At 59.6% G+C, this 112,621-nt stretch carries 104 protein-coding genes, 2 tRNA genes, 2 rRNA genes and 3 pseudogenes (2 of these 111 cut by a window edge); 48 read left to right on the forward strand and 63 right to left on the reverse strand.

The features are described from left to right. From NVB75_RS24180 to NVB75_RS24200, 5 genes are all read left to right on the forward strand, one after another. Positions 1-1,840, forward strand: a 23S ribosomal RNA gene (locus NVB75_RS24180); it begins 1,054 nt to the left of the window's first position. Positions 1,841-1,993: 153 nt separating this feature from the next. Continuing rightward, positions 1,994-2,109 (forward strand): 5S ribosomal RNA (rrf, locus tag NVB75_RS24185). 170 nt (positions 2,110-2,279) lie between these two features. Further along, entirely contained in the window at positions 2,280-2,939 is a 660-nt protein-coding gene (locus tag NVB75_RS24190; protein WP_177022667.1) for a paraquat-inducible protein A, read from the forward strand. Continuing rightward, complete coding sequence (locus NVB75_RS24195; protein ID WP_003214366.1) at positions 2,926-3,549, forward strand: paraquat-inducible protein A; 624 nt, start codon at positions 2,926-2,928, stop codon at positions 3,547-3,549. Before NVB75_RS24190 ends, NVB75_RS24195 begins: the two co-directional genes overlap by 14 nt. Next, the gene (locus NVB75_RS24200) at positions 3,542-5,845 is read left to right on the forward strand and encodes a PqiB family protein (RefSeq protein WP_258343646.1); all 2,304 of its coding nucleotides are present in this window, start codon (positions 3,542-3,544) and stop codon (positions 5,843-5,845) included. Before NVB75_RS24195 ends, NVB75_RS24200 begins: the two co-directional genes overlap by 8 nt. A 170-nt stretch (positions 5,846-6,015) precedes the next feature. On the opposite strand, the gene mksF is transcribed toward NVB75_RS24200, so the two are convergent. Genes mksF through mksB form a run of 3 tightly spaced genes read right to left on the reverse strand, consistent with a single transcriptional unit; the run spans position 6,016 to position 10,842 of the window. Further along, positions 6,016-8,856, reverse strand: coding sequence for an Mks condensin complex protein MksF (gene mksF / locus NVB75_RS24205; protein ID WP_258343647.1), 2,841 nt, complete (start codon positions 8,854-8,856; stop codon positions 6,016-6,018). After that, positions 8,853-9,560 carry an Mks condensin complex protein MksE gene (gene mksE, locus NVB75_RS24210; RefSeq protein WP_093201930.1) on the reverse strand — a complete coding sequence of 236 codons (708 nt, stop codon included), beginning with the start codon at positions 9,558-9,560 and terminating at the stop codon, positions 8,853-8,855. The genes mksF and mksE overlap by 4 nt, the downstream gene beginning before the upstream one ends. Continuing rightward, on the reverse strand, positions 9,550-10,842 hold the full coding sequence (gene mksB / locus NVB75_RS24215) for an Mks condensin complex protein MksB (protein WP_258343649.1): 1,293 nt from the start codon (positions 10,840-10,842) through the stop codon (positions 9,550-9,552). Before mksB ends, mksE begins: the two co-directional genes overlap by 11 nt. 206 nt (positions 10,843-11,048) lie before the next feature. Here mksB and NVB75_RS24220 point away from each other — a divergent pair, with 206 nt between their 5' ends. Next, positions 11,049-11,786, forward strand: a complete 738-nt coding sequence (locus tag NVB75_RS24220) for an energy transducer TonB (protein ID WP_258348724.1) — start codon at positions 11,049-11,051, stop codon at positions 11,784-11,786. After that, positions 11,779-12,231, forward strand: coding sequence for a ribosomal protein S18-alanine N-acetyltransferase (gene rimI, locus NVB75_RS24225; protein WP_003214382.1), 453 nt, complete (start codon positions 11,779-11,781; stop codon positions 12,229-12,231). The genes NVB75_RS24220 and rimI overlap by 8 nt, the downstream gene beginning before the upstream one ends. A gap of 135 nt (positions 12,232-12,366) precedes the next feature. On the opposite strand, the gene NVB75_RS24230 is transcribed toward rimI, so the two are convergent. After that, a complete protein-coding gene (locus NVB75_RS24230; protein ID WP_063033183.1) occupies positions 12,367-12,771 on the reverse strand; it encodes a hypothetical protein in 405 nt (134 codons plus the stop codon). A 151-nt stretch (positions 12,772-12,922) separates the two neighbouring features. Here NVB75_RS24230 and can point away from each other — a divergent pair, with 151 nt between their 5' ends. Continuing rightward, the gene (can, locus tag NVB75_RS24235) at positions 12,923-13,567 is read left to right on the forward strand and encodes a carbonate dehydratase (RefSeq protein WP_003214385.1); all 645 of its coding nucleotides are present in this window, start codon (positions 12,923-12,925) and stop codon (positions 13,565-13,567) included. On the opposite strand, the gene NVB75_RS24240 is transcribed toward can, so the two are convergent. The 3 genes from NVB75_RS24240 to acpA all read right to left on the reverse strand — a co-directional run bounded on the left by NVB75_RS24240 (position 13,564) and on the right by acpA (position 17,253). Then, positions 13,564-14,088, reverse strand: coding sequence for an SET domain-containing protein-lysine N-methyltransferase (locus tag NVB75_RS24240; protein ID WP_258343651.1), 525 nt, complete (start codon positions 14,086-14,088; stop codon positions 13,564-13,566). The two genes, can and NVB75_RS24240, sit on opposite strands and share 4 nt — an antisense overlap. Before the next feature lie 172 nt (positions 14,089-14,260). Next, positions 14,261-15,430: a hypothetical protein gene (locus NVB75_RS24245; protein WP_258343653.1), complete on the reverse strand. Its 1,170-nt coding sequence runs from the start codon at positions 15,428-15,430 to the stop codon at positions 14,261-14,263. Between the two features lie 122 nt (positions 15,431-15,552). Then, entirely contained in the window at positions 15,553-17,253 is a 1,701-nt protein-coding gene (gene acpA / locus NVB75_RS24250) for an acid phosphatase (protein WP_258343655.1), read from the reverse strand. Positions 17,254-17,411: 158 nt separating this feature from the next. Here acpA and NVB75_RS24255 point away from each other — a divergent pair, with 158 nt between their 5' ends. Both NVB75_RS24255 and NVB75_RS24260 read left to right on the forward strand, forming a co-directional pair. Next, positions 17,412-17,702, forward strand: coding sequence for a nucleotidyltransferase family protein (locus tag NVB75_RS24255; RefSeq protein ID WP_076014916.1), 291 nt, complete (start codon positions 17,412-17,414; stop codon positions 17,700-17,702). Beyond that, on the forward strand, positions 17,699-18,043 hold the full coding sequence (locus NVB75_RS24260) for a DUF86 domain-containing protein (RefSeq protein ID WP_093201916.1): 345 nt from the start codon (positions 17,699-17,701) through the stop codon (positions 18,041-18,043). The genes NVB75_RS24255 and NVB75_RS24260 overlap by 4 nt, the downstream gene beginning before the upstream one ends. 23 nt (positions 18,044-18,066) lie before the next feature. On the opposite strand, the gene NVB75_RS24265 is transcribed toward NVB75_RS24260, so the two are convergent. Continuing rightward, positions 18,067-19,485, reverse strand: coding sequence for a short-chain fatty acid transporter (locus NVB75_RS24265; RefSeq protein WP_177026458.1), 1,419 nt, complete (start codon positions 19,483-19,485; stop codon positions 18,067-18,069). 188 nt (positions 19,486-19,673) lie between these two features. Between NVB75_RS24265 and NVB75_RS24270 the strand changes: the two genes are divergently transcribed. After that, entirely contained in the window at positions 19,674-20,957 is a 1,284-nt protein-coding gene (locus NVB75_RS24270) for an MFS transporter (RefSeq protein WP_258343658.1), read from the forward strand. 106 nt (positions 20,958-21,063) lie between these two features. Here the strand turns inward: NVB75_RS24270 and NVB75_RS24275 are convergent, their stop codons facing one another. Further along, complete coding sequence (locus NVB75_RS24275) at positions 21,064-22,434, reverse strand: gluconate:H+ symporter (protein WP_023659163.1); 1,371 nt, start codon at positions 22,432-22,434, stop codon at positions 21,064-21,066. Positions 22,435-22,651: 217 nt separating this feature from the next. Between NVB75_RS24275 and NVB75_RS24280 the strand changes: the two genes are divergently transcribed. Continuing rightward, positions 22,652-23,557 (forward strand): cation diffusion facilitator family transporter, encoded by a 906-nt coding sequence (locus NVB75_RS24280; protein WP_258343659.1) that lies wholly within the window; start codon positions 22,652-22,654, stop codon positions 23,555-23,557. Between the two features lie 3 nt (positions 23,558-23,560). On the opposite strand, the gene NVB75_RS24285 is transcribed toward NVB75_RS24280, so the two are convergent. After that, positions 23,561-24,235: a heavy metal response regulator transcription factor gene (locus tag NVB75_RS24285; RefSeq protein ID WP_008437506.1), complete on the reverse strand. Its 675-nt coding sequence runs from the start codon at positions 24,233-24,235 to the stop codon at positions 23,561-23,563. A gap of 160 nt (positions 24,236-24,395) precedes the next feature. On the opposite strand from NVB75_RS24285, the gene NVB75_RS24290 reads away from it, so the two are divergent. Genes NVB75_RS24290 through NVB75_RS24300 form a run of 3 tightly spaced genes read left to right on the forward strand, consistent with a single transcriptional unit; the run spans position 24,396 to position 29,929 of the window. After that, the gene (locus NVB75_RS24290; RefSeq protein ID WP_258343660.1) at positions 24,396-25,619 is read left to right on the forward strand and encodes a TolC family protein; all 1,224 of its coding nucleotides are present in this window, start codon (positions 24,396-24,398) and stop codon (positions 25,617-25,619) included. Between the two features lie 17 nt (positions 25,620-25,636). Then, positions 25,637-26,749 carry an efflux RND transporter periplasmic adaptor subunit gene (locus tag NVB75_RS24295; RefSeq protein WP_258343661.1) on the forward strand — a complete coding sequence of 371 codons (1,113 nt, stop codon included), beginning with the start codon at positions 25,637-25,639 and terminating at the stop codon, positions 26,747-26,749. A gap of 18 nt (positions 26,750-26,767) precedes the next feature. After that, entirely contained in the window at positions 26,768-29,929 is a 3,162-nt protein-coding gene (locus tag NVB75_RS24300; protein WP_258343662.1) for a CusA/CzcA family heavy metal efflux RND transporter, read from the forward strand. Between the two features lie 138 nt (positions 29,930-30,067). Here NVB75_RS24300 and NVB75_RS24305 read toward each other — a convergent pair whose 3' ends face one another. From NVB75_RS24305 to NVB75_RS24320, 4 genes are all read right to left on the reverse strand, one after another. Further along, positions 30,068-31,471, reverse strand: a complete 1,404-nt coding sequence (locus tag NVB75_RS24305; RefSeq protein ID WP_258343663.1) for a heavy metal sensor histidine kinase — start codon at positions 31,469-31,471, stop codon at positions 30,068-30,070. Then, positions 31,468-32,142 carry a heavy metal response regulator transcription factor gene (locus tag NVB75_RS24310; RefSeq protein ID WP_258343665.1) on the reverse strand — a complete coding sequence of 225 codons (675 nt, stop codon included), beginning with the start codon at positions 32,140-32,142 and terminating at the stop codon, positions 31,468-31,470. Before NVB75_RS24310 ends, NVB75_RS24305 begins: the two co-directional genes overlap by 4 nt. Positions 32,143-32,362: 220 nt before the next feature. Continuing rightward, positions 32,363-32,548: a hypothetical protein gene (locus NVB75_RS24315; protein WP_076014925.1), complete on the reverse strand. Its 186-nt coding sequence runs from the start codon at positions 32,546-32,548 to the stop codon at positions 32,363-32,365. A gap of 237 nt (positions 32,549-32,785) precedes the next feature. Beyond that, positions 32,786-34,114: an OprD family porin gene (locus NVB75_RS24320; RefSeq protein WP_258343666.1), complete on the reverse strand. Its 1,329-nt coding sequence runs from the start codon at positions 34,112-34,114 to the stop codon at positions 32,786-32,788. A 238-nt stretch (positions 34,115-34,352) separates the two neighbouring features. Here NVB75_RS24320 and NVB75_RS24325 point away from each other — a divergent pair, with 238 nt between their 5' ends. The 4 genes and pseudogenes from NVB75_RS24325 to NVB75_RS24335 all read left to right on the forward strand — a co-directional run bounded on the left by NVB75_RS24325 (position 34,353) and on the right by NVB75_RS24335 (position 36,739). Next, positions 34,353-34,685 (forward strand): DUF2790 domain-containing protein, encoded by a 333-nt coding sequence (locus NVB75_RS24325; RefSeq protein ID WP_258343667.1) that lies wholly within the window; start codon positions 34,353-34,355, stop codon positions 34,683-34,685. 107 nt (positions 34,686-34,792) lie between these two features. Beyond that, positions 34,793-35,569: pseudogene (locus NVB75_RS33480) on the forward strand (PAS domain-containing protein); the annotation flags it as partial. A gap of 111 nt (positions 35,570-35,680) precedes the next feature. Beyond that, positions 35,681-36,109, forward strand: a pseudogene (locus NVB75_RS33485) (methyl-accepting chemotaxis protein); the annotation flags it as partial. A gap of 54 nt (positions 36,110-36,163) precedes the next feature. Then, on the forward strand, positions 36,164-36,739 hold the full coding sequence (locus NVB75_RS24335) for a flavin reductase family protein (protein WP_258343669.1): 576 nt from the start codon (positions 36,164-36,166) through the stop codon (positions 36,737-36,739). A gap of 164 nt (positions 36,740-36,903) precedes the next feature. Here the strand turns inward: NVB75_RS24335 and NVB75_RS24340 are convergent, their stop codons facing one another. Then, complete coding sequence (locus NVB75_RS24340) at positions 36,904-37,788, reverse strand: LysR family transcriptional regulator (RefSeq protein WP_258343670.1); 885 nt, start codon at positions 37,786-37,788, stop codon at positions 36,904-36,906. Positions 37,789-37,909: 121 nt separating this feature from the next. On the opposite strand from NVB75_RS24340, the gene NVB75_RS24345 reads away from it, so the two are divergent. After that, the gene (locus NVB75_RS24345; RefSeq protein WP_258348725.1) at positions 37,910-39,280 is read left to right on the forward strand and encodes an MFS transporter; all 1,371 of its coding nucleotides are present in this window, start codon (positions 37,910-37,912) and stop codon (positions 39,278-39,280) included. Positions 39,281-39,402: 122 nt separating this feature from the next. Here NVB75_RS24345 and NVB75_RS24350 read toward each other — a convergent pair whose 3' ends face one another. Beyond that, on the reverse strand, positions 39,403-40,206 hold the full coding sequence (locus NVB75_RS24350; protein ID WP_076014932.1) for an AraC family transcriptional regulator: 804 nt from the start codon (positions 40,204-40,206) through the stop codon (positions 39,403-39,405). Between the two features lie 203 nt (positions 40,207-40,409). On the opposite strand from NVB75_RS24350, the gene NVB75_RS24355 reads away from it, so the two are divergent. From NVB75_RS24355 to ddlA, 4 genes are read left to right on the forward strand one after another with little or no spacing between them, the layout of a single operon-like run. Then, entirely contained in the window at positions 40,410-40,964 is a 555-nt protein-coding gene (locus NVB75_RS24355; protein ID WP_201140962.1) for a DUF2975 domain-containing protein, read from the forward strand. A gap of 7 nt (positions 40,965-40,971) precedes the next feature. Next, positions 40,972-41,187: a helix-turn-helix transcriptional regulator gene (locus tag NVB75_RS24360; RefSeq protein ID WP_010177071.1), complete on the forward strand. Its 216-nt coding sequence runs from the start codon at positions 40,972-40,974 to the stop codon at positions 41,185-41,187. Positions 41,188-41,227: 40 nt separating this feature from the next. Then, positions 41,228-41,866 carry a LysE family transporter gene (locus NVB75_RS24365; RefSeq protein ID WP_087693797.1) on the forward strand — a complete coding sequence of 213 codons (639 nt, stop codon included), beginning with the start codon at positions 41,228-41,230 and terminating at the stop codon, positions 41,864-41,866. A gap of 43 nt (positions 41,867-41,909) precedes the next feature. Next, positions 41,910-43,004 carry a D-alanine--D-alanine ligase gene (ddlA, locus tag NVB75_RS24370; RefSeq protein WP_258343675.1) on the forward strand — a complete coding sequence of 365 codons (1,095 nt, stop codon included), beginning with the start codon at positions 41,910-41,912 and terminating at the stop codon, positions 43,002-43,004. A 13-nt stretch (positions 43,005-43,017) separates the two neighbouring features. On the opposite strand, the gene NVB75_RS24375 is transcribed toward ddlA, so the two are convergent. The 4 genes from NVB75_RS24375 to ggt all read right to left on the reverse strand — a co-directional run bounded on the left by NVB75_RS24375 (position 43,018) and on the right by ggt (position 46,370). After that, the gene (locus tag NVB75_RS24375; protein WP_087693783.1) at positions 43,018-43,332 is read right to left on the reverse strand and encodes a DNA-binding transcriptional regulator; all 315 of its coding nucleotides are present in this window, start codon (positions 43,330-43,332) and stop codon (positions 43,018-43,020) included. Continuing rightward, positions 43,319-43,642, reverse strand: coding sequence for a transcriptional regulator (locus NVB75_RS24380; protein WP_258343677.1), 324 nt, complete (start codon positions 43,640-43,642; stop codon positions 43,319-43,321). The genes NVB75_RS24375 and NVB75_RS24380 overlap by 14 nt, the downstream gene beginning before the upstream one ends. Before the next feature lie 155 nt (positions 43,643-43,797). Further along, complete coding sequence (locus NVB75_RS24385; protein ID WP_258343679.1) at positions 43,798-44,520, reverse strand: polyphenol oxidase family protein; 723 nt, start codon at positions 44,518-44,520, stop codon at positions 43,798-43,800. Positions 44,521-44,543: 23 nt separating this feature from the next. Beyond that, positions 44,544-46,370, reverse strand: a complete 1,827-nt coding sequence (ggt, locus tag NVB75_RS24390; protein ID WP_258343681.1) for a gamma-glutamyltransferase — start codon at positions 46,368-46,370, stop codon at positions 44,544-44,546. Positions 46,371-46,564: 194 nt separating this feature from the next. Here ggt and NVB75_RS24395 point away from each other — a divergent pair, with 194 nt between their 5' ends. Then, on the forward strand, positions 46,565-47,455 hold the full coding sequence (locus tag NVB75_RS24395; RefSeq protein ID WP_258348726.1) for a bifunctional helix-turn-helix transcriptional regulator/GNAT family N-acetyltransferase: 891 nt from the start codon (positions 46,565-46,567) through the stop codon (positions 47,453-47,455). Between the two features lie 42 nt (positions 47,456-47,497). On the opposite strand, the gene NVB75_RS24400 is transcribed toward NVB75_RS24395, so the two are convergent. The 3 genes from NVB75_RS24400 to NVB75_RS24410 all read right to left on the reverse strand — a co-directional run bounded on the left by NVB75_RS24400 (position 47,498) and on the right by NVB75_RS24410 (position 51,438). Then, positions 47,498-49,906 carry a TonB-dependent siderophore receptor gene (locus NVB75_RS24400; protein ID WP_177026467.1) on the reverse strand — a complete coding sequence of 803 codons (2,409 nt, stop codon included), beginning with the start codon at positions 49,904-49,906 and terminating at the stop codon, positions 47,498-47,500. A gap of 75 nt (positions 49,907-49,981) precedes the next feature. Continuing rightward, positions 49,982-50,926 carry a FecR domain-containing protein gene (locus NVB75_RS24405; protein WP_258343682.1) on the reverse strand — a complete coding sequence of 315 codons (945 nt, stop codon included), beginning with the start codon at positions 50,924-50,926 and terminating at the stop codon, positions 49,982-49,984. After that, entirely contained in the window at positions 50,923-51,438 is a 516-nt protein-coding gene (locus NVB75_RS24410; protein WP_087693776.1) for a sigma-70 family RNA polymerase sigma factor, read from the reverse strand. Before NVB75_RS24410 ends, NVB75_RS24405 begins: the two co-directional genes overlap by 4 nt. 308 nt (positions 51,439-51,746) lie before the next feature. Between NVB75_RS24410 and NVB75_RS24415 the strand changes: the two genes are divergently transcribed. Beyond that, the gene (locus NVB75_RS24415; RefSeq protein ID WP_258343683.1) at positions 51,747-52,151 is read left to right on the forward strand and encodes a hypothetical protein; all 405 of its coding nucleotides are present in this window, start codon (positions 51,747-51,749) and stop codon (positions 52,149-52,151) included. A 39-nt stretch (positions 52,152-52,190) separates the two neighbouring features. Further along, positions 52,191-52,802: a hypothetical protein gene (locus NVB75_RS24420; protein WP_258343684.1), complete on the forward strand. Its 612-nt coding sequence runs from the start codon at positions 52,191-52,193 to the stop codon at positions 52,800-52,802. A gap of 5 nt (positions 52,803-52,807) precedes the next feature. On the opposite strand, the gene NVB75_RS24425 is transcribed toward NVB75_RS24420, so the two are convergent. Continuing rightward, positions 52,808-53,362, reverse strand: coding sequence for a GNAT family N-acetyltransferase (locus NVB75_RS24425; protein WP_258343685.1), 555 nt, complete (start codon positions 53,360-53,362; stop codon positions 52,808-52,810). Between the two features lie 255 nt (positions 53,363-53,617). Here NVB75_RS24425 and NVB75_RS24430 point away from each other — a divergent pair, with 255 nt between their 5' ends. Then, a complete protein-coding gene (locus NVB75_RS24430; RefSeq protein WP_258343686.1) occupies positions 53,618-54,859 on the forward strand; it encodes an SH3 domain-containing protein in 1,242 nt (413 codons plus the stop codon). A gap of 719 nt (positions 54,860-55,578) precedes the next feature. Here the strand turns inward: NVB75_RS24430 and NVB75_RS24435 are convergent. Further along, complete coding sequence (locus NVB75_RS24435) at positions 55,579-60,753, reverse strand: ATP-binding protein (protein ID WP_258343687.1); 5,175 nt, start codon at positions 60,751-60,753, stop codon at positions 55,579-55,581. Positions 60,754-61,163: 410 nt separating this feature from the next. On the opposite strand from NVB75_RS24435, the gene NVB75_RS24440 reads away from it, so the two are divergent. Together NVB75_RS24440 and NVB75_RS24445 are read left to right on the forward strand one after the other, a co-directional pair. Beyond that, positions 61,164-61,988 (forward strand): hypothetical protein, encoded by an 825-nt coding sequence (locus NVB75_RS24440; RefSeq protein WP_258343688.1) that lies wholly within the window; start codon positions 61,164-61,166, stop codon positions 61,986-61,988. Beyond that, on the forward strand, positions 61,981-62,718 hold the full coding sequence (locus NVB75_RS24445) for a hypothetical protein (RefSeq protein ID WP_258343690.1): 738 nt from the start codon (positions 61,981-61,983) through the stop codon (positions 62,716-62,718). The genes NVB75_RS24440 and NVB75_RS24445 overlap by 8 nt, the downstream gene beginning before the upstream one ends. Positions 62,719-63,093: 375 nt before the next feature. Here the strand turns inward: NVB75_RS24445 and NVB75_RS24450 are convergent, their stop codons facing one another. The 10 genes from NVB75_RS24450 to NVB75_RS24495 form a co-directional block, all read right to left on the reverse strand. Beyond that, positions 63,094-63,936 carry a chromosome segregation protein SMC gene (locus tag NVB75_RS24450; RefSeq protein WP_258343691.1) on the reverse strand — a complete coding sequence of 281 codons (843 nt, stop codon included), beginning with the start codon at positions 63,934-63,936 and terminating at the stop codon, positions 63,094-63,096. A gap of 87 nt (positions 63,937-64,023) precedes the next feature. Continuing rightward, positions 64,024-66,912, reverse strand: a complete 2,889-nt coding sequence (locus NVB75_RS24455) for a DUF927 domain-containing protein (RefSeq protein ID WP_258343693.1) — start codon at positions 66,910-66,912, stop codon at positions 64,024-64,026. After that, the gene (locus NVB75_RS24460) at positions 66,909-67,181 is read right to left on the reverse strand and encodes a DUF3077 domain-containing protein (protein WP_258343694.1); all 273 of its coding nucleotides are present in this window, start codon (positions 67,179-67,181) and stop codon (positions 66,909-66,911) included. Before NVB75_RS24460 ends, NVB75_RS24455 begins: the two co-directional genes overlap by 4 nt. Further along, the gene (locus NVB75_RS24465; protein WP_015636993.1) at positions 67,178-67,462 is read right to left on the reverse strand and encodes a hypothetical protein; all 285 of its coding nucleotides are present in this window, start codon (positions 67,460-67,462) and stop codon (positions 67,178-67,180) included. Before NVB75_RS24465 ends, NVB75_RS24460 begins: the two co-directional genes overlap by 4 nt. A gap of 530 nt (positions 67,463-67,992) precedes the next feature. Next, positions 67,993-68,298, reverse strand: coding sequence for a hypothetical protein (locus NVB75_RS24470; RefSeq protein ID WP_258343696.1), 306 nt, complete (start codon positions 68,296-68,298; stop codon positions 67,993-67,995). Beyond that, a complete protein-coding gene (locus NVB75_RS24475; protein WP_258343697.1) occupies positions 68,295-68,549 on the reverse strand; it encodes an AlpA family transcriptional regulator in 255 nt (84 codons plus the stop codon). Before NVB75_RS24475 ends, NVB75_RS24470 begins: the two co-directional genes overlap by 4 nt. Before the next feature lie 82 nt (positions 68,550-68,631). Continuing rightward, positions 68,632-69,576 (reverse strand): hypothetical protein, encoded by a 945-nt coding sequence (locus tag NVB75_RS24480; protein ID WP_258343699.1) that lies wholly within the window; start codon positions 69,574-69,576, stop codon positions 68,632-68,634. A 246-nt stretch (positions 69,577-69,822) separates the two neighbouring features. After that, entirely contained in the window at positions 69,823-71,064 is a 1,242-nt protein-coding gene (locus NVB75_RS24485) for a tyrosine-type recombinase/integrase (protein ID WP_258343701.1), read from the reverse strand. A 166-nt stretch (positions 71,065-71,230) separates the two neighbouring features. Next, positions 71,231-71,307, reverse strand: a tRNA-Met gene (locus NVB75_RS24490). A 269-nt stretch (positions 71,308-71,576) separates the two neighbouring features. Next, complete coding sequence (locus NVB75_RS24495) at positions 71,577-71,897, reverse strand: DUF6124 family protein (RefSeq protein WP_063033154.1); 321 nt, start codon at positions 71,895-71,897, stop codon at positions 71,577-71,579. A 427-nt stretch (positions 71,898-72,324) separates the two neighbouring features. Here NVB75_RS24495 and NVB75_RS24500 point away from each other — a divergent pair, with 427 nt between their 5' ends. Continuing rightward, complete coding sequence (locus tag NVB75_RS24500) at positions 72,325-73,542, forward strand: MFS transporter (protein ID WP_008430708.1); 1,218 nt, start codon at positions 72,325-72,327, stop codon at positions 73,540-73,542. Positions 73,543-73,650: 108 nt separating this feature from the next. On the opposite strand, the gene NVB75_RS24505 is transcribed toward NVB75_RS24500, so the two are convergent. Continuing rightward, entirely contained in the window at positions 73,651-74,202 is a 552-nt protein-coding gene (locus NVB75_RS24505; protein ID WP_258343703.1) for an RNA polymerase sigma factor, read from the reverse strand. A gap of 264 nt (positions 74,203-74,466) precedes the next feature. Between NVB75_RS24505 and sctW the strand changes: the two genes are divergently transcribed. From sctW to sctU, 11 genes are read left to right on the forward strand one after another with little or no spacing between them, the layout of a single operon-like run. Next, positions 74,467-75,561: a type III secretion system gatekeeper subunit SctW gene (gene sctW, locus NVB75_RS24510; protein ID WP_258343704.1), complete on the forward strand. Its 1,095-nt coding sequence runs from the start codon at positions 74,467-74,469 to the stop codon at positions 75,559-75,561. Next, positions 75,558-77,660 (forward strand): type III secretion system export apparatus subunit SctV, encoded by a 2,103-nt coding sequence (sctV, locus tag NVB75_RS24515; protein WP_258343706.1) that lies wholly within the window; start codon positions 75,558-75,560, stop codon positions 77,658-77,660. The genes sctW and sctV overlap by 4 nt, the downstream gene beginning before the upstream one ends. A gap of 10 nt (positions 77,661-77,670) precedes the next feature. After that, on the forward strand, positions 77,671-78,570 hold the full coding sequence (locus tag NVB75_RS24520; RefSeq protein WP_258348728.1) for an FHA domain-containing protein: 900 nt from the start codon (positions 77,671-77,673) through the stop codon (positions 78,568-78,570). An 8-nt stretch (positions 78,571-78,578) separates the two neighbouring features. Beyond that, complete coding sequence (locus tag NVB75_RS24525) at positions 78,579-79,925, forward strand: FliI/YscN family ATPase (RefSeq protein ID WP_258343707.1); 1,347 nt, start codon at positions 78,579-78,581, stop codon at positions 79,923-79,925. Continuing rightward, positions 79,912-80,352, forward strand: a complete 441-nt coding sequence (locus NVB75_RS24530; RefSeq protein WP_258343709.1) for a YscO family type III secretion system apparatus protein — start codon at positions 79,912-79,914, stop codon at positions 80,350-80,352. Before NVB75_RS24525 ends, NVB75_RS24530 begins: the two co-directional genes overlap by 14 nt. Beyond that, complete coding sequence (locus NVB75_RS24535) at positions 80,324-80,779, forward strand: type III secretion system HrpP C-terminal domain-containing protein (RefSeq protein WP_258343710.1); 456 nt, start codon at positions 80,324-80,326, stop codon at positions 80,777-80,779. Before NVB75_RS24530 ends, NVB75_RS24535 begins: the two co-directional genes overlap by 29 nt. Next, complete coding sequence (locus NVB75_RS24540) at positions 80,776-81,789, forward strand: FliM/FliN family flagellar motor switch protein (RefSeq protein WP_258343711.1); 1,014 nt, start codon at positions 80,776-80,778, stop codon at positions 81,787-81,789. Before NVB75_RS24535 ends, NVB75_RS24540 begins: the two co-directional genes overlap by 4 nt. Beyond that, positions 81,786-82,439 carry a type III secretion system export apparatus subunit SctR gene (gene sctR, locus NVB75_RS24545; protein ID WP_063033144.1) on the forward strand — a complete coding sequence of 218 codons (654 nt, stop codon included), beginning with the start codon at positions 81,786-81,788 and terminating at the stop codon, positions 82,437-82,439. Before NVB75_RS24540 ends, sctR begins: the two co-directional genes overlap by 4 nt. 7 nt (positions 82,440-82,446) lie before the next feature. Continuing rightward, on the forward strand, positions 82,447-82,710 hold the full coding sequence (sctS, locus tag NVB75_RS24550) for a type III secretion system export apparatus subunit SctS (RefSeq protein ID WP_010177045.1): 264 nt from the start codon (positions 82,447-82,449) through the stop codon (positions 82,708-82,710). A gap of 10 nt (positions 82,711-82,720) precedes the next feature. Next, positions 82,721-83,509 (forward strand): type III secretion system export apparatus subunit SctT, encoded by a 789-nt coding sequence (sctT, locus tag NVB75_RS24555; protein WP_258343714.1) that lies wholly within the window; start codon positions 82,721-82,723, stop codon positions 83,507-83,509. Then, positions 83,506-84,603 carry a type III secretion system export apparatus subunit SctU gene (gene sctU, locus NVB75_RS24560; protein ID WP_258343715.1) on the forward strand — a complete coding sequence of 366 codons (1,098 nt, stop codon included), beginning with the start codon at positions 83,506-83,508 and terminating at the stop codon, positions 84,601-84,603. The genes sctT and sctU overlap by 4 nt, the downstream gene beginning before the upstream one ends. Here the strand turns inward: sctU and NVB75_RS24565 are convergent. The 18 genes and pseudogenes from NVB75_RS24565 to NVB75_RS24650 all read right to left on the reverse strand — a co-directional run bounded on the left by NVB75_RS24565 (position 84,600) and on the right by NVB75_RS24650 (position 99,128). Continuing rightward, positions 84,600-84,962 (reverse strand): transcriptional regulator, encoded by a 363-nt coding sequence (locus NVB75_RS24565; protein ID WP_258343716.1) that lies wholly within the window; start codon positions 84,960-84,962, stop codon positions 84,600-84,602. The genes sctU and NVB75_RS24565 overlap by 4 nt on opposite strands. Before the next feature lie 5 nt (positions 84,963-84,967). Then, on the reverse strand, positions 84,968-85,171 hold the full coding sequence (gene hrpT, locus NVB75_RS24570) for an HrpT family type III secretion system protein (RefSeq protein WP_026077788.1): 204 nt from the start codon (positions 85,169-85,171) through the stop codon (positions 84,968-84,970). Further along, positions 85,171-87,309, reverse strand: coding sequence for a type III secretion system outer membrane ring subunit SctC (sctC, locus tag NVB75_RS24575; RefSeq protein WP_258343717.1), 2,139 nt, complete (start codon positions 87,307-87,309; stop codon positions 85,171-85,173). The genes hrpT and sctC overlap by 1 nt, the downstream gene beginning before the upstream one ends. Positions 87,310-87,323: 14 nt before the next feature. After that, positions 87,324-87,716 carry a CesT family type III secretion system chaperone gene (locus tag NVB75_RS24580; RefSeq protein WP_258343718.1) on the reverse strand — a complete coding sequence of 131 codons (393 nt, stop codon included), beginning with the start codon at positions 87,714-87,716 and terminating at the stop codon, positions 87,324-87,326. A 1-nt stretch (position 87,717) separates the two neighbouring features. Then, positions 87,718-87,936, reverse strand: a complete 219-nt coding sequence (locus tag NVB75_RS24585; RefSeq protein WP_258343719.1) for a type III secretion protein HrpF — start codon at positions 87,934-87,936, stop codon at positions 87,718-87,720. A gap of 89 nt (positions 87,937-88,025) precedes the next feature. Beyond that, positions 88,026-88,616, reverse strand: coding sequence for a type III secretion system stator protein SctL (sctL, locus tag NVB75_RS24590; protein WP_258343720.1), 591 nt, complete (start codon positions 88,614-88,616; stop codon positions 88,026-88,028). After that, entirely contained in the window at positions 88,606-88,992 is a 387-nt protein-coding gene (locus tag NVB75_RS24595) for a type III secretion protein (RefSeq protein ID WP_258343721.1), read from the reverse strand. Before NVB75_RS24595 ends, sctL begins: the two co-directional genes overlap by 11 nt. Before the next feature lie 200 nt (positions 88,993-89,192). After that, positions 89,193-89,981, reverse strand: a complete 789-nt coding sequence (gene sctJ, locus NVB75_RS24600) for a type III secretion system inner membrane ring lipoprotein SctJ (RefSeq protein ID WP_258343722.1) — start codon at positions 89,979-89,981, stop codon at positions 89,193-89,195. Between the two features lie 6 nt (positions 89,982-89,987). Then, on the reverse strand, positions 89,988-90,353 hold the full coding sequence (locus tag NVB75_RS24605) for a hypothetical protein (protein WP_258343723.1): 366 nt from the start codon (positions 90,351-90,353) through the stop codon (positions 89,988-89,990). Positions 90,354-90,837: 484 nt separating this feature from the next. Continuing rightward, positions 90,838-91,791: a sigma 54-interacting transcriptional regulator gene (locus NVB75_RS24610; protein WP_258348729.1), complete on the reverse strand. Its 954-nt coding sequence runs from the start codon at positions 91,789-91,791 to the stop codon at positions 90,838-90,840. 420 nt (positions 91,792-92,211) lie between these two features. After that, on the reverse strand, positions 92,212-93,312 hold the full coding sequence (gene ychF, locus NVB75_RS24615) for a redox-regulated ATPase YchF (RefSeq protein WP_258343724.1): 1,101 nt from the start codon (positions 93,310-93,312) through the stop codon (positions 92,212-92,214). 23 nt (positions 93,313-93,335) lie between these two features. Further along, positions 93,336-93,920, reverse strand: a complete 585-nt coding sequence (pth, locus tag NVB75_RS24620) for an aminoacyl-tRNA hydrolase (RefSeq protein WP_017475979.1) — start codon at positions 93,918-93,920, stop codon at positions 93,336-93,338. 165 nt (positions 93,921-94,085) lie between these two features. Beyond that, a pseudogene (locus NVB75_RS24625) lies at positions 94,086-94,692 on the reverse strand (50S ribosomal protein L25/general stress protein Ctc). Positions 94,693-94,830: 138 nt separating this feature from the next. Then, complete coding sequence (locus NVB75_RS24630; RefSeq protein ID WP_003208392.1) at positions 94,831-95,772, reverse strand: ribose-phosphate pyrophosphokinase; 942 nt, start codon at positions 95,770-95,772, stop codon at positions 94,831-94,833. Positions 95,773-95,817: 45 nt separating this feature from the next. Beyond that, positions 95,818-95,892, reverse strand: a tRNA-Gln gene (locus NVB75_RS24635). A gap of 36 nt (positions 95,893-95,928) precedes the next feature. Continuing rightward, the gene (ispE, locus tag NVB75_RS24640; protein ID WP_063033131.1) at positions 95,929-96,780 is read right to left on the reverse strand and encodes a 4-(cytidine 5'-diphospho)-2-C-methyl-D-erythritol kinase; all 852 of its coding nucleotides are present in this window, start codon (positions 96,778-96,780) and stop codon (positions 95,929-95,931) included. Between the two features lies 1 nt (position 96,781). Continuing rightward, complete coding sequence (lolB, locus tag NVB75_RS24645) at positions 96,782-97,399, reverse strand: lipoprotein insertase outer membrane protein LolB (RefSeq protein ID WP_063033130.1); 618 nt, start codon at positions 97,397-97,399, stop codon at positions 96,782-96,784. A 4-nt stretch (positions 97,400-97,403) separates the two neighbouring features. Continuing rightward, complete coding sequence (locus NVB75_RS24650) at positions 97,404-99,128, reverse strand: tetratricopeptide repeat protein (protein ID WP_258343725.1); 1,725 nt, start codon at positions 99,126-99,128, stop codon at positions 97,404-97,406. 303 nt (positions 99,129-99,431) lie between these two features. Between NVB75_RS24650 and hemA the strand changes: the two genes are divergently transcribed. From hemA to NVB75_RS24680, 6 genes are all read left to right on the forward strand, one after another. Beyond that, positions 99,432-100,721, forward strand: a complete 1,290-nt coding sequence (gene hemA, locus NVB75_RS24655; RefSeq protein WP_258343726.1) for a glutamyl-tRNA reductase — start codon at positions 99,432-99,434, stop codon at positions 100,719-100,721. After that, a complete protein-coding gene (prfA, locus tag NVB75_RS24660) occupies positions 100,718-101,800 on the forward strand; it encodes a peptide chain release factor 1 (protein ID WP_003208405.1) in 1,083 nt (360 codons plus the stop codon). Before hemA ends, prfA begins: the two co-directional genes overlap by 4 nt. Further along, on the forward strand, positions 101,801-102,631 hold the full coding sequence (gene prmC, locus NVB75_RS24665) for a peptide chain release factor N(5)-glutamine methyltransferase (protein WP_258343728.1): 831 nt from the start codon (positions 101,801-101,803) through the stop codon (positions 102,629-102,631). Beyond that, the gene (locus tag NVB75_RS24670) at positions 102,625-103,380 is read left to right on the forward strand and encodes a molybdopterin-synthase adenylyltransferase MoeB (protein WP_258343729.1); all 756 of its coding nucleotides are present in this window, start codon (positions 102,625-102,627) and stop codon (positions 103,378-103,380) included. Before prmC ends, NVB75_RS24670 begins: the two co-directional genes overlap by 7 nt. Then, positions 103,373-104,167, forward strand: coding sequence for a glutamate racemase (gene murI / locus NVB75_RS24675; protein ID WP_258343731.1), 795 nt, complete (start codon positions 103,373-103,375; stop codon positions 104,165-104,167). Before NVB75_RS24670 ends, murI begins: the two co-directional genes overlap by 8 nt. Before the next feature lie 111 nt (positions 104,168-104,278). Next, positions 104,279-104,797: an acyloxyacyl hydrolase gene (locus NVB75_RS24680; RefSeq protein ID WP_258343732.1), complete on the forward strand. Its 519-nt coding sequence runs from the start codon at positions 104,279-104,281 to the stop codon at positions 104,795-104,797. Between the two features lie 138 nt (positions 104,798-104,935). On the opposite strand, the gene NVB75_RS24685 is transcribed toward NVB75_RS24680, so the two are convergent. The 9 genes in view from NVB75_RS24685 to NVB75_RS24725 are tightly spaced (at most 54 nt apart) and all read right to left on the reverse strand, a layout consistent with a single transcriptional unit that may run on beyond the window. Further along, the gene (locus NVB75_RS24685; protein WP_063033124.1) at positions 104,936-105,241 is read right to left on the reverse strand and encodes a YkgJ family cysteine cluster protein; all 306 of its coding nucleotides are present in this window, start codon (positions 105,239-105,241) and stop codon (positions 104,936-104,938) included. A 54-nt stretch (positions 105,242-105,295) separates the two neighbouring features. Then, positions 105,296-105,787 (reverse strand): DUF2878 domain-containing protein, encoded by a 492-nt coding sequence (locus NVB75_RS24690; RefSeq protein ID WP_258343734.1) that lies wholly within the window; start codon positions 105,785-105,787, stop codon positions 105,296-105,298. Further along, entirely contained in the window at positions 105,780-107,051 is a 1,272-nt protein-coding gene (locus NVB75_RS24695) for a cyclopropane-fatty-acyl-phospholipid synthase family protein (protein ID WP_017475993.1), read from the reverse strand. Before NVB75_RS24695 ends, NVB75_RS24690 begins: the two co-directional genes overlap by 8 nt. Then, positions 107,038-107,844 (reverse strand): DUF1365 domain-containing protein, encoded by an 807-nt coding sequence (locus tag NVB75_RS24700; protein ID WP_258343736.1) that lies wholly within the window; start codon positions 107,842-107,844, stop codon positions 107,038-107,040. The genes NVB75_RS24695 and NVB75_RS24700 overlap by 14 nt, the downstream gene beginning before the upstream one ends. Next, positions 107,841-109,088, reverse strand: a complete 1,248-nt coding sequence (locus NVB75_RS24705; protein ID WP_258343737.1) for an NAD(P)/FAD-dependent oxidoreductase — start codon at positions 109,086-109,088, stop codon at positions 107,841-107,843. The genes NVB75_RS24700 and NVB75_RS24705 overlap by 4 nt, the downstream gene beginning before the upstream one ends. Beyond that, the gene (locus NVB75_RS24710) at positions 109,085-109,867 is read right to left on the reverse strand and encodes an SDR family oxidoreductase (protein ID WP_258343738.1); all 783 of its coding nucleotides are present in this window, start codon (positions 109,865-109,867) and stop codon (positions 109,085-109,087) included. The genes NVB75_RS24705 and NVB75_RS24710 overlap by 4 nt, the downstream gene beginning before the upstream one ends. Beyond that, on the reverse strand, positions 109,864-110,286 hold the full coding sequence (locus NVB75_RS24715; protein WP_258343739.1) for a nuclear transport factor 2 family protein: 423 nt from the start codon (positions 110,284-110,286) through the stop codon (positions 109,864-109,866). Before NVB75_RS24715 ends, NVB75_RS24710 begins: the two co-directional genes overlap by 4 nt. Continuing rightward, complete coding sequence (gene phrB, locus NVB75_RS24720; RefSeq protein WP_258343740.1) at positions 110,279-111,724, reverse strand: deoxyribodipyrimidine photo-lyase; 1,446 nt, start codon at positions 111,722-111,724, stop codon at positions 110,279-110,281. Before phrB ends, NVB75_RS24715 begins: the two co-directional genes overlap by 8 nt. Further along, positions 111,725-112,621, reverse strand: partial view of a MerR family transcriptional regulator gene (locus tag NVB75_RS24725; protein WP_258343741.1) — the 3' portion only. The gene runs 33 nt beyond the window's last position; the window shows 897 of its 930 coding nt (coding positions 34-930); its start codon lies off the right edge, out of view; it ends in the stop codon at positions 111,725-111,727.

Genomic DNA, 112,621 nt, shown 5'->3' on the forward strand with positions numbered 1-112,621 from the left:
CTTAGAAGCAGCCACCCTTTAAAGAAAGCGTAATAGCTCACTAGTCGAGTCGGCCTGCGCGGAAGATGTAACGGGGCTCAAACCATACACCGAAGCTACGGGTATCACCTTCGGGTGATGCGGTAGAGGAGCGTTCTGTAAGCCTGTGAAGGTGAGTTGAGAAGCTTGCTGGAGGTATCAGAAGTGCGAATGCTGACATGAGTAACGATAATGGGTGTGAAAAACACCCACGCCGAAAGACCAAGGTTTCCTGCGCAACGTTAATCGACGCAGGGTTAGTCGGTCCCTAAGGCGAGGCTGAAAAGCGTAGTCGATGGAAAACAGGTTAATATTCCTGTACTTCTGGTTATTGCGATGGAGGGACGGAGAAGGCTAGGCCAGCTTGGCGTTGGTTGTCCAAGTTTAAGGTGGTAGGCTGGAATCTTAGGTAAATCCGGGATTCTAAGGCCGAGAGCTGATGACGAGTTATCTTTTAGATGACGAAGTGGTTGATGCCATGCTTCCAAGAAAAGCTTCTAAGCTTCAGGTAACCAGGAACCGTACCCCAAACCGACACAGGTGGTTGGGTAGAGAATACCAAGGCGCTTGAGAGAACTCGGGTGAAGGAACTAGGCAAAATGGCACCGTAACTTCGGGAGAAGGTGCGCCGGTGAGGGTGAAGGACTTGCTCCGTAAGCTCATGCCGGTCGAAGATACCAGGCCGCTGCGACTGTTTATTAAAAACACAGCACTCTGCAAACACGAAAGTGGACGTATAGGGTGTGACGCCTGCCCGGTGCCGGAAGGTTAATTGATGGGGTTAGCTAACGCGAAGCTCTTGATCGAAGCCCCGGTAAACGGCGGCCGTAACTATAACGGTCCTAAGGTAGCGAAATTCCTTGTCGGGTAAGTTCCGACCTGCACGAATGGCGTAACGATGGCGGCGCTGTCTCCACCCGAGACTCAGTGAAATTGAAATCGCTGTGAAGATGCAGTGTATCCGCGGCTAGACGGAAAGACCCCGTGAACCTTTACTATAGCTTTGCACTGGACTTTGAATTTGCTTGTGTAGGATAGGTGGGAGGCTTTGAAGCGTGGACGCCAGTTCGCGTGGAGCCAACCTTGAAATACCACCCTGGCAACTTTGAGGTTCTAACTCAGGTCCGTTATCCGGATCGAGGACAGTGTATGGTGGGTAGTTTGACTGGGGCGGTCTCCTCCTAAAGAGTAACGGAGGAGTACGAAGGTGCGCTCAGACCGGTCGGAAATCGGTCGTAGAGTATAAAGGCAAAAGCGCGCTTGACTGCGAGACAGACACGTCGAGCAGGTACGAAAGTAGGTCTTAGTGATCCGGTGGTTCTGTATGGAAGGGCCATCGCTCAACGGATAAAAGGTACTCCGGGGATAACAGGCTGATACCGCCCAAGAGTTCATATCGACGGCGGTGTTTGGCACCTCGATGTCGGCTCATCACATCCTGGGGCTGAAGCCGGTCCCAAGGGTATGGCTGTTCGCCATTTAAAGTGGTACGCGAGCTGGGTTTAGAACGTCGTGAGACAGTTCGGTCCCTATCTGCCGTGGACGTTTGAGATTTGAGAGGGGCTGCTCCTAGTACGAGAGGACCGGAGTGGACGAACCTCTGGTGTTCCGGTTGTCACGCCAGTGGCATTGCCGGGTAGCTATGTTCGGAATAGATAACCGCTGAAAGCATCTAAGCGGGAAACTAGCCTCAAGATGAGATCTCACTGGAACCTTGAGTTCCCTGAAGGGCCGTCGAAGACTACGACGTTGATAGGTTGGGTGTGTAAGCGCTGTGAGGCGTTGAGCTAACCAATACTAATTGCCCGTGAGGCTTGACCATATAACACCCAAGCAATTTGCGTCGAAGAGACCAGATTGCGGTGTGTGAAGACGAAACGAACCGAAAGTTCGAGATACTCACAAAACACCGAAGCTATCACATACCCAATTTGCTGAAGCGAGGCCATCTGGCCACGACTCAGTACCCGAATTTCTTGACGACCATAGAGCATTGGAACCACCTGATCCCATCCCGAACTCAGCAGTGAAACGATGCATCGCCGATGGTAGTGTGGGGTTTCCCCATGTGAGAGTAGGTCATCGTCAAGATTAAATTCCAGAACCCCTGATTGCTAACGCAATCAGGGGTTTTGTTTTGGGCGGTCGGAAACTATACCGACATGCTCGATATACAACGGCACCCCGACAAATTTGCACAGTTATTTCTGAACCAGAACACTAGAATAGGCACCTAACCTTTTTTAGAGTCCGAGCCCTATATGCCCGACCCGGTTGATGCCCTTGAGGCGTCAGACTTACCGCTGGACGAACTCGTGGCATGCCATGAGTGCGACTTGTTGATGCGCAAGCCGGAGCTTGCCCGCGGTGAAAAGGCCCAATGCCCACGCTGCGGCTACGAGCTGTACGCTCACCGCCACAACGTCGTTGAACGAAGCCTGGCGTTAGTGATTGCCGCGCTGCTGTTGTACGTCCCCGCGAACTTTTTACCCATCATGCAGCTCAATCTACTCGGGCAGTCCTCGCAGGACACCGTGTGGACCGGCGTGGTCGGTCTGTTCGACACTGGTATGCAAGGCGTCGCCGTGGTGGTGTTCCTCTGCAGCATGGGCATTCCATTGCTCAAGCTCCTGTGCCAACTGGCGGTATTGCTGAGCATCCGCTGGAACATCGGCCGCAGCTACGGTCTGCTGTTTTATCGCATCTACCATCATCTGAAAGACTGGGGGATGCTCGAGGTCTACCTGATGGGCGTGCTGGTGGCGATCGTAAAACTGGCCGACATGGCCACCATCACCGTTGGGCTGGGCCTGGCCTGCTTCGTAAGTCTGTTAATGGTCCAGATACTGCTGGAGGTGGTCATGTCACCTCACCAGATCTGGGAAGCGCTGTCAGGAGAGGATGCTCATGCGGGCGATTGATGCGGGCATTCTGATCTGTACCGAATGCCACGAACTGAACAAACAAGACCCGGACACCGACGAGCAAACCTGCACCCGTTGCGGCGCGCTGGTCCACGCCCGTCGTCCGAACAGCCTGACGCGCACCTGGGCGCTGCTGATCACGGCAGCCATCTTGTACATCCCGGCCAATTTGTTGCCGATCATGACCGTCAGCTCCCTGGGCCAAGGCGATCCGAGCACCATCATGTCCGGCGTGATCCAGTTGATGCAGCACGGCATGTTCCCGATCGCCGCTGTAGTGTTCATCGCCAGCATTCTGGTGCCCACCTTCAAGCTGGTGGGCATCGGCTTGTTACTGTTCTCGGTGCAACGTCACCAACCACTTTCCGCGCAACAACGCATTATCATGTACCGCTTTATCGAGTTCATTGGCCGTTGGTCCATGCTGGATATCTTCGTGATTGCCATCCTGGTGGCGGTCGTAAACTTTGGGCGACTTGCCAGTGTCGAGGCCAATCTCGGTGCCGTGGCGTTCGCCAGTGTGGTGATCTTGACGATGCTTGCCGCAGTAACTTTCGATCCCCGACTGATTTGGGATAACACGGAGTCGGACGACGACCATGAGTGATTTGCCTAAGGCTAAAACCCGCCCAGCTTCCAACTGGTCGGCCATTTGGGTGCTGCCCCTGATTGCCCTGATCATCGGTGGCTGGTTGGGATGGCGTGCATACAACCAGCAAGGTATCGAGATTCAGGTACGCTTTGAAAGCGGCGAAGGCATCCAGGCCAACAAGACCGAAGTGGTCTACAAAGGCATGTCCGTGGGTAAGGTCAAAACCCTGGCCCTGGATGACGAAGGTAACAATCGTGGGGTGATTGCTACCATCGAGATGAACAAGGATGTGGAGCAATACCTCAAGACCAACACCCGCTTCTGGCTGGTAAAGCCGAGTGTCAGCCTGGCCGGGATCACTGGGCTGGAAACCCTGGTCTCGGGTAACTACATCGCCGCCAGCCCGGGCGATGGCGAGCCGACGCGCAAGTTCAAGGCCCTGTCCGAAGAACCGCCCTTATCCGACGCCAAGCCCGGCCTGCACCTGACGATCAAAGCTGATCGCCTCGGCTCGCTGAACCGCGGCAGCCCGGTGTTCTATAAGCAAATCCAGGTCGGCCAGGTCAAAAGCTACCTGCTCTCCGAAGACCAGACCACCGTTGAAATCAAGGTCTACATCGAGCCGACCTACGCCAGCCTGGTGCGCAAACACACGCGTTTCTGGAACGCCAGCGGCATCAGCATCGACGCCAACCTCTCCGGCGTAAAAGTGCGCAGTGAATCCCTGGCCAGCATCGTTGCCGGCGGTATCGCCTTCGCCACGCCGGAGAACCGCAAGGACAGCCCGCCGACGGACCCTAGCCTACCGTTCCGCCTGTACGAAGACTTTGATGCAGCCGCTGCGGGCATCAAGGTCAAAGTCAAACTCACCGACTTCGAAGGTCTCCAGGCGGGTCGCACGCCGGTGATGTACAAAGGCATCCAGGTCGGTAGCTTGAAGACCCTGAAGATCGACCCGGATCTTTCCAGTGCCAATGCCGAACTAACCCTCGACCCACTGGCCGAAGACTACCTCGTTCAGGACACCCAATTCTGGGTGGTCAAACCCTCCATCTCCCTGGCCGGCATCACCGGGCTGGAAGCGTTGGTCAAAGGTAACTACATCGCGATCCGTCCCGGCGACAAGGGCAGCGCGCCACAACGGGAGTACGTCGCCCGGGCCAAGGCGCCGCCACTGGACCTGCGTTCCCCTGGCCTGCACATGGTGTTGTTCACCGACAACCTCGGTTCCCTGGACGTCGGCAGCCCGATCCTCTACAAACAGGTCAAGGTCGGTTCCGTACAGAGCTACCAGTTCTCCCGCAAGAACAAGCAATTGGTGATCGGCGTCCATATCGAGAAAGAGTACGAAGGCCTGGTCAACGGCTCGACCCGATTCTGGAATGCCAGCGGCGTGACCCTGACTGGCGGACTTACCGGCGGCATCCAGGTGAAGAGTGAATCCCTGGCCAGCCTGATGGCGGGCGGTATCGCCTTCGAAACCCCGGAGCCAAATGTACCGCTGAAAAAGCGCATCCCGCGTTTCCGTCTGTTCCCGGACCGCGAAGCCGCCAACCAGCACGGTACGCTGGTGACCATCAAGGTCGACCGCGCCGACGGCCTGCGCCCAGGTACGCCGGTACGCTTCAAAGGCCTGGATGTAGGCAAGATCGAAAGCGTCGACTTGAGTGCCGACATGCAATCGGTCCTGCTCAGCGCGCGCATCACCCAAGTGGCCGATCGCATCGCCCGGGCCGGCAGTCAGTTCTGGGTGGTCAAGCCTGAACTCGGGCTGATGAAAACGTCGAACCTGGAAACCCTGGTGACCGGCCAGTACATCGAAGTACAGCCGGCGACCAAAAGCAACGGCCCACAGAAGAGTTTCGTCGCGTTGGACAAGCCGCCAGAAGCCGTTCACCAGGAGGAGGGCCTGAGCCTGGTACTCAGCGCCGCACGACGTGGCTCGTTGAAGGAAGGCGTTCCGGTCACTTACCGCGAAGTCACCGTAGGCAAAGTTACCGGCTACGAGCTGGGCCAGACCGCCGACCGCGTGCTGGTCCACATCCTGATCGAGCCGAAGTACGCGCCTCTGGTGCGCAGTGGCAGCCGGTTCTGGAACACCAGCGGTTTTGGTCTCGACTTCGGCCTGTTCAAGGGCGCGACGGTACGCACCGAATCCCTGGAAACCCTGGTCGCCGGCGGCATCGCCTTTGCCACGCCGGACGGCGAGCGCATGGGCAACGCTGCACGGCCCCAGCAGACCTTCCCGCTGTTCGACAAGTTTGAAGATGAATGGCTGACCTGGGCGCCTAAAATCCCACTCGGCAAATAGGCCGAGGCGCGGCCTTCGCGAGCAAGCCCGCTCCCACATTTGACCCAGTTCCCCTGAAGGAACCCGATTGAATGTGGGAGCGGGCGTGCTCGCGAAGAGGTCCTCAAAAACACCAGAAAAAAGGCCGCGATCCAGAAGATCGCGGCCTTTTTGCATTTCAGCGCGGCTGATTAAACCTCATCCAACTCCGGCTCATCCGCCTGCACATTCACCGTCGCCTTCACCACATCGTGACGACGGATGTATTTCCAGTCCGCCTCATCAATGTAGATCCCGTTCGGTCCGCTGCCGCCTTCCAGGTCAATCGCCACCTGGGCGGAGACCTGCGGCTTCACACTGGCCAGAATCGGCACGAAGCCCAGCTGCAAGCTGGTTTCCAGCAACGCCGCCTGGTTCTTCTCATCGATATCCGCAGCCTCGTCGAGGTAGTACGGCAAGCGCACGCGCCCGGCCTGGTCGCGATCCATCAAGTGCAGCAACAAGTACATGTTGGTCAGCGCCTTGATGGTCATGGTGGTGCCGTTAGAGGCGGCGCCATCAATGTCGGTGTGAATGATCGGCTGGCCGTTGACCTTGGTGATCTCGAACGCCAATTCGAACAAGTCCTTGAGGCCCAACTGGTTATGGTTGGCCGCAACCAGGCGCGCCAGGTATTCCTTGGCTTCCTCGTTCTTGTTGTCCTGCTCGGCGCTCTGGCTCAGGTCGAAGACCGACAGGGTTTCACCCTCTTCATACTGACCGGCACTGTGGATGATCTGGTCGATATGCTTCAGGGCTTCCTTGTTCGGCGCGAGCACGATGCGGAAGCTCTGCAGGTTGGACACCTGGCGCTTGTTGATCTCACGGTTGAACAACGCCAACTGATGCTCAAGGCTGTCGTAGTCGCTGCGGATATTGCGCAAGGTGCGCGCGATATCGGTGACCGCCGCACGCCGCGCCTTACCCAGCGTCAGGGCTTCATCGGTACGGTGCGCGTAAGCGTTGATCAGCAGGTGCAGGCGGCGCTCCATATCGTCTTCACTGTCGAACTTGGCCACGCCCTTGAGGCGCACCTGTGCATACAGCGCGTCGATCTGGCCGTCAGCGCGCAGCAAGCCCTGCCAGCTGTCCTGATAGTCATTGAGCAGCGGCAGCAGGTTTTCCATGGAGTCGTCGACCGGGTCCATGAACGGCGTACCAAACGGCAAGTCCGCCGGCAGCAACTGGCGACGACGCAACGCGTCATCCAGCGTGCGCTGCTTGGCTTCCATATCACCAATCTGGCGGCCGACCAGTTGCAGCTTGGCCGACAGTTGCTGGACGCGTTCGGTAAACGCATCGCTGGAACGTTTCAATTCGTCCTGGGCCGCCTCCATCTGCGCCAGGCTTTCCAGCTTCTCGCCTTCTTCTGCGCTCAGGGTTTGCGAGCGGCGGAAATCTTCCAGCGCCTTCTGTGCGTCCAATACCTGTTGGTACAGCGCTTCAGTCTGAGTCTTGCTCGCCGCGCGGTCAGACGCCACGGCTTGCTGGGTTTTCAGTTGCTTGAGTTCTTTTTCCAGGCGTTCTTTCTGGTCGCGCAACGCAGCGCGGTCAGCCAATGCCTGCAATGCCGGCGGCTCGATATGCGAGATATCGATGGCCAACCCCGGCACTTCAAAACGCTCACCCTTGAAGCCATCGAGGATCTGCTCCAGGGATTTCACCCACAGGCCGTCTTCATCCAGGGTGATGCCATGCTCACCCAGCGGCAAGCTGAACAGCGAACTGTTGAATAAGCGCATCAGACGCTCGACATCCTGCTGCGAGAATTCTTCCCGCAGCTTGGCGTAGCTGTTGTTGTCGGCGTGATCGAGTTGCTGTTTCACCGACTTCAGGCGTTTTTCCAGGTCCCGCAGACGCTCGTCCAGATCCTCGGCACTGAACTGGCGTGACTGCGCCAAGGCACCGGCCAATTCATCGTGAGCATCCTTGGCGGCCAGCAACTGCTGCTCCAGCACCTTGACGTCATCCACCAGGGCGAAGCGATGCTTGAGCACCGACAGCTCACCGAGCCAGCGCTGGATGCCGCTGATTTCCCGCTCCAGGCGCATCAGCTCCTGAGTGCCGCCGCGCTGGTCGTTTTGCAGTGCGTCTTGCTCGTTGCGGTAATGCTCGGCCTGAATCGTCAGCTCTTCCTTGCGCGCACTGGCGTAGTCCGACCAGGTGCCCAGTAACGAATCCAGCAGCGGCGACAGGCGATGTAGTTTGCCCCGCAGAATTTCCCGCTGTTTCACGCCATTGGACAGCGCTTCCACCAGCGGCCCGGCGGCTACCAATGAGTTGTAGTCCTGCTCCATGCGTCGTACATCACGGAAGGCTTCTTCACACGCGGCGATGTAATCGACACTGCCGGAACGCAGGCTGTGTTCGAACGCATCCAGGAACAGTTGCTTCAACTTGGCTGCGGTAATTTCCCGCATGTGCAGCAAGTTGATAAACAACGCACGGAAGGTCTTCAGGCTTTGCTCGCTGGTGGAGCGCAGCGGAATCAGGGTCAGGTCCAGCGGGATCGACGTGTGGCCGCCCACCAGCAAACGTCGCAGTTCATCCGGCTTCAGTTCGTAGGCTTTCAGGCCTTCACGCTCAAGGTTGGTGAACAGCTCTTTCTGGCGCAGGCAGGTGTCGTTCTTCTGGTAGTGCGCCAAATCCAGTTTGCCGGCGTAGGCGAAGAACTGGTGACCGAAACCACCGCCCGGGCCGCGACCGACCACGCCGATCACGTGCGGGCCGTGGGGCAGGGCCACTTCCACCAGGATATAGCTGGTGTCGGTAGCAAAGTAGAAACGCCGGGATTGTTCCAGGGTGTACTTGCCGAAACTCATGTCCGACATGCGTGCCAGAATCGGGAACTGCAAGGCGTTGATCGAAGCCGATTTGCCGAGGTTGTTCGCGCCATACACCGACAACGGCTCTTCCAGCGGGAACAAACCCAGGCTGTAACCGGCGGTGTTCAAAAGGGCGAAGCGGCGAATGCCGTAGCGTTCCTTGCTCATGCGTCGGTCTCCTGTTCTTCGGCAATGGCACGGGCCAGGGCGTCTTCTTCGCTTTCGTCCGCAAAGTCACTCAAGTCCAGCGGGTCATCGGTCTTCAGCAGTTTTTCATCGCTGTCTTCGTCGATGATCACCGGGGCCGGCAACGGCAACACGCTGTGGATGCTCGCGGCGAGGTCGCGGTCCTGCTGGACCGAGAGGCACACATCGAGGAAGCGGTGCATCGGCGGCAGGAAGCGGTAGATGCCGTTCTCTTCACCGGCAAAACCCAGCTGGGTCATGCGGCGCATGATTTTTTCTTCCAGTTCCTCGACGGTCTGCACTTCGGCCTGGATAAACAGGTCGCGGTACTTTTCCAGCAACGACGGCAACTCATCGCGGCCCAGGCTCCCACCGTCAAGCACGGCGATCGGGTCGCGGCCCTGGTCGGCCAGGTGCTCGACGATGATGAAGGTGAACAACGCCAGGCGCTGGGCGGTCTTGTTGACCTGCGCGGCGGCCACGGCCGAGTCCGGTACGAAGTAGTAGAAACCTCGGGTGTCGCACACCAACTCAAAGCCCAGGGCCTTGAACAGCGTGCGGTACTGGTCCTGGAAGTTCGACAGTTGGGCGTACAGCTCCGGGTCGCGGCGGCTGACGTGGTAACCCTTGAACAGCTCGCGAAAGATCGGCGCCAGCTGGGACAGTTCGGATAGATCAAGATGCATGCGAAGTCCTTACATAAGCAATGCTCGCAGAATTCTCGGCAGAGTCAGGCGTGGCCGGGAGCAGGGCGAATGAGCGCAGGCTGACCTGGTGCTCGTGAGTGTGGTAATCCCGTCGTTCCAGACGTTCGCGCTTGAAGCGTTTCTCCCGCGACAGGCGTGAGAACCAGTACAGCAACTCGTCGGTTGCGCCGTCCGGCTCCTGCTCCAGCAGCCAGGTCATCAGGTCGGGCATCGGCAGCGCGTCTTCGCAGCGCTCGAGCATCTCCTTGACCGTGCGCGGCGCGCGAGGGGCTTCGCCCTTGTGGGATTTGTGCGCCTTGGGGAAACGCGCCGGCTTCGGTTCGAAGTTGGCCAGGGCGTACACATAGGCTTCAACCTGGCTCGCACTGCCAAGAAAGGTGCTTTGCGGCCGGGTGAACATCGGCATCGCTGCTTGCGGCACCGCGTCCAGGCCCTTGCGGCGAATCGCCGACAAGGCCAGCGCGGCTCCACGGGTCACGGCGTTGTGCCGGCGCGCTTCTTCCCGCAGCGGCAGCAGCAGTTCCCGGGCGTGACGCAAGGTCAGCTGGGCGCTGGTCTGCATTTCGAGGATGCGCGCGTGGGTGCGCAGCAGCATGTCGTCGTCCACCAGGTGGCCGAGGCGCTGCTGTTCGGTAAGCATGCGCAACAGCACGTTCTCGACCTTGCGCACGCCTTGTTCGAAGGCGCCGTCGGCGTTGACCAACTGAATCATCGGTTCGACGTATTCGTCCCAGGTCGCCAGTACTTCGGCGTAACGCTGACGCAACGGGATCTGCCGGTCGCTGGTCTTGGCGCGGTCGGCCACGGCCGCGAGGGCCTGTTCGTCGTTGGCGAGTTTTTTCAGCACGTCGCGCACGCGCATGTCCAGCAGGCGCAATTGGCGCGCCAGGTCATGGCCGTCACGGATGTCGAAGGCGTCCTGGATATAGCCCGCCAGGCGCTCAAGGTGGCGCAGGTAGGCTTCGATCTCCAGGCACAGGCCTAGCCGGTGCTCCTTGCGAAGATACGCCAGGAAGTCGTGGATCTGCGCATTGAGCTCGAAACGGTTCGGGCTCTTGGCGACAGGCACCAGGATATCCAGGCGAATCCACACATCCAGCAGGCTGGTGATGTCCTGTGGCGTGCTGTCCAGTTGTTGGGCAGCCAGTTGGGCGCGCAGTTCGCTGAGGCTCAGGGTGCCTTGGTCGAAGTGTTCGCACAGTGGCTCAAGCAGGGCCCAGTGTTCGGCGAGGGCGCGCAAGACGCGCTTGGGTTCGATCATCGGAATGGCCGGCTGGTTAGCGATTAAAAGCGGCGATTGTACTGCATCGGGGGTGGGATTTATCCACAGCCGGTCGTGAGGCGCTCACCGGAGCGATCAACTGCGGGCGATCTTCGTCGAAGGGCGGTAGAATCCCCGTTCTTTAGTTATCCACAAGTGGCCGACCTTTGCTTATCGAGTCCCGACGTCGCGCTTACTTGACCGCCATGCAGGTGGTCAACTGGCTGCCGCGCACTGAATTACCGTTCGCCGCCCCTTCGCGGCCCGAGCTGCTGGAGGCCTCGGAACCGTTCGAGGCTTTCGGGCCTTCGGGTGAGGAGGCGGCTGCGCCGGTGCCGCTGGTCAAGCCCGTGGCAGAAACCCCGGTGGTCCGGCCAAAGGTCGAAGTGCCGCGCCCGTCGCCGGTGGCCAAGCCGGTCGTCGCCGAGGAGGCACCTGCCGTGGTCAAGGCTCCGGTCGTGCCGCCGCCGCGCTTTGCCCTGCAACTGCTGCGGGCCGGGCGATGCCTGTTGCTGGTGGAGTTGCCGACAGGCGAGCGCTTCCAGACCCGCGACCCGGCCTATCTGCTGCTCAAGGACATGTTGCGTGCCGCCGGTCTGCCCGACAGTCCGCAGATCGTCGGCGAGCCGGTGCGCTGGCCGCTGCTGGCCCGGGGCACCATGGACCAGGGGCCGGAAGCCGCGCGGGATTTTGTGCAAGGTTTTGTCTCGGCGCGCCTGGAAGACGAACCCTGCGTGTGCCTGTGGCTGATCGGCTTGCCCGCCGTGCGTTTTGCCGGCGAAGCCAACGCCGAGGCCTGGTACCGCGAACTGCAGGTCGAAGGCCTGGGCTCTGTCTGGGCCCTGCCGGGCCTGGAACTATTAATGGAAGAGCCACAGCGTAAGGCTGATGTCTGGCAAGCCATGCGCCGGCTGATGGCGCGCTGGAAAAGTACCGATGAGTGAAGCTTTATCTTTCCGCCCGATGACCGAGGCGGACCTCGACGCTGTACTGAAGATCGAATACGCAGCGTTCAGCCACCCCTGGACCCGCGGGATTTTTCTCGATGGGCTGGGCAAGTACCAGATCTGGCTGATGTTCGAAGGTGAGCAGCAGGTGGGCCACGGGGTGGTGCAGATCATCCTCGATGAAGCGCATTTGCTGAACATCACCGTCAAGCCGGAAAACCAGGGCCGTGGCCTGGGTTTAAGCCTGCTGGAGCACCTGATGTCCCGGGCCTACGAGGCCAAAGCGCGGGAATGTTTCTTGGAAGTGCGCGACAGCAACACCGGCGCGTTCCGGCTGTATGAGCGTTACGGTTTCAACGAAATTGGCCGCCGGCGGGATTATTACCCCGCCGTCGGTGGTCGCGAAGATGCGGTCGTGATGGCCTGCACCCTGGTCGACTAAACACAGGGCCCAATGTGGGAGCGGGCTTGGTGGGAGCGGGCTTGCTCGCGAATACGGTGGTCCAGTCGCCAGATGTAATGACTGACGCACCGCCTTCGCGAGCAAGCCCGCTCCCACATCTAGTTCGGCAGCGTGTCAGCGGTTGCCGTCTACTGGATCGATATCGGCCAGTTCGGCTTCATCCAGGCCATTGCCGCCGCCAATTTCGTCTTCGTCGACGATGCTCAGGTCCCAATCGGCCTGTCCATCTTCACCTTCTTCCCGCGCATCCCGCGCACCATCCTCGCGGATCAGGGTTTCCGGGCTCATGTCATCATCGGTTGATTCATGATCAGCGGTGGAAGCCCCGGTCATCCCGGCCTCGCGTACCCGTTCGTCGGGCATCAGATGCTCGCGTTCGCGAGGTGGAATCTCGTCGCCGATCTCCGCCGTCGGTTCTTCCTCGTCAAAATCCAGTTCCCGCATGGAGCCCATGCGGTCTTCGTTATCATCAATCGGCTCCGGTTGGGTGGCGCCGAACGGACGTCGTGAATCAGTCATGGCGATTCCTCATACTGTGGGGCTTATAGTGTGTGGACAGGCATGGCTCCCCAAGATTCAAGTAATTGCCAGCCGGCTATCTTTATTCTCGGCGTGACCCGGATGGGCGGTCGTCTGTCAAAGCTGCGCATCATTCCTGAGGCTTTCCCTGATGAACGAACTACAAGACCTGCTTGATAACAACGAACGCTGGGCGGATGCGATCAAACAGGAAGATCCCGAATTCTTCGCCAAGCTCGCCCGCCAGCAAACCCCGGAATACCTGTGGATCGGCTGTTCCGACGCCCGCGTACCGGCCAACGAGATCGTCGGCATGCTGCCGGGCGACCTGTTTGTGCATCGCAACGTGGCTAACGTGGTGCTGCACACCGACCTCAATTGCCTGTCGGTGATCCAGTACGCGGTTGACGTGCTCAAGGTCAAACACATCCTGGTCACCGGCCACTATGGCTGCGGCGGTGTACGCGCCTCGATGCAGGACAACCAGTTGGGCCTGATCGACGGCTGGCTGCGCACGATCCGTGACCTGTACTACGAAAACCGCGACGTGCTGGCCCAGTTGCCCACGGAAGAGGAACGCGTCGACCGCCTGTGCGAGCTGAACGTGATCCAGCAAGTGGCCAACGTCGGGCACACCAGCATTGTGCAAAACGCCTGGCACCGTGGGCAGAGCCTGTCGGTTCACGGCTGCATCTACGGGATCAAGGATGGCCGCTGGAAAAGCCTGAACACCACCATCAGTGGCTTCGAGCAATTGCCGCCGCAATACCGCCTGCGTCCGCTGGGAGCGGTCTAAGGGCTTTTGCGTTTGCGCCACTGCTCCATGAACTGTTGACCTTCGGCATTCAACGGCTCCTTCATGCCGGTGATCCAGCCCCGACAGTTGAGCTCGCCACACTGGCAGCGAAACTGTCGGAACAGCACGTCCTCGGTGTGGGCGTAATCCATGGTCAGCAGGGCGCCGGCGGGCACCGGCTGAACGGACCAGAGTTCCAGGTAGGTCATGTCGAGAAATACGTTCGGGTTGCACGAGTGCGAAAGCAAGCCGCTGAACCACGGGTCGTACAAGTGGATGCGCGAGGACATCTGCACCGTATGCAGGCGCCGCTCACTCAGCGCGTAGCCGGACACCTTGGCGATGCGCAGGCGGCTATCGAAGGCGACGCGCGTCTTGATCCCTTCGCCTGAACCCTCCCGGGTACGCACCACTTCATAGTCGCAAGCGCGGGGGTAGCCGTGTTCGGTGAGCACGGTCGCGAAGGGGTAAAGGCAGTCACTCGCAGCGGTTTTAGCCTGATCCATGGCTTGAGTTTTCATGGCTCTCCAGGATGGGGCTGCATCGACCTGCCGGTGGTGTCTGGACTGCCAGTCTTGCAGCGGATGGGCGCCGCTCAAGACTCGCCGAAGTAAGAACCAATTTCTACTGTCAAATCTGACAGTAGAAATTGGCTATTTCTTATGTAGGAAAACGACCCTCTGGTAGCAAGCATCAAAGCGCCGGTGCATCAACCGCCGGTGCCGGCACTGCGCTTTTCAATTGCCGTAGCTGAGTCTTGATGGCGGGCTGGGCGCACTTGGTGTTGGCTTGTTCGGGCGTCAGTTCGCGGATCGAGGTGTAGAACAGTTCGCAGGTCTGCTCCTTGCGGGTCACCTGCCAGGTGTTCATACAGCCTTTGAGCTGCACATTCGGATCGCTGGCGGGCTTCTGGCCCATCGAGGCCTGCCAGCAGGCGGCGCTCAGATCCTGGCCCATCACCTTCAAACCGGCCTCATCGGCCTTTTGCTCGTCACCGTCATAGGTGTCGGGGTTGGCGGCATACCAGATGTAGCTCGGATGGTTGGCCCCCAGCACGGCGACTTTGCTGCCATCGGCCGGACTGATCTGCGCCAAGCCCAACACCCCCACGGTTTGCCCGTATTGCTGCTTGATCCAGCTGCGCACTGGCGCCCCAAAAGCCACCATCGGCAATGCGCCGCCCGCGTGCAGGCTCAGCTCCTTGACCATGCGGGCCTGGTAGTCGGTGAAGTAACCGTACACACCTTCCAGGTCCTTGCCCGCCGTAGCGGGGGCGGCGATCGGGGCGATGTCGATGATGGTCTGGTATTCCGGCGTCTGGGTTGCCGGGATGCCGTTGGCCGTGAGCAGGGTCGCCCAGCGGTCGGTGGTGGCTGACTCCAGGTAGTCCTGGAAGTGCGTCAGGGAGTAATCCGGCGGGAAGTGCAGCAGCTCGATGCTCTTGCGGTTTTCCAGGGCCATGCCCAGCGGCAGGAACAGGTACCAGTTGAACTGCCACTTGCCATCGCCATTGAGTTTGCTGGCGCCCTGGTAAGCCAGGTCGGCGGTGTCGAGCAAGGTGGTCAGCGGCTGGCCATAACCGTCCGGCACGCCGCTGAAGGTGGCAAGCACCTGGTCATGCTCGGTTTTTACACTGACTTTGCCCCGGCTGTAACCGTCACGTTGCAGGCTTTGGTTCAGGTAGTGCTCGACGGTCTGCTCCAGCGTCCAGGGACGAAAGCAGATGACGCTGCAATTGTTCGGGTAGGCGAACAACTGGGTGACCCGTTGCGGGGTACCCAGCGGTACGGTGATGTCAGCCTGTACGACCGCACTCAAGGTCAGTGCGGCCAAGGTGAAGGACAACCTGGAGAGTTTAAACATGGATGATTCCCTGTCAGCGAAAGCCCGTCTGCGCGGGGTGAGTGCCCACCCTCACACAGTAGCGGTTGACCGGGAAAAACGCGTAGAAAAACTGCGCGCTTGTCGCTTTTGAGCAAGTGCGTCTACACCTTGAAGTGCAGCGCGTTGGTCAGGTCACCCATGGGTTTCTGGCCGCGTGCGACCATCGATTCGTCCCGCAGCTTGATGCCGTCGAGTTTCTCCAGCTGGAACACCCGGGTGATCAGGCGCAGGATCGACGCCGTGTCGTACACCGTGTGATCCACCGTGCCCTTGCGCGCGAACGGTGAAATCACCAGCGCCGGAATACGCGTGCCCGGGCCCCAGCGGTCGCCTTTTGGCGGGGCCACGTGGTCCCACCAGCCGCCGTTCTCGTCGACGGTGATGATCACCACCATGTTTTTCCACTGCGGGCTTTCCTGCAGCATCTTCAACGTACGGGTGATATGCCGGTCGCCCGAAGCCACGTCGGCGTAACCGGCGTGCATGTTCAGGTTGCCCTGGGGCTTGTAGAAACTCACCGCCGGCAGCGTGCCGGCCTGGGCGTCGGCCATGAAGTGGTTGGTGCTCGGGTCGTCGCCCAGGCCGCCATCGCGCAGGCGTTTCTTGCGCTCGGTCGGGTTTTCCGGGCCTTGTTGCTTGAAGTAGTTGAACGGCTGGTGGTGGTACTGAAAGCTCGGGATCTTCGGAATCGCTGCCGAATCCTTGTGCTCATCAATCGTCGCCTGCCAGGCGCCGCCGTACCAGGCCCAGTCAACGTTTCTCTTCGACAGCTTGTCGCCGATATGCTCGTGAGACTGTGGGACCAATACGCTGGGCAGGTCCGGCTTGGCGTAGTCCGGGCGTTCCGGGTCGCGGATCCAGGTGGGCCAGTAGGGCGGCGCCATGGTGTTCACCGCATAGCCATCCGGGGTCAATGCGCTCGGACCGAATTGCGGCGGGCCGGTCATCGCGCTGGCGGGGGATTTGTCCAGCGGCTTGAGGCGCGTGTCGGTCGGGTCGTCGCTCTGCAACGTGGCGATCTGCGACTTGGCCACTGAATTGGCAGCGTCCGGGTAGAACGGCACCTGGGCGCTGATCAGGTACTGGTGGTTGAGGTACGACCCGCCAAAGGCGCCCTGGAAGAAGTTGTCGCACAGCACAAATTCCCTGGCCACGTCCCACAGGCGCAGGGAATAGCGGGTTTGCGGGTAATGGCCGAAGGTCAGCGCGCCCGAGTCGGCCCAGGCGACGAAACGGTCGTTCTTGCCGCCGTTAATCTGCATCTGGTTTTGATAGAACACGTGCCACAGGTCACGGGTGATCAAGGCCAGCGGCAGGTCTTCACCGTCCGGGCCTTTCAACGCGAAGGGAGCATTGGGCAAGTGTTGCTGATATTGAGTGGCGCTGGGGTAGATCACCCCGTCGATGGTCTGCGGGCCCAACTGGGTCACGCCGCCCCACACCTCAGGCAAGGTGTCCAGCAGGCTGCCGTCACGGTCGTGTTGCTGGTAGTCGGCGGGCTTGAGCGCGGAGAGCGGGCTCTCCACGCCGGGGAAGTCGGCAAACAGATTGTTGAAGCTGCGGTTCTCGCCGTAGATCACCACCACGGTTTTCACGTTGTCGTGCAGGGCCTTGTCCAGTTCTGCAGGAGTCAGTTCGCGGTCGATCGGCGGGCCCGGCTGCTCAGCTGTGCCGCCGCAGGCGCTCAGGGTGGCTCCGACCCCCAGTACCGCCGCACCACCCAGAAAACGCCGACGGCTAGTGTCTATTGGCGGCTTTTCAGCATTATCGGAAGAAGGGCGATCTTGGTGCTCGTCACTCATTACTGGGGATCCCTACTGGATAGTTGTTGCAATATGTTTCGCGGAAACGGTATCAGCGGATTGTGACGGATGGAAGACACGAGTGGGATGACGCCAGCATGTTTACCCATCCCAAGCACTGCTAGACTGGCACGATATTGCATGCCTCGAGGTGAATCATGAAACCTTCAACCGCCCTTGATCTCAAGAGAGTGGCCGTGCGTGAAGTGGTCGGGCGCTTCCGCACCTCCAATCCCAGGGTATTCGGCTCTGTTTTACTCGGTACCGACAAAGAGGGCAGCGATCTCGATTTGCTGGTTGATGCACTTCCGGGTACCACGCTTTTTGACCTTGGCGGGCTTCAGGTTGAGTTGGAGGATTTGTTGGGGGTCAACGTTGACCTGCTGACGCCTGGCGACCTGCCATTGAAGTTTCGTGCCCAAGTCTTGGCAGAGGCCAGGCCTGTATGACGTCAAATCGTATTGGTGATTACCTGGAGCACATACGCCAGGCATCATCTGACGCGATTACCTTTGTCGACGGTTTGAGCAAGCCTGAGTTTTTTGAAGACAAGCGTACTCAGCAAGCCGTGATCATGAGTTTGATCATCATCGGCGAAGCGTCGACCAAAATAATGGATCAACATCCAGAGTTTGCAGCCGCCCAACCGCAGGTGCCTTGGCGCAGTATGCGAGGGATGCGCAACCGGATTGCCCATGGTTACTTCGATATAAATCTTGAAGTGGTATGGGACACGGTCCAGCACGCGCTACCTGAGCTGCTGAGCAACCTGCCAGCCGCACCCGCCTGAAGAGCGGGTGCAGCTTCGGAAAATTAAGGCATCACCGGCGGCAAATATTTAAGCGTCGTGCCCAGCGCCCACAGCAAAAACAACACCAGCGGCGTATGCACCAGCAACTGCACAAACGAAAAGCCGATCAAGTCCCGCGCCTTCAGCCCCAGCACGCCCAGCAGCGGCAGCATATAGAACGGGTTGATCAGGTTCGGCAGCGCTTCGGCGGCGTTGTAGATCTGCACCGCCCAGCCCAGGTGATATTCCAGGTCATTGGCGACCTGCATCACGTACGGCGCCTCGATGATCCACTTGCCGCCGCCCGACGGGATAAAGAAGCCCAGCACCGCCGAGTACACGCCCATCAACAGCGCGTAGGTGTCGTGGGACGCAATCGAGGTGAAGAAGGTCGAGATATGGTGCGCCAGGGTCGCGCCGTCACTGCCTTTGACCACGGTCATCAACGCCGCAATCGAGCCATACAACGGGAACTGGATCAGTACCCCGGTGGTGGTCGGTACCGCACGGGCCACCGCATCCAGGAAGCTGCGCGGGCGCCAGTGCAGCAACGCACCCACCATCAGGAACAGGAAGTTATAGGTGTTGAGCCCCGAGATCGCGCTGATCGCCGGCTTGGTCGAAAACTCATGGAACAGCCACCCGGCCGCCAGCAACGCCAGCAGGATGGTCAGCAACGGGCTGTGTTCCAGCCATTCGCCCGGGCGGGTTGGTGGATGCGGCTTGGGCAGGTTGAAGGCCGGGTCGACCCCGCAGGCCTTGGCGTCACGGGCGGAGTTCGGCCCGGGCGCGGTGGCGTAGGCGATGATCAGCGAGACCACGATCAGTGCCAGCAACAGCACGCCGGATTGCCACAGAAAGATTGTCTCGGTGAACGGAATCATCCCGGTGATCGACAGAATCGACGGCGGCAAGCTGGCCGGGTTGGCCTGCAACTGCGCCGCCGATGACGACAGCCCCAGCGCCCAAACGGCACCGAGACCGAGGTAGGCCGCAGCACCGGCCGCGCGATAGTCCATGCGCAAATCCGTACGACGGGCCAGTGCACGCACCAGCAAACCGCCGAACACCAACGACAGGCCCCAGTTGAGCAACGAGGCGACCATCGAAATCAGCGCCACCCACGCCACGGCAGAGCGGCCGTTCTTCGGGATGCGCGCCAGGCGATCGATCAGTTTCACGGCGGGTGGGGAGCTGGCGACCACGTACCCGCCAATCACCACAAAAGCCATTTGCATGGTGAACGGGATCAAGCTCCAGAAACCGTCACCAAAGGCCTTGGCGGCCTCGGTCGGCGCGGCGCCCATGCTCAGGGTCGCCACCGCGACAATGATCACGGCGAGGGCGGCAAACACCCAGGAGTCCGGAAACCAGCGCTCGGCGAAGTTTGAACAACGCAGGGCGAATCGGGCGTAGCGGCTGTCTTCGATAGCATCGGCCACGTTCAGTACCTCTATTTGTATTTATTATGGGGGCGGCAGTTTTGCTGCATGTTCCTCTACGGCTATTCATTTGGGAATGTAGTTATCTTCATTGATCAATGAGTAAAGCAAATATATCCAGTGTGATTGCCATCACTCGGCCCAGCTCATAACCTGCAGTCCATTTCGTTTGTCTGCCGAGCTTTTCCATGACTGCCACCTCTTATCCACAGGCGCAGCGTTTCTCCCGCTCCGACTACAAAACCCTGGGCCTGGCCGCCCTGGGCGGGGCCCTGGAAATCTACGACTTCATCATCTTCGTATTTTTCGCGCTCACCCTCAGCCAGCTGTTCTTCCCGCCGGAAATGCCCGAGTGGCTGCGCCTGCTGCAAAGCTTCGGCATCTTCGTCACCGGCTACCTCGCGCGCCCGCTGGGCGGAATCCTGATGGCGCACTTCGCCGATCACCTGGGGCGCAAACGGGTGTTCAGCCTGAGCATCCTGATGATGGCGCTGCCGTGCCTGCTGATCGGGATCATGCCCACCTACGCACAAATCGGTTATTTCGCGCCCTTGATCCTGCTGGCGCTGCGCATCCTCCAGGGCGCGGCGGTGGGCGGGGAAGTGCCGAGCGCCTGGGTGTTTGTCGCCGAACACGCGCCAGATAATCATCGCGGCTATGCCCTCGGCTTCCTGCAAGCCGGGCTGACCTTCGGCTACCTGCTCGGCGCGCTGACGGCGACGCTGCTGGCGCAAGTCTTCACCCCGGCCGAAATCCTCGACTACGCCTGGCGCTTCCCGTTCCTGCTGGGCGGCGTGTTTGGTGTGATCGGTGTCTGGCTGCGACGCTGGCTCAGCGAAACCCCGGTGTTCCTGCAGATGCAGGCCCGCCGCCAGGCCGGCGCCGAACTGCCCCTGCGCACCGTCTTGCGGGAGCACCGCAGCGCGCTGCTGCCGGCGATGATCCTGACCTGCGTACTCACCTCGGCGGTCGTAGTGCTGGTGGTCATCACCCCGACCATGATGCAGAAAACCTTTGGCATGAGCCCCAGCCACACCTTCGCCCTGAGCGCGCTGGGCATCGTGTTCCTGAACATCGGTTGTGTGCTGGCCGGGCTGCTGGTGGACCGCATCGGCGCCTGGCGCGCGGTGTTGGTCTACAGCCTGTTGCTGCCGGTGGGGATTGCCGTGCTCTATGCCAGCCTGATTGCCGGCGGCGTATGGCTGGGCGCGGCGTATGCGATTGCCGGATTGAGTTGTGGGGTGGTGGGCGCGGTGCCGTCGGTGATGGTCAGCCTGTTCCCGGCGCAGGTGCGGGTGTCGGGGATTTCCTTCACCTACAACATTGCCTATGCGCTGTGGGCGAGTACCACGCCGCTGATGTTGATCGCACTGATGCCTACCAGTCCGTGGATCTGCGTGGGGTATTGCGTGGTAATGGGCGCGGTGGGCGCAGTGAGTGCGGCACATTTTGGCAAGCGCCACCCCACCTGATCGTTCCCACGCTCTGCGTGGGAACGCCTCCCTGGACGCTCCGCGTCCGCTCTTGTGACGCTGAGCCTCACGGAATGCATTCCCACGCGGAGCGTGGGAACGATCATTACGTCAGGAAGTGCCACATCAGTAATGTGCCCACCAGGCCCACCACCGACACGATGGTCTGCAACACCGACCACACCCAGATCGTCTGCTTCAGCTGCAAGCCGAAGTACTCACGCACCATCCAGAAGCCGGCATCGTTGACGTGGCAGAAGAACACCGAGCCGGCACCAATCGCCAGGGCAACCAGTGAGCTTTGCGTCGCCGCCAACCCCGCCATCATCGGTGCGAGGATGCCCGCCGTTGTCGTGGTGGCGACGGTCGCCGAACCCGTCGCCTGACGCAGCGCCACCGCAATCAGCCAGGCCAGCAACAGGTACGGCATGTGCGCGCCTTCGGCCACCTTGCTGATGGTCTGGCTCACGCCGGCATCCAGCAGGGTTTGCTTCAACCCGCCGCCCGCGCCGATGGTCAGCAACAGCACCGCGATGGGCGCCAGTGCCTTGCGCAAGGTATTGCCGACATCGGCCCGTGGCATGCCACTGGCCCAGCCCAGGCAAATCACTGCGGCAATCACCGCCAGGCCCAGCGCGATCAACGGCTCACCGAGGAATTTCAAGGTCAGTGCCACCGGGCTTTCCGGCGACATGGCGACCTTGGCCAAAGTGCTGCCAAGCATCAGGATCACCGGCAACAGGATAATCAGCAGCGACACACCAAAGCTCGGCTGACGCGGCGCCTTGGGCGGTGCGCTGAACAGCGCGCCAATGTCGGCCGGCTCGTCCACGTGCATGCGCTTGGACAGCCAGTTGCCGTACAGCGGGCCCGCCAGAATCACGGCCGGTACCGCCAGGCAGAAGCCCAGCAACATGGTCAGGCCCAGGTCGGCGTGCAATGCGCCCACTGCAATCAGCGGCCCCGGATGCGGCGGCATCAAAGCGTGCAAGGTGGTCATGCCCGCCAGCGCCGGAATCGCGATTTTCAGCAGCGGCTGGTTCGAACGCTTGGCCATCACAAAGATGATCGGCACCATCATCACCAGGCCCACTTCGAAGAACAGCGGCAAGCCAATCACCATCGCCACCAGCGCCATCACCCAGGGCAACGACTTGCCCTTGCCCAACCCCAGCAGGGTGGTGGCGATACGGTCGGCAGCGCCGGACTCAGCCATCAACGCGCCGAGCATCGAGCCCAGGGCAATGATGATCCCGGCTTCACCGAGGATCGCCCCGGCGCCTTTGCTGAACGCCTTGGCCACTTCTTCCGGCGGCAAGCCGGCGCCGACACCGGCGATAAACGTACCGATCAGGATCGACAGGAAGGGCGGCAGCTTGGTCGCACTGATCAACACAATGATGCTGGCGATGGCCAGTAATACGCAGAACATGAGGCGGGTGTCGTGAACCATCCACGCGGCAGTCGATAACTCCAAAACGGGACTCCTTATCGAACAGGTTGGCTAATATGTTTCTTTTTGTTTCCTGCTCGAAAAGCATACCTGATACAACGGTTCCAGAGCGTTCATGTTCAATTTTGGTGCGCATGGCGTAACACCCAACTGACGGCAGGATGACAATTTCGCAACCCATGCCGGTGGTTTTGACCTATAGCTCTATGATCAACCGGACCACGACCCACGAGGACATTTCATGAGTGCAGGACACAGCCACGCCCAGGTACGCGCCGGCCACGAACGGCTGTTATGGATCGCATTGGCACTCACCGGCAGCTTCATGATTGCCGAGGTGATCGGCGCCTTTATCACCGGCAGCCTGGCGCTGTTGTCTGACGCCGCGCACATGATGACCGACGCCTTGGCGCTGGGGATTTCCCTGGTAGCGATCCAGGTGGCCAAGCGCGCCGCCGACCGCAAGCGCACGTTCGGCTATGCGCGGTTCGAGATTCTGGCGGCGGCGTTTAATGCGCTGCTGTTGTTCGGCGTGGCGTTCTACATCCTGTATGAGGCGTATCAACGCTTGCAGGCGCCCGCTGAGATCCAGTCCACCGGCATGCTGGTGATCGCGGTGCTGGGGCTGATCGTCAACCTGATTTCCATGCGATTGCTGAGTGCGGCCAGCGGCGAAAGCCTGAATGTGAAGGGCGCGTACCTGGAGGTCTGGAGCGACATGCTCGGCTCCATCGGCGTGATCATCGCGGCGTTGGTGATCATGTACACCGGCTGGGGCTGGGTGGATTCGGTGGTGGCGGCGGCGATTGGCTTCTGGGTGTTGCCACGCACCTGGACACTGCTCAAGGAAAGCATGAACCTACTACTGCAAGGTGTGCCGGATGGCATTGATATCGACAAGGTGGAGCAGGCGATTCGCGGCGTTCCCGGCGTCAAGGACGTGCACGACCTGCATATCTGGGCCCTCACCAGCGGCAAAAATGTGCTGAGCACTCACTTGGTGGCGGATTCGGCGCAAGGCACCGAGCAACAGATCCTCAGCCAGGTGACGGAATTACTGCATGAACAATTCGATATTTCCCACGCCACGATCCAGATCGAGGGCGAAGGTTTTCAGCATGACGAGCACGACGAGGTGCACGCCTGACCGTCATTCACGGTCTTCCAGCACATAACCCACGCCGCGCAAGGTATGGATCAACTTGCGCTCGAACGGGTCATCGATCTTCGCCCGCAGGCGGCGGATCGACACTTCCACCACATTGGTGTCGCAATCAAAGTTCATGTCCCATACGAACGAGATGATCTGCGTGCGAGACAGCACCACGCCGCTCTGACGCATCAGCAAATGCAGCAGGGCGAACTCCTTGGTGGTCAGGTCGATGCGCTGCAAGCCGCGAAACGCCCGGTGGCGGCCTTGATCCAGTTCCAGGTCGGCCACCCGCAACACATCCGGCACCGGCGAGTGCACGCTGCGGCGCATCAAGGTACGCACTCGAGCGAGCAATTCGGGGAATTCAAACGGCTTGACCAGGTAATCATCGGCGCCCAGGTCCAGGCCCTTGATCCGGTCGGCGAGGCGACCCTGGGCGGTCAGCATCATGATCCGCGTGCTGCTGTTCTGGCGGATGCGTTGCAACACATCCCAGCCATCCATCAGCGGCAAATTGACGTCGAGCATCACCAGGTCATAGGCGTGCTGGCGGGACAAATGCAAGCCGTCGGCACCGGTGGCGGCACAGTCGACGATATAGCCACTTTCGCTCAATCCCTGATGTAAATAATCGGCGGTTTTAGGTTCGTCTTCGATGACCAGAATACGCATGTCGGGGATCCCGCTGGGCAGTGGAAAGTTGCCGGGAGCTTAAAGCAAAAGCCCGTGGCAGAGCCGTTGATAACGGATTTGTAATGTTCTGGCCACTCCTCTGATAAGTACTGAAAGTTACATTGCCCACCTGTTAATTCATGGGCATGGAACTCTGGTTATGCCAACTTTTATAAGCACGTTCATGGGGCCCGCCGTTCTATTGCTGATGACGGTTCAGGGCGTCAATGCGCAAACCCTGACCCTCGAATCGGCCCTGCAAACCGCCTTCGCCAACAACCCGGATATGGCCGCTGCACAGTGGGAAATCGACATCGCCCAGGGCGGTCGCCAACAGGCCGGTTTGATCCCGAACCCGGTCGCCTCTTGGGATGCCGAAGACACCCGCCGCAACTCGCGCACCACCACCGTCAAGCTGAGCCAGACCCTGGAACTGGGCGGCAAGCGCGGCGCACGGATTGATGTTGCCACCCGCGCCCAGGAAGCCGCCGCACTGACCCTGGAGCAGCGTCGCAACGGCCTGCGGGCGGATGTTATTGACGGTTACTACGGCGCGCTTCGGGCCCAGGAACGACTCGACCTGGCCCAGCGCTCATTGGCATTGGCCGAGCGCGGCCTGGTGGTTGCCAACGGTCGCGTCACTGCCGGCAAATCGTCGCCAGTGGAAGCCACCCGGGCCCAGGTTCAGCTCTCGGAAATCCGCCTCGAATTCAACCGCGCGCAGATGGGCCTGACCGACGCCTATCGCCGCCTCGCCGCCAGTACCGGCGCGGCCAGTACCGACTTCCAGGCGGTCGCCACCCAAGCCCAGGCGGCACCTGAATTGCCGCCGACCGCGCAGTTGCTCGGGCGCCTTGAGCAAACCGTCGAACTGCGTTTGGCCGAGCTGCAAATCGTCCAGGGTGAAGCGGCCCTGGGCCTGGAAAAAGCCCAGCGCATTCCCGATCTCGACGTGTCCATCGGCAGCCAGTACGACGCCAGCGTACGTGAGCGGGTCAACGTGGTGGGCGTGTCGATGCCAATCCCGCTGTTCAACCGCAACCAGGGCAACGTGCTCGCCGCCAGTCGCCGTGCCGACCAGGCCCGCGACCTGCGCAACGCCGCCGAACTGCGCCTGCGCACCGAAACCCGCCAGGCCCTGGACCTCTGGCAAACCGCGAATACCGAAGTGCGCTCGTTCAACCAACAGATTCTGCCCGCCGCCCAAAGCGCCGTGGACAGCGCCACCCGTGGCTTCGAGATGGGCAAGTTCAACTTCCTCGACGTGCTCGACGCCCAGCGCACCTTGATTGCGGCCCGCACCCAATACCTCGCGGCGACCGCCCAGGCCACTGAAGCCTGGGTGCGTATCGAACGGATTTACGGCGACCTCGCCCGGTTTTGAATTGTCAGGAGCGTTCCATGAATAACAAACACACGATGGCGCTGGCCATGATGCTGATGCTGGCGTGGCCGGCCATCAGCGGTGCGGCTGAGGCGGAAGAAGAAGGCAAACTCGAGCTGACCGAACAGCAGATCGAGGCCGCCGGCATTCAACTGGCCCCGGCGCAATCCCGGCAGATCAGCACCGTGCTGTCACTGCCAGGCGAGGTGCGTTTCGACGAGGACCGCACCTCCCACATCGTCCCGCGTGCCGCCGGCGTAGTGGAGTCGGTGAAGGTCAACCTCGGCCAATCGGTGAAGAAGGGCGAGTTGCTGGCGGTGATCGCCAGCCAGCAGATTTCCGATCAGCGCAGTGAACTGGCAGCCAGTGAACGCCGGGTGGTGCTGGCCCGCACCACCTTCCAGCGCGAGCGCCAGTTGTGGCAGGACAAAATCTCTGCCGAACAGGATTACCTGCTGGCGCGCCAGGCGCTGCAAGAGGCCGAAATCGCCCTGAACAATGCCCGGCAAAAGATGAACGCCCTGAGCGGCAGCGCCGTATTGGTCGGCGGCAATCGCTACGAATTACGCGCGCCATTCGACGGCGTGGTGGTGGAAAAACACTTGGGTGTCGGCGAAGTGGTGAGCGAGACCAGCAACGCCTTCACCCTGTCGGACCTGTCCCAGGTGTGGGTCACCTTCGGCGTGTTCCCCAAGGATTTGAACAAGGTCCGAGTCGGCAAACCGGTGAAGGTCACCTCCTCGGAGATGGGCACCGAAGTGCTCGGCACCGTGGCCTATGTTGGCAACTTGCTGGGGGAGCAAACCCGCACGGCCACCGTGCGCGTCACGGTGCCGAACCCCGACGCTTCGTGGCGTCCAGGTCTGTTCGTCTCCGTGCAGGTTGCCACTGACACTTACCAGGCCAAGGTCACGGTCCCGCAGGAAGCGATCCAGACCGTCGAAGACAAACCCTCGGTGTTCGTGCGCACCGGCGACGGCTTCATGACCCGGCATATCGAACTGGGCGTCAGCGAAAACGGTTTCGTCGAAGTCCGCCAGGGCCTCGACGCCGGCGCGCAGGTGGCCACCGTCGGCAGCTTCATCCTCAAGTCCGAGTTGGGCAAGGCCTCAGCCGAGCACGCCCATTGACCCTGCGAGTGATTTCCCATGTTTGAGCGCCTTATCCAATTCGCCATCGAGCAGCGCATCATCGTGTTGCTGGCGGTGCTGTTGATGGCCGGTGTCGGCATCGCCAGCTATCAGAAATTGCCCATCGACGCGGTGCCGGATATCACCAACGTCCAGGTGCAGATCAACTCGACGGCGGCCGGGTTTTCACCGCTGGAAACCGAGCAGCGCATCACCTTTCCCATCGAGACCGCCATGGCCGGGCTGCCGGGTTTGCAGCAGACCCGCTCGCTGTCGCGCTCGGGCTTGTCCCAGGTCACGGTGATTTTCAAGGACGGCACCGACCTGTTCTTCGCCCGCCAATTGGTCAACGAACGTTTGCAGGTGGCCCGCGAGCAATTGCCCGATGGCATCGAAACCATGATGGGGCCGATTTCCACCGGGCTCGGGGAAATTTTCCTGTGGACCGTGGAGGCGAAAGACGGCGCGCGCAAGGAGGACGGCTCAACCTACACACCGACCGACCTGCGGGTGATTCAAGACTGGATCATCAAGCCGCAACTGAGAAACGTGCCGGGCGTGGCCGAGATCAATACCATCGGCGGCTTTGCCAAGGAATACCAGATCGCCCCGGATCCCAAGCGCCTCGCGGCCTACAACCTGACCTTGGGCGACCTGGTCACGGCGCTGGAGCGCAACAACGCCAACGTCGGCGCCGGCTACATCGAGCGCAGCGGCGAGCAATTGCTGATTCGTGCGCCAGGGCAAGTCGGGTCCATCGACGACATCGCCAACATCGTGATCACCACCTCAGACGGTACGCCGATTCGCGTGCGCAACGTCGCCCAGGTCGATATCGGCCGTGAGTTGCGTACTGGCGCCGCCACTGAAAATGGCCGCGAAGTGGTGCTGGGCACGGTGTTTATGCTGATCGGTGAAAACAGCCGCACCGTGTCCCAGGCGGTCGCGAAAAAACTCGAAGAGATCAACCGTTCGCTGCCTGAAGGTGTGGTGGCGGTCACCGTCTACGACCGTACCAACCTGGTGGAAAAAGCCATCAGCACCGTGAAGAAAAACCTCTTCGAAGGGGCACTGCTGGTAGTGGCGGTGTTGTTCCTGTTCCTCGGCAATATTCGCGCCGCGCTGATCACCGCGATGGTGATTCCCCTGGCGATGTTGTTCACCTTTACCGGGATGTTCACCAACAAGGTCAGCGCCAACCTGATGAGCCTCGGCGCGCTGGATTTCGGGATTATCGTCGATGGTGCGGTGGTGATCGTCGAGAACGCCATCCGCCGCCTGGCCCATGCCCAGCAGCGCCACGGGCGATTGTTGACCCGCAGCGAGCGCCTGCATGAAGTGTTCGCGGCGGCCAAGGAGGCGCGGCGCGCGCTGATCTTCGGGCAACTGATCATCATGGTGGTGTACCTGCCGATCTTCGCCCTTACCGGGGTGGCCGGGAAGATGTTCCACCCGATGGCGTTCACCGTGGTGATCGCACTGCTGGGGGCGATGATTCTGTCCGTGACCTTCGTACCGGCAGCGATTGCGCTGTTCGTCACCGGTAAGGTCAAGGAGGAAGAAAACCTGGTGATGCGTACCGCACGTCGCGTCTACGCGCCGGTGCTGGATTGGGTTATGGCGCGCCGCCCGTTGGTGTTCGGCCTGGCGGTGCTGACCATCGTGGTGTCGGGTGCGGTGGCCAGTCGCATGGGCAGTGAATTTATCCCCAGCCTGAGCGAGGGTGACTTTGCCCTGCAGGCCATGCGTGTTCCGGGCACCAGCCTCACGCAGTCGGTGCACATGCAGCAGCAACTGGAAAAAACCTTGATGGCCGAGGTGCCGGAAATCGAGCGGGTATTCGCGCGCACTGGCACTGCGGAAATCGCCTCCGACCCGATGCCGCCGAACATCTCCGACAGCTACGTGATGCTCAAGCCCAAGGACCAGTGGCCCGACCCGAAGAAGTCCCGCGAGGCGATCATCGCCGACATCCAGCGCGCCAGCGCGATTGTGCCGGGCAGCGTTTATGAACTGTCGCAACCGATCCAGCTGCGCTTCAACGAGCTGATTTCCGGGGTGCGCAGCGACGTCGCGGTGAAGGTGTTTGGTGACGACATGGCGGTGCTCAACAAGACCGCCGGGGAAATCGCCGAGACCTTGCAAACCCTCAAGGGCGCCTCGGAAGTGAAGGTGGAACAGACCTCCGGCTTGCCGGTGCTGACCATCAATATCGACCGCGACAAGGCCGCGCGCTTTGGCCTGAACGTGGGTGATGTGCAAGACACGATTGCCGTCGCCGTGGGTGGGCGCCAGGCCGGGACGATGTACGAAGGCGACCGGCGTTTCGACATGGTAGTGCGTTTGTCCGACGCCCTGCGTACCGATATCGAAGGCTTGTCGCGGCTGTTGATCCCGATTCCAGCATTGGCGAATAACGCGGCGGGGCAGTTGGGGTTTATCGCGCTGTCGGAAGTCGCCAGCCTGGACCTGGTGCTCGGCCCCAACCAGATCAGCCGCGAAAACGGCAAGCGCCTGGTGATCGTCAGCGCCAACGTGCGTGGGCGGGATATCGGCTCGTTTGTCGAGGAAGCCGGGACGGCCATCGGCACTCAGGTGAAAATTCCTGCGGGCTACTGGACCAGCTGGGGCGGCCAGTTCGAGCAGTTGAAGGAGGCCTCCGAGCGCTTGCGCATCGTGGTGCCGGTGGCGTTGCTGCTGGTGTTCGGGTTGCTGTTCATGATGTTCAACAACCTCAAGGACGGGCTGCTGGTGTTCACCGGGATTCCCTTCGCGTTGACCGGCGGGATCATGGCGCTGTGGCTACGGGATATTCCGCTGTCGATCTCGGCGGGCGTGGGCTTTATCGCGCTGTCGGGGGTGGCGGTGCTTAACGGGCTGGTGATGATCGCGTTCATCCGTAGCCTGCGGGAGGAGGGGCGTTCACTGTCGGTGGCGATTAACGAAGGCGCCCTGACGCGCTTGCGCCCGGTGTTGATGACGGCACTGGTGGCCTCCCTCGGGTTTATCCCCATGGCCCTCGCCACCGGTACCGGCGCCGAAGTACAGCGCCCGTTGGCGACGGTGGTGATTGGCGGGATTATTTCGTCGACGCTGCTGACCCTGCTGGTATTGCCGGCGCTGTATCACTGGGCGCATCGGCGTGAAGAACAGGAAGACCGCCTGAAGCCTGACCAATAACCTGTGGCGAGGGAGCTTGCTCCCGCTGGGCTGCGCAGCAGCCCCAACACCGGCGACCACTTTCAGCTGAAAGAATGCGGTGGGCTTTTTAGGGTTGCTGCGCAACCCAGCGGGAGCAAGCTCCCTCGCCACACTGGTTTATGGGCAGATAGCGTTGGTATGAAGGGGAAACACCAACCGAAACACAGTGAAATCGCCGGGCTCGCTGCTGACTTCTGCCCGGCCTTGATGCAGGGTCATAATCGACCGCACGATGGCCAGCCCCAGCCCGGTGCCACCTTCGGAGCGGGCGCGGCTGCTGTCGACGCGGTAGAAGCGTTCGAACAGGTTCGGCAGGTGTTGCGCTTCGATCCCCGGGCCGGGATTGCCCACCGACAGCGACACTTGCTGCCCGTGGGTTTCCACCCGCACCGAAACAGTGGAGGCGTGGGGTGTATGACGGATGGCATTGGACAGCAAATTGGAAATCGCCCGCTGAATCATCAAGCGGTCGCCATGCACGGACGCATCGCCGTCGAGGCTCAAGGTCAATTGTTTGTCTTCGGCACTCAAGGCAAACAGCTCCATCACCCGGCGCGCTTCAGCGGCCAGGGACACCGGCGCAAACGAAACCCGCGCCGCAGGGTGGCTGACCTGTGCCAGAAACAGCATGTCGGAGACGATCCGCGCCAAGCGCTCCATCTCTTCAGTGCTGGATTCCAGCACCGCTTTGTACTCCTGCGGCGGTCGCTCCCGGGACAACGTCACCTGGGCCTTGCCCATCAAGTTGGTCAGCGGCGCGCGCAGCTCATGGGCGAGGTCATCGGAGAACTGCGACAGCTGCTGCACGCCGCCGTCCAGGCGCTGCAACATGAAGTTGATGCCTTGCGCCAACTCGCCCAGCTCCTTGGGCAAGTTATCCACAGCCAGGCGGTGGGTCAGGTCCTGCGTGGTGACTTTCGCCGCGACGCGGCTGAACTGTTGCAGCGGCGCCAGCCCGCGTTGCACCACCCACCAGGCGCCGATGCCGATCAGCAGCAACAGCAGCGGCAGGGCGATCACGGTGGAACGCAGGTAGGCACTGAGCAACGCCTGATCGTCCCGGCGATCCAGCGATAACAGGACCCGCACGCGTTCGCCGCTGGCCAAGCGCATCAGGCTGGAGGCACTGAGCACTTGATTGCCGTTGCCGTCATCCCAGTTCAGGTAACCGAGGTTTTGGGACGGGGCGAAGTCGGTCAGCAACGGTTCCTGTGGCTTGGCGCCGATGCTGAGCAGCACCGCTTCATTGGGCGCAGTGCCAACGATGGTCAGGTAGAAATTATCGTGCCCCATCACCAGGTCCATCAGCGAGTGCGGGCGGGCGCGGATGTCGCGAGTGTCCAGGCCCAGGGCGAGGCTGTGCTGAATCTGTTCCATCTTGCTTTCCAGGCCCTTGCGCGCCAGTTTCTCCAGCTCGTGGGTCAGCGCCAGGTACGCCAAGGTTGCGAGCAACACCACCAGGCCGGCGCCCATCAGGCTCACCGTCAGCCCCAGGCGCATCGACAGGCTGCTGGCTTTCATTGGCGGGCCTCCAGCACATAACCCACGCCGCGAATGGTATGGATCAGCTTGACGTCACTCTGGTCATCGACCTTGGCCCGCAAGCGGCTGATGGAGACTTCCACCACGTTGGTGTCGCAGTCGAAATTCATGTCCCAGACCAGGGAAATAATCTGCGTGCGGGTCAGTACTTCGCCGGACTGGCGCATCAACACATGCAGCAGCGCGAATTCCTTGGTGGTCAGGTCGATGCGTCGGGTGCCTCGGTACGCGCGGTGGCGGCGCGGGTCCAGTTCCAGGTCGGACACCTGGAACACTTCCGGCACCGGTATGTGCTCACTGCGACGCAGCAGGGTGCGTACACGGGCGAGTAATTCGGGAAACTCGAAGGGTTTGACCAGGTAATCATCGGCGCCCATGTCCAGGCCCTTGATCTTGTCGGCCAACCGGCCCCGGGCTGTCAGCATCATCACCCGCTGGCTGCCGTCGCGGCGCAATTGCTCGAGCACTTCCCAGCCATCCTTGGCCGGCAGATTGACGTCGAGAATCACCAGTTCATAGGCGTGTTGCGCGGCCAGGTGCAGGCCGTCCACGCCGCTCGCGGCACAGTCGACCACGTAACCGCTTTCGGTCAGGCCCTGCTGCAGGTAGGCGGCGGTTTTTTGCTCGTCCTCAACCACAAGGATACGCATGGGGGATTTACCTTTTATTGATAGAGAGAGGCTTTAATTCGGATTTTCCGAAGCCTGAAGGCTGAAGTAGCTACAGGGTCAACCAGGCAGTTTGTGACTGGTTGTTGCGCTGCAAAACCGGCAGGCAAAAAAAACGCCCCATGCGGGGCGTAAAAAATTCATCTCTTTCCAAAGGAGCTACACAAAAGCTTCAGAGATGAATGTGCTCGGTGTGCGCCGTTCAGATCGACTGCTTCTGTGCGTCGGCGGGCGCGGTCTCGGCCACGGACTGTTCGCCGTGTACCTGCTGCTGTTGCTGGCGGAATTCGGCGAGGAACTGCCGGGAACGGTCGGCACCGTCGTCGGCCAATGCGAGGCTGGAAGTGGCGCCGAGAAAACTGATCAATAACAAGTGAGAGGGCTTCATGACGGGTCTCCAAATAAGGCGTGTGCCGTTAGTTGTAGCCAGTATAAGAAGCGCAACTTAACGAGAAGGTGAGGCGCATATTACAGTTCTGACAGGCTTCAAATTGTGAACAGATGTTATTCAATTGTAGGAGCGAGCGTGCTCGCGAAAGTCGTTAACGATAACGCGGGGCTTCTGGTTTTAACGCAGCGCTCTCAGGTTCTTCGCGAGCAAGCTCGCTCCTACAAAGGGCAGTGTTTAGAGAATCGCCAATGGATATTCGACAATCAGTCGAACTTCTTCCAAATCCGACTCAAAGGCACTTGAACGAACCGTCGCTTGGCGCAGCCGCAGCGACAGGTCTTTCAAGTTGCCGCCCTGTACCACGTACTTGGCCTCGATATCCCGCTCCCAGCGGCGTTGGTCGGTCAACGGGTCGCCGGCCGTGTCACGGCGCATGTACACCGCGTTGGCGTTGCTGTAGTCGGCGCCGGTGCCTTTGCCGTAGCGGGTCATGAACGACAGCCCAGGAATGCCGAAGGCCTGCATGTCGAGGTTATAGGCGAGCATCCACGAGCGTTCCTTGGGCGAGTTGAAGTCGCTGTACTGGATCGAGTTGTTGAGGAAGATCGAGTCCGACATGCGCAGGTAGTCAAAATCGTCATCACCGTTGTTGCGCTGGTGGGACAGGGCCAGGCTGTGGGCGCCCACCTTGACCCCGATCCTGGCGCTCCAGATGTTGTTATCGAACTTGCCCAGGCGTTTCTTGCCCTCGTCCACCGCCTTGTAATAGTTGAAGTCGCCAAACAGCGAAACCTCATCGTTCAGCGGGTAACTGGCGGCGCTGCCGAAGTAGTACTGGTCCCAGGCATCCTTCAGGCGGCTGGTGTACAGGCTGACGCTGAGGTGTTTGTTTACTTGATAGTCGCCGCCGGCGTAGCCGATCCAGGGCGAGTCCACCTTGCCCGCATAAAACGTCGCAAAGCCTTTGTCCATGCCGCTCTGGGTGGGCTGGCTCATGCCGCTCAGGTGTCCGCCTTGCAGGCTCAGGCCTTCGATGCTGGTGTTTTGTGCAGTGACGCCACGGAAGCTTTCCGGCAATACCCGCGAGTCGCCATAGGCCACCACCGGGGTCAGCGGGAATACATCGCCGGCCTTGATCACGGTATCCAGCAGGCGCATTTTTACCGCGCCGCCGAGCTTGCTGTAGCCGTCCTCGGGGTGGTTGTCGCTGTCTACGGGCAGCACGCCGAACGAGCCCTTGCCGCCGCTGCGGCCGGTGCCGGAGTCGAGTTTCAGGCCATACATCGCAAACGCGTCCAGGCCGAAACCCACCGAACCCTGAGTGAATCCGGACTCGAACTTGCCGATAAACCCCTGGGCCCAGGCTTCCGAGTAGCCATTGCCGGTGGGGCTCGACTGGCCCTTGCGATCGTCCCGGTTGAAGTAGAAGTTGCGGGCCAGCACGTTCAAGGTGCTGCCTTCGATAAACCCTTCGGGTTTATCTTCAGCGGCCATGCTTGAAAGCGGGGTAAGCCCCGCGAGTGCAGCAATCATGGAAAACGAAAGTGTGCGGTGAGTACTCATGTAGCGCTCCTCGGTAGTGGCAGCTATTAGCTTCTTATCGATGGGGCATTCTTGTTTTAGTGGTGCCCGCGCAGATAGTTGCAAACACGAGATAACGACGAGGTGGCGCACAGATTACAATTTTGGAATTTCAACAGAACATAACGGATAAGTAATCGTTCGGTGAACTTTGCGACAGGCTTGGTTAGTTACTCTGGCTCTGAACTTTCAATCAATGAAATCAGACGAGGACAACCTCATGAACACCCTGAAAACCACTGTCGCTGCATTGGCCCTGATCGTTTCCGTCGGCGCGCTGGCTGAAGGCGGCGGTGATCGCACCTTCGCCCAGTTGATGCAAAGCAACGAGCAAGCCATGGCCGCCTATGCCGCGAGAAAAGGCAAGGCGATGCCCGTGGTCCAGGACTATCGCTACGGCATGAAGCTGGACATTGCCAAGGTGGTCAACGTCACGCCGCCGATCCGTTCGTGCAACGCGGTGCCGTCGCGCATGACCTATGAAGATTCCACCGGCAAGCTCAACACGCTCCAGTACCAGGTCATGGGCATCTGCCGTAACAACGGCAGTTGAGGGGCCGCAAAAATATAGTTGAGCAAGGCGCTAAAGCTCGCTTCAGAAAATGCCGGCAGCGCCGATGCAGGTCAGACCCACGTCCTTACTTGCCCACCGGTGCCTCCATGTTCAACACCCGTCTCAAGCAGGAGCTGTCTGCTCTTCGCGAAGAATTGTCCAGCCTGCAGCAAGTGAGAGAGAGCCTGGAAAGCGAAATGATGGCCCTGACCCTGGATCCCGAAGGGCGTATCGAGTCGGTCAATGCCATCTTTCTTCAAGAGATGGGTTACCAGGGCAGCCAGCTGGAAGGCCGCTTGATCGAAGACCTGATGCCGGCACACGTCAAGCAGGACGCGTTTCAACTGCGCTTCAAAAGCGCCCTGGTGCGGGGCGAACATTTCGCCGGTACGGTGCGCCTGACGCGGGGCAACGGCAACGAGGCGTGGTTGCGTTCCATCGTGCAACCGGTGCGCAGCAGCGACGGGCGTATCAAGCATGTTTCGATGTTTTCCAGCGACCTGACCCGCACCATCGAGGCCTCCCGCGAGCACGAAAACCTGATCACCGCGCTGGTGCGCTCCACGGCAGTGATCGAGTTCGACCTCAACGGCAACGTGCTGACGGCCAACGACCGGTTCCTAAATGGCATGGGTTACAGCCTGGCGCAGATCCAGGGCAAACATCACCGGATATTTTGCGAACCGCAGGACGCCAACAGCGTCGAGTACCAGCAGTTCTGGAAGCGCCTGAACGCCGGCGAGTTCGTCGCCGGCCGCTTCAAACGCGTGGACAGCCACGGGCGCGTAGTGTGGCTGGAGGCCTCGTATAACCCGGTGCTCGACGCCAATGAGCGGCTGTACAAAGTGGTCAAGTTCGCCACCGTGATCACCGACCAGGTCAACCGTGAACAGGCCGTGGCCGACGCGGCCAGCATCGCCTACAGCACCTCGCTGCACACCGACAGCAGCGCCCAGCGCGGCACCACCGTGGTCACCCAGGCGGTGGACGTGATGCGCGACCTGGCCAAGCACATGCAGCAGGCGGGCGACGGCATTGAAGCGCTGAACGCCCAGTCCCAGGTGATCGGCAGCATCGTCAAGACCATCAGCGGCATCGCCGAGCAGACCAACCTGTTGGCGCTCAACGCCGCCATCGAAGCCGCCCGCGCCGGTGAGCAAGGCCGTGGTTTTGCGGTGGTGGCCGATGAGGTTCGGCAACTGGCGTCGCGTACCAGCAAGGCCACCGAGGAAATCGTCGGCGTGGTGCGCCAGAACCAGGACATGGCCCGCGATGCAGTGGCGCTGATGACCGATGGCCGCCTGCAGGCCGAACAGGGCCTGGCCTTGGCGGCCGAGGCGGGCACGGTGATCGTCGAGATCCAGGACGGTGCCCAGAAGGTGGTCAGCGCCGTTGGGCAATTCGCCAATCAGCTGAGCAGCTAGTCACCGGGGCTCATGCTTGAGGTATCGTAGGTTTTTTTTCCGAGCCTTTCGTCCATGAGCCCTAACCACCGCCGTCCCGTCCCACTGTCCAAGGCCTACCGCTTGCTCAACCACGGCCCGACCGTGCTGGTCAGCGCTGCGCACAACGGCCAGCGCAACATCATGGCGGCTGCCTGGGCCATGCCCCTGGATTTCGAACCGCCCAAAGTCGCCGTCGTACTCGACAAGGCCACCTGGACCCGGCACCTGCTGGAAGGCGCCGGCACCTTCGTGCTCAACGTGCCGTGTGCGGCCCAGGCGGATATCGTGCAGACCGTGGGCAATACCACCGGCAGCGAGACGGACAAGTTTGCGGCGTACGGCTTGCAGACCTTCAGCGGCGAACACACCGAAGCACCGATGCTCGAAGGCTGTGTGGCGTGGCTGGAGTGCCGGTTGCTGCCGGAGCCGCATAACCAGCAGACCTATGATCTGTTCCTCGCCGAAGTCGTGGCGGCCGAGGCGGATGAGCGGGTGTTCAGCGACGGTCGCTGGCATTTTGAAGGACACGATGGGCTGCGTACCTTGCACCATGTGGCGGGCGGGCATTTCCTGACGATTGGTGAGCCTATTGATGGACGGCAGCTTTAAGCCAGTGCCGAATTCTTCCGGTAGAGCCTGGTTTTGTGGCGAGGGAGCTTGCTCCCGCTGGAGCGCGAAGCGGTCCCATTGTTTCCTGCCAATACACTAGGTCGGTAGATATACGACTGCTGCGCAGCCGAGCGGGAGCAAGCTCCCTCGCCACAAAGGTTGTGTTACCACTGGGTTTTGCTGAGCGCCTCGGCAAACGCCATCAACTTCGGTGAGTACTGCCGCGATGGCGGATACACCAGGGATATCGCCCGACTGCGCCCGGCAAAGTCCTCCAGCAAGGGCACCAGGCGCCCGGCCGCCAGGTCTTCCCTCACCGCAAAATCCATCACCTGGGCGATGCCAAACCCGCCCAGTGCGCCGTCCACCAGCGCATCGCCAATATCAAAGATCAACCGTCCCTCGACGCTCACGTCCTGCACCTTGCCCTCCAGCATGAACTGCCAGTCCACCAGCCGGCTGGTGCGCAGGTTGCGTACGGTCAGGCAATTGTGGTCCTTGAGTTCATCGACCGTTTGCGGCGTGCCAAAACGCGCGAGGTAAGCCGGGGCGGCCACGGTGACCCAGCGCAGCGGCGGCAATGCCCGGGCGATCAGGCGTTGGTCCTGGATATCGCCGGTGCGCAGCAAGGCATCAAAACCTTCGTCGACGATGTCCACCAGGCGATCGGTCATTACCGCTTCGATGCGCAGTTCGGGGTATTGCAGGGTCAGCTCGCCGATCACCGGCATCACCACCTTGCGGCCGAACAACGAGGGCGTGCTGATCTTCAGCAAGCCGGAGGGTGAGGCGCGGCGGTCAAGCATCTGTCGCTCGGCTTCGGCCAGTTCAGCCAGCAGCGGTGCGCTGCGTTCATACAGCATCTGGCCGTCGGGCGTGAGGCTGACGCTGCGGGTGTTGCGTTGCAACAGGCGCACGCCCAGCTGGTTTTCCAGGCGGGAAATGGCCCGGGACAAGCCCGATTGGGTCAACCCCAAGTCTCCGGCGGCCCGGGTGAAACTGCGGGTTTCGGCGACCCGCACCAACAGGCGAACAGCGTTCAGATCCATGATTAAAGTCATTACTGAAAGAGTGATAAAGCTATTTATCATCTGTTGGGCATGAAAGACACTGGCACCTCTCACTTTTTGGCAGGACGCTGTGATGTCTTTATCTCGACCCTCAGGCTGGATGCTGTTGCTGCTGGCGACCGCGCAACTGATCATCGCCCTCGACGCGACCATCGTGTTCGTCGCGCTGCCGCAGATCGGCAACCACCTGGGGTTTTCCGCCCAGCAATTGCAGTGGGTGGTCAGCGCCTACAGCGTGGCGTTCGGCGGCTTCCTGTTGTTGGGCGGTCGCGCCGCGGACCTGCTGGGCAAGCGACGCTTGTACATCCTCGGCCAGTCTCTGTATGCGTTGTCTTCCCTGGCGGCGGTGCTCGGCGGCAGCGCCTTGTTGCTGGTGCTGGCCCGAGCGGTACAGGGCGTGGGCGGGGCGCTGTTGTTCCCGGCGACGCTGGCGCTGATCAACACCCATTACGCCGAAGGGCCGGCGCGTAATCGTGCATTTGCGGTGTGGAGCGCGGCCTCGGCAGCGGGCCTGGCATTGGGCGCGTTGCTTGGCGGCGTGCTGACCCAGGCCTGGGGTTGGGAGGCGGTATTCCTGGTGAATGTGCCGCTGGCGGGTGCCTGCGCCCTGGCGGCGCGCTACTGGATTCCCGGCGATGGCGAGCGGGCCCGTGGGCGCAACTTTGATATCAGCGGCGCGCTGACCGTGACGGTGGGCGGCACGCTGCTGGTGTTCTCCCTGGTACAGGGGCCGGAGTGGGGTTGGGCGGCACCGTCGACCCTGGGCTGCATGGCCTTGGCGTTGGCGCTGCTCGGGTTATTTGCGTGGATCGAACACCGGGGCCGTGATCCCCTGATGCCGCTGCGGTTGTTGGGCTATCGCGAGTTGCGCATGGCCATGGTGTTGACGGCGGTGTTCATGAGCAGCTTTGGCGTGCAGTACTACTTTCTGGCGGTGTATTACCAGCAGGTCTACGGCTACAGCGTGTTGCAGGCAGGCTTGGCGTTTTTGCCGGCGACCCTGGTGTGCACCGGCGGTATCTGGCTGGCGGAGCGTTCGTTGGCACGCCTGGGATTGCGCGCCACCCTGGTCAGCGGCCAGTTGGCGGGCGCGGTGGGCATCGCCCTGATGTGCCTGGCGTTGCCGACGGGGGCGGGGTTCTGGTCGTTGCTGCCGGGGATTTTCATCCTGAGCATCGGCCAGGGCATGACCTGGACGGCGATGTGGGTGGCCGCCGGCTTGGGCATCCGCCCGGGCGAGCAGGGTGTGGCGGCGGGCATGGCGTCCACCAGCCAGCAGATTGGCGGCGCATTGGGGTTGGCGTTGCTGGTGTCGCTGGCGAATGCCGGCGGGTCGACGGGTGCGGCGCAGGCGAGCGGGATTGAGCTGGCGTTGTGGTGGAGCGCGGCGATTGCCCTGGCGGGGGCAGTGCTGGCGTTAGCACTTAAAGAGCGAGCCCCAGCGTCGAATACGATTTCGGCAGTGACATAGTTCAAATGTGGGAGCGGGCTTGCTCGCGAAGGCGGTGGATCAGTCAATGCATTCAGTAGCTGACACACCGCATTCGCGAGCAAGCCCGCTCCCACAGGTTGATCGCATTTCAAGGCGGAATTTCAGCGCCCGAGCATCTTCACCCAACGCGACGGCGGCATGCCGAAGGTGCTGCGGAATTGCCGGGTCATGTGGCTCTGGTCGGTGAAACCGGCGGTCAGTGCCGCATCCACCAGTGACTGGCCCTGGCCCAGCAAACTGCGCACCAGGTCCAGGCGGCGCATGGTCAGGTAGCGATAGGGGCTGGTCCCGAACAACAACCGAAAATCCCGCGACAACGCCCAGCGGTCGCGGTTGGCGTATTCCGCCATTTCATCGAGGGTAATCGGCCGGCCCAGGGCGCTGTGGATAAATTCCCGCGCGCGCTCGGCGGCGCGGTAGTCGAAGGTCTTGCGATTCACCGTGATGCCCGACGCGTTATTCAGCGCCTGGGCCAGGTCAAACATCGCGTCCTGTTCCTGCAACGGATCAATCGGGCAATCCAGGCTTTGCAGCAACACTTCACTGGCGCGGTACAGCCACGGGTCGCTGGACAGTCCGCCGGGGATGAACGGCAACGGCTTGCCGCCGAGCACCTGCTGGATCAGCGCCGGCTCCACGTAAATCATCCGGTATTTGAAACCTTCCTCGCTGCCGGCCCAGCCGTCATGCACTTCATCGGGATGGATCACCATGGTCCGCCCCGGCAGGCTGTGGGTCATGCCGCCGCGATAGTGAAAGCTCTGCACGCCGAACAAGGTGCGGCCGATGGCGTAAGTGTCGTGGCGATGAGGGTCGAAGCCAAACCCGGCAAAATACGCCTCGATACGCTCCAGGCCACTGGCGTGGGGCGCGCGGTGCAGCCAGTCGAGAGAGGGTTTGATCATGGTGTCAGTCGCAGGTCGGGACGCAAATACGTTACCCCAGTGTGACCGGGCTGTCTGCTGCGGTCTTGAACGATTGTGCCACTGCTGAAATTTCGGGGGGCAGTATCGGCTTTGTGTTCAGGTATCGCTAATCATTAAAAAATGATTGTTTTACGATAATTAATCGTTTATTTTTCCGCCTCAAATTTCTGAGAGGCTTACCTATGAATTCCCAACGTCTTGCCCAGCTCAGCCAGCGCATGGCATTGCTTACCCTGTTGTTGATCGTCGCCATACTGCTGCTCAATACCGCCGCGTGGCTTTACCCGGTGCAAAGCGCTTCGTTCGGGTTTGGTTTCGCCCTGAGTGGTCAACAGATCGAGGGACGGGCGGAGATCGTTGCGACGTTCCCTTGGTGGCAGACAACGGGCGGCGTCCTGCTCTCCAGCATTCCCTTGATGGCGCTGGTGTCCGGTTTGAATCATTTGCGCCAGCTGTTCCAGAACTATGCTCGTGGGGAGTATTTTTCCTGCGCCGCCGCGCAGCACTTGGGTAAAGTAGGCCGGGCCGTGGCACTGTGGGTGTTGCTGGATTTTCTGTGTGAGCCCTTGCTCAGTGTCTGGGTCACGATGAACGAGCCGGTTGGCCAGCGGCTGCTCACCTTGAGTTTTACCCCGCCCAGCATCGTGGCGCTGTTTCTCGCCGGCTGCATCTCGGTGATCGCGCGTATCCTGTGGCAGGCCAGTGAAGTGGATTCTGAAAACCGCACGTTTGTTTGAGAACAGCATGTCTATTGTGATTGAGTTGGACGTTATGCTCGCCCGGCGCAAGGTCAAGTCCAAGGACCTGGCCGCCGCCATTGGTATCACCGAACAAAACCTGTCATTGCTCAAGCAAGGCAAGGTCAAGGGCATACGGCTGGCGACCCTGGATGCAATCTGCAAGTATCTGGAGTGTCAGCCGGGCGACCTGCTGGTGCATGAACCCGAACCTGAGCTGTAAACGGCAAGGATCTTTAATTCCCTGAAGGATGGATCAACCGATGCTTTTCCCAAGCCTGCCGTACGCCGCGCCTCTTCTGTCGCTGGCCTTGCTCTGGACCGTCGCGGTCGTGACGCCAGGCCCGAACTTTTTCAATACCGCGCAGTTGGCTGCCAGTTGCTCACGTCGCCATGGCGTAGTGGCATCCGCTGGCGTGGCCACCGGCACCGTGATGTGGGGCCTGGCCGGCGGCTTGGGGATCAAGTCATTGTTTACCGCAGCGCCGATGTTGTACCTCGCGTTCAAGATCATCGGCGGCTGCTACCTGATTTACCTGGGGTTGAAACTGTTCCGGCGCTCGGCACCGGCCATGGCCCAGAACCTGTTGCCCGACGAACCTCGGCGCTCGCTGTTTTCCGCCTGGCGCCTGGGTTTATTGGGCAACCTGTCCAACCCCAAGGCGGCGCTGTTTGTCGCGACGATCTTTGCGTCCACCATGCCCCCATCACCGTCGCCGATGCTGCTGACCCTGGCCGTGATCACCATGGCGACGCTGTCATTCAGCTGGTACACCTGCGTGGCACTGGTGTTTTCCAGTGAACGGATGGCCAACGCCTACAGCCGCTCGCGCAAGTGGCTGGACCGGTTTGCCGGCGGTTGTTATGTGCTGTTCGGCGCCACGCTGGTGGCGAATCGCTGACGGCTCATGGTAAGAAGCCTTACTTTCAAATGTGAGGCCGATCATGAGCAAGCTGCGGGTAGGGATTATTTTTGGTGGCCGTTCGGCCGAGCATGAAGTGTCGCTGCAGTCGGCGCGCAACATCGTCGATGCGCTGGACCGTTCGCGCTTCGAGCCGATCCTGATCGGCATCGACAAGGCCGGCCACTGGCACCTCAACGACACCTCGGGCTTCCTGCTCAACGAAGAAAACCCGGCGCTGATCGCCCTCAATCAATCCAATCGTGAACTGGCGGTCGTGCCGGGCAAGGCCAGCCAGCAACTGGTGGAAACCTCGAGCCAGGCCTCATTGGAACACGTCGATGTGATCTTCCCGATCGTCCACGGCACCCTCGGCGAAGACGGCTGCCTGCAAGGCCTGCTGCGCATGGCGGACCTGCCGTTTGTCGGCTCCGATGTGCTGGGTTCGGCCGTGTGCATGGACAAGGACATCAGCAAACGCCTGCTGCGCGATGCCGGGATTGCCGTGACGCCGTTCATTACCCTCAACCGCAGGAATGCGGCGCGTACCACCTTCGAACACGCCCAACAAAAACTCGGGTTGCCGATGTTCGTGAAACCGGCGAACCAGGGTTCGTCCGTGGGGGTGAGCAAGGTGGGCAGCGAGGCTGAATATCACGCTGCTGTAGAGCTGGCACTTGGGTTTGATGAAAAGGTGCTGGTGGAGTCGGCGGTAAAAGGCCGGGAAATCGAATGCGCCGTGTTGGGCAACGAGAACCCCATCGCCAGCGGTTGTGGCGAGATCGTGGTGCGGGACGGGTTTTATTCCTACGACAGCAAATACATCGATGACCAGGCAGCCCAAGTGGTGGTGCCGGCGGACATCAGTGTTGAAGCCAGCGAGCGCATTCGTGCGTTGGCCATCGAAGCGTTTGAAACCCTGGGCTGTGCCGGGCTGGCGCGGGTGGATGTGTTCTTGACGGATGAGGGTGAGGTGCTGATCAACGAGATCAACTCGTTGCCTGGGTTCACCCGCATCAGCATGTACCCGAAGTTGTGGCAGGCGGCTGGCATGAGCTACAGCGAGCTGGTGAGCCGGTTGATCGAGCTGGCGCTGGAGCGGCATGCGGGGCGCAAGGGGTTGAAGATTAGCCGGTAGACCAGTAACGCCATCAGGCGTTACTGAGGACTTCTCGAAAAACGTCTGGCCTGATGGCTGCTATGTGCAGCAAGGAACGTGCTGCGCCGGAAGGAGAACGGCGCCCTTGCTCCCATTCTTGAAGCGTTCGTACAGAGACCCCCAGCAGTTCGGCAAACTTGGGCTGTGACAACCCGGTCTTGCTGCGCGCCTCAGCCGCTTGGGTAATTTCGACGTGATGGACGTGACCATGACGCGCTTCCTTGACGTCGATAACGGCAGCCAGCAATTCCTCGCCGATGTTGCGCTTGGCGTCACGTTCCTTCAGCTGTTTCTCAGTGAGTGGCATGGTTCATCTCCTTGGCGATTTTGTAGAGGACATGCGCGGGAATATTCTCGGTGGCACCTTTGCCATAAATCAGCAAGGCAACTAGTGCGCCGCACGCCAATTGCGTTGTGTAAATGATCCGTACTGAGCTGCTCTTGCCCCGGCCTTCCAAGCTCCAGCGTACTTTTCGGCAACCACCAGAACCTGGAATGACAGTACCTGAATCGGGGTGGTTGGCTAGAAAAGCCACAAAATACCCCGTTCTTCTTCGGTCCAGTAATCGGGCCATAGCTTGCTGAATAATGGTGACTCGATGATCGTTAACACGCAAAAATTCTACGTCTTTGACGTAGCCTCTGGCAAGAAGGGGCGGGGCCAGAAAATGTCAGCGGATGGAGAGGGATTCAAGAAACGTTGTTTCGCAAAAAATGACAGCCCACAGATTTTCTAAGGCTAATAGCTAAGAGAGCTGTGGGCGTCGTCCCATTACACTGCGCGAGCAACCCACGAGTACAACAACGTCTTCCTCTCCGTACTGTCATGGGTCCTTCTGCGATAACTCGCAAACGCCGGCGAGGTGCAATACGTACACACTTCGCTTACCTCAACCTGCTCACGTTTTATCCCTGCCGCCTCCAGCAAGATCAGCGCATAGCGGCTCAAATCAAACCACGCACTCAAGGCCTGCCTGGGTTCTGGCGGCTGAATCTCCGGTGCCAACAAAGGCCCTGGCTGCTCGAACGTCCACGGCGCATCCCCATCCCGCCACAAATGCCCCTGACTCGCCTGCAACTGCGCCACAAACTCGCCACTCACCTCATAACAACAAGGCTTGATCGAAGGCCCAATCGCAATCCGCAACTGATCCAGCGCCACACCCTCGGCGGTAAACCGTTGCATGGCATTGGCGATGATCCCGCCTTGCAGTCCCTTCCAACCGCCATGAATCGCCGCGACAAAGTCCCCGTCCTCCGAGGCCATCAGCAGCGGCAGGCAGTCGGCGGTAATCACCGCAATCGGCTGCGTATCCCGGCTGAAAACCCCATCGGCTTCAACCGTATTGGCGGCAAGCTCCGGGCGCCACTCAATGGTCGTGGCGCTGTGCACCTGCTTGCAGATGAACACCTCGTCAGGCCGCAACGGATCGTCAATCGAACAAAACCCATGATCGACGCCCATCAGGGCGCCGAGGTTATTTGCCTTGTGCACGCGCAGCTCTCCAGTGAGTCAACTCAATCCCCCAGCGCTTCGCCTTCACGGCGTGGATCAGCCCCGCCGATCAACGACGCTTTGCCCTGCGCATCGCGCACCCGGACGATCGCCTGGGCGCCGCTGGTCATGTCGATTTCGCTCAGGGCGTGGCCCTTGTCCTTCAGCGCCTGTTTCAACGGTGCGCTGAATAAACCGGTTTCCAGCTCGGTCGCGCCGTTGCGGCTGCCAAAGTTGGGCAGGCCGACGGCCGCTTGCGGGTCGAGGTTCCAGTCGAGCATGGCCACCAGGGATTTGCTCACATATTCGATGATCTGCGAACCGCCCGGCGAACCAACAGTGGCCACCAGCTCGCCGCTCTGACGATCAAACACCAGGGTCGGTGCCATGGACGAACGCGGGCGCTTGCCCGGCTCGATCCGGTTGGCCACCGGCTGGCCGTTCTCTTCGGGGATGAAGGAGAAGTCGGTCATCTGGTTATTCAGCAAAAAGCCCTGGACCATCACATGGGAACCGAACGCCGCTTCCACCGTAGTGGTCATCGACACCGCGCCACCCAGGTCATCCACTGCCACCACTTGCGAGGTGGAAATGCGCAACGGCGAGCGATCCGGCGCATAGGCCACTTCAATCCCGGCCGGCTTGCCCGGCTTGGCGACGCCCATGCTGCGCTCACCAATCAACGCAGCGCGGCTGGCCAGGTAATTCGGAGCGATCAGTCCGGCAACCGGCACCGGCACGTAGTCCGAATCGGCCACGTACTGGGCGCGGTCGGCGTAGGCCAGGCGGTCGGCTTCGGCGATCAGGTGCACCGCTTCGGGCACCGGCTCCAGGCCTGCCGGGGAATCGGTTTTCACCGGCTTCAACGGCGCGAGGGCCATGCGCGGGTCGCGGGCTTCCAGGGCCTGCAATGTGCCGAGGATCTGTGCAATAGCAATCCCGCCCGACGACGGTGGCGGCATGCCGCAGACTTTCCAGCGCTTGTAGTCAGTGCACAACGGCGCCCGCTCAACCGCGCTGTAACCCTTGAGGTCGGTCAGCGTCAGGCTGCCGGCGTTGCTGTTGCCCTGCACCTTGCGGGTGATTTCTTCGGCAATCGGGCCGTAGTACAGCGCATCCGGCCCTTCCTTGGCGATGCGTTTGAATACGTTGGCCAGCGCCGGGTTTTTCAGCAGCGTACCGGTGGCCTTCGGGCTGCCGTCGGCGTTCAGGAAGTACGCGGTCATTTCCGGTGAGCGGGTGATGTAGCGGTCGGCGGCGATCAGGCTGTGCAAGCGCGCGGAGATCGGGAAGCCCTGTTCAGCCAGGCGAATGGCCGGCTCGAATAAGGTTGCCCATTGCAGATGGCCGGTCTTTTTGTGGGCCATCTCCAAGGCGCGCAACACGCCTGGAGTTGCCACGGACCGCCCGCCAATCTGTGCCTCGGGGAAGGCCATCGGCGTACCGTCGGCCTTCAGGAACAACCGCTCGGTAGCGCCCGCCGGTGCGGTTTCGCGACCGTCGTAGGCGTGCACCTGCTTGCCGTCCCACAGCATGATGAACGCACCGCCGCCGATCCCGGACGACTGCGGTTCCACCAGCGTCAGTACGGCCTGCATGGTAATCGCGGCGTCGATGGCCGAGCCGCCCTTGCGCAGGATTTCCCGCCCGGCTTCGGCGGCCAGCGGGTTGGCGGCGGCGGCCATATGGCGCTCGGCGTGGCGGGTGCTCATGTCGGTGCGATAGCCCGAGCCGAGCTCCGGGGCGGGCGGCAGTTCAGGCGCGGTGGCGCTGTGGCAGGCGGCGAGGGTGAGGGCGGCGGTGATCAGCGAGAGGGTGGTAAGGCGTTGGCGGTGGAAAATCGAAAGCACGCGATGACTCCGTTCATTTGAGAATGATCTGTTGTCCGTGGGGAGGGAATGTACCTCAGTGATTTGCTGGAAGGGAGATTGATCTGCATATGGTTGTTCGATACAACTATATCTCTTCATTCGGGCAAGAGGTTTTCCACGTGAACCGTTCCAGGCCAGACCTTATCGATCAGATCCGCTGTGCCTCACGCCTCATGGTGCGAGAGCTGGGCTTCATGCAGCCGAAGTTGGCAGCCAGCCGTTATCCACCGTCATCGGTGCACACGATTGTTGAAATCGGCGAGCGTGGCGCACTGACGGCGGCTGAACTGGTCACCTTGCTGGGCCTGGAAAAATCGTCGGTGAGCCGTATGGTGCGCAAGCTGATCGAGGCGGGCGAGCTGGAAGAGTTTGCCAACGAGGACGATGCCCGCTCGAAAAAGCTGCGGCTCACCATACGAGGCCAGAAGACGTTACGCGACATTGAAACGTTTGCCCGGCGCCAGGTGGGCGAGGCCATTGGCGACTTGTCCAGCGAACAGCAACAGGCCGTCAGCCGTGGGCTTGATCAGTACGCCGCAGCCCTGCAAACCCAACGCACCGGCGCCCGGCAGCCAAGGCACTACAGCATCGCCCGTGGCTACCGGCCTGGGGTGATTGGGCGCATCGCGCAGATGCACGCCGAGTACTACGCCAAGCATGCGAATTTTGGCCAACCATTTGAAAGCCTGGTGGCGGCGGACATGGCCGAGTTGATGGGACGCCTGGCCAACCCGCGCAACGAAGTGTGGGCGGTACTGGATGGGACGCAGATTGTGGGTTCGATTGCCATTGATGGCGAGGGCGAAAACGGCGAGGCGATCTTGCGCTGCTTCATCCTGGACCCGTCGGCCCACGGCCAGGGTTTGGGTAAACGGCTGTTGCAAGAGGCGCTGGATTTCTGTGACGGGCACCGGTTCCCGGCGGTGCGGCTGTGGACGTTCAAGGGCCTGGATGTGGCGCGCAAGCTTTATGAAAGCGCAGGCTTTGTGCTGGAGTCCGAGCAGGAAGGGCAGCAATGGGGCAAGTCGGTGGTGGAGCAGTGTTTTGTGCGGCACGCTGTTTGACGCAACAGCGCCCCATGTCAAGGGGCGCTGGCGCCTGGCCGATTAAAAGTCCCAGCGCGTGGTGAGCATCACATTGCGCGGGGTGCCGTAATAGGCCGTGTTATAGAACCCGATGTTGGTGTAGTACTGCTTGTCGAACAGGTTGTTGACGTTCAGCGTCGCGGAAAGATGTTCGCTGACCTGATACTTGGCCATCGCGTCCACCACCCAATACGCTTCCTGCGAGAACTCTTCGTTTTGCGCTTTGGGCCGGTTGTACACCACTTGCCAGCTTCTGCTCTGCCAGCGTGCGCCGCCGCCGAGGGTCAGGCGGTCCAGCGGGCCCTTGAGCTTGTACGAGGTGAAGAAGCTGAGCTGGTCCTCCGGCTCCCAGGTCGAAGCCTTGTCGCCATGTTCATCCCGCAGGATCTTGTGGGTGTAGCCGGCCTGGGCCTGCCAGCCCGGCGCCAGCTCGCCGGACATCTCGGCCTCGAAGCCCTTGGTCTTGGCCTTGATGCCTTTTTCGGCATATCCCAGGGACGGATTGGTAGGCGCGGCGTTGTATTCGGCGTCCGGCTCCGCGCGGTTGGTTTCATGCACTTCGAAGTAGGCCACGCTGGTGTTGAGCCGGCCCTCGAAGAACTCGCCCTTGAGGCCGGTCTCGTAGTTCTTGCCTTCATCCGGTTCCAGCAATTTGTTGTTGCGGGAGCGGCTGTAGCTCGACGGCATGAAGATGTCGGTGTAGCTGGCATACGCGGTGAAGTTGTCGTTCAGGTCGTAGGTGACCCCGGCGTAGGGCACCAGCTTGCCGGTCTCGGTAGAGTCGTCGTCGCCACGCAATTTGTAGTTGGCCACGCGGCTGCCGAGGAACAGGTTCAGGTCGTCCGTGAGGTTGAAACGTGCGGCCATGTAGCCGGCGGATTGCCGGGTGGTGGCATCGATGGTGCGGGTCGGCGCGCCCCAGTCTGGCTCCGGCACATTGCCGTCGAAATTCCAGAAATCGATCTGGTTGTTGCCCACATAGGTGGGGGCGCCGTAGTCCTTTCCGGTCCAGTGGGAATTCGAGGCCGACGCGCCAATCACCAGTTCATGGGTACGGCCCAGCAGGCTGAATGGGCCGCTGGCGTAGACATCGCCCGAGTCGGCGCGGGTATTGCCGGTGAACTTGTTCGCGTACAGGGACGACAGTCCGGTGGCGGGGAACGGGCCACTCATGATCGAACCCAGGGGCGCGTCGTAGCCCATGATTTGGTGGGTGTATTGGCCCTTGATCACCCAGCCATTGTCGAAGTTGTGTTCCAGGGTGGAAAACGCGCTGCGGGAATACTGCTCCCAACGGCTCCACTTGGCGCCGTTGTTGTAGGAGCGTTTCACGTCAATGCGGTTGCCGCTGCGATCGAACAGCGCACGGCTGCCGGACCAGCCCGAGCCTTGCGGGTCGCTGTTCTGGTAATCGAAGCCGACGGTGAGCAGGGTGTCTTCGGTCAGGTCGGCTTCCAGCGTGCCGAAATACACATTGGTGTTGCGCTGGTAGTGGTCCATGAACGAGTGCTTGTCCTGATACGCCGCCACCGCGCGGCCACGCACGTTGCCGCTGTCGGTCAGCGGGCCACTCACGTCGATCTGGGAGCGATAGTTGTCCCAACTGCCGGCGCCGAGTTCCACGCTGGCCTTGAAGTCGCGGGTGGGCTTTTTGCGGATCAGGTTGATCGTCGCGCCGGGGGCGCCAGCGCCAGTCAGCAGCCCGGTGGCGCCCTTGAGAATTTCCACGCGGTCATAGATCGCCATGTCGGTCAGGGTCTGGCCGGACGAGTAGGCGGAGTTGCGCAGGGTAGGAATGCCGTCGTACTGGAAGTTCTCCACCGAGAAGCCGCGTGCGTAGTAGTTATTGCGCTCGCTGTCGAAGGTCGACACGGTGATGCCCGGCGTATGGCGCATCACGTCATCGATCGAGGTGAGCGCGAAGTCATCCATGTGCTGGCGCGTGATCACGGTGATCGACTGCGGGGTTTCCCGTGGGGTCAGCACCATGCGCGTGGCGGTGGCAATGGTGCCCGGGGTATAGGAACCACTGCCTTCGGTGATGGTGCCCAACTGGTTGGCAGTGATCTCTGTGGCGCCCAGCGACAGCGCGCTGCCGGCTACCGGCAGGCTTTCCAACTGATAGCCATCGGCATTGCCGGTTGCGGCGAAACCGGTGCCGGCCAGCACCTGCGCGAACCCGTCCGCCACGCTGTAGCTGCCGCGCACACCGGGGCTGTTCAACCCGGCCACCTGTTGCGACAGGAACGAAATCGGCACACCGGCGGCCTGGGCGAAGCGGGTCAGTACATCACCGAGTTTGCCGGGCGCGATGTCGAACGCCTGTACCTGCTGTTGCGCGTAAGCCAGGCCCGGCACCGCCAGCGGCAGGCAGCCAAGCAACAGTCGACTGGCCAGTAACAGGCCGCCGCGTGTGGGGGTTGAAGACATGTTATCGGTGCTCCTTTGGATGTTGGCCAAGGAAAGGACGCGGTAAAACCGAAAACACGCAACGCTGCGTAAGAATTATCCGGCGGGGACTTTCAGGCGCACACGCGTGAGCCACGGGGTGTACGTGCTGACCTCAATCGGCAGGGTGCGCGTGAGCAGGCGCAACGCGCGGTCGCTGTCGTCCGTCGGCAGCATCACGGTCACCCGAATGCCTTGCAGCGCCTTGCGATCGAACATCAGCACACCTGGGCGATGCCGCGCCAGGCGCTCAAGCACATCCGCCAGCGGCTCGTCATTGGCCAGCAACTGGTGGGCCGTCCAGGCTTGCTGCTGCGCTTGCACATCGACACTTTTCGGCGTGCCCGGGCCGTTTGCATCCAGGCGCACTTGCTCGCCGGGGCCGAGGGTGATCGTGTGCCCGGCACTGTCGATGCGGGTTGAAGATTCGAGCATCTTGACCACCGTGGCGGTGTCGCTGAGTTCGACGATAAAACGCGTACCCAGGGCGCGAATGCTGCCTTGCGGGGTGTCGACATAAAACGGCCGCTGGGCATCTTTGGCCACCGCCACTAGGAGTTCGCCGTGCAGCAGTTGCACGCGGCGTTCGGTAGCGTCCAGGTGCAGGTTCACGGCGGAGTTGCCTTCCAGTTGCAGGTCACTGCCGTCGGCCAGCAGCGTTTGGCGCCATTGGCCACGGTCGGTGCTCAGGTCGGCGAACAGATAGCCACGTTGCTCGTACTGGTACGCCGGCACGCCTGCCAGCAGCAGGGCCAGGGCGAGACACTTGACCAGCGTTGCCGCGTGGCGCGGCTGCCGTGCCCGGCGTAATGCGGCACGGGCCGGGGCTTGTTTAAGAGGCAGCAAGTGGCCCTGAAGGCGGGCAATGGCTTGTGGGTGCTGCGGGTCGGCGGCCAGCCAGGCGCGAAATGCCTGTTCGCTGGCGTCGTTGCCTTCGTGATCCAGCCGCACCAGCCATTCGGCAGCCTGGCGCAGCACAGCGTGGGGCAGAGGCTGGTTCATGGCTGGGCGCACGCATCGCACGCCAGCAAGGCTTCCACCAGGTCGTTCTGTACCGTGCGCACCGAGACCCCGAGGCGCTGGGCGATTTGCGCCTGGTCCAGGCCTTCGAGGTAACGCAGGATGAAGGTGTCGCGTATCCGCTTGTTCATGCGCGCCAAGGCCCGATCAATCGCTTCAAGCATTTGCGCGGCTTGCAGGATCTGCTCCGGCGAAGGCGCCTGTTCAAGGTACGCGGCGCAGCGTTCGAGCTCTTCGCGGTAGGCCTGTTCCAGGCGTCGGCGGCGGCCATTGTCCATCAGCAACCGGCGCGCGATGGTGGCCAGATAAGCCCGTGGCTCACCCGGCGCCACGTAAGTACCCGATGCCAGCAAGCGTACGAAAGTGTCTTGCGCCACGTCGGCCGCCTGATGGGAGCAATGCACGCGACGCCGCAACCAGGTCAACAACCAGCCGTGGTAGCCGCGGTACAGCGCATCGAGCGTAGGAGCGTCGGTGGGCGAAGACAGCTTCATGAGAGAGAGTCGTAAGTGAGAATTAATCCCATTCTAGTGGTTTCAAACTTCGGGCTGCAATAGACGGCACATGATCGGTTGAGAGAGACTTTTTCGAGGTGATGGCATTAAGCTATCCGCCGCTTAACCTTCGCGGTATCTAACAGGACTTGAGTTTATCTATGGATCGTTCGTTTGCTTGGGTCATTCCGTTGTGTGTGGTGGCCGTTTTGGGTGTGGGTTGTTCCTCTCAAAAAGGCCCGCCACCGGCCAAACCCAAGCCAGTCGTGCTGATGGCAGACGACCACCATGCAAAGGTGATTTTCAGAATGCTCAGCACTGAATCGCAGGTGAGCTTCAGCGCTGGCCCCGTGGGAAATTTGAGCAACGTGGGGGTTGTTTACAACGATGCCCAAGAGCAGCAAATGCCGGCATTTGCCCGAGGGTTGTACAAGGGCCTGGCCCATGGAGTTTATCGTGCGCGGCCGTTCCGGGAGATGCTGGTGCCGGCGGATCAGTTGACCGTGGTGGAGGGCGTTGCGAACTGGCGCAGCGATCACGGCACGTCGTACACCCTGGAAAAGTGCGGGCCGTTATCGCGCAGCTTCTTGCCGAAAGCGAACAAGACCTACCTGGTTGAGTTTGATTTACAGGGGTTCTCAGTGTGCAGCGAGAAGATTTATGACGTGACGGTGGAAGGGCAGAAGGACCTGGTTTTACCGGTAGGGATTTAATGGATTGCCCCGCCCTCATCCTGTTTTCCTGGAGTTTTTATGCGTAATTTACCGCTGGTATTAGTCGTTGCCGCACTGCTGTTGAGCGGCTGCAGCATCCCCTACCAGACCCCTGAAGCCCGCGCTCAGATACAGCAGGACCTGGGAGTTTCCGGCAGTGACATTATCGACATCTCCTACACCAACTTCTGCAAACTGAAGTATGGCGACGAGGCGATCTGCCATGCCGAGCAAGGCATAGCGGTTCTGACCCGCAAAGGGCTGATCCTGAGCAAGTACCAAAGCAGCCGGTACGTGCCGGCCTACACCCTTAAAACTGCCGAAGTGTTGTGTGGCCATACCGCCACCTCCCGGGAAGCGGCGGAAGCGCTGAACATGTTCACGGTGGACTCCAACTTCGTGTTGCTGCCGCTGAATGCCGACAAGCAATGGAACGGCACGATGCACCGGGAGATGGTGGACTATTTGCTGGCTGATGGTCAGCCGTTGTTGATTGGTGCCGGCGCGAAAGCAGTCAGGCCGAGCGGCAAGAAGAAGTACGGCGGAGGGATGATCCCGGGGACAAAGATTCCGTACTTTACGGAGTTTGAATATTCGGAATTGGTGAATCCTTGTCCGGGTGCACCAAGTGATGCCGCCCACAGCGACTGAGTGGTTTAAATATCGTCGGGGTTGATCAGGGCGGTCAGTACATGGTCCGCCCAAACCCCGTTGATCTTGAGATACGCCCGCGCTTCACCCTCGCGTTCAAACCCCAGCCGCGCCAACAGGCGCGCGCTGCGCTGATTCTCCGGGCGGTAGTTGGCCATGATTCGGTGCAGTTGCATTGCGTTGAACACATGGGCAATCGCCGCCGTCAGCGCTTCATGCATCAGACCCTGGCCTTGGCCAGACTCGCTCAGCGCATAACCCAGGTGACAGGCCTGGAACGCATCGCGTACGACATTGCTGAAGTTGCAGGCGCCGATGATGTTGCCGTGGCTGAATATCAGTAGGTGCAACGCTTCACCGCTGGCGGTTTTGTCGGCCAGGGTTTCGAGGCGTTCGGTGATGGCGGCCAGTTCGAAAAAGGCGTCATCACGCGACGGTTCCCAAGGCTGGAGGAAATTGCGGTTTTGCAGCAGGTACGCTTGCACGGCACGTGCGTGGCAAGGGTGGGCGGGGAGCAGTAAAAGTCGTTCGGTGCGGATGGCGGTGGGGGGGAATGTCATGCGTCACCTCCATGTGGTGGGGCAGTGTACTTTTCTTCAGGCATAAAAAAACGGCCTACCTTTCGGTAAGCCGTTTTTAGTACTTGGTGGTACACAGTCATTTGAACCTGATATCTAACAGACTGATTTAAAAGAATTTAATTATTCTTGTTTTTCTAGGCATACAGGCAGGCATACAAGCGTGCTGCTGCTGTGGTCGTTCCCGTTCTGCACCTTGGATATACTCCCAGTATTGCTTCGACATAGATTTATTCGATGTCGGAACTCTTCCTTTCGCTGATTGGGGATTGCGTTTTGACGGTGGATGAAAAAGACGATCGTTCTGAAAGGTCTCGGCACGCGATCACGCCAGACAGGGCTGGGACGTTATCTGGAACCATGCCTTTGCTCGATTATCTGTCTGTATCAGAAAGAATGTTGGCGCCTATGCGCGAATTTCAGGAGAAGATTGATCGGATAATGGCTCCGTCCCGAAAGTATCAGGAGGCGATGGAAGCAATGCTATCGCCGTCGCGTAAGTTCCAGGCGACGATGGATGCCATGGACAAAATGCTAGCCCCCACGCGTAAGTATCAATCCACAATGGAGGCGATGGAGAAGTTGTTAGCTCCTTCGCGTAAGTTTCAGGCGACGATGGAGGCGATGGGTAAGCTGCTTATCCCTACGAGTAAATACCAAAAGGCGATGGATTCGATTGGTAAAGCGCTGGCCCCAACGCGTGAGTATCAGGCAGCGATGGAAGCGCTGGAGAAAAGATTAACAATTGCACGGAGCCACGAAGTTTGGAATGGAGCACTTGGTGCAAACCTCGCTCCATCAGACACCTTTGTGGCTCTATCGTCCGTTACAAATTTCAATCAATCGTCTCAGTCCTTAAAGTCAATATTGGCGGGGTATGAGTCGCTTCAATCGTCTCCGATTTTCAAGTTACTGGTGTCGACAGAGCCGGAAAAAGTTGAATCGTTGATTGGTTCGATCGAGCGTACCTCTCTCGATCCTGAGCTGGGTGCTCTTGATGCTCACCCAAGTACCCAAGCCGTTGAGGACGAAATTGTCCAATCATTGCAGAGCGGTAATCGTGAGCAAACGCTCAGCCTGCCCGCGATTGCCTTCCTCATATTTTTCTTTAGTGCGGTACACGCGTTCTATTCCGAAGTAGCAAAATGGAACGACTTCCGTGAGTCAGTTTGTGACATTGAGAAACGTCTTCAGGGATTTGACTCACTCGCTCAGGCGCGAAAGGTGGTGCGTGTCGCCTTATGCGACGTGCCCACAGAAGTGAAGAGAAGTTATCGCCTGACTAAGTCCGAGGGTGTGAACATTCGCGTGGGGCCCGGAATCAAAGCTGAGGTCATCATGATGCTTCCAAAATTTGCTGTTCTTGAAGTGATCGACTCGGAAAATCGAGACTGGCTACTGGTCACATACAAGCACCAGGGGATAGAAATCGAAGGCTGGGTTTCAAGAAAATTCGTCGGCCCGATCTCTCGATCCTGATTCGTCCCGCGATTTAAGCGAGGGGGCCCCTGCAGGTTTACTCTTAGTACGGGGCATGAAACCCGCGGGATCGTGGTAGCGGCAACCACACCAGCTTACTGAAATTTCAATGTTGAAATTGAAAGGATCTTGAAGACAAAAGGGCATCGTTACCGTATTGGTAACGGTACTCGGAGATGGCTGAAAGGGTAGGGCATATGCACAGGTGAACAGGAGTTCACCAGGTTCACCTGTTCACTAAGCTGGGTGCCCTTCCGCTAACACGATCCGGCGGGTTTCCTACCCCGTACCAACAGAACATCCCCAGGGTCCCAGGCGATATTGGAGTCCTGTTGCTGTGTCTCACCTGTTAGTTATTGGCAAACAACACTCCAAAGCGTCGTATCGTTTGACGCTCCACCGTTCGAACTCTGCATTAATTGTTACTAAGCCAGACAAGCTTTCGCTGGCGGCGCTATCACTAATGGGGCGGGGGACTGAAAAGAGGTGTTACAGGTGTTACAGGTGTTGCAAGTAATAATAACTATCTGAATTTATTGGATTTTATTTTTGTTACACGCCGTTGGTCTTTCGCGTCCATTGGGTGTTACATGCCAAATAGGTGTTACAGCAGCGCATACAAAAATTGCTATTCCATAGGTCGTAATCGGCTAATACGGACGGTCTTACACGCTAAAAAAGCTGTTCTTTTGAAGCCGTTTTAAAGTTAGTCGGTTTTCTTACCTATGCGCCCCGTCTGCCGCTTCGACCTTCAATTCGAGCTCATGGGCCTCAGCAATGCCAACACCGACTAACCGCCCGAGCGCGCGGTCGATACGGGCGCGCGAAGGATGTGCTGGTGCGAGCAACTCAGGCTCTTGGATGATCGCCGCCTCCAGCCATTTGACTACCTTCCGTCCTATGCCCATGTCGATCCACAGTTCGGGCGCTTGGGTGCGATCAAACCAAGCCTCGGTCGCTTCGAGCAAGAAGTCGAGGTGACGCGCGCGGGTCGCAACTAAGAGCAAATTCATCGTGCACAGAGCCACGAAGGCCGTCGGCCCGCCTGCTAGAAGCGGTCTCATCGCTGGAAGGAGCGGGTCGACGCGGTCGAACAACACGGGTGGCAGATAGCTCTGCGTCCCGTTGAACGGGTTGTAAGTGTTCAGCATTACCTTTGCGATGATCCCGCCGCTCTCCATATCGATCCGTGAACTGGATGGATCATCGGCATATTGCCACCTGTGGAGTGCCATCACGCGTTGCGCCAAACGGGTACGCAAATCAGCAGGCCGTATGGCCGGACGCTGCGGATCGTTGCAATAAAGTGCGTCGGCCGAGTGGATGATAGTCTGAGCAACCTTGCCGAAAGGCTCGTCCGGCAGATTTGTCACGAGTTTCAGATCTGCTTCGAACGATGCATCGGTGGCGTTGAGCAGCCGCTCGGCGAACAGCGCGTAGTAGTGCATATTCCATTCGTGCGGATCATTATCTATCTCGATATCTACTGGCAGACCTAGCCCGTTCATCCGAGCCGTCCAGTCCACGTAAGCCTCGACCACCTCCTGCCGCCAGTCGATTGATCCCTTGGGCGCGGCTTGGACCATCGCCAGCCATTGCGCTGCCGCCTTGCAGTTGACGTGGATGATCGACGATGGCTCGGCGACCGCTGACTCGATCGTCTCTTCTTCCCCACAATCTCCAGAAATGAGGGGTCTAGGAACGTGGAGGTGCGAACCGCGGCGCCGAATCGGGTATTCCTCGGGCCAAGCCGGCCATGCAGGTTCGGCCTCGCCATCCAACCAGGCGATTTCGGCCGCGACTGCGGTATCGACCGCAGCGGTCCTTTCTGCACCGAAGCGCGTATGCGCTGCCTTGTCGTCCTCGTCGTGGCTTTGCCAGCGCCAAATCATGCTTGCGAACGCAGCGCGCATGGATGCCTTGAAGAGCTTGGGCTGGGTTTTTAGGATCCGCTCAAGTCCGGCTGAGAATGCCGGCCCCGCACTGCGATCCCCGCGCGTCGCGAGCCGGATCAGCGCGTTCCGGTCCGCTTCATTGTCCTTCCGTGCCCAAAGATTGATCAGAGTCAGGATGGCAATCGCCGGCCGATTGAAGCACAACGTATCCTGTGATCCGGTGCCGCGATCGGAATGTTCCTCGAACGCGATTGCAATAACTTGACGGACCCACGCCTCCTCGGTAGCGAGCAGACTATCTTCACCGTCGCGAGTCACCAGCAAGGCCGTCGTGATCAGCCTGGTTGAGCGCGACTTGAGGTAGTCGGTGTCGCTGTCGTCGGGAAGGTCGCCGCCCGCATAGGCGACCGCATCGCGCGCAGTCTCGGCGGTAGCGTGTTTACCTTCGCCATCGATCGCCAAACTGATGCGGGATTCGACCTCGATCGAACGCAAGCGTGCGACTCGCTGTTTCTCCATCGCTTCGAGATGCTTGGCCTCGTCCGCTGGCGGTCGATACCCTAGTTTTTCGTCTCCGATGTCGATCCAGTTCGATCGTTGCAGCATGTTGTTGGCAAACCGTGCGATGAACCGCGCGTCAGTAAAGTTCGAGTAGGATTGAATGGGCTCGAGGCCCGCGACCGCCGCACCCAGATGCTCGCGCAGGCGGTTTGCTACTTGATCATCTCCCAGATAAAAGTGCACTACGTCGAACAACGTCGTGTGTCGCGACGGGCGGCCCTTCAAATCAGCGAGTCTGACCTTGTCCTCCGGCTCCTTCCCGATCGCGAGCTGATCGATCCCAGATCCTCTATCGCGGTCACGACGCAAGCGGTCGGTGGCCAGCAACTCTGGATCTGCAAGGAACGGCGCCAATGCATCGCGCGCAACGTCGAAATGTGACAGCAGTACATCTACCGCAACTAGGAGGTACGCTGCACAGCCGCCCTCGGGCCCTATGATATCGGCGAGCACATCATCGACAGCTGCACCATCATCAAGCCTTTGCTGGCTCCAGGCTTCTAGCGCCATGAGTCCGGAGGCTGCCGAATATTCGCGGCATTGATCCCGGGACCAGAGATAGCTGTCGGTTCGGGGAAAGAGCCGTGGACCATCGCCGAAATTGACGGTGAAGCCAGGATTTTCCGACGCGTGTGCGTCGGTGCTGAACGCGATCGCCTCAGCTACCAGTGTGCGGATCAACTTCAATCCTTCGGTGGGCGCGGACTCCAGTAGATCGAGGAACGGGGGCTGCGCTGGCGAGGCGGGCAAGTAGCTGCTGTCGGCGAAGGTGAAGGCCTGCTCCATTATTCGATTACGGCGGTCGCGCCGTTTATTTGTCTGGAGGAGGCTCGCTAATACGAGTTCCGCTAGTTCGGCGGGCGCAACCGGCGCGATCACTTTCGAAAACTGTCGGATTGCATCGACTTTATAGTTGTTCCGCTCAAGGCCTACCTCCCTGAGATAGGCCTTGAGTTCATCAGGCGCAAATTTTCCGAGAAACATAGCGATCAGGCGAAGTTGCTCGATCATGCTGCTTCGCCCGTCGCTCGCTGCCCGCCCAAGGTTCCTTTCCCCCGGGATCGTCACATCGGCGTCGCGGACATCGAGCTGTCGAAGCCAGCCAAAAAGCATTACAGCAATTTGGCGGGTGAGTATCTGAAGATGCTCGCGGAGAGAGAGCTGTATCTTTACCAGTTCTACCACGGCGCCGATCGCCGATATCGAGATCTCGGTCGAATGCGCCAGCACCCAGCGCAGCACCTGGAGGGTTGAGCCGGTGACATCGGTCCGATGGGAACGTGGCAGGTCTACCTTGGCCCCGTCTGGCATTGTCATCAGGTCGGCCGTCGCGACCGTCTCGACCGCGACGATCGTCGTACACAATTCGACGAGGAGAGCCGCACCGTCTGCAAGCAATCCGGTGCTGCACTTTTCGAGCAGTTCGTATCCGGCCTCCGAACGCGATAAGGCAAGGAACGCCTGACGTCGCCAGGATCCATGCGCCCCATGGGGCGAGAGTTGCCCGAGTAGTTGGATCAACCCGCTGCAATCTGCATCGGATTCGAGAGCGAGTCGGGCGGCGAACTCGATGCCGCGGGCAACGCGTGGTGAGACCGGCACGCTCATGTTTAGAGCCGCCAGACGCTGGGGGTGCTCGGCAATATAGTTGCCTATCGCCCAGTCGCGCAGCACGTCATGATAGAAGTCTAGGCGGTCGCGCCGTACTTCCCTCAGCGTCAAGGCCCCTATCAGATGCGAACGCGCCGCCGAATCTTCTGCGATTTCAAGCCCTTCTTCGCGCTCGAGGGCGCTGGCAGCGAGCGCTGCTATCAGCCGCTGCGCCGCGCGAACGCTGTTTGCAGGCGCGCCGTCCGCGTTCCGCCACCAGAAACCGGCCATCGCGGCCTCGGTCCGGATCCCTGTAGCGCTAGGTACCTTGAGCAGCCGGGACAGCCGGTAGAGATTTCGGGCAAGCCCGGCGGCGGGATGTTTCGGGTCCAGCAGCGATCGCAGATCCGGTGCTAGGTCGACGAGGGTCGCGACTTCATCCTCCGACAGCGGCCCGACTTGTATCGGGTACGCGCCACCCATTGCGGCAACGATCTGATCGTCCAGCCAGTGTTCGATATCGGTATTGCTGGCCGTTCGCTTGGTGGCGATCACCTTGAAGTCCGGGATCGTGCTCGCTGCCCTTATGAGCTCGGCGATTGTGCGCTGGCGCCCGACATCGTCGAACATGTCAATGCCGTCGATGAAGAGCATCGCCCCCCCGCTTGCGGCCAGTTCGGTCAGGAATTCCACCGCCGATCCCGGGATTCCGAGAGCGTTTGAAAACGGCAGCCAGCCACCCGGAGGCGTCGCATCCTGGTCGAGGACGATGATCGGAGCCTGGCGCGCAACACGCTCGGCGAGATGGCGAAGGACCCAGGATTTTCCGACGCCGGGATCCCCGTGAACCTCTACGAAACGATGCGTTTCGGATGCGTCGTCCAACGCAGCGACTGCTTCCAGCCGCGGCAAGGAGACCCCCGCCACGCTCGTGCCGATATGGGCAAGCGTATTCTGTGCAAGCTCGGCAAGTTTGATGCGTGCCTGACCATATTCGCGGCCGCCAGCAAGCCGAAATCCCGCCTCGGCGAGATTGGCCACCAGGGTCGTTCGGTCTATTTCACCGCCGGTAGTTCCCGTCTTTATTGACAAATCGACCAGCCGGCTCCATAGCGCTCCGGCGCGGCCAACGTCCTCGTCGGCCAGTGCTATCCGTGCGAGCGCATACCCATAGGTTCGGGTGATCGGTGAGGTCGCTTCGAAGTCAAATTCGAGGATGAGCATCCGTCGTAACAACCTCCAGATCGCATCGTCGTCATCGGCTACACCGCCCGCGACGAGGTGTTTTCGCGTCGTCGCGACGAAATCGCGCATATCCTTGCTCGCGATGCCCCTGGAGTCTAGCCGAGTGAAGAACGCCGCCGCGCTCTCAATTGCCCGCGCCCACTTGAGTACATCCTGATAAGCGCCGGAAATCTTGCGGCTGGTCCGCTGCGTCGCTATGCCGAGAAGGTGTCTCTCCGCCGGAACGGAATCCACGATGCTCCGTGCGATCTGGGAGGCGACGTCCTTATAGACGCTGTCCCCCGGCGAGAATGTGATATCCCGCTTCGACTGAATTTCGAGGATGGCGGTCCCGGCCGGCCCTGCTCCAAAAGCTATCAGGTCATCCAGCTTAAACCCGTGCTCGGTGCCTTGAAATCGGATACTGACGACACTAGCGTCTGGCATCCCCGGTGCTCGATTGCCCGTCAGCAGGGCGAGCAGATAGAGGGCGCCAAGTTCGCCTTCGATATAAGCGCCAGCCGGACCTCGCGAGGCCGGGCTTGAACCGGAATCCATTTCTGGTCTGAGCTCCATTTTCATCATCGATACGTCGGGCGAATAGTCGCCCTCCTTAACTAGCAAGCTTATCCTATGTTCAAACACCACCTGATGTCGTCAGCTTGTGAAATTATCAAGAACATCTGGAAAAAATGGCTGAAATGGGTGCGAAGGCGAATGTTGGTTTTCAGGACACTTCCCGATGACGCTCCATTCAGAGCTTCATTCATGAAGGCCTAAAATCGGCCCAAAAGTGGACGTCGAATCTAAACTTTGCTTTGCAAAGGAGCAGATAGCAGCCAATTCTAATCAGTGCGAGCCTATTTGCTTAGTGATTTCGGCACTTTTTTGCGTCAGGTGTTTACTACGTGCACTTGGTCGCCCAGTCGGGTATAAGCATTTATGTAGCATTGCCACGTAGTTTGGCGCGGGGATGATTGCCACTCTACGATGAAATGGTTGCTTTTAAAATATTGGTATAAGTAGGGAAATATATGCCGATCAATCTCGACGTTGTCATTGATACAGAAGATTACGAAGTTGATATGAAAGCTGGGCTCGAAACTTTGCAAGGAGTCTCTGAAGCAACTTTGAGCATAGCTGAGACGCTTGTGACCGGAAAAGTCTCCCTAAGGCATAGAGGGGTCAGCAGTGTAAGAACTATTTTGAAAAAAACTTTTAAGGGGTCTTACGGGCAGATTTTTACAGTTGAAATCTCTGATGAAAAACTACAGAGAGAATATAAAAAGATAGGTAATCAAACATTTGTGGAGTTGATGTCTTACTTTATGAAAGAGGCTCTTTATGTCGAGTCTGTTGAATTGTCAGAAAAAGCTCAGAGGATTGTAGAAGGTTTAGGCGATTCTGCCGAAGACCTAATAAAAAAATTGCGCGTATCGTCAATGGAGGACATTCACAAAGTATCAACAAGATTTAATCATGATGTAAAAATTAGATACAGGAAAAATTTGGACGAGAAGGTGGTTATAGCGAGCTTCAATAAGTCAACTGTTTTGGCACTGCAAGCTAAGGAGTCAGATAGCAATATAGATATTACCGCCAGCATCACGAGGCTTAATATCAATACCGGGAACGGTAGGCTTCTTTTAAAAGGAGCAGATGAAACAGTAGCTTTTGGTTTCGGAATTGAGTACAAAGAAGTTAGATTGGAGGCCAAGAAAAAATTCTCTGAAAACCTTGACCACAATAACGGAATAGATAGTTCTAATTGGAAAAACTTAAAAATTATCGCGAGACCTATAAAGCTTCGAGACGGAAAAATTGTAAAGTATATTATCAAGGGTTTTTATAATGATTAATAGGTATGTGGCGGCGGCGACATTGTTGCTTATTAGTGTTTTCGCTTCTTACCTATTTCAATTCTATCTTAAGCTTGGGTATGGGGTATCTGACGATCCGGCTGTTTGGGGGCAGCTTGGTGACTATTTTGGCGGCCTCCTAAATCCCATGTTTAGCTTTATTTCTCTCGTGCTGCTTATCAAATCATTAACGTTGCAAAATCAAGCCAATCAAGACCTTAGGAGTGAAATAAGCAATACACGAAAGTCCGAGAGATTGCGCTCATTTGAAACGCAGCTTTTTAATATGATTGATTCTCAGCGAATTTCGTTAGATGCATTCAAGGTTGAGTTTGAAGAGCGAGGTGTGCTTGTAAATAAATATGGTGCTGACGCAATAATCAAGATAGAAGATGATATTGCGTATCTAAGAAGCGAGTCGCCTGATATTGGCCGAGTCACTGCATATTTGGAGGATGTGGACTCTGCCGATCGAGTGTTCGGGGTTACTAGAGTTTTTTATAATATGGTAAGGATGATCACTGATAAGCTAAGTGACTCCAATGGTTTTTCCATGGAAGACAGGCGCTCTCATTATCTCACTCTTATAAACTTCACAGATTTCGCATTATTACGTTTGGTGATGATGAGTGCGCAGTTTATGGAGTACTCGTCTACTGAATATTTAAAATCTAATGATGAATTCAATGCTGTGCTGAATGAAGTGGGTCTTAGCTATAATCTTTACTAATATTTGCCCCTCTGTCCAAAATACTGGAGTAGATCACGAAACTAATGTTGGTCGGCAGATTCGGCCCGGATTCTGCCTTTCGAGTTTTAGTGTAGCGGAAGCCTTTGCTGGCTTCCGCTTATCGTGTCATCGTTTTTTTAGATTATGCTCAATTAGCGTCAGTTCTGCGTTTATCGCAGTGATTGTGAGTTTCTGCGTCGATGTGTTTTTCCCAATGTTGGTATCCACGATAGTGAGCAAAGTGGTCAGGTGAGTTTTTCGCGCGTTAAGCGTTTCGGAAATGGACGAGATATTTCGCGCCGCCGTTTTCATGGCTTCATTCCTTGGAGTGATTTAAACAGCCCGCGATTCAGGCTGTCTCTGTGTAATCAGCGGTTACATCGAGAGTAGATCGCGCGTGCGATACTGGCTGGCACGGTCTGCCAGTTCGCCCCACCCCCAACTGCCGAAGTTTTCACCCTGCTCTGGAATATCAAGCTTCATCAAGGACATCGGGTCGCGGCCAATTAGCCGAGCAGCGGCGTATAACTTTCCGCCTACATCCAGCAGCGTCTGGGCCGCTTCGTTCCACGTTTCTTCCAGGGCATCGTGAGCGAGCCGTAAAGCGGTGTCCTCAATTTTTTGATGTGCTTTATGAGCTTCTTCGATATATCGGTCCACGGTGGACAGCTCTTGCTCCAAGGCGGTGATGATCAGGAGCTGGCGGCGATGTTGTTCGGTGGCGGTCGTGAGGTTTTTCGCCGCTTTCTGGGCATCGGTATTAGCCGTTTTTTCGCCTTCGACATCGCCCCATGCAACTGCTTGTGCATAGGCTGTCGCCGCCTCGGTCTCTGCCTGGCGTGCGCTGGTAATGTGGTGCTGAGACTGCTGACGGACTTCCTCTAGTCGAGTGCTTAGGCTTTTCCGTTTAGCATTGAGCTCCAGCTCATCTGCCATCCAGTTCGCCATATCGGCAATGTAGCCTTCCATCAAGCTTTCTCTGTTGGCCAGCTTTTCCAGCCGGTCCAGCTTCTGATCCAGTCGGAAAATCTGATGATCGATCGAGTCGATCTTTAATTTTCTACTGCTGATTTCATGTCTGACGTCGCTCTCACGGCCGTGGTTAATGACGTCTTCGCTTACAAGCGCCTCCTCAAAAGGTGGCAGTTCCTTTTTGATGACTTCCATTTCAATGCTCAATTTGGCGCGTGTGTCTTTCAGTTGTTCAATTCGGTTCATTAGTTTTGTCCTGATAATTTAGTTGGGGTTCGGAGTGGCTGGCGAGGCCCGCTTGAGCCGGCTCTACCTCAGTCAGTAGGTCCGCCTTCAGGCGGCCTGAGCCTCGCTCTCATCCGTTCCCGGCACGGTCTTCACCACATAGCAACGCTGAGTGCCCAGACCGGGTAAGCGAACAGCACAGGAGGCTTTTCCGTCCGGCCCGGGCTCAAGGACGCCACGGCGTATCAGCTCCTTGTTCACAGCATTGATGTTCATGCCCTTGAACACTTCTGAGCGCCATGCCTCAGGCAACACGTAGTAAGTGTTGGTGGTGTGCAGCGCGTCACCCAGGCCGTGCTCCAACGTTTTGCGAAAGCCCAGCCGGTCGATGGTGCGTGGACCGTGCTCATCGATCTTCGCGGCGGCCGACTCCCAGCGGGTGAAGCGGCTTTCACCGAAGCGCTCGATGATCTGGCGCAACCGCGCCAAGATCGCGTCCCCCTCAAGGTTCCCGGCGCCACCGCGCTCGTTCATCCAAGCACTCAGGCACACCCGAGCTGCGGTGGTGGCAGTGCCATCCGGCCATCCAGTAACGCCGAAGGCGGTGGCCAACTCTCCGGCCGCTGCTGCGAGACCAAAACGAAGTGCTGCACGCTGGGCCTGACCACTGGCCGAGGCGGGCAGGTTTTGGGTGATGAACTGTTCAACCGTGCGGCGAACGATCACCGACCACCTGAGCATTTCCCCAGGCGCGCACAGCGCGTGCATGAAGGCGGTTAGGGGCGTGCCGTAGTATTTGGCGACACGGGCCTTGAGCGCATCGGAGAGGGCGGCGGCATCTTCAAAACCGTTCAGCACATCGAACATGCCGAGGCCTTTGCTCGCATCCGCAGGCACGGCGAGCATGCGCACCTCCATACCGGCTTTCAGCTCCTTGTTGGCGTCGGCCATGTGCTGCGCCAACGTCTTCTCCCCCGTCGAGAGAAACAGCAGGCGCCACTCCTGCACCTGTCGGCCCGCTTGTCCTCGATCATTCGCCCGTGCCTTACCAGTACCGTTGCCGAGCATGTACACCGTTTCGCCAATAATGCGCGGGTCGCACATGCCGATTTCATCCAGGACCAGGAGACCGTCTGAGTGAGCTGCGGCGATGGACTCCAGGGCGTTATCTGTCGAGCGCCACGAACGCACCAGACGCGGCCCTCCATAGACCGAAGCAGCGACTTGCAGGTGAGTGGTCTTGCCCCCGGAACTGTCGCCGTACAGGTGGAAGCCGCCCGACTCATGCCCGAGCAGGTTCAGCAGCGGGCCTGCAAAGGCCACAGAGACGACAAACGCTAAGCGGTGGTTGCCAACGCACAGCGCGCCGATTTGCTGCTGCCATTGCTCCAGAGAGCCGGCCTCGCTGATCGGTGGCAACTGCGCACCGGCCTCATAAAAATGCAGGTGTTCGGCGTGTGAGCCTATTTGCTGTTCGGGCAAAAGGAACGCGTTGTCATGCCAGCCCAGACGCGTCACCAAACGGGCGCGCTGGGCGCTATCGAAGCCGCCGAGGTAGCTTTGTAGGTCGTTGCGGGCATTGCGTCCTGATCGGCTTCCGGCAAGGCGCAGGCCCATGTCTACCAGCGGGCCGAGTACGTCTTTGCCGAAGTCGCCGGTCATGGTTCTGGCTGGAATATTCCAGCGTTTTTTGGCGCCGTCCGGGTCGTCGAATTCGACCAGCAAGCCCCAGTTGTGGCCCTTGTCGTCGCGAGTGCGAGCGATGATTTCGAGAGGCGAACACACAGGGCGCGCCTCGCCATCATCGCCGGAATAAAACACCCCTTCAGGCGTCAGACGAAAGCCGCCCGGCAACAAATCATTTTTCGATTTCGCAGGTCGTTTGGCGGGCGTCTTATCCTTAGGTTGTTGAGGTTCAGTGGGCTCAGCTACAGTGCCGAAAAACTCGCCGTTGCGCACCAGCCCGGCCACGTGGCAAGCAGTCCAACCTTTGGTTAATGCGTCCGCTGCATCGTCGCCGTCCGCCCATTTTCCACCCTTGATGAGCGCCGGTTTACCGCCTTTGCTGCTGGGCTTCAGCTTGAATACGTCAAGCGAGATTCGCTGCACTGACGAGACGCCCAGCTCAATCAATTTGAGCTCTATGGCATCCATGCAGGCTTTGCCACTGGCATCGTTATCCGGCCACAGCACCACAGCGCGCCCTTTGAGTGGCGTCAGGTCGGCCTTGTGCCAAGAGTTGGAGCCGTTCGGCCAGCAGGTGGCTACGTGGTCGAGCATCAATTCGGCGGCGGCGTCAGCAGCCTTTTCGCCTTCACACAACACCACTGGCGCATCGGCGCGCTGTGCCAGCTCATCCAGGCGCAGCAATGGCCGAGGCTCCGGCAATCCTTGCCAGCGCCATTGTGTGGTCTGCCCATCGGAGCGCTTGCACCAGGTCAACGGCGCAAAGACCTTTCGCGGTTTGCCGTCCTCATCGGGGCCTAGGTCGAAGCGATACAGCGCCATGACCGGTTGGCCCTGCGCATCGCGATAGATCCACACCTTGGACGGAGCGCCGTGTTGCCGGTGTTTAGCTGGGCACTTGTTCATGGCCTCGGTCGGGATCGGCTGAATCGCGATCCACTCCGGCGTTGCGCTTTTGGCCGGTGCGCTTTTGGTGGTCGCAGATCCTGCGGATACATTGAGCAGGTCTGCCAGCTTTTTGCAGGCCTCAACGTCCGTGCCGCCGTCGATGTAGCGCACGAGGTCGATTAGGTCGCCGCCTTTATCGCCGGTCGCAAAATCCGCCCAGGTGCCCTTGCTCAAGTTGACTTTGAGTGAGCCAGCGCGCTTGTCCGTGCGAGTCGGATTCGGGGCTGTGTATTCCTTGCCGCCGTCGACGCGTTTGCCGTTCGGCAGCCAGTGAGCAAGCACGCGGTCGATGTTCTTCAGGGCATCGCTTTTTACGTCGGAAAAGCTGGGGCGTTTTGAGGTGGTGCCGGTGCGCTGGGTCATGGCGCTACCCTCGTTGCATACATCGCATCGCTCACGTCATCGATCAGCGCTTTTGCCATTTCACCTAGGTAGAGAGCAGGCCAGCTGAATCGCTCGCCCTCGTTACTCATGGCGGCTTCGAGGGTCAGTTGATTGGCGTAGTACTGAAACAGCGATATGGCCTCAAGTGCGTCCTCGATCGGCACGCCTGCATTTACCCTAAACAGCTTTTGACTACCGCTGGCAACGCATGAGAATTCGGCACGCCCGCGGGTGTTGGCAGTGTTCATAGAGCACCGCCTTTCTGGCCCATTGGCACAGAGGAGGCATCACCATACAAGGCGAGTGTTTTGATCAAGCCCAAGGTGCCGCGCACGTCCCAAATAACAGACGACAGTACGCGGTTGGAGAGGGCGGGTTTATCGCCGTCTAAGTGATCTTCCAGCAGCATGAGAACTGAATCGGCTCGGTCCAGGGCGCAGGTGATGGCGTCGATGGGAATACCGGCTTCGGCGTCCTGGCTGACGCAAAGTAGATCCTCTGGCAGTGAAAAGCCTGGGAGCATGCTCATTCGGCACCTCCTGCGGCTTCCAGGGCGCGAGCCTTGGACATATGGGCGTTGTAACGGGAAAGGCGTGTCGCGAGGCTGGAGTTGGCGTGTAAAGCGGCGAGAGCCATTGCTCGATGAGCCGCGGCGCGAAATTTGGACGGATTGAGGGCGTGCATTTGGTGAAGCTCCTGTATGTGAGGAGCTGCCACTGATCGTCGCCAAACGAATTAGGGTGGCAGCTGTGCGCAGGTTGGCGAACCGGGCATACAGGACCCCGGCAGACCCGAAGGTCTCCCACGCACAGCCGCCATAAAGCAGGAATGCGGGCACAAAAAAAGCGCCTGCAATCGGTATGGGGGCGCCTGTGCGCCTGCATGTACTCGGGTCGCCAAACCCGATCGCTGAATTTGCAGCGACGGTCAGAGAGTAACGCCCGTTTTTTGAAAGTGCAACTGTGCGGATCACTTGCGGATTTTTCCGGTGGGGAATAAATTGATTAGGCATGTAGATTTACCTCAACGCCTCCGGTTGCCGCCGGGGGCGTTTTCGTTTCAGGCATGGACTTCCCAGCTCAGGGAAACAAAGGGCAAGAGGTCGCCTTCGAGGCAGGCGCGTGCATCCTCATAGGCGTCGATTTGTTGGCCTTCGTCGACGATGATTGCTTGGGGGGCCTGGCAGGGAACTGACAATGCGCACCAGATCCCATCTGCCCATCGCATCACCATGACGTCCCGGTTAAGGCGTTTTTGCTCTGTGCGGTGGCGCTCAAAGCGCTGCATACCTCGTGATGAGAAACCCACTGTTCTGAGTACAGAAAAGGGCTGCAAAATGGCCTTGTTGGCCACTCGATTTTTCATGCTGCCACCTGATCACGGGCAGCGATGCGTGCGCGTGTCCATGCCTGAACTTCCCCCAATACCCACGCAACTGGAGCACTTCGGGCATTGCTGTTACTCAGCTTTACCGGTAGTGGGAATCCGCTTTCAGGTTGACGCATCAGCTTGTAGATAGTCGGGCGTGCAAGCCCTACGATTGAAATGACCTCGGGCATGCGGATGAGGGTCATGGAGGGGTCATGCGAGGGAATTGATTTTAATACGGTAGTCATAGCGAGCTAACCCTTTGTTAATTGAGACAACGGGTCATACGCTACGCAGGGGAGGGAGAGTGGACTGTGTCCGCTCCCTTTTTTATTTCAGAGGTCTAAGGCCCAGAGCGGTCAAATGCTCTCGAATGGTTTTTTTTGTGCCGTGGCACTTCCGTTCGGAAAGAAGATTGGTCAGTTCAGCATCGGACAGACTTCGCATTTCAATTTTCCGGCCGTTAATGATTTGCTCTGCAGCCGCTTTGATTTTTGCCCGCCTATCCATAGCCAAGGTCTGTATTGCAGAGCTGGGGTTTCGGTTCCCATTACCTGCTTCCTGGCCCCTTCTCGTCGCCTTTGTCGACAAGGCATCGTCGAGAATTCGATGCATCAGACTTGATGTGTTGAAGCCTTTTTTAAACACATCCATCTGCTCCACCTGGCGATAAAGACTCGCCATCAGCAGCGCCTGATTCGCCTCGCCTAGCAACGTCGCGAATTCTTCTCGTACCCTGATCTCGTTTCCGCTGCTGCGGTCCCGCTCTTTTTCGATCAGGACAAGGTACTGGCGGGGTGAGTCATGTTTCAGCTGCTCTATCAGGTCTGCATCAATGCCGTAAGTGGTGAGCTCAAGGTCGAACAGCCAATTTGCAAGCGTCTCCACAGCCTGCGTTCCCAGTACCAGGGCAAAGGTCGCCGCAAGCTGTGAGTCTGTTGCGGAATGACTCACCCCAAGAAACCGTCGAATGACACTGGGCAATGAGCCTGCCTCTGCATAACTGGCATGCTCGCTAATGGGATCGCGAAGTCGATAAAGGGTTCTTGTTACCGACTCTGCACACGGAGCGTAGGAGCCCTCCTCGAGCCAGAACGAGGTGGCTGTGTTGATCAGATCGAAGGCATCGTTGAAGTGGTTGTTGAATTGCGGAAACAGCGCAAGACTGCGAACGGCTGCCTCGACGTCGTCCTGATCCCACACCAGGCACGTTACATCGAAGCCTGCGATTTCGAGTTCAAGCTCTTCTGCATCGATGCCCCGCTCAAAGTCCATTTAGATCTCCCCGCCGCCCCGAAGCCGATAGGCTGTTACAGCGATTTGCGGCTGGAAGCGCCAACGCCAGCAGGGTTGAGGGCGCGGTCTTTCTGTAACACGACTTCTCGATGTAACACGTCGTGCTTTGAAGTTTCTTCGTGCGTGTAACACGTAATATATTCAATAAAAACAGTAGGTTAAGTGGTTTCGTTACACGCGTTACACGCGTAACACCATCTTTTAAAGGGAAGGGGGTTAACGACTTCACACAGCCTTCCCAAATTGACCTTGCACTACATTTCCGGCCTCTAGGGAATCAAGGTGATCGGCGTACCATTGCATCATTTTTACGCGTTGCTCAAAGTATTGGGCCTTGTTGTAAATCCCTCGAACACCTTGTGCCTTGTGGCTGAGTTGGGCCTCGATATGGTCAGCCGGATATCCGCGCTCGTTGAGGATCGTGCTGGCGATGTGGCGGAAGCCATGGCCGGTCTGGCGCCCTTCGTAACCAAGGCGTCTTAGTGCCATTAGGAATACGGTATCGCTGCGGGGTTTAGTGCGGTCGCTTCTACCGGGAAACAGGAGAGTGTAAGCGCCGGTGAGTTGCCGAAGCTCCAGTAGTGCTTCGATTGCTTGAGCGCATAGTGGCACCAGGTGCTCACGACCTTTCTTACGACCCTTGCGTTCTACTGGAACGGTCCACAGCCTCTTGTCGAGATCGAACTCTATCCAATGTGCTTCTCGGAGTTCGCTGGGGCGTACAGCCATCAGGGTCAACAGCCTTAGGCCAAGCTGAACATCTTTGGCGTGGGGGTAGGAGCGTATCGCTCGAAGTAATCCTGGAAGCTCATCGGGAGATACGTGGGCGTAGTTCTCTGCCTTTCCTGAGGACAGAAACTTATGCACGCCCTCCAATGGGTTGTTGACGGCTCTACCGGTCACGCGAGCCAGGTCATAGATATCTTTGCAATAAGCCCTCACACGGCTCATCTGTTCCAGAATCCCCTGACGTTCAAGCCCTCTCAATAGCTCCATCCACTCCATCGACATGATAGAGGTGTAGGGGCGTTTACCGAGCGAGGGGAATACATGGCGTTCAAGTGCGCCGAGTATTCTTTTGGCCGTACCAGCATCCCACCCGCTTAGGCGAGACGTGTGCCACTCCCTGGCCAATGCTTCAAAGGTGTCGTTAGCCGCGTCGATCTCGGCAGCTTGGCGAGCTTTCTTTGAGGTGATCGGATTCTTACCTTCCGATGCGTCTGCGCGTAGATCGGCCGCTTTCTGCCGAGCGAAAGCGCCGCCGACTTCCGGGTAGCCGCCAAGACCAAGCCATGACCATTTTCCGTCCGGCTTCTTGTAGCGTAACTCCCAGGACTTTTGGCCGTTTGGCTTGACCCTGAAATATAGCCCTGGGCTGTCTAGTTCACGGTATGCCCCGGCCTCAGGCTCCAGGCTGGAAAGTGTCGTGTCAGCGAGAGGGCGCCGCTTGATATCTGTGCGTTTCATCCTTGTATGCCTTCAGTTCAATTATTTATGAAGCATACACGTGGGCATACACGGTGGGGAAGGATAGGGGTAGATAGAGGTGGACAGCCAGAAACAAGAAAGCCCGCACGAGGCGGGCTTCTTGAGGTGATTCATAGACTGCTGTAGACGTCTATGGATCGGTACTTGGTGGCTACACAGGGACTTGAACCCCGGACCCCAGCATTATGAATGCTATGCTCTAACCAACTGAGCTATGTAGCCAAGTGGCGCGCATTATTCGCGGAGAACGGGAATGCGTCAAGCGCTTTTTTTGAAAATTTATCTACGCTATCAACTGTTTAACGGGAAACACCGTGTTTGGTGACGAGCGGTTGGGGTTTGCGCAGGTCCCAAGGCGGCGAAGATCAAAAGGTGGGAGCGGGCTTGCTCGCGAATGCGGTGTGTCAGTCAGCAGAGGTATTGGCTGGTCCACCGCATTCGCGAGCAAGCCCGCTCCCACATTTGATCTACTGTGTTCTGGCGTTCGTGCGTCAGGTTTTGCGCGGGTGCAGGCACTCTATCGAGCGATCCACCATGGCTTTGGCCATTTCCAGCAGGTGCCACACGGCAAGCACTTTGGCACGCTCGGGGCTTTGCAGTTGTTCGCCACAGTCGAGCGCGGTGGCCGAGGCGCTGTGCAGCAGGTCGGCGGTGTAGAGCAGGGAGTCTTCGAAGCTGATTTCGTCGCTGATGGCGTAGAAGTTTGTCGAGGGTTGCGGCGGGTCGGTGGGCAGGTAGTGGTCGAGCGCTCGGTTGAAGGCGGCGCGGTCTTTGGCTTGGTCACGGGGTGGATCGGGGACGATCTTGAACATGGTGTAGCTCCTATTGACCTGAAGAAGCTGCCACCGTCGCTGCTAAACGAGAAGGGTGGCGGCTGTACGCGGGTTAGCAGACCAGTCAATAGGAAAACCGGCGCACCCGAAGGTGCCCCACGCACAGCCACCAAAAACTGGGGCGTAAAGCGTGTGCCTATTGAGTTCAGGCTGCTAAACCCGATCACTGAAAACCAGCGACGGACCGAAGACTAGCCACCGACTCCCCCAGGCACAAGGCCGAAAGATTCTCTAGGAAACGTCCCGCAAATTAAAGGGATTCATCTTGCTGGCCCTTTACAAGCCATGACCGCTGCATCGATTCACCTAGTCGTTAGCCTGCTAACGGGATAGCCTTCCTGCCCCCAAAAGTGGCACATTGTCGCACCTGCACCTGTGCATCCATCTGCTGTACGGAAAACCTCCCATGGCTCTGAGCAATTCCCAGCCCTCCGTGGCTACGGCGCCTGCCGCCGGGCAAACCAGCCCGTTGGTGATGCGTGTGATCGGCGCGGTGGCGCTGGCGCATTTGATCAATGACTTGATTCAGTCGGTACTGCCTTCGATCTACCCGATGCTCAAGGCCAATTACGGCCTGACGTTCACCCAGGTCGGCCTGATCACTCTTACGTTCCAGCTCACCGCGTCCCTGCTGCAACCGTGGGTGGGTTATTACACCGACCGCCATCCCAAGCCGTACCTGTTGCCCTGCGGGATGATCTGCACCCTGGTGGGCATTTTGATGATGTCCCAGGTGGGCAGCTTCCCGTTGATCCTGCTGGCTGCGGGGCTGATCGGGATCGGCTCGTCGACCTTCCACCCGGAAGCGTCCCGCGTGGCGCGCCTGGCCTCGGGCGGGCGTTATGGTTTGGCGCAGTCGACGTTCCAGGTGGGCGGTAATGCCGGCTCGGCCTTCGGCCCGTTGCTGGCGGCGGCGATCATCATTCCGTTCGGCCAGGGCAATGTGGCCTGGTTCGGCCTGTTCGCGGTGTTTGCGTTGTTTGTGCTGTATGCAATCAGCCGCTGGTACGCCCACCACTTGAACCTGTTCAAGCTCAAGCAAGGCCAGGCGGCCACTCACGGCCTGTCCAAGGGCCGGGTGCTGAGCGCGCTGGTGGTGTTGGGCCTGCTGGTGTTTTCCAAGTACTTCTACATGGCCAGTTTCACCAGTTACTTCACCTTCTACCTGATCGAGAAGTTCGACCTGTCGGTGGCCAGTTCCCAGCTGCATCTGTTCCTGTTCCTGGGGGCGGTGGCGGCGGGTACGTTCTTTGGCGGGCCGATTGGCGACAAGATCGGCCGTAAGGCGGTGATCTGGTTCTCCATCCTCGGGGTGGCGCCGTTCACCTTGCTGCTGCCCCACGTGGACCTGTTCTGGACCAGCATTCTGAGCGTGGTAATCGGCTTTATCCTGGCCTCGGCGTTCTCGGCAATTGTGGTGTATGCGCAAGAGTTGGTGCCGGGCAATGTGGGGATGATCGCCGGGGTGTTCTTCGGTTTGATGTTCGGTTTTGGCGGGATTGGTGCGGCGCTGCTGGGGCACCTGGCAGACATCCACGGCATCGAGTACGTGTACACGCTGTGCTCGTTCCTGCCGCTGTTCGGGGTGTTGGCGATTCTGTTGCCACGTACCAAAAAGGCCTGATATCGGGTCAATCGAGTCGGGCAGATATCCTTGCTGCCCAACGTTTGCGTCAAACGGGTAAATCAACTGCTCCTGCAAAGGGTGTCGGCGTTGCGCCGGTGCCCTGATTTACGGTTGTAGCGGGTTGTAGGTGGCTCGCTTCAACTGTTCCCGCGCCCGGGACAAGCGTGAGCGCACGGTGCCGATGGGGATGTCCATGGCGTCGGCGGTGTCCTGGTAGCTGCCGTCGGTTTCCAGCGAGGCGTAGAGGGTTTTACGCATTTCCGGCGGCAAGTGGGTAATCGCCCGCAGGGTTCTTTCGAGCCTGCGGTTGATTTCGAACTGCCAGTCCAGGTTGTTGTTTTCTTCCTGCCCATGCCACAGCGCTTCATCGAACTCGCAATGCACCGGTTTGGCATACAGGCGCCGGAAGTGATTGCGGATCAGGTTCTGGGCAATCCCGCACATCCACGTGCTCAGGGTGGCCTGGCCGCCGAAGCGGTCCCGGTTACGCCAGGCCTCCAGGTACGTCAGTTGCAGAATATCGTCTGCATCTTCCGGGTTCAGTACGCGTTTATGAATGAAGCGGCGGAGTTTCTTGTGGTGGTCTTCCGACAGGTTCTGGATGGAGCGGTGCGGGTCAGGTGTAAGGTGAACTAGAACATCGACTGGGATATCCATGAATTTTTCCTCAGGGTAGACACGATCGAAATAATTCCGACGGGAACCCCCTTAGCACTGCCTGTGCCAAGCGATAAATATGTATAACTTATTGATATATATAGTGAAATATCTTGTTTTGATGCCTTTTCATGCAAGGTCTTGCACAAACATCCACAGGTTTGTGCCGGTTTTTTCATAAGCTTCTGAATTGCCGGCAAGATGGAACCGTAATGGGTTTGCCCTCCACACAAGGACACGAATCTCCCTGTCCTGGCATTCCCCATGAAAGTCGATCCCCACGTTGATGTGCAAAAGCCTCAGAACCTGGAGCAGCCTGCGCCTGCAAGGGTTGATAACCGCCCACCTTCCCAGACGAGCACCCCGCCGATCGGCGATGACCTCGGTTCGCTGTTCAACCAAGAGGTCGAGCTCAACAGTCGCGCGCTTGGACGGCGGCAGATAGGGCTGCGCGTTATGCCGGTGGAGCAACTGGCGCAACTCTATGAGCAATTGGGGCATCCGGCTCAGGCAACACTGGCGACCATTGCGCGCAGTGTCAGGGTTCAAATGTTGGTGAACCCCAGCGTCGAGAAGTTTCTGGAGATCACCGGCAATGACCCGGCCCGGGCCTACGTGGTGCTCCAGCAAGTGGCCGCGCAGGCCGATGCCGAGGTGCGCAGCAACGAGGCGAAACTGGCTCGCGAAGCGCTGGTGAAGCTGGAGATGCGCTTCAAGCCGCAGATCCAGGCGGGCCTGAACACGGCGTTGGCGCTGCAGGCCAGCAGTGATGACCCACACCTGCGCCAGGCGGTGCGCAGTGTGTATTACGCCAGCGTGGTCACCCGGCAATCCCTGGCAACGATGCTGCAGGCGCTGTTGGGGTTGTTTGGCGGCGAAGACCTTGGCCAGGGGCTGAAGCTGATGCGTCGCGCCCTGGCCGACGACATTGCGGCGCTGACGCCGTCGATCGCTTCGGCCAAATTGCTCACGCTCCTGGTGGGGTTGCGAGGCTGCGACCAACTGGGTGGCATCTTGCGCAATTGCCGAGACCTGATCGAGCGCCTGGCCCTCACCTATCCCGAGGTGACACGGGACGCAGTGGCCCTGCTCCAACGCTTGCTGGGTTACTCGAACACCGGGATTGCGACTGCCGAGATCCAGCGCCTGGCCATTGAATTGGGCGGGGTTGATGTACTCAACCAGTTGATTTCACTCAACAGTGTTTATCCGATGCTCAAGAGCCTGCCGCTGGCCGTGTGGCGTGATAACAGGGGCCGTGAGGACTGCCTGAACAGCTTTTTGCTGGTGATGGACGAATACGCACGCACCGAGCGCGGGACCCGGCAGGGCATGGCCCCGCAGGGCCCCGATGCATGAGCGCGTTACGGGTCATCAATGGCGTGCTGCTGAAGGTTGCACAACGTGCCGAAGTCATGGGCGCGGTGGTCATCATGGCCATTGTGTTTATCTTTATTGTGCCGCTGCCCACCTGGCTGGTGGACATCCTGATTGCCCTGAATATCTGTATCTCGTGCCTGTTGATCGTACTGGCGTTGTACCTGCCGGGGCCGCTGGCGTTTTCTTCGTTTCCGTCGATCCTGTTGCTGACTACCATGTTTCGCCTGGCCCTCTCGATTGCCACCACGCGATTGATCCTGCTGGAGCAGGATGCCGGCGATATCGTCGAGGCTTTCGGCAACTTCGTGGTGGGCGGCAACCTGGCGGTAGGGTTGGTGATCTTCATGATCCTGACCATCGTCAACTTCCTGGTGATTACCAAGGGGTCGGAGCGTGTCGCTGAAGTGGCGGCGCGGTTCAGCCTGGATGCCATGCCTGGCAAGCAAATGTCGATCGACAGTGATTTGCGTGCCGGCCTGATCGATGGCGAGCAGGCCCGGGACAAACGCGAGCAATTATCCCGCGAGAGCCAGCTGTTCGGGGCCATGGACGGGGCCATGAAGTTCGTCAAGGGCGACGCCATCGCCGGGCTGATTATCGTGGTGATCAACTTGCTGGGCGGGTTCTCCACCGGCATGTTCCAGCACGGCATGAGCGCCGGCGATTCCATGGCGCTGTACTCGGTACTGACCATCGGTGATGGCCTGATCGCACAGATTCCCGCGCTGCTGATTTCCTTGACCGCGGGCATGATCATCACCCGTGTAGCGCCGTCCGGGCGTAACAAGGGCGCCAACAACATGGGCGCCGAGATCGCCCGGCAAATGACCAGCGAACCCAAGAGCTGGATCATCGCCTCGGTCGGCATGCTCGCCTTTGCGGCGCTTCCGGGGATGCCGACGGTGGTGTTTATCCTCATCTCGCTGATCACCGGTTCCCTGGGTTACTTCCTGGTGCGTCAGCGCCAGAAGCGCGAGCAGCCGGAGCAAGCGGGCGCCGATGCGGTCGCCCCGCAAGACAACGGTGAAGAAGACCTGCGGGGCTTTGATCCGTCGCGGCCTTATCTGTTGCAGTTCCCGGCAGCCTTGCACGGCAGCGCACAGGTGGCGCAGGTCACCCACGGTATTCGCCAGGCGCGCAATGGCCTGGTCACGCAAATCGGCCTGACGCTGCCGCCGTTTGAAGTCGAGTTCGCACCTGCATCCGTACTGGCCGAAGATGAGTTCCGCTTCTGCGTGCATGAAGTGCCGATGATCAAGGCCACCCTGGGGCACCGGGTAGCGGTGGCCCTCGACACCTTGGCCGCCGAGCCTGAAGAGGATGCCAAGGGACTGCCTGAGCGCGACGAACAGGAGTGGGTGTGGCTGGCGCCCGACGATCCACTGCTCGACGACGAGCAACGGGAGCGCTTCACTGCAGAGGGCTTGATCATCGAGCGCATGACCCGGGCGATGCTGTTGAGCGGGCCGCAGTTCCTCGGAATTCAGGAGAGCAAGTCGATTCTCAGCTGGCTTGAATTCAATCAGCCGGAGCTGGTGCAGGAACTGCAACGCATCATGCCGCTTTCACGTTTTTCGGCGGTGTTGCAGCGCCTGGCCAGCGAGGGCGTACCCCTGCGGGCCGTGCGGCTGATTGTCGAGGCTTTGATCGAATACGGCCAGCATGAGCGTGAGCCGGATGCCTTGGCCGACTACGCGCGCATTGCCCTCAAATCGCAGATTTTCCATCAGTACAGCGAAGCCGATGGTCTGCATGCCTGGCTGTTGTCGCCCCACAGCGAAAACGTGCTGCGTGATGCGTTGCGCCAGACCCAGACCGGGGTGTTCTTTTCCCTCGACAACGACAGTAGCGCGGTGTTGGTCAGCCTGCTCAAACAAGCCTTTGCCGTGCGGGCCAAGAGCAAGAGCGTGCTGTTGGTCGCGCAGGATTTGCGCAGCCCTTTGCGTACCTTGCTGCTGGAAGAGTTCAACCATGTGCCGGTGCTGTCGTTTGCCGAGCTGGGTAGTTCCTCCAAGGTGAAGGTGCTGGGGCGCTTTGATCTGGGGCAGGATGATTTGTTGCGCGGCGCAGTGGCATGAGGGCTTGATGATGTTTGAGTTGCGCGTGCTTGATGGCCAGCATCAGGGGGCGGCGTTGCCGCTGTTTGGCGAGCAGTGGAGTATAGGTGCCCACCCTGATACCGACCTTTCCCTCTCCGACCCGGGCATTGCCGAGTGGCACGTGTGGTTGCGCCTTGCAGGCGGGCAATGGCTGGTGCAGGCCGAGCAAGGGCTGGTGCAGAACGTCGATGGCCAGTTCGTCGCTCAGATCAGTGACTTGCCACTCAGCGTGCCTTTTTCGATTGGCCAGATTCGGCTCTGCGTCACCCGGGCCGATCAGCCCTGGCCGAAGGCGCCTGTGGTGACGGCGCCGGAGCCGGCACCGGCCAGTGAGGCGCCGCCGACGCTAACCTTGTCCTCGATCTCGAGGTCGCAGCAAAAGCGCTTGATCAGCCTGGTGGTGGTGGGTGCAGTCATCATCACGGCGATCGGTATGGTCACCAATGGCGAGCGCCAGGCACAGGCATCGCTGATGCCGCCAGTGGTCAGCAAGCATGAGCTGGGTTCGCCCTACGAGGTGCGTCAGCAGTTGCTCAAGATGCTCGGCGAGCGAGAGTTGGGCCACCGCATCAGCCTGCAAGTGATCAATGGCCAAGTCACCCTCAGCGGCGATGTTTCCCGGGATGAGGTGGAACTGGTGTCGCGCATGCTCAGCCGTTTTGGCGAGCAGTTCGATACCTCGGTGCCGGTGCTCAGCCGTGTCAGCGAACACAACAGTGTACTGCCCTTCAAGATTCTGCAGATTGTCGGTGGGCCCAACGGGCACGTGGTTCTGGACCAGGGCAGCCGCTTGTTTGTCGGTGATGAGGTGGAAGGTTTACGACTGGTGATGATCGATAACACCAAGGTGGTATTCGACGGCGTGCAGCGGTTCGAGGTGCGCTGGTGAGCGAGGAGATGCGGGCTCGTCTTGAGGCCTGGCAGCAGCGCCAGTCGACGGCGTTGGCCAGCTTTGCGCCGGTGGCGGTGCGCGGTCGTATCCAGCGGGTCAACGGCATGTTGCTGCAATGCCGGTTGCCTCAGGCGCGCATTGGCGACTTATGCCAGGTCGAAAAAACCGTGGGCGACTACATGCTCGCCGAGATCATCGGGTTCGATCAGCAGGATGCAGTACTCAGTGCCCTGGGCAACCTGGAAGGCGTGCGTGTGGGCGCCAGCGTGCAGCGCCTTGGGGTGCCGCACCGGGTGCGGGTGGGGGACGATCTGCTGGGGCGGGTGCTGGACGGTTTTGGCCGGCCGATTGCGGGCGAAGGGCCGAGTGCCTTTGTCGAGGATGACGCCGCGCAGGCGAGCCCTGTGCTGTGCGAGGCGCCCTTGCCGACCGAGCGGCCGCGGATCAACCGGGCGCTGTCCACCGGGGTGCGTTCGATCGATGGGTTGGTGACGCTGGGGGAAGGTCAGCGTGTCGGTCTGTTCGCCGGTGCCGGTTGCGGCAAGACCACCTTGCTGGCCGAGATCGCCCGTAACGTGGAGTGCGATGTGATTGTGTTCGGCCTGATCGGCGAACGCGGCCGTGAGCTGCGTGAGTTCCTCGACCATGAGCTGGATGATCAACTGCGGACCAAGGCCGTGCTGGTGTGTGCGACTTCTGATCGTTCCAGCATGGAGCGCGCGCGCGCCGCCTTTACGGCGACAGCCTTGGCCGAAGGGTTTCGGCGCAAGGGCAAGCGCGTGTTGCTGTTGATTGACTCCTTGACCCGATTCGCCCGGGCCCAGCGTGAAATCGGCCTGGCTGCCGGTGAGCCGTTGGGCCGTGGCGGTCTGCCGCCTTCGGTGTACAGCCTGATGCCGCGCCTGGTGGAGCGCGCCGGGCTGACCCGCGACGGGGTGATCACCGCTATCTACACCGTGCTGATCGAGCAGGACTCGATGAACGACCCGGTGGCCGATGAAGTCCGTTCGCTGCTCGATGGCCATATCGTGCTGTCGCGCAAGCTGGCCGAGCGCGGCCACTACCCGGCGGTGGACGTGTTGGCCAGCCTCTCCCGAATTTTAAGCAATGTGGCCGAGCCCGCGCATATCAAGGCCGGCACCGGATTGCGGCGGTTGTTATCGGCTTACCAGCAGATCGAGCTGATGCTCAAGCTGGGCGAGTACCAGCCTGGCAGTGATGCCCTGACGGATTTGGCGGTGAACAGCCGGCAGGCGGTCGATGGTTTCCTGCGCCAGGACTTGCGTGAGCCGGCACCGATGGATACCACCCTGGATCTGCTGATGGAGCTGACCTGCGATGTCCCTTTCTGAAATCGACACCCTGCGGCGCCTGCGCAAGCATCGGGCCGATCGCGCCGAACGCACGTTGCGGGCGGCCAAGCGGCTTCAACAAGCGCTGCTGTTGCAAATCCAGCAGGCACAGCAAGTGCTGGAGCACACCCGCGAGGAGGAAGCGCGCAAAACCGCAGAGCTGTTAGGCAAGCATCAAGGGCAAGTGATCTCGTTTCGCGACCTCACGTCCTGGAATACCCAGGAGCGCACGTTCTCTGCCGACACCCGGCGTGAGGAAGGGCAACTGCATGCGTTGCACGGCCAGCAGAAGGAGCAACTCACCCATATCGACAGCGCACAGCGGCACGTTAGCCAGTGTTTGCGCGAGGTTGAAAAACTCCAGGAGCTATCCCTTTTGTTGGTGCAGGAAGAGAACGATGACGCAAGTTCCAGCGAACAAACCTGAGCGCCCGCGTCCGCGCGAGGCCCGGGATGAACGTGAGCCCGCTACGGGGGCATTCGTGCCCGTGGAGCAGAGGCTGTTATTTACCCAGCTGTTCAGCCGCGACCGTGAGGGCGGCGGCTACGGTTCCCGCACGGCGCTGACGGCGCCGACCGAGACCCTGATGATCGAGGCGCTGACCGAGCAGTTGGCACCCCGTATACAGGCCGCCGCGCAGTGGCCGTTGCAAGCGATGCTGTACCTGCCGCGCCTGGGGCGGATCAACGCAAGCGTGCGCCGCGAGCAAGGCGCCTGGAACGTTGAGCTGACGGCTGAGGAAACGCACACCGCACGTTGGTTGCCCGGCGTGCGGCAACGCCTGGAAGACGGCCTGGCCGGGGCGCTGGCGCAGCCGGTTCACGTGCACCTGGCAGGCGTGTCCTCGGCATGATCATGCCGGTTTTGAGCGTGCCTGTGGTCAACGCAAACACCGTGGCGGCACAGCGCCGACTGGGGCGTGGCATGCGCATGGCGTTTCGGGTCTCGGAGCAGCACGGTGAGTTGCTGATGGCGCCCGGCCGTGCGCCCACGGGTGTCAAACCGCTGTGTTTCGAGAGTACCAGCGGGGCGCTGTCGTTCGCCGAGCCTGGGCCGCTGTTCAGCCTGCTGGGTGAGTGCCCTGTGACATTGGCAGAGGCCGGCAATGACCCGGATTCCTGGTTCTGGGAATTGTTCCACCATCACCTGAGCCCCGAAGTGCGGACGCTGTTCGGTTACCTGCGGTTGCTGCCTGCCCCCAGGACGTTGACGTTCGGCTGCCGGTTTACGGTGACGCTGGGTGCGTCCCGCGTGGTGAGTTACCTGTGGCTGGCGCCCGAGACCTTCCTGGCGTTGTGCGACGCCGGCCCCTGGCGACCCATTGCCGCGCCGCTGCCTGCGTCGTTTCAACTGGCGCTTGCGGTGAAGCTGGGGCGCCTGCGTCTGCCGATTCAGCAGGTGCGCCACCTGCGTGTCGGTGATGTGGTGATGCTTGAACAACCCCTGTTCGACCCACAGGGCAATGGCCAGCTGCACGTCGGCAGGCACCGGCTGCACGGTTGTATTGATGATGAATCCGGGCCGTTGTGCCTGACGCTTATTTCGATTGAGGAAACGTCCATGGACGAGGATTTTGCAACACAGCAATACCCGGTGCAGGAGGGTGACCAGCCCGTGATGGACGTCTTCGGCCATGAGCCCTTCGACGAGTTGAACATGGCCCTGGATGTGCGCTGTGGCACCCTGAGCCTGACGCTCGGCGAACTGCGTAACCTGGCCCCTGGCGCGGTGCTGGGCATCTCCGGTTACGCCCCGGGCATGGCCGGGCTCTATTACGGCGACCGGCCGATCGGCCAGGGGCAGTTGGTGGAAGTGGACGGGCGCCTGGGGCTGCAGTTGTCACGTGTGATTTTCGCTCGATGACGCTTCAGGGGATTGACCCCCTTGTACTGGCATTGTTTCTCGGCGCGTTGTCGTTGATGCCGATGTTGTTGATCATCTGCACGGCCTTCTTGAAGATCGTCATCGTGCTGATGATTACCCGCAACGCCATCGGCGTGCAGCAGGTGCCGCCGAGCATGGCTATCAACGGAATAGCCTTGGCCGCGACGATATTTATCATGGCGCCCGTGGGCTATGAAATCGCCCAGAACGTCAAGGCAGCGCCTGTGGACATGAGCAACGTCCAGACGCTGCTGGAGACAGGGCGTGAGGCCATACAACCGTTGCGCGCATTCATGCTGCGCAACACCGACCCGGATGTGTTGACCCACCTGCTGGAAAACAGCGCGCGCATGTGGCCACCTGAAATGGCGCAAAGCACCCAGCGCGAAGACCTCATCCTGCTGATCCCGGCGTTTGTGTTGTCGCAGTTGCAGGCAGGGTTCGAGATCGGCTTCCTGATCTACATTCCGTTCATTGTCATCGACCTGATTGTCTCCAACCTGCTGTTGGCCCTGGGGATGCAAATGGTCTCGCCCATGACCATTTCCCTGCCGCTCAAGCTGCTGTTGTTCGTCATGGTTTCCGGGTGGTCGCGATTGCTCGACAGCCTGTTCCTTTCTTACCTCTGAGTGACCTATGGAACCCATCGTGCTGTTCAAGCAGGGCATGCTGCTGGTGGTGGTGCTGTCGGCACCGCCGCTGATCGTGGCGGTGATCGTGGGTGTGCTGACCTCCCTGGTGCAGGCCCTGATGCAGATCCAGGACCAGACGCTGCCCTTCGGCATCAAGCTGGTGGCGGTGGGCATCACCCTGGTATTGACCGGCCGCTGGATCGGCCTGGAGTTGATCCAGCTGATCAATCTGATGTTCGACATGATCGCCCGTTCGGCGTTGAACTGAGGGACTGCGCGTGCTGCTTTATCTCGAATATTTGCCAAGCCTGCTGGTTGCCATGGCACGCATTTATCCCTGTGCGCTCCTGGTGCCGGCGTTCAGTTTTCAACATATCCGCGGCATGCCCCGGCACGTGATCGTGATGGTCATGGCGTTGATTCCGGCGCCCGGTATTCATGCCGTCATGAGCGGCCAGGATTACTCCGCGCTGATGATCACCGGGCTGATACTCAAGGAAGCGACCCTGGGTTTTTTGCTGGGGATCTTGCTGGCCATGCCGTTCTGGATGTTCGAGTCGGTGGGCGCACTGCTGGATAACCAGCGCGGAGCCCTGGCGGGTGGCCAACTCAACCCGTCGTTGGGGCCGGATGCCACACCCATCGGGCACCTGTTCAAACAGTTGGTGATTTATCTGCTGATCGTGGTGCTGGGGCTGAGTGTGTTGACCCAGGTGATCTGGGACAGCTACCTGATCTGGCCGGCCACCGCCTGGCTGCCGCTGCCGGCCATCAATGGCTTCAGCGTTTTCCTCGGCGTACTGGGCGATACCTTTACCCACATGATGCTGTACGCCGCGCCGTTTATTGCGGTACTGCTGTTTCTCGAATTCGGCTTCGCGGTGCTGGGCCTGTACAGCCCGCAGCTGCAGGTTTCCACTTTGGCAACGCCGGTCAAGTGCCTCGCCGGGCTTGGGGTTCTGCTGCTGTATTTTCCATTGCTGCAGGATTTGATTGTCACCCGCATGGCGCAGTTGGCAGACCTCAAACACTCCATCGGCCTGATGTTTCAGGGGGTTGCACCATGAGTGATTCGGGGGAGAAAAAACACGCCGCGACCCCCAAGAAACTCAAGGATCAGCGCAAGAAAGGTCAGGTCGCGCAAAGCCAGGATGTCGGCAAGTTATTGGTGCTGACTGCCTTGAGTGAAATCGCCTTGCTCACCGCTGAAACCAGCATGCAGCGTTTCCAGCATTTGATGATGCTGGCGATGTCGGGCATCGGCCGGCCCTTTATGCGCGCCCTGGAAGAGGTGTTGCTGGAAGGCCTGCTGATGTTTTTCTCGTTCGCCCTGTTGATGGCCGGGGTGGCGATTGCCGTGAAGCTGATCAGCAGCTGGTTGCAGTTCGGCTTCCTGTTCGCGCCGGAAAGCTTGACGCCGAACTTCAGTCGCCTGAACCCGCTCAGCCAGATCAAGCAGATGTTTTCCGCCCAGTCGGTGATGAACCTGTTGATGGGACTGGGTAAAGCGCTGTTGCTGACCCTGGTGCTGTACGTGGTGATCGGGCCGTCGTTGTCGGCGTTGATCAACCTCGCCACCAGCGATTTGCAGAGCTATATCCTGGCACTGATCACCTTGTTCCGTCATTTGCTGCACGCCTGTCTGGGGTTGCTGCTGGTGCTGGCGTTGATCGACATGGCGTTGCAGAAACACTTCTTCGCCAAGCGCATGCGCATGACCCAGGTGGAGGTGATGAAGGAATACAAGGACATGGAAGGCGACCCCCACGTCAAGGGCCAGCGGCGTCAGCTGGCCTATCAACTGGCCCAGGAAGAGCCGAAGGTCAAGCTGCCCAAGCTTGAAGAGTCCGACATGCTGGTGGTCAACCCGACGCACTTTGCCGTTGCGCTTTACTACCGCCCGGGAAAAACCCCGCTGCCGATGTTGGTGGACAAGGGCACGGATGCCGGGGCCCGTAAACTGATCGATCGGGCCAAGGCTGCCGATGTGCCGGTGATCCAGTGCGTGTGGCTGGCGCGTACGCTCTATGAGAAAAAGCTGGGGGCCCCCATTCCCCGGGAGACGTTGCAGGCGGTGGCCTTCATCTATCGGACGCTGCGGGAGCTGGATGATGAGGCCAAACGCGACACCCTGCATTGGCCGGAGCTGGAACAGCGTTAACGCGGGCGGCGTACATCCAGCGCTTCGAGCCTGGCCAGGGAGAGTATCCGGCTGACGGTGTCATTGAGCGCCGCGCCGCCCACCGGTAAGGCGTGCCAGATCACCAGCGCGCCCTTGGCGTCCAGGTAGACAAAGCACCCGTCGAACGCCTGCGCATGTTCAAAGCGCCGCTCAAGCACGTGCTGCAACTGCCCGGCCTGTAAGGCCTCGGGTGCTATCTGCAAGGCCAGGCCTCGCTGGGTACCGGCCTTTATCGGGAGCAGGATAATGCCTGGAGAGAGGGGCAGGTGAGCGTCATTGCCGCTCACCAGCTGGTCCAGGAACACCTGGCGATGTTGATCATCGTCGGGTAATCCCATGGGGTTCACCGCTCCAGGGATATGGTCTGATAATCCGAGCGTTCGCCGGCAGGGCCGGGTTCTACGCGCATCTGTGGCGGCCACCAGACCACCATTTTATTGGCGCTGGATTGCGGACGTGAGCAGGAGTCGCCCTTGCACGTTGGCGTGCAACCGACAATGAGCAGCGCGAGGCCGATCAAGGTGACGCAGGACAGTGGTCGTTTCATTATGGGTTGCTCCGGGCTGGCGTGAGCAGGGAAGGGCGGGGCACGCCGATGTGCTCATCTTTGATGACAGGGCGCATGGCGATAAACACTTCAGCCTCTTCACCCGGCTTGAGCCAGGCACGTGGCCAGACGCTCACCGCCAGGGTCTGGGAGTTGCTGCATTCCTTTTCATCGATGCGCACGTGACGATTGAACTGGTTGCGCATCACCACCACGGCCACGTTGAACTGCGGGCCGGCATACCACTGGCTGCGCTCGGTATTGAGGGCCAACAGGTCCCGGGTGGCGCACAAGGTATCCAGGCCAAGTGGCATCGGCGCCGCCTTGAAGGCCTTGGGCACTTGGCCGCTGACGAGGTGAGCCAGGGTGCTGGTGATGTCGCTGCGCTTGATCACCGGTTGATGCTCCGCGTAGCGCCTTGCCAGAGGCTTGAGCGCCGCCTGCAGTTCGGCCTGGTCTTCCTGGGGCAAGTAGCGTGAAGGGTCGGCCTGATCGCCGATGACTCGCGGGGTCAGGATAAACAGACGCTCACGCCGATTGTTCTGGCGTTCGGTGGAGGAAAACAGCGCCTTGCCCAGCAACGGTATGTCGCCCAGCAACGGTATCTTGTTCTGCTTGTCGGTGCGTTCGGTGACATGGAACCCACCCACCACCAGCGAGCGTTTTTCCGCCATCACCGCCTGGGTGCTGACCTTGCCTCTTCGCACATCGGGGCTGAGGCGCCCGGGGTTGGTCTCATCGAAGTTACCGTCCTCGATATCCACCACCAGATGGATCTGGTGCTGGCCGCGGGAAGTGATCACCCGGGGCACTACCTGGAAACTGGTGCCCACGGTGATGGGCAGGATGTTTGCGACTTCTGTGCCGGCGGTCAGGTATTGGGTGCGGTTGAAGTCAATCACCGCCGGCTGGTTTTCCAGGGTGAGCACCGACGGGTTGGACACCATCGTCGCCAGGCCACGTTGTTCCAATGCACGTATGGCGGCATAGAAATGGTCGCGGTGTTCGATCGACAGCTGCGAGGAGGTACCGGGGGCCATGTTTACACCGCCACGAAAGCGGCTGTTTTGAAAGCCCCAGTTGATCCCGAATTCGCGCAATTGAGTGCGTTCGATATCGAGGATGATTGCGTCGATTTCCACCAGCTTGCGCGCCACGTCGAGCTGGGCAATCAGCTCGCGGTACATCGCCTGGCGTTCCGGCACGTCATAGATCAGCACGGCGTTGTTGCGCACATCGGCCTCTACCCGGATTCTGCTGGTGGACACCGGTGCCCGTGGAGTGAGCGACAGGCCGGTGTCCAACTGCCCTGGGTTGATTGCCGGGCCGAGCATCTGCCCCAGCATCGGGTTGCCCAGCCGTGGAAAGCTCGGCGTGATGGGCGAGGGTTGCGAGGCTGACGCGGGGCGCGGGCTCAGCGTCGAGAGGGTGGAGGCGGGGCGAGGTTCCAACAAACCGCGCAGCATGCTGGCGACACCGGGGATGGTCAGCTTTTCACCGCGATAATCAATCGGGCGGTCCGCTGCGTTGGCGAACTTCAGCGGGTAGGTGAGGATGCTCTGCTTTTCGTCGGCGGATTTGCGTTGACTGCTGAATTGCTTGATCTGCTCGATATAGCGCTTTGGCCCCGAGACCAGCACCACGCCATCGTCGGACAACTCACCCCAGCCAAACCGGCTGTCCAGCAGGCCAATATCGGTCAGGGCCTGCTTGAGGTCGGCGAGGGTCTCGGAGGAGACTTCCAGGCGCGCTGACTCCTGCTGGTCCAGAGTGCTGATGTACAGGGTGTTGTTGTACAGGTACCACTGAAAGCGATGCTCTACGCCCAGCCTGTCGAGCAGCGATTGCGGGGTATTGGCGCGTATCTTGCCATTCACAATGCCTTCCAGCAGGCCGTCGATTTGCAGCTGTGTGCCAAACGACTGGGCGAAATCTTCCAGTACCTCCCGCAGTGGCTTGTGTTCGGCTTCATACGCGTAGGCGGTGTTTTTCCATTCACTGGGGACGGCAGCCAAGGTGCTTTCCAACGGGGTCAGCAACCAGGGCAGCAGGATCAGGCCACGCCAATGGGCTCGTTTTGTGCGGTCTGCAGGCGAGTCGGCGCGCAAGCGAGGGTGCTTGTAATTCTTGTTAGACATGATCGTTCTCTGAATTAGTACGGCAGCGAGCGTAGGGACGTGGGCATGGGTTTCCGGGTCGGGGCTGCGAGGCGTGCGACGATGGCGCGCCAGGCGTCACGCTGGTTGAGCAGAGCTTCGAGACAATCCAGCAGGCACTCGCTGCTGTGGTTTCCCGGCACCCGCTGGAGCAGCCACAGCGCACCACTGGCCGGAGCCTGGGCGAGCGCACCTTGAAAATGATTCAAGCTGGCGAGTCCCGGGCGTAGCCAGTTTGCCAATAACGAGTTATCCGGCCGATGCCGGGTCAACTGGACACTCAACAGCATCGTGCCCGCCTGGCGTCGCAGGATGATTTCGTCGTCATCTTCGAACAGGTTGATCTGTTCTTTGCTGCTGCTGAGCCAGTCGACCAGTAAGTTTTTCAACTTACTGCACACCGTCAATTGCTGTTTTCAACAGCATATGATTGACACGACTATGCTCATTGAACGCGACATTCGAGTGGTACCGTTTGAACATTAGCTCGTAAAACAACTGTGTATCCTCCGGCGCGCCGGCGGCATCTTTAGCGGCGGTGTTATAACTTCTTCTATCAACCTCTACTTCCCTCAAGAGTTGACGTTTAAAACCGTTGTGGAAGTCCATGGGATTTCTCCTGCTGTGGTTTATCGTTGCGGTTTGGGTGTACGAGTCGGTAGTGCCTTTGACGATTTGTTTTAGGGTGTCACTGAGCGTTACTTGTCTAATGGCTGGTAATTATTCTTTAAGAAACCGTTGAGCATGGAGGCCCAGTCGATACGAAAGTCTCCCTCATCGGTCTTCAGTACCAGTGTTTGAGGTTTGACGGTGTCGTCGGGCTGAAGCTTCCAGAGCGTGATGCCATGGTTTGCGAGGCCCTGCTTCACGTTGTCGATTTCAGGCGGGTGGCAGAGCAGTGTCGCGTTGACTTGCGAGACCTGGCTGGCCAACAGGTGTTTCAGGAGCGCGGCCAGACGCTTGGGTTCTACTGTCTCTTCAAGCAGACAGCAAATCGCTTGGTTGACGATCGAACTGGCATGACGTTCGAGGCTGTCGCACATATTTCGGTGGTCGCGCTCCCAGCGTTTGAGCTGGGTGTCGGCGCGTTGCCAAAACTCAAAAACAGCCTTTTCCAGCAACGCTTCACACTGTTCTTTTGCCTGGCTTAGCAATTCATCCGCTTTGGCGTTGGCGCGGCTCAATAACTGGTTGGCCTCTGCCCAATCTGCAAGGGTTTCTCGGGGAATCAGGGTTTGCGGCAACCCGGGCTCTCCCATGTGCAGCACAAGTTTTTGTCTACTTAGCATGGCTGATTCCCTGCCCATACGAGTCAAGGTGCTGGTTGTCGTTTGGGAGTGCAGTAATCCGCCATACAACGGCTTGCAAAAGAGTGTTAAGCCGGTTGTGCCCGTTTTCGAATGAGAGGGTCCTTTTTTCCATCTCGAGCACTCGCTCATAGGGGAAGCGCATCCGAAGGCGCTGCCAGGTAGCGGGTTTTACCCAGGTGCGCAGCAACTGTAATGGATCACCATTGGGCAAAAGCATGTCAGGGGGCAGCGTCATAGAAAGACGAATACACCACTGCTGATGATCTTCGCTCAAGGGCGCCACGGCTCCAGGACTGAAGGTGTTGTGAATCAGCGCAAGCACCAGGTTGAGTTGTTCCGTTGAAGCAAGGACCAACCGTAGCACCGCGGGGTGAGGCACAGGAGGCAAGCAAGGGGTGATCCCTGGTAGGGTGCTCGTCACTAGCCCCTTGCTACGATGCAGCGCATTGATTGCGGGGTGCCTGTTGACGGCTCTCCAGTCTTCGAGGGAGGACTTCCAGGGAAGTGCCCACCATTGAGCCCAAGCCAGTAGCTCATGTTGATCGGGGCCGGGCATCATGAGAGGGCCGTCGGTTCGGCAGATGAAGATGTCCCCTGCAATCGTTGCTGCCGATTGCGCAGGAACAGTACGGCAATCACGGCTAACACCAATCCGGCCAACGAGGATATCAAGACGGTCCGCCAAAACCCGAGATCATCTGCGGGTACCAGAAACGGTCCGAAATACGTCAGGCGCTGTTGTTCCTGGTAAGCCGTCGCAGGTACGAATATCACGGTGAGTTTGTGCGGATTATCCACCGCTGTAGTCATACCCGGGATGCTGCTTGCTACCATTCTGCGAACACGTGCGCGGATGTTGTCCGGGTCCAGTCGCGGATCATGTTTGATGAATACTGACGCTGATGCCGGCTGTACAGGTTCTCCTGGCGCGATGCGTTCGGGCAGTACGACATGCACCCGGGCGACGATGACTCCGTCAATGTTGGATAAGGTGGCCTCAAGCTCCTGCGACAATGCATAGATGTAGCGAGCACGTTCTTCCAAGGGGGTCGAGATAACGCCTTCCTTGCGAAACGTGTCGCCCAGCGTGGTCCGGGCTGCTCTGGGCAGGCCGACAGCTTCCAGCGTGCGTACGGCACGGCCGATGTCAGTTGCATTAACAGCCACAACAACACCATCTTTGGCAGGGATTTTTTTGGCTCGAATATGTTTGTCGGCCAGCTCGGCAATGACCTCATTAGCCTCTTGCTCGGAAAGTTGGCGATGGAGTTCTACGCGTTCACTGCAGCCGTTCAGCATGGCTATCAGCGACAAAAGTAATGCGACAGGCAGGAGAGATTTCATTTTTATCTACTGCAGGTTGCAGATTTTTTCGACGCATTGGGCGGTTTTACCCACGCCCTTCACTACAACATGTGTCAGCAATAACGTATTGGAAAGGTGCCCCGGGTAATGACTCATCGCTTTCTCATCATTTTTCTTGCTGAAGGCCTGCAAACTCTTTGTCATACGGCTTGTAGAATCTGTCAGTAGCTCTGACGCCACTGAAAGTAGATTCGAGGTGTGAGGTCGACCTATACTAATGCGCAGTAGAGTTGAATGTTCGAGCGCTGAAGTGAAAAAACTGACGTCTGCCCGGGGCGTAAAAAATTCAGGTAGTTTGTGACTGGCGGTGGGGTTGCCATTTGTCGAGCTAAAGTCGTCTTCAATAAGCATACGAACCTTCTTGCGCAGTATTAACGTGATGAGGTTTATGGCGAAGTAACGTTAAATGGTGGTGCAATAAGCATGGTCACCTCCTCGACAATTGCGTCGAGGAGGTGAGTGGCTTATCGGTAAGTCTCGGCGACAGCTTTGAGCATTGCTGCCTCTCGGGCTTTCCTGCCCATCTCTGCGATCCTTAGTTGATCCTGCGCGGATTGATCCGCGATTCCTTGCATCTGGGCACTATTGTTGCTGCTGTCGTTACCGATGCCGCTAGCACCGGCAGAGTTTCCGTAGCCACTGTTTGAGTTTGGATTGAAGCTAACTGTCATAGTTTGTACTCCAGTTTAATTCATGGGTTAGCAGCATAGCCCAAGACGGGGGATTGTAATTGCCAGTCAATGAGCTAATTAGCTACAGCCTATAAGGCTATAAATACTGTGGTTGGCAAGCGCGAAGGCGTTCCATCGGTTGCATAATGAAATATTTCAAGTTGTTACATCTGTAAGGGTGCTTGCGGGTACTCGTTGCTAGTTAGAATTTCCAGCTGTTTTATTCGGTAGTAAAGCGTACGTTTGGCAACTCCAAGCTCAGATGCCACGGCTTCAACATTATGTTCATGGCGGTGCAACGCTTCTTCAATCAGTGACTTCTCAATTTGTTGTAGGCGTTCCTTCAGGGTCTTTTTCACGGGCTGGGGGTCGGCAAGCTTTTCTGAAAACGGCGGCAGGCCCAATACAAAACGCTTCGCCGCCGAACGCAGTTCACGGACGTTGCCCGGCCAGGGATGGCACAGCAACCGTTGCAGCAGAGCACTGGGGGGCGAGGGGGCGGGGCACTTAAAGTACTCTGACTCTTCGCGAATCATGTTCAGGAACAGCGGCACAATCCGCTCGCGGCGTTCCCGCAGGGGCGGCAGCTGGATATCCACAACGTTCAGGCGAAAGTACAGGTCGCGCCTGAACGCTCCCTGTTCGACCATCTCGTGCAGTGATTGCTGTGCAGAGGCGATAACCCGCATGTCCACCGGAATAAACCGCGTGGAGCCCAGGCGTTCAACGCCCCGGCACTCCAGTACTCGCAGCAGCTTGGCCTGCAGGTTGAGGGGCATGCTGTCAATTTCATCGAGGTACAACGTGCCCAGGTGAGCGGCTTCTACAAACCCTGCCCGGGATTGCATCGCTCCGGTATAGGCGCCGCTGTTGACCCCAAACAGTTGGCTTTCAGCCAGGCTTTCCGGTATCGCGGCGCAGTTGACGGCAACAAAGTTGCCCTTTCGACGGGACAGCAGATGTATGCGTTGTGCCAGGGTGTCTTTACCTGTCCCGGTTTCCCCCAGCAGTAGCATATCGATATTGAGTGTGGCGGTATTATGGATAGTGGCTTCAATGGCGGGGCATTCGGTAAGGGGTGAGTCTGTTACATCCTCATTGTGATAGGAGGCCGGCATATTGTTGTTGCTCCAATATTGGGTCGCATCACTGTTGTTAGACTTTGTTAGTCCTTTCGAATGCCGGGAAGTAAATCGGAAAACATCTGCTTTGTCATCTTGGGTAAGAGGCCAAGAGGCGGCGCTCAGTGTGTAGAAAAGATTAAGGGTGGACAGGGTGAAAAGAAGGCAACTCGTTTTGTTAGTTTGATTTCTAATTATGCGAAGGATAAATCCTAAAGTAGCTGGGGAATTTTGGAGTCTGAAGGTTTTTTGTCGCCAAGTGATGAGGTATTGGTTTTGTGAGTGTTTTTGTTTTTTAATATATAAAGTTAACGGATGTGTCTTGCTGCGTGGTTGTTCAATGCAAAAGTGTTCGCCCACAAAAAAGCCGATGCATTGCATCGGCTTTTTGTTTGCGGCATGGGCCGCAGGTGACGCTTATACGTTGAAGCGGAAGTGCATCACGTCGCCATCCTTGACGATGTATTCCTTGCCTTCCAGGCGCCATTTACCGGCTTCCTTGGCACCGGCTTCACCCTTGAACTGGATGAAGTCGTTGTAGGCGATGACTTCGGCGCGGATGAAGCCTTTTTCGAAGTCGGTGTGGATCACGCCGGCGGCTTGCGGGGCAGTGGCACCGACCTTGACGGTCCAGGCGCGGACTTCTTCAACACCGGCGGTGAAGTAGGTCTGCAGGTGCAGCATTTCGTAGCCGGCGCGGATCACGCGGTTCAGGCCAGGCTCTTCCAGGCCCAGGGCCTCGAGGAACATGTCTTTCTCTTCGCCGTCTTCCAGCTCGGCGATTTCCGCTTCGATTTTGTTGCAGACCGGTACGACCATCGCGCCTTCTTCTTCGGCAATGGCCATGACCACGTCGAGCAGCGGGTTGTTCTCGAAACCGTCTTCAGCCACGTTGGCGATGTACATCACAGGCTTGGTGGTCAGCAGGTGGAAGCCCTTGATCACGGCCTTTTCGTCGGTGCTCATGCTCTTCATCAGGCTGCGTGCCGGCTTGCCCAGGGTGAAGTGGGCAATCAACTGCTCCAGCAAGGCTTTCTGGACCACTGCGTCCTTGTCGCCGCCCTTGGCGTTACGCGTGACCTTTTGCAGTTGCTTCTCGCAGCTGTCGAGGTCGGCGAAGATCAGTTCCAGGTCAATGATCTCGATGTCGCGTTTCGGGTCGACGCTGTTGGAGACGTGAATCACGTTCTCGTCTTCGAAGCAGCGGACCACGTGCGCAATGGCATCGGTCTCACGGATGTTGGCGAGGAATTTGTTGCCCAGGCCTTCACCTTTGGACGCGCCGGCAACCAGGCCTGCGATGTCGACGAACTCCATGGTGGTCGGCAGGATGCGCTTTGGATTCACGATGGCCGCCAGGGCGTCCAGGCGTGTATCGGGCATCGGCACGATACCGGTGTTCGGCTCGATGGTGCAGAAGGGGAAGTTCTCCGCCGCAATCCCGGATTTGGTCAGGGCGTTGAACAGGGTGGACTTGCCGACGTTAGGTAGGCCGACGATGCCGCAATTGAATCCCATGGTGTTTCCCCTCGGGTAAAGAGTCAGGCCTTCTGGCTGTGCAGGTTTTTCATCGCACGGTTCCATTCACCGGCGAAGATATCCGGCAGCACGCCGAGGGCAAAATCGATGCTGGCATCGAGTTTTTCCTGTTCGGCGCGTGGCGCACGACCCAGGACGAAATTTGAAACCATACTGGCAACGCCTGGGTGGCCAATGCCAAGCCGCAAGCGGTAAAACGTATTCTGATTGCCCAACTGCGCGATGATGTCCCGCAGGCCATTATGCCCGCCATGGCCGCCGCCTTGCTTGAGCTTGGCAACGCCGGGTGGCAGGTCAAGTTCGTCATGGGCCACCAGGATTTCTTCGGGTTTGATCCGGAAGAAGCCCGCAAGCGCCGCGACAGCCTGGCCGCTGCGGTTCATGTAGGTGGTGGGAATCAACAGACGAACATCCTGACCCTGATGCGAAAAGCGTCCGGTCAGGCCGAAATATTTGCGATCGGCCGTAAGGTTTACACCTTGTGCGTGGGCGATGCGCTCAACAAAAAGGGCCCCCGCGTTATGCCGGGTCTGTTCGTATTCGGCGCCTGGATTTCCCAGGCCAACGATCAGTTTAATGGCAGTCACGACAGGGGCCCTTCCTTTGGAGTTGTGGATAACATCGCCGTTGGTGCGGCGAAAGTGGACGACAAAAGCTTATTAACCGTTAGAGGCCAACTTCGCATTCTCGCCCGCTTTCTCGCTACGTTCCGGTCCGCGATGTTTCCTCAAGCTCCGACGTTACAGAGAAAGTTACTCTGCAGCGGTTTCGCCTTCTTCATCTTCTGCTACTACACGTGGCGCGTGGACGTTGGCAACAGCCTTGTCGTCGTCGTGAGCCAGTGCTACGAACTCAACGCCTTTAGGGGCTTTGAGGTCCGACAGGTGGATGATGGTGCCGATTTCAGCAGCCGACAGGTCGACTTCGATGAACTCAGGCAGGTCTTTCGGCAGGCAGGTTACTTCCAGCTCGGTGGCAGTGTGGGACACAACGCCGCCTTTCTTGACCGGAGCTTCTTCACCAACAAAGTGCACAGGCACGATAGCGGTCAGTTTTTGACCAGCTACAACGCGAATGAAGTCAGCGTGCAGTACGTGGCCCTTGGCTGGGTGACGTTGCAGTGCCTTGATGATGACGTTCTGCTTCTTGCCACCAACGTTCAGCTCGATGATGTGGCTGTAGGCCGCGTCGTTTTCGAGCAGTTTGGCGATTTCTTTAGCCAGCATGCTGATGGATTCAGGGGCTTTTTCGCCACCGTAAACTACAGCTGGAACCAGGCTTGCGAGACGACGCAGGCGGCGGCTCGCACCTTTTCCCCAGGTCGGAACGCAGTTCAGCATTCAAAGTAAAATCGTTCATGTTGTATCTCCAAAATAACCACATTCGCCCTAGCGTTTGCGACCAGCGCTAAAGGCGATATGGGCAAAAAAGCCCCGCCCCGGCAGAATGCTGGGGCGGGGCGCTTTTCGTCAGGTTGATGCAGCTAAGGTTTGACCCTTAACGGAACATCGCGCTGATCGATTCTTCGTTGCTGATGCGGCGAACCGCTTCGGCAACTACCGGTGCGATATCCAGTTGACGGATACGCGAACAGGCTTGAGCGGCAGCGGACAACGGGATGGTGTTAGTCACCACCAGTTCGTCCAGCATTGAGTTCTCGATGTTCTCGATCGCTCGGCCCGACAGCACAGGGTGTGTGCAGTAGGCGAAGACTTTTGCTGCACCGTGCTCTTTCAAGGCTTTCGCCGCGTGGCACAGGGTGCCGGCGGTGTCGACCATGTCATCAACCAGAATACAGGTACGCCCTTCGACATCACCGATGATATGCATCACTTCAGAGTGATTGGCTTTCTCACGGCGTTTGTCGATGATCCCGAGATCCACGCCCAGGGATTTGGCAACAGCCCGTGCACGCACGACGCCACCAATGTCCGGGGACACGATCATCAGGTTTTCAAAGCGCTGGTCTTCGATGTCATCCACCAGGACGGGGGAGCCGTAGATGTTATCTACCGGAATATCGAAGAACCCCTGGATTTGGTCAGCGTGCAGGTCAACCGTGAGAACACGGTCGATGCCTACCACGGTCAGCATGTCAGCAACGACTTTCGCGCTGATAGCCACACGTGCGGAACGCGGACGGCGATCCTGACGGGCATAACCAAAGTAAGGGATTACAGCTGTGATTCGAGTCGCTGAGGAGCGGCGGAAGGCATCAGCCATCACGACGAGTTCCATCAGGTTATCGTTGGTCGGAGCGCAAGTCGGCTGAATAATGAAAACATCTTTACCGCGGACATTTTCATTGATCTCGGCAGTAATTTCGCCGTCGGAGAATTTACCGACAGAGATGTCACCGAGAGGGATATGCAGCTGACGTACAACACGCCGAGCCAGATCGGGGTTAGCATTCCCCGTAAAGACCATCATCTTGGACACGCGCAGTACCTAGAGGCTGAGGGTAACCTGGATGAGTATAGAAAATGGCAGGGGCGGCTGGATTCGAACCAACGCATGGCAGGATCAAAACCTGCTGCCTTACCGCTTGGCGACGCCCCTGTATCTGTTGCAACGAGTACCCAGTACTCGGTTCCTTTAGAGCAGACTTTGCAGCTTGCGATGCAACATCGAAACGTTGCTTCCCTTTGCTACAAACCCTGTAAGGGTCTCTGTAAGAAGGGCCGAGACTTTATCAGCTTCAGCTTTGCTTGGGAAGCCCCCAAACACACAACTTCCAGTTCCGGTTAATTTTGCTTCGGTAAATTTACCTAACAAATTCAAAGCGTTACGTACATCTGGATAACGCCTTGCTACAACCGGTAAGCAGTCATTTCGACTGTTTCCCTTGGGAACGGGGCGCACTTTAATGGGAGGAGAGTTACGTGTCAACAGTGGATCTGAAAAAATTTCTGCTGTACTTACAGATACTTGCGGAACAAGCACGACATACCACGGCTCTTCGGGGTCTACAGGGGTGAGTTTCTCCCCCACGCCTTCGGCAAAAGCAGCGTGCCCACGCACGAAAACCGGGACGTCCGCGCCCAGTGTCAGGCCCAGCGCGGCCAGGCGATCGTGGTCCCAACCCAGCTGCCACAAGTGGTTCAGGCCGAGCAACGTTGTCGCGGCATTCGAGCTGCCGCCACCGATGCCGCCGCCCATGGGCAGGATTTTTTCGATCCAGATGTCGATGCCCAATGGGCAACCGGATTGTTCCTGAAGTTTTTTTGCGGCCTTCACAATCAGGTTGCTGTCGTGAGGCACGCCTTCGAATTCGGTGTGCAGTTGAATCACGCCGTCATCGCGAACGGCGAAAGTCAGCTCATCGCCGTAATCGAGAAATTGAAAAATCGTCTGCAGTTCGTGATAGCCGTCTTCACGGCGCCCGAGAATGTGCAGCATCAAATTCAGTTTGGCCGGGGAGGGCAGGGTCAGACGTTGCGCGGTCATGTCACTGCCCCAGTTTGCGAGGTTGCCAGTCCTTGATCACCAGCGTGACGTCAAGGTCGGTGCCATGCAGCTTGATGCGCTCGGGCAGCCAGTAACCGTTCTGTTGCACATAGCTCAGGTACTCGACCTGCCAGCCATCCTGCTCCAGCGAAGCCAGGCGGCTGTCGCCATTGAGGCTCAGGCGGCTCTTGCTGTCTGGTGCCGGAAGGCCGCGCACCCACCACACCAGGTGCGATACGGGGAGTTTCCAGCCCATCTGTTCTTCCAGCAGGGCTTCCGGTGTCGGCGCCTCGAAGCGGCCCTGATTGGCCACCTCCAGGCTGACTTGCCCCGGTCGGCCGGTCAGGCGTGCTGCACCGCGGCCCAGCGGGCCGGACAGGCGAATGTCGTAATAGTCCTGGCGTTGCAGCCAGAACAAGGTGCCGCTGCCCGAATCTTTCGGGGCGCGAATGCCGACCTTGCCCTCGATCTGCCAGCCATCCAGGCTGCTCAGTTGATCCTTGTGCTGCTGCCATTGCGCCGGGTTGCCCGGGCCTTCGACAGATTCACGGGTGCCAAGGCCGGAGCAGCCGGCGAGCAGGGCGATAAAGCTGAAAACGATGACGTGGCGCAAAAACATAAAATTAAAGGGTCTCGGATCCGGTCAGGCGCTTGATGGTGCTGCGCAGGATTGGGCTTTCGGGTTGTTCCTTGAGGAACTTCTCCCAGATTTGTCGCGCTTCACGCTGCTTGCCGTTGGCCCAGAGCACTTCGCCCAGGTGTGCGGCCACTTCCTGGTCGGGGAAGCGTTCCAGCGCCTGGCGCAGCAAGCGTTCGGCTTCGTCCAGGTTGCCCAGGCGGTAATTCACCCAGCCGAGGCTGTCGAGTACGGCCGGGTCTTCCGGGTTCAACTGGTGAGCCTTTTCAATCAGCTCCTTGGCTTCGGCGTAACGCGTTGTACGGTCGGACAAGGTGTAACCCAGGGCGTTCAGTGCCATGGCGTTGTCCGGGTCGCGCTTGATGATCAGGCGCAGGTCTTTTTCCATCTGCGCCAGGTCATTGCGTTTTTCCGCTTGCATGGCGCGGGTGTACAGCAGGTTCAGGTCGTCGGGGTATTGCAGCAAGGCTTGCTGAAGGATTTTCCAGGCGCGATCGCCTTGCTTGTTGGCCGACAAGGTCTCGGCCTGGATCAGATACAGCTGGATCGCGTAGTCCGGCTCGGCATCCCGTGCGGCAGCCAGGCGTTTTTCAGCCTCGTCGGTGCGGCCGTTGCTCATCAGGATGTCGGCCTGGCGCAGTTGCGCCGGCAGGTAGTCATTGCCGGGGCCCACCTGGGCGTATTCAAGCAATGCAGCCTGCGGGTCGTTACGCTCTTCAGCGATGCGACCCAGGTTCAGGTGCGCCGAATCCACGTGGCTCTCGCGGGCGATCAAGTCCTCCAGGTAACCCTTGGCCTCATCCCACGCCTTCGCTTCCAGGCACACCAGCGCCAGGGAGTAACGCAATTCATCATCGTCCGGGTATTGCTGCACGAGGTTGGCGAACTGCACTTTGGCGTCTTCCATGCGGTCCTGTTCAACCAGCATGCGCGCATAGGTCAGCAGCAGGCGTTTGTCGCCCGGGTACTTCTTGATGCTTTTTTCCAGCAACGGAATCGCTTCCTTGCCGCGGTTGAGGTTTTGCAGCAGGCGGGCACGCAGCAGGATCGGCGCGATCTCGCCCTCTTCCGGCGGGTGTTGCTCCAGCAGCTTCAACGCGGCCTCGGGCTCATCATCCTGTTGCAACAACAGCGCCTTGCCGAAGATCAGCTGGCTGTTGTTCGGGTGTTTTTGCAGCAGGCGGTCAAAACTCTTCATCAGGCCGTTGCGGGTGTCCTGATCGGTGTCGGCAGCCGACAGCGCGAGGAAGTCGAAATGCGTGTCGCCCTTGCCCTGCAGGACTTTCTCCATATACACCATGGAGTCGTCATAGCGCCCGGCGCGGGCCAGTTGAATGGCGGCTGCCCGCTGCGCTTCGAGATCGTCCGGGGCGTTTTTCGCCCAGATCAGCGAGGTGTCCAGGGCGGCCTGATCGGCGCCCAGGTACTCGGCGATACGAAACGCGCGCTCGGAGATCCCCGGATCCTGAGTATTGATGGCCTGGGTCACGTAGTTATCCAGGGCAATGTCGAAACGATTGCGCTGGCCGGCCAGCTCCGCGCTCAGCAGGCTGAAGACCGTTTCTTCACTGAACGAGGAATAAACCTTGGGCTTTTCAGGGGCGGGGGTGCTGTCTTCTACCGGCGGCGTACCGTCCGGCGACACGGGTGCCATGGCCTGGCAGCCGCTGAGAAAGACAAAAGCAAGGAGCAACGCGGAAGATCTATTCATATAGGAAGAGGACGACTAACCTGCGGTCGGATCATCATGACACAAGCCTTCGGCCAAACATAACCGGGGCGCCCGTAATACGCTTATTGCTTTCCCTGCAGGAGCGAGCTTGCTCGCGAAGATCGTCGACGATAACGCGTTCATTCTGGATTGACGCGTTGCCTGAGCGTTTTTCGCGAGCAAGCTCGCTCCTACAGGATGCCTTTATAGACACAAGGCATTAGGACAATAGCCTACGGTGGTTGTTCTGAATCATTCGAAGTAGGACAATTGTCGGCTTCCCGACATCATCAGCGATATTGAATGGCCTTCCTTGCACTCGGTATTAACCACAAGACTGCTTCTGTAGACGTCCGCGGGCGCGTGGCTTTTACTCCCGAGCAGTTGGTTGAGGCCTTGCAGCAGCTCTGCCGGCTCACCGACAGTCGCGAAGCTGCGATCCTTTCGACCTGCAATCGCAGCGAGCTCTATATAGAGCAGGAACATCTTTCAGCGGATGTGGTGCTGCGCTGGCTGGCCGATTACCACCATTTGAGCCTCGATGAGCTGCGCCAGAGCGCCTATGTGCACGAAGAGGATGCGGCAGTTCGTCACATGATGCGCGTCGCCTCCGGGCTCGATTCGCTGGTGTTGGGCGAACCGCAGATTCTCGGCCAGATGAAATCGGCCTACGCCGTGGCCCGCGAGGCCGGCACCATCGGCCCGCTGCTGGGGCGTTTGTTCCAGGCCACCTTCAATTCGGCCAAGCAGGTGCGTACCGACACCGCCATCGGTGAAAACCCGGTGTCCGTGGCATTTGCCGCCGTCAGCCTGGCCAAGCAGATTTTCAGTGACTTGCAACGCAGCCAGGCCCTGCTGATCGGCGCCGGCGAGACCATCACCCTGGTCGCCCGCCATCTGCATGAGCTGGGCGTAAAGCGCATCGTCGTCGCCAACCGTACCCTGGAGCGCGCCAGCATCCTCGCCGAACAGTTCGGTGCCCATGCGGTGTTGCTTTCCGACATCCCGGCCGAGCTGGTGCGCAGCGACATCGTCATCAGCTCCACCGCCAGCCAGTTGCCGATCCTCGGCAAAGGCGCGGTGGAAAGTGCCCTGAAACTGCGCAAGCACAAGCCGATCTTCATGGTGGATATCGCCGTTCCCCGGGATATCGAGCCTGAAGTCGGCGAGTTGGACGACGTTTACCTCTACAGCGTCGACGACCTGCACGAAGTGGTCGCCGAAAACCTCAAGAGTCGCCAGGGTGCAGCCCAGGCCGCCGAGGAGATGGTCAGCACCGGTGCCGACGATTTCATGGTGCGCCTGCGTGAACTGGCGGCAGTGGACGTGCTCAAGGCCTACCGTCAGCAAGGCGAACGCCTGCGGGACGAGGAATTGATCAAGGCCCAGCGTATGCTCGCCAATGGCAGCAGCGCCGAAGACGTGCTGATGCAACTGGCGCGCGGCCTGACCAACAAATTGCTGCACGCCCCCAGTGTTCAGTTGAAAAAGCTTACCGCCGAAGGCCGCCTCGATGCGCTGGCCATGGCCCAGGAACTCTTTGCCCTCGGTGAGGGCGCGACAGAAAGCTCTTCGGATAAAAAACCGCAATGAAAGCGTCACTGCTCAATAAACTGGACGTCCTTCAGGACCGTTTCGAAGAACTGACCGCCTTGCTCGGCGATGGCGAGGTCATCTCCGATCAAACCAAGTTCCGTACCTATTCCAAGGAATACGCGGAAGTTGAACCGATTGTGGGCACCTATAAACAGTTGCTCAAGGTTCAGGCTGACCTCGAAGGCGCCCAGGCGCTGCTCAAGGACAGCGACCCGGACATGCGCGAAATGGCCGTTGAAGAAGTGCGAGAGGCCAAGGACAAGCTGATCGAACTGGAAGGCGACCTGCAACGCATGCTGCTGCCCAAGGACCCGAATGACGGGCGCAACGTGTTCCTCGAAATCCGCGCCGGCACCGGTGGCGACGAGGCGGCGATTTTCTCCGGCGACTTGTTCCGCATGTACTCGCGGTATGCCGAGCGTCGCGGCTGGCGGGTCGAGATCCTGTCCGAGAACGAGGGCGAACACGGCGGCTATAAAGAAGTCATCGCCCGGGTTGAAGGCGAGAATGTCTACGGCAAGCTGAAGTTCGAGTCGGGCGTGCACCGCGTGCAGCGGGTTCCGGCGACGGAATCCCAGGGCCGCATCCACACCTCTGCCTGCACCGTGGCCGTATTGCCCGAGCCGGACGAGCAGGAAGCCATCGAGATCAACCCGGCAGACCTGCGGGTCGACACCTACCGTTCATCGGGTGCCGGTGGCCAGCACGTGAACAAGACCGACTCTGCGATCCGTATCACTCACTTGCCTTCGGGCATCGTGGTGGAATGCCAGGAAGAACGCTCCCAGCACAAGAACCGTGCACGGGCCATGTCATGGCTGTCGGCCAAGCTGAATGACCAGCAGACCAGCGCCGCCGCCAACGCGATTGCCAGCGAGCGTAAATTGCTCGTCGGCTCGGGCGACCGTTCCGAGCGTATCCGTACCTACAACTTTGCCCAGGGCCGGGTCACCGACCACCGCGTCAACCTGACGCTGTACTCCCTGGATGAAATCCTCGCCGGTGGCGTTGACGCGGTGATCGAGCCGTTGTTGGCCGAATACCAGGCCGACCAGCTCGCGGCGATAGGTGAATAAATGACCATTATCGCCAGCCTGTTACGCGCCGCCGACCTGCCAGACTCACCCACAGCGCGCCTGGACGTGGAATTGTTGCTGGCGGCTGCCCTGGGCAAGTCCCGCAGTTACCTGCACACCTGGCCGGAAAAAATCGTCAGCAGCGAAGATGCACTGACCTTCGCCGCCTACCTGCAACGCCGCCGCACCGGCGAGCCTGTGGCCTACATCCTCGGCCAGCAAGGTTTCTGGAAGCTGGACCTGGAAGTGGCGCCGCACACGCTGATCCCGCGTCCGGAAACCGAGATGCTGGTGGAAGCCGCCCTGGAATTGCTGCCTGCCACACCGGCCAAAGTCCTCGACCTCGGCACCGGCAGCGGCGCGATTGCCCTCGCCCTGGCCAGCGAACGCCCGGCCTGGCAAGTCACTGCCGTCGATCGCGTGCTGGAAGCCGTGGCCCTGGCCGAACGCAACCGCCAGCGCCTGCACCTGAATAACGCCACGGTGCTGAACAGCCATTGGTTCAGCGCCCTTGAAGGCCGCACCTACAACCTGATCATCAGCAACCCGCCTTATATCGCCGACACCGATCCGCATCTGGTGGCCGGTGATGTGCGCTTTGAGCCGGCCAGCGCGCTGGTGGCCGGGCATGACGGCCTGGACGACCTGCGGTTGATCATCGCCCAGGCGCCCGCGCACCTCGACGCCGCGGGCTGGCTGTTGCTGGAACACGGTTACGACCAGGCGGCCGCCGTGCGCGACCTGCTGCTGGGGGAAGGCTTCGAAGAAGTCCACAGCCGCATCGACCTCGGTGGCCACGAACGCATCACCCTGGGGCGTCGGCCGTGCTGAATGATCAGGAGCTGTTGCGCTATAGCCGACAGATTCTGTTGCAGCATGTCGACATCGAAGGCCAGTTGCGTCTGAAAAACAGCCGCGCCCTGATTGTCGGGCTCGGTGGCCTTGGCTCGCCGGTAGCGCTGTATCTGGCGGCGGCGGGTGTGGGTGAGCTGCATTTGGCGGATTTCGACACCGTCGACCTGACCAACCTGCAACGCCAGATCATCCATGACACCGACAGCGTCGGCCTGAGCAAGGTCGATTCGGCGATTCGTCGCCTGAGTGCGATCAATCCTGAAATACAGTTGGTCGCCCATCGCAGTGCGCTGGATGTCGATTCCCTCGCGGCTGCCGTGGCGGCGGTCGACGTGGTGCTCGATTGCAGTGACAACTTCTCCACTCGCGTAGCCGTCAACGCCGCCTGTGTTGCCGCCGGAAAACCTCTGGTCAGCGGCGCCGCGATTCGGCTCGAAGGCCAACTGTCGGTGTTCGACCCGAGGCGCGCCGAAAGCCCGTGCTACCACTGTTTATACGGGCACGGCAGCGAAACCGAACTGACCTGCAGCGAAGCCGGCGTCATCGGCCCGTTGGTGGGCCTGGTCGGCAGCCTGCAAGCCCTGGAAGCCTTGAAGTTACTGGCCGGTTTCGGCGAGCCGTTGGTGGGGCGGCTGTTGTTGATCGACGCCCTGACCACGCGTTTTCGCGAGCTGCGGGTCAAGCGTGACCCCGGTTGCAGCGTCTGCGGTAGCCACCATGGTTAAGGACGCGCCGATTGGTGTGTTCGATTCCGGCGTCGGTGGCCTGTCGGTGCTGGACGAAATTCAGCGCCTGATGCCCCACGAATCGCTGCTGTACGTGGCGGATTGCGGGCATATCCCGTACGGCGAGAAAACCCCGGCCTTCATCCTTGAGCGCTCGCGGCGGGTGGCGGAGTTTTTTCGGGAGAAGGGCGCCAAAGCCTTTGTGATTGCCTGCAACACGGCGACTGTCGCTGCGGTCGCCGACTTGCGCCAGGACTATCCCGACTGGCCGTTGGTGGGCATGGAGCCGGCGGTCAAACCCGCCGCCGCCGCGACCCGCAGTGGGGTAGTCGGAGTGCTGGCAACCACTGGCACCCTGCAAAGCGCCAAGTTCGCCGCCTTGCTCGACCGCTTTGCCACCGATGTACGGGTGATCACCCAGCCGTGCCCGGGCCTGGTGGAACTGATCGAGACCGGCGACCTGAGTAGCCCCGCCTTGCGTGTGATGTTGCAGGGTTACGTCGAACCGTTGATCGCTGCCGGTTGCGACACCATCATCCTCGGCTGCACCCACTACCCATTCCTCAAGCCACTGCTCGCCGGGATGCTCCCGCCGACGATCATTCTGATCGACACCGGGGCTGCAGTAGCACGTCAATTACAGCGCCTGTTGAGTGATCGCGAACTGCTGGCCACCGGTAATCCACAGCCGGCGCAGCTCTGGACCAGCGGCGATCCTCAGCATCTAAGAAATATCCTACCGACCCTATGGAAATTTCCCGGCGTTGTGCGTAATTTTGCCGTGTGAAAAAAACGTGAAATAGCACTGTTTTTCGCTGAACTTCTGCCTATGCGGCAGCTTCTATAGCAAGTTAGCCTGTACAAAACCATACAACTTCGTTCGGAAAGGATGTTTCTTATGAAGCGCTTGTTCTGTTTGGCTGCGATTGCGGCCGCCATGTTGGGGCACTCTTTTTCCGCGCAAGCAGCGGGTCTGGAGTTTGGGGTGGGGAGCACCAGCAATTCGACCATGACCTATCGCCTGGGGCTGACGTCGGATTGGGATAAAAGCTGGTTGCAGAGCAATACGGGTCGTCTCACGGGTTACTGGAGCGGCGCGTACACCTTTTGGGACGGGGACAAGCGCGCCAGTGTCAGCAGCCTGTCGTTCTCGCCGGTGTTTGTGTATGAGTTTGCCGGGGAGAGGGTGAAGCCCTACATAGAGGCCGGGGTCGGCGTGGCGCTGTTCTCGCGCACGCAGGTTGAAGACAACAACATCGGCCAGGCTTTCCAGTTTGAAGACCGACTGGGCTTTGGTCTGCGCTTTGTCGGTGGGAGTGAGGTGGGGATTCGGGCCACCCATTACTCGAATGCCGGGATCAGCAGCAACAACGATGGTGTCGAGAGCTATTCGCTGCACTACACGATGCCACTGTAATTCCTCAGAACACTGCAAAACCATTGTGGGAGCGGGCTTGCTCGCGAAAGCGGCGTATCAGCGACGAATCAGTTGACTGACACACCACTTTCGCGAACAAGCCCGCTCCCACATTTGCTCATCGTTGGTTTTTCAAAATCAGCGATACACCGTCGCAAGCCCCTGGCGCTCATCGATGCACTCCGGTGCGCCCATCTCGAACTCCCGGCAGATCAGCGGCCGCTTCTCATAAATCGTGCACATCATCGTGTCGCGATCCAGCGCCGCGCACCAGCCATCATCCAGGCGCAGCATGACTTCGCCGCCCCAATCGTCGGTATCGATAAAGCGATCAGGCACGCCCGTGTCGGTGATCAGCATGACTTCCAGCTGGCAGCAGCACGCGGCGCAGGTGGAGCAGGTGACGGCGGGTTCGGCGATTTGTGTGTGGGGGATGTTGGTCATAGGCGCGCAGTGTAAGGCAAGCGGCTTACCTGTGTGTGAAAGGCCTGACGGACGTCAGTGTGACAACTGCCTGGCGACCCAGTGCAGCAACGGGAAAATCATGCCCCAGAGCAACGCGAGGCCGATGACGGTCGGCACCGTGCCATAGCCGAAACTGACTCCAGCCAACTGGCTGCCTGCGTAATAGGACAACGGTCCGCCCACCGCGCCCAACAGACTGGCGCGCCACCAGGGTTGTGCGCTCCAGGCCAGGCAATGGCGCAGGGTGGTTGCCAGCAGCGCCCACAACAGGATCAGCCACAAAGGTGCCAACGGCCCAGGCAGGCTGAAATGAAACACACCCAAGGCGCGCAACGCGGTGTCGACCACCGTGCCCAGCAGGGTCACGGCAAGAATCACCTGGCCTTCTTCCGACCACGCACTTATCCACAGCAGGTGGACCGCCAGCACCGCGACTCCCACCAACAGCCACGGGCTGTCGCCACCCAGCACACAGGCAAACCAACCGCACTGAAACAGCACGGCATTCGCCAGCGGTTTAAGCATCAAAGCGCCCGAGCAGCGGTTGGGTCAGGGCCGCCGGCTTGGCCAGCAGCATCTGGGCGGTGCCGATGGTACGCTCCATAAAGCCGCCCTCGCAGTAGCACAGGTAAAACTCCCACAGACGCAGGAAATATTCGTCGTAGCCCATTTCCGTCAGGCGGCTGTGGGCGCGGCGAAAGTTCTCATGCCACAGGCGCAGGGTTCGTGCGTAGTGCAGGCCGAAATCTTCCATGTGCAGCAGGTTCATGTCGGTGTCGCGGCTGACGATCTCGAGCATTTTCTGCACGCAGGGCAGGGCGCCGCCGGGGAAAATATAGCGCTGGATGAAATCCACGCTGCTCTTGGCCTGCTCGTAGCGCTGTTCACGAATGGTGATGGCTTGCAGCAACATCAGGCCGTTGCTCTTGAGCAACTGCGCGCATTGTTTGAAGTAGGTCGGCAGGAAGCGATGGCCCACGGCTTCGATCATCTCGATGGACACCAGCTTGTCGTACTGGCCGGTCAGGTCGCGGTAGTCCTCCAGCAGCAGTGTCACCTGATTCTGCAAACCCAGGGCCTCGATGCGTTTTTCGGTGTAGGCAAACTGCTCTTTGGACAAGGTCGTGGTGGTGACCTTGCAGCCATACTGCTGCGCGGCATAGATTGCCATGCTGCCCCAGCCGGTGCCGATCTCCAGCAGATGGTCCGACGGTTTCAGCGCGAGCTTCTGGCAAATCCGCTCCAGCTTGTTCAGTTGTGCCTGTTCCAGGGTGTCGTCGGCGGTGAGGAACTGTGCGGCCGAATACATCATGGTCGGGTCGAGGAATTCTTCGAACAGGTCGTTGCCCAGGTCGTAGTGGGCGGCGATGTTCTTCTGCGAGCCCTTGCGCGTGTTGCGGTTGAGCCAGTGCAGGCCTTGGGTGAAGGGCCGCGCCAGTTTGGCCAGGCCACCTTCCAGTGCATCCAGCACATCGAGGTTGCTGACCATCACCCGCACCACGGCGGTCAGGTCCGGGCTGCTCCAGTAGCCATGAATAAATGCCTCGCCCGCGCCGATGGAACCGTTGGCCGCCACCAGCCCCCATACGGCCGAATCGAGGATCTGGATTTCCCCCAGCAGGTGCGCTTCCCGTGCGCCGAAGACTTGCCGCTCGCCGTCCTCGATCACCACCAACTGGCCGTGGCGCAGTTGGCCGAGCTGGCGCAGCACCGCTTTGCGCAGCAGTGCGGCGGTCATGCCGTTGACGTTCAAGCGATTGGATTTGACCGATAAGCTAGGGGATTTCATGGCGGCGATCCTTGGTGTACCCGACTGCGGTGCGAGAAGCGCCTTCGGCGGCGTGATGGGAAAAAATCGGCGTGCGTTTAAGCAGAAGGCGCAGGGCCTGCCAATAAATGGCCAGGCAGGTCTTGGCGGTCATCCACGGGAAGCGCCACAAATAACGGTGCAGGCTGGCGCGGTTCAGTGCTTCACGTTGCAGGCTCAAGGTGGCGTCGAACACTTTCAGGTCGCCTTGCCAGTCGGCCATGTGCACGCCGAGTCTGGCGGCGGGCGGGCTGAAGCTCATGCGGTATTCCAGGTCCCGGGGCAAAAACGGCGAGACATGAAACGCCTTGGCCACGGCGAAGTGCTGATGTTCACCGGCAGGCAGCGCCATGGCCGGCAGCACGTAGTGATAGCGTTCGCGCCACGGGGTGTTGGTCACTTCACACAGAATCGCGGCCAAGGTGCCATCGGCCTCGAAGCAGTAGAAGAAACTCACCGGATTAAAAGCCAGGCCCCAACTGCGGGCCTGGGTCAGCAGGCAGATTGCGCCCTCGGGGATGCGCCCGAGGGCCTTGCCGACTTCTTGGCGTACGGCATCGGTCAAGCTCATGCCGTGACGGGTAAATTCGCGCAGGTAATCCTGCTGGCGAAATGCAAACGGTGCCCAGCGGTCGCCAGCGAGCGGCGACAAGCCGAACACTTCGTGCTGTTCGCTGAGGTCCAGGTACAGCAGGCCGATCCGATAACGGAAGGCGTGGCCCCTGGGCGTAAACCGCCGATGGGCGATCCAGCCGCTGTACAGGGCGCTGTTCACAGCGCTTCCCCAAACGCTTTGGCCACGCGCAACGCGCTGACCACACCGTCTTCGTGGAAACCGTTGGCCCAGTAGGCGCCGCAGTAATAAGTGTGCTGTGCGCCGTGTAATTCTTCCCAGCGCGCTTGAGCGGCCACGGCGGCCAGGCTGTATTGCGGGTGAGCGTAGGTGTAGCGGGCGAGAATTTTGAGCGGGTTGATCATCGCCGTCTGGTTGAGGCTGACGCAAAAGGTGGTGGCGCTGTCGATGCCCTGCAGGATGTTCATGTCGTAGGTCACGGCAGCCTGTTTTTGCGTGCTGCTGTCCAGGCGATAGTTCCAGCTGGCCCAGGCCAGTTTGCGCTCGGGCAGCAAGCGGGTGTCGGTGTGCAGGACTACGTCGTTGTCGGCGTAGGGCAGGGCACCGAGGATCTGCTGCTCGGCCAGGCTCGCGTCGCCCAGCAATGCCAGGGCCTGGTCGCTGTGGCAGGCGAACACGACTTTATCGAACGCCTCGCTGCCCGCCGCGCTGTGGATAACCACGCCGATCGGTGTACGCTCAACCCGGGTGACGGGGCAATTGAGGCGAATTTTTTCACGGAAAGATTGGGTCAGCGGCTCGATGTAGCGGCTGGACCCGCCTTCGATCACGCACCACTGCGGCCGATTACTCACTGATAACAAACCGTGATTCTTGAAGAACCGCACGAAGAATTGCAGGGGAAACCCGAGCATGTCAGCCAGGGACATCGACCAGATCGCCGCGCCCATCGGCACGATGTAGTGCTGGATAAATCGCTGGCCGTAGCCGCCCGCTTGCAGATACTCGCCCAGGGTCATCTCGGCGCTGATGCGTTGCTCTTGCAGGTCCAGCGGCGCCTGGCGGTTGAAGCGCAGGATATCGCGCAACATACCCCAGAACCCCGGCGAGAGCATATTGCGGCGCTGGGCGAACAGGCTGTTGAGGTTGTTGCCGTTGTACTCGAACCCGGTGTTCGGGTCGCACACCGAAAAGCTCATCTCGGTGGGTTTGAACGTCACGCCAATCTGCCCCAGCAGCTTGATGAAGTTGGGGTAGGTCCAGTTGTTGAACACGATGAAGCCGGTGTCCACTGCGTAGCTTTTGCCATCCACCGTGACATTCACCGTGTGGGTGTGCCCGCCGATGCGGTCGCCCGCTTCGAACAAGGTGATGTCGTGGCGGCGACTGAGCAGATAGGCGCTGGTAAGCCCGGCAATGCCGCTGCCGATGATCGCGATCTTCACAGGTCATCCTTTCTCGGCGGCGGGCTGCGCAGCATGCGTTTACCGATGATCAGTTTGGCGCGGTTCGGCAGTTTCGACAGCGGCCATAGCGCGGCAATGAACAGGGCCGGGAAGGCAATTTCCAATGGGCGGTTTTGCAGCTTGGCGAAGATATGTCGCGCGGCCTTGTCCGCCGGCCAGCTCAAGGGCATCGGGAAGTCATTGCGGGCGGTCAGCGGTGTGTCGACGAAGCCCGGGCTGACCACGGTGACGTCAATGCCTTCGGGCGACAGGTCGATGCGCAGGGATTCGAACAGATAACGCAGGCCTGCCTTGGAGGCACCGTAGGCTTCAGCCCTGGGCATCGGCAGGTAGGTCACGGCGCTGGCCACGCCGACCAGGTGCGGTGTGTGGCCGGCCCGCAATAGCGGCAGGGCGGCTTCGATGCAGTAACTGCTGGCCAGCAGGTTGGTGCGCACCACGTGCTCGATGATCGAGGAATCAAACTGCTTGGCGTCCACGTATTCGCAAGTGCCGGCATTGAGAATCACAGTGTCCAGCGAGCCCCAGACTACGGCGATGTGCTCGCCGATTTCGCGCACGGTCTGGCTGTTGGTCAGGTCGCCCGCCACCACCAGCACCTGCCCGGGGTATTGCTGGGCGAGCTGTTCCAGCGGCTCTTTGGAGCGGGAGCTGACAGCCACGTGGGCACCGCTGTCGAGCAGCGCTTTGGCCAGTTCGGCACCGATGCCACTGCTGGCACCGGTCAACCAGTAACGACGAGGCGGCACGAGGTTCATCCCATTCTCCTTTTCAACCAGCTGACCACGCCGCCGAGGACCGGCACGTGTTCATACAACAGCGCACCTGCATCAAAATAATCCCGGTGGTGGTACACCTGCTCGCGCCATAACAGGTGCGAGCAGCCTTCGACACGAATCACTTTACCCCCGCCCAGGCGGGGGTGGCAGAAGCTCATTTTCCAGCGCAGGTAGCCCTCACCTTCAGCCACTTGATCGAAGCCATGGAAGTCAAAGCGCAACTGGGTAACGTTGTCGTACAGCTCGGCGAAGTAACGGTGCAGCGCCGGCAGCCCGTGCACTTCGTGCAAAGGGTCGGTGAAGCTGACGTCTTTGCTGTACAGGCTGTCGAGCAGGTGCAGGTTGTGTTTGTCCACACTGGCAAAGGCCTGGGCGAAGCGGCGCAGGAAATCACTCATAACCACCCCCGACCGCCTGGCGTGAAGGCAGGCTGCGGAAGGCGGCGAGCGCGCGCTCGCGGGACTTTTTCAGATCGACGATAGGACGAGGATAGTCCGCCACGCCAAACAAGCCGCCCACGGCATCGGGGTTGTGCACTTCCTTTTTGTTCAGCGCTGCCAGTTGTGGCAGCCAGTGCTTGATAAACACCCCTTCGCCGTCGAATTTTTCCGACTGGCTCAAGGGACTGAAAATCCGGAAGTACGGCGCCGAATCGGTGCCGGTGGATGAACTCCACTGCCAGCCACCGTTGTTCGCCGCGAGGTCGCCGTCGATCAGGTGACGCATGAAAAAGCGCTCGCCTTCGCGCCAGTCGATCAGCAGGTTTTTGGTCAGAAACATCGCCACCACCATGCGCAGGCGGTTGTGCATCCAGCCGGTTTCCAGCAGTTGGCGCATGGCCGCGTCGATGATCGGCAGGCCGGTGCGTGCTTCCTGCCAGGCCTTCAAGTCTTCCGGACTGTTGCGCCAGGCCACGGCTTCAGTCTCCGGGCGGAACGCGCGGTGGCGCGAGACCCGTGGGTAACCCACCAGAATATGTTTGTAGAACTCGCGCCATAGCAGCTCGTTGATCCAGGTAATCGCGCCGATGTCGCCGCTTTCGAATTCGCCCTGGTTGCTTTGCAGGGCGGCATGCAGGCATTGGCGCGGCGAAACCACACCGGCGGCCAGATAGGCTGAGAGCTGGCTGGTGCCGGGCTTGGCCGGGAAATCGCGTTCGTCCTTGTAATAGCTGATTTGCGCGTCGGCGAATTGATCGAGACGGCGCCGGGCTTCGGCCTCACCCGCCGGCCACAGGGCGCGCAGGGCCTCGCTCGGGGTAGCGAAGCCCTCGACGTGATCCGGGACCGGGTCGCTTTTCAGTTTGAGCGGCGCCTGCGCCTTGGGTGTGGCGACCAAACGCGGCAAGGCGCCGTGCAGGCGGTTGTAGCAGACCTTGCGGAACTGGCTGAACACCTGGAAGTACGTGCCGGTCTTGGTCAGCACGCTGCCGGGCTGGAAAAACAACTGGTCCAGGTAATTGTAAAACGTGACACCGCGGGCTTCGAGGGCCTGGGCCACGGCGGCGTCGCGGCGCTCTTCGTGGATGCCGTATTCGTCATTGACGTGCACCGACTCGACCGACAGTTCCTGGCACAGGTCTGCCAGGACTTGCGGTGCCTGGTCCCAGGTCGATGCATGGCGGATCAATAGAGGAATGTTCAACTCCCCCAGCGCCACGCTCAGGCTCTTGAGGTTGCGCAGCCAGAAGTCGACTTTGCATGGCGCGTCATCGTGGGCCAGCCATTGCTCGGGGCTGATCAGGTAGACAGCCACCGTCGGCCCGCGCTGTGCGGCGGCGGCGAGGGCGGTGTTGTCATGTAGGCGCAGGTCGGTGCGCAGCCAGATCAAGTGCATTTAAATAAGTCCACGCTGGATCAGTACCTGATGGGCCGACAACGGGTCTTCGGCCAGGAGCAATTCAGGAATGTCTTGGGTTAATACGGACAGCTCCGCCTGGTGGATGCATACCGCTGGTCCGGTTATCAGTTTCGGACAACTGAAGCCGCTCAACAGTTTTTCCAACGCCGATGTATGGAGCGTCTTGCTCGAATACAGCAGTACTGCCCGGGGTTGCAGGTGTTCGACGGCCAGGGCCAGTTCGCCCGCCGGCAATGGCCAGTCGAAGACTTCCACCGGGCAATCGGCACTGCTGGCGAGCCAGGCGGTGAGCCACAGGTGCGGCTCCAGCGGCAGGTCGGAATGGTTGATCAGCAGCAGGGGCGCGCCGTTGAGCTGGCGATTGTTGTGATACATCCGCGCGCCGAATTTGCTGCGCAGCCAGGAATAGAAAAACACCCGCTCCATCTGCGCACCGAATTGGCCTTGCCAGCGTAGCTCAAGTTCCTTGAGTAACGGCAGCAGAAGTTGCTCGCACAGGGTGCGCGGTGGGTACAGCGCCATCGCCTGGTTGAAGGCGTCATCCACCCGGCGCTCGGCCAGCTCGCTGATGGCCTGCAACAGGTGCTGGCGGCGGTTGTGCCATTCGTTTTCCACCGGCGGTTCGCTGGCGGTTTGCGCGGTGTCGATCAGGCTTTTGACCTGACTGACCGGCACCCCGCGGTTGAGCCAGGTGAGGATGGTGTGGATGCGTTGGACATGCTCGGCGCTGAACAGGCGGTGCCCCTTGGGCGTGCGCTGGGGCACGATCAGGCCGTAGCGCCGCTCCCAGGCGCGCAGGGTCACGGCGTTGACGCCGGTCTGGCGCGCCACTTCGCGGATCGGCAGCCAGCCTTGTTCGAGGGCCTCGGCGAT

The organism is Pseudomonas sp. CBS (assembly GCF_024734645.1).
GTDB lineage: Bacteria > Pseudomonadota > Gammaproteobacteria > Pseudomonadales > Pseudomonadaceae > Aquipseudomonas.

Coding starts and splice junctions, on each gene's coding strand:
- NVB75_RS24190 (WP_177022667.1), top strand. CDS start 2,280: ATGCCCGACCCGGTTGATGCCCTTGAGGCGTCAGACTTACCGCTGGAC.
- NVB75_RS24195 (WP_003214366.1), top strand. CDS start 2,926: ATGCGGGCGATTGATGCGGGCATTCTGATCTGTACCGAATGCCACGAA.
- NVB75_RS24200 (WP_258343646.1), top strand. CDS start 3,542: ATGAGTGATTTGCCTAAGGCTAAAACCCGCCCAGCTTCCAACTGGTCG.
- mksF (WP_258343647.1), bottom strand. CDS start 8,856: ATGAGCAAGGAACGCTACGGCATTCGCCGCTTCGCCCTTTTGAACACC.
- mksE (WP_093201930.1), bottom strand. CDS start 9,560: ATGCATCTTGATCTATCCGAACTGTCCCAGCTGGCGCCGATCTTTCGC.
- mksB (WP_258343649.1), bottom strand. CDS start 10,842: ATGATCGAACCCAAGCGCGTCTTGCGCGCCCTCGCCGAACACTGGGCC.
- NVB75_RS24220 (WP_258348724.1), top strand. CDS start 11,049: ATGCAGGTGGTCAACTGGCTGCCGCGCACTGAATTACCGTTCGCCGCC.
- rimI (WP_003214382.1), top strand. CDS start 11,779: ATGAGTGAAGCTTTATCTTTCCGCCCGATGACCGAGGCGGACCTCGAC.
- NVB75_RS24230 (WP_063033183.1), bottom strand. CDS start 12,771: ATGACTGATTCACGACGTCCGTTCGGCGCCACCCAACCGGAGCCGATT.
- can (WP_003214385.1), top strand. CDS start 12,923: ATGAACGAACTACAAGACCTGCTTGATAACAACGAACGCTGGGCGGAT.
- NVB75_RS24240 (WP_258343651.1), bottom strand. CDS start 14,088: ATGAAAACTCAAGCCATGGATCAGGCTAAAACCGCTGCGAGTGACTGC.
- NVB75_RS24245 (WP_258343653.1), bottom strand. CDS start 15,430: ATGTTTAAACTCTCCAGGTTGTCCTTCACCTTGGCCGCACTGACCTTG.
- acpA (WP_258343655.1), bottom strand. CDS start 17,253: ATGAGTGACGAGCACCAAGATCGCCCTTCTTCCGATAATGCTGAAAAG.
- NVB75_RS24255 (WP_076014916.1), top strand. CDS start 17,412: ATGAAACCTTCAACCGCCCTTGATCTCAAGAGAGTGGCCGTGCGTGAA.
- NVB75_RS24260 (WP_093201916.1), top strand. CDS start 17,699: ATGACGTCAAATCGTATTGGTGATTACCTGGAGCACATACGCCAGGCA.
- NVB75_RS24270 (WP_258343658.1), top strand. CDS start 19,674: ATGACTGCCACCTCTTATCCACAGGCGCAGCGTTTCTCCCGCTCCGAC.
- NVB75_RS24280 (WP_258343659.1), top strand. CDS start 22,652: ATGAGTGCAGGACACAGCCACGCCCAGGTACGCGCCGGCCACGAACGG.
- NVB75_RS24285 (WP_008437506.1), bottom strand. CDS start 24,235: ATGCGTATTCTGGTCATCGAAGACGAACCTAAAACCGCCGATTATTTA.
- NVB75_RS24290 (WP_258343660.1), top strand. CDS start 24,396: ATGCCAACTTTTATAAGCACGTTCATGGGGCCCGCCGTTCTATTGCTG.
- NVB75_RS24295 (WP_258343661.1), top strand. CDS start 25,637: ATGAATAACAAACACACGATGGCGCTGGCCATGATGCTGATGCTGGCG.
- NVB75_RS24300 (WP_258343662.1), top strand. CDS start 26,768: ATGTTTGAGCGCCTTATCCAATTCGCCATCGAGCAGCGCATCATCGTG.
- NVB75_RS24305 (WP_258343663.1), bottom strand. CDS start 31,471: ATGAAAGCCAGCAGCCTGTCGATGCGCCTGGGGCTGACGGTGAGCCTG.
- NVB75_RS24310 (WP_258343665.1), bottom strand. CDS start 32,142: ATGCGTATCCTTGTGGTTGAGGACGAGCAAAAAACCGCCGCCTACCTG.
- NVB75_RS24315 (WP_076014925.1), bottom strand. CDS start 32,548: ATGAAGCCCTCTCACTTGTTATTGATCAGTTTTCTCGGCGCCACTTCC.
- NVB75_RS24320 (WP_258343666.1), bottom strand. CDS start 34,114: ATGAGTACTCACCGCACACTTTCGTTTTCCATGATTGCTGCACTCGCG.
- NVB75_RS24325 (WP_258343667.1), top strand. CDS start 34,353: ATGAACACCCTGAAAACCACTGTCGCTGCATTGGCCCTGATCGTTTCC.
- NVB75_RS24335 (WP_258343669.1), top strand. CDS start 36,164: ATGAGCCCTAACCACCGCCGTCCCGTCCCACTGTCCAAGGCCTACCGC.
- NVB75_RS24340 (WP_258343670.1), bottom strand. CDS start 37,788: ATGGATCTGAACGCTGTTCGCCTGTTGGTGCGGGTCGCCGAAACCCGC.
- NVB75_RS24345 (WP_258348725.1), top strand. CDS start 37,910: ATGCTGTTGCTGCTGGCGACCGCGCAACTGATCATCGCCCTCGACGCG.
- NVB75_RS24350 (WP_076014932.1), bottom strand. CDS start 40,206: ATGATCAAACCCTCTCTCGACTGGCTGCACCGCGCGCCCCACGCCAGT.
- NVB75_RS24355 (WP_201140962.1), top strand. CDS start 40,410: ATGAATTCCCAACGTCTTGCCCAGCTCAGCCAGCGCATGGCATTGCTT.
- NVB75_RS24360 (WP_010177071.1), top strand. CDS start 40,972: ATGTCTATTGTGATTGAGTTGGACGTTATGCTCGCCCGGCGCAAGGTC.
- NVB75_RS24365 (WP_087693797.1), top strand. CDS start 41,228: ATGCTTTTCCCAAGCCTGCCGTACGCCGCGCCTCTTCTGTCGCTGGCC.
- ddlA (WP_258343675.1), top strand. CDS start 41,910: ATGAGCAAGCTGCGGGTAGGGATTATTTTTGGTGGCCGTTCGGCCGAG.
- NVB75_RS24375 (WP_087693783.1), bottom strand. CDS start 43,332: ATGCCACTCACTGAGAAACAGCTGAAGGAACGTGACGCCAAGCGCAAC.
- NVB75_RS24395 (WP_258348726.1), top strand. CDS start 46,565: ATGGTGCGAGAGCTGGGCTTCATGCAGCCGAAGTTGGCAGCCAGCCGT.
- NVB75_RS24400 (WP_177026467.1), bottom strand. CDS start 49,906: ATGTCTTCAACCCCCACACGCGGCGGCCTGTTACTGGCCAGTCGACTG.
- NVB75_RS24405 (WP_258343682.1), bottom strand. CDS start 50,926: ATGAACCAGCCTCTGCCCCACGCTGTGCTGCGCCAGGCTGCCGAATGG.
- NVB75_RS24410 (WP_087693776.1), bottom strand. CDS start 51,438: ATGAAGCTGTCTTCGCCCACCGACGCTCCTACGCTCGATGCGCTGTAC.
- NVB75_RS24415 (WP_258343683.1), top strand. CDS start 51,747: ATGCTCAGCACTGAATCGCAGGTGAGCTTCAGCGCTGGCCCCGTGGGA.
- NVB75_RS24420 (WP_258343684.1), top strand. CDS start 52,191: ATGCGTAATTTACCGCTGGTATTAGTCGTTGCCGCACTGCTGTTGAGC.
- NVB75_RS24425 (WP_258343685.1), bottom strand. CDS start 53,362: ATGACATTCCCCCCCACCGCCATCCGCACCGAACGACTTTTACTGCTC.
- NVB75_RS24430 (WP_258343686.1), top strand. CDS start 53,618: ATGTCGGAACTCTTCCTTTCGCTGATTGGGGATTGCGTTTTGACGGTG.
- NVB75_RS24440 (WP_258343688.1), top strand. CDS start 61,164: ATGCCGATCAATCTCGACGTTGTCATTGATACAGAAGATTACGAAGTT.
- NVB75_RS24445 (WP_258343690.1), top strand. CDS start 61,981: ATGATTAATAGGTATGTGGCGGCGGCGACATTGTTGCTTATTAGTGTT.
- NVB75_RS24450 (WP_258343691.1), bottom strand. CDS start 63,936: ATGAACCGAATTGAACAACTGAAAGACACACGCGCCAAATTGAGCATT.
- NVB75_RS24455 (WP_258343693.1), bottom strand. CDS start 66,912: ATGACCCAGCGCACCGGCACCACCTCAAAACGCCCCAGCTTTTCCGAC.
- NVB75_RS24460 (WP_258343694.1), bottom strand. CDS start 67,181: ATGAACACTGCCAACACCCGCGGGCGTGCCGAATTCTCATGCGTTGCC.
- NVB75_RS24465 (WP_015636993.1), bottom strand. CDS start 67,462: ATGAGCATGCTCCCAGGCTTTTCACTGCCAGAGGATCTACTTTGCGTC.
- NVB75_RS24470 (WP_258343696.1), bottom strand. CDS start 68,298: ATGAAAAATCGAGTGGCCAACAAGGCCATTTTGCAGCCCTTTTCTGTA.
- NVB75_RS24475 (WP_258343697.1), bottom strand. CDS start 68,549: ATGACTACCGTATTAAAATCAATTCCCTCGCATGACCCCTCCATGACC.
- NVB75_RS24480 (WP_258343699.1), bottom strand. CDS start 69,576: ATGGACTTTGAGCGGGGCATCGATGCAGAAGAGCTTGAACTCGAAATC.
- NVB75_RS24485 (WP_258343701.1), bottom strand. CDS start 71,064: ATGAAACGCACAGATATCAAGCGGCGCCCTCTCGCTGACACGACACTT.
- NVB75_RS24495 (WP_063033154.1), bottom strand. CDS start 71,897: ATGTTCAAGATCGTCCCCGATCCACCCCGTGACCAAGCCAAAGACCGC.
- NVB75_RS24500 (WP_008430708.1), top strand. CDS start 72,325: ATGGCTCTGAGCAATTCCCAGCCCTCCGTGGCTACGGCGCCTGCCGCC.
- NVB75_RS24505 (WP_258343703.1), bottom strand. CDS start 74,202: ATGGATATCCCAGTCGATGTTCTAGTTCACCTTACACCTGACCCGCAC.
- sctW (WP_258343704.1), top strand. CDS start 74,467: ATGAAAGTCGATCCCCACGTTGATGTGCAAAAGCCTCAGAACCTGGAG.
- sctV (WP_258343706.1), top strand. CDS start 75,558: ATGAGCGCGTTACGGGTCATCAATGGCGTGCTGCTGAAGGTTGCACAA.
- NVB75_RS24520 (WP_258348728.1), top strand. CDS start 77,671: ATGTTTGAGTTGCGCGTGCTTGATGGCCAGCATCAGGGGGCGGCGTTG.
- NVB75_RS24525 (WP_258343707.1), top strand. CDS start 78,579: ATGCGGGCTCGTCTTGAGGCCTGGCAGCAGCGCCAGTCGACGGCGTTG.
- NVB75_RS24530 (WP_258343709.1), top strand. CDS start 79,912: ATGTCCCTTTCTGAAATCGACACCCTGCGGCGCCTGCGCAAGCATCGG.
- NVB75_RS24535 (WP_258343710.1), top strand. CDS start 80,324: ATGACGCAAGTTCCAGCGAACAAACCTGAGCGCCCGCGTCCGCGCGAG.
- NVB75_RS24540 (WP_258343711.1), top strand. CDS start 80,776: ATGATCATGCCGGTTTTGAGCGTGCCTGTGGTCAACGCAAACACCGTG.
- sctR (WP_063033144.1), top strand. CDS start 81,786: ATGACGCTTCAGGGGATTGACCCCCTTGTACTGGCATTGTTTCTCGGC.
- sctS (WP_010177045.1), top strand. CDS start 82,447: ATGGAACCCATCGTGCTGTTCAAGCAGGGCATGCTGCTGGTGGTGGTG.
- sctU (WP_258343715.1), top strand. CDS start 83,506: ATGAGTGATTCGGGGGAGAAAAAACACGCCGCGACCCCCAAGAAACTC.
- NVB75_RS24565 (WP_258343716.1), bottom strand. CDS start 84,962: ATGGGATTACCCGACGATGATCAACATCGCCAGGTGTTCCTGGACCAG.
- hrpT (WP_026077788.1), bottom strand. CDS start 85,171: ATGAAACGACCACTGTCCTGCGTCACCTTGATCGGCCTCGCGCTGCTC.
- sctC (WP_258343717.1), bottom strand. CDS start 87,309: ATGTCTAACAAGAATTACAAGCACCCTCGCTTGCGCGCCGACTCGCCT.
- NVB75_RS24585 (WP_258343719.1), bottom strand. CDS start 87,936: ATGGACTTCCACAACGGTTTTAAACGTCAACTCTTGAGGGAAGTAGAG.
- sctL (WP_258343720.1), bottom strand. CDS start 88,616: ATGCTAAGTAGACAAAAACTTGTGCTGCACATGGGAGAGCCCGGGTTG.
- sctJ (WP_258343722.1), bottom strand. CDS start 89,981: ATGAAATCTCTCCTGCCTGTCGCATTACTTTTGTCGCTGATAGCCATG.
- NVB75_RS24605 (WP_258343723.1), bottom strand. CDS start 90,353: ATGCTTATTGAAGACGACTTTAGCTCGACAAATGGCAACCCCACCGCC.
- NVB75_RS24610 (WP_258348729.1), bottom strand. CDS start 91,791: ATGCCGGCCTCCTATCACAATGAGGATGTAACAGACTCACCCCTTACC.
- ychF (WP_258343724.1), bottom strand. CDS start 93,312: ATGGGATTCAATTGCGGCATCGTCGGCCTACCTAACGTCGGCAAGTCC.
- ispE (WP_063033131.1), bottom strand. CDS start 96,780: ATGACCGCGCAACGTCTGACCCTGCCCTCCCCGGCCAAACTGAATTTG.
- lolB (WP_063033130.1), bottom strand. CDS start 97,399: ATGTTTTTGCGCCACGTCATCGTTTTCAGCTTTATCGCCCTGCTCGCC.
- NVB75_RS24650 (WP_258343725.1), bottom strand. CDS start 99,128: ATGAATAGATCTTCCGCGTTGCTCCTTGCTTTTGTCTTTCTCAGCGGC.
- hemA (WP_258343726.1), top strand. CDS start 99,432: ATGGCCTTCCTTGCACTCGGTATTAACCACAAGACTGCTTCTGTAGAC.
- prfA (WP_003208405.1), top strand. CDS start 100,718: ATGAAAGCGTCACTGCTCAATAAACTGGACGTCCTTCAGGACCGTTTC.
- prmC (WP_258343728.1), top strand. CDS start 101,801: ATGACCATTATCGCCAGCCTGTTACGCGCCGCCGACCTGCCAGACTCA.
- murI (WP_258343731.1), top strand. CDS start 103,373: ATGGTTAAGGACGCGCCGATTGGTGTGTTCGATTCCGGCGTCGGTGGC.
- NVB75_RS24680 (WP_258343732.1), top strand. CDS start 104,279: ATGAAGCGCTTGTTCTGTTTGGCTGCGATTGCGGCCGCCATGTTGGGG.
- NVB75_RS24685 (WP_063033124.1), bottom strand. CDS start 105,241: ATGACCAACATCCCCCACACACAAATCGCCGAACCCGCCGTCACCTGC.
- NVB75_RS24690 (WP_258343734.1), bottom strand. CDS start 105,787: ATGCTTAAACCGCTGGCGAATGCCGTGCTGTTTCAGTGCGGTTGGTTT.
- NVB75_RS24695 (WP_017475993.1), bottom strand. CDS start 107,051: ATGAAATCCCCTAGCTTATCGGTCAAATCCAATCGCTTGAACGTCAAC.
- NVB75_RS24710 (WP_258343738.1), bottom strand. CDS start 109,867: ATGAACCTCGTGCCGCCTCGTCGTTACTGGTTGACCGGTGCCAGCAGT.
- NVB75_RS24715 (WP_258343739.1), bottom strand. CDS start 110,286: ATGAGTGATTTCCTGCGCCGCTTCGCCCAGGCCTTTGCCAGTGTGGAC.
- phrB (WP_258343740.1), bottom strand. CDS start 111,724: ATGCACTTGATCTGGCTGCGCACCGACCTGCGCCTACATGACAACACC.